The organism is Aquirufa sp. A-Brett2-15D (genome assembly GCF_054558735.1).
This window is the reverse complement of record NZ_JBSKFT010000002.1, coordinates 423,980-539,322: the sequence shown is the minus strand read 5'-3', so window position 1 is coordinate 539,322 and position 115,343 is coordinate 423,980. Positions and strand designations below refer to the sequence as shown.

Genomic DNA, 115,343 nt, shown 5'->3' with positions numbered 1-115,343 from the left:
CGGAAAGCTCAATTTGGTCTGATGGTTTTTCCTCTACATTGTATTCGATATCCACCGTTCCATCTGGACGAGGAATCGGATTAGGACTAATTTTTTCTGGGTTAAAATAACCAACAGTTGAAAGCTCACGAACGGTACGAATGATCGCGGATTTATTGAATTTCTGACCAGGCAAGGTACGAATCTCCCGCATCACCACGTGATCAGATGTTTTCGTATTACCATTTAAAGTCACTTTATTAATCGTTGCTTGCTTACCTTCCGAGATACGAATAGTTAAGTCAATAGAATCGCCTTCGATGGCTGTTTCCACTGGCTCAGCGTGGTAATATAAATAGCCATTATCCATATAAACCGAACTTAAATCCTCGCCAGGATTTGAATTCATCTTCTTATCTAACTCCTCCGTATTATATACATCGCCTTTCTTCACGCCTAAAACATCACGCAATAAGGAATCTGGATAAATGTAATTTCCTTCAAAACGGATACTTCTATAATAATATTTAGCGCCTTGAACAATGTTTAGTACGAGGTTAATCGATTCATTATTAAAGCTACCCACCGAATCAGACTTTAATTGGAAATCGCGGTAACCTAATTTATTCATCGCCTCTAACAATTTCTGCTTATCCTCATCCCATTTCTTAGGAACGAATTTAGACGGTTTGAAAACACGGCCAAAACGTATCTGTTTCGTATTTTTTATCTTTCTTAAAATCAAAGAACGGTATTTTTCATCGACACCATTTAAGACAATTTTATTCACCTTTACCTTCTCCCCCTTTTCCACCACTACTTGTAAAATGGCATTATTACCCCGCATCGAATCTGACTTAATCGTCGATTTCGTCTTCACATTTAATCGACCTTTTTCTTGGTAGTATTTGCGAATCGTAAGCTCGAGATTTTTACGTAAAGTTTCAGTGATGATCTTACCTTTATAAGTCTTCATTTTATCACTTAAGGCTTCTTGCTCTCCTTTTCTAATACCTGTGTATTGAATAGAGAACAAACGAGGTCGTTCCTTTAATTCAATCACTAACCAAATTTTCTCACCCTCAGCCTTCGTAGCATAAATGAGGACCTCGTCTAAGATACCTTGATTCATAATTTTACGAATCGCAGCTCCTACCGCATCACCTGGCACTTTGATTTTATCCCCTACTTGTAATCCCGAGATATTAATCATGGAAGTTCCGTCGTAAAACTGAGAACCTGTAACCTGAATGTCAGCGATGGTATATTCTTTAGGATCTGCATACGAAAAACTCGCTTCAGGAAGCGCAGAGCTTATAGAACGTGCTCCACCTAAAATTTGGGCAGAGGCAGAATAAGCTCCAAGGATAAAAATCAGTAGCCCTAAAAAGAGGCTAGGTTTATTCATTAATCGGATGGCAATTGATTTTTTCATACGGGGGCCTCAGCCCTTAATTTAATTGTTCACTTATCTTTCCAAAACGTCTTTCCCTTATTTGAAAGTCTATAATTGCCTCCTTTAGATGTTCTTTTCTAAAATCAGGCCAAAACAAATCTTCAAAAATATACAACTCCGCATAGGCTAATTGCCACAACATAAAGTTACTAATCCGGTGATCTCCACCTGTCCTAATCATCAAATCTGGATCCGGCATATCTGCCGTAGACAAATGAGATTGTATGGTTTCTGAATCTATCGATTCTACGTTTAATTCTCCATTTTTTACTTTTTCAGCAATCTGTTGGGTCGCTTGCACTAAATCCCATTTACCAGAATACGAAAGTGCTAAATTCAGGGTTAAACCTTTATTATTAGCTGTTTCCGCTATTGCTTTTTCTAATTCTACTCTAGACGATGCTGGCAATTTACTTACATCCCCTATCGCCTTAAGGCGAATATCTTTCTGAATCATTCCCGGCAATTCGTCCTTAATCGCAGAGACTAATAGACTCATTAAGGCTGTCACTTCCGCTTTAGGACGATTCCAATTCTCCGTAGAAAAGGCATAAAGCGTTAAAAACTTCACTCCTACTTCGCCACATCCTTCAATAGTTTCTCGAACTGCCTTTAGCGCTGATCGATGTCCAAAAACACGATCCATGATCCCTTGTTGCTTTGCCCATCTACCATTACCATCCATAATAACGGCGATGTGTACAGGAACATTACGTAGATCAATTAATTCTTTCAATTTAAATCAAGGATTTGCATTTAACAAGATGGCAAATGTAGTCATATTGACCACTCTATCCAATTAAAACTTGTTAATAGGTAGGACAAAAAACAGATTGAATCGTGTAAGTGACCGTGATAGAGGAATTTAAATATTGATCTCCTTTGGTTAAATTAAAGGACGCTTCTCCTTCCGATAGAGGACGATCTAGCGCGTCTGTAAACGTCTTTCTTGCTCCTAAATCCCATTGAACACCCCAGTTAGGTGAAAGCTGGTATTTAAAACCGATACCATAAGGGAGCGCATAGCTCATCTTCGTATCCGTCTTAAAACCTACGCCATCTTGCGTTCCGGATACCTTTGCAAATACAGTAGATGCGCCTACATAAAAATAAGGAGTCCAATTATTCACCCGTTTTACGGAGTTTTGGTAATTCAAAAAATTATATTCTACTAGGGCATCTAATCCAAAAATCGATGTCGCAAAATTCGTCACCGGAAGTGCCGCCGTTACAGGGGAAACACGATTTCCAGTCCCTCCTCGCAAATCAGTCATCACCGCCTGAAGTCTATAGGCAAAGGTAGGATTGTTCTGATAACGTGCTTGTAGATTTAAGGCGGGCCGAGTCATCGCAAACTCCTTATCAGTAGGTAGTATATGCCAATTAGCCCAAGTTCCATGGTATAAGGAACCGCCTAAGCCGGCACCGTACGACCAACGCTGTGCGCTTGCGGACAAGCTAAAGAGCGTTAATAAAAGCAATAAATGGAGGTTCTTTTTCATCAATCTACAAATATAAACAAAGAATCTAATTTGCGATGATTAATCGTTTGGTAATTCTTTGACCTGTTGAAGCAGCTAAACTAACTAGGTAAGTTCCGGACGGCATGCGTGCTATATCAACTGGATAAGTATAGGTTCCATTGGCTAAGTCCCCTTCAAAAATTAGACCGAGTTTTGATCCTTGCATATCAAACAAAGCAAGCTCCACTCGCGTAGGCATGAAAACAGCAAATTGAATACGAACCTGTCCAGAAGCTGGATTAGGAGCCGGATCCATTAATATCATTTTCACTCCTGCCTCCTCAATCAATGGAGAATTAATGAAGATCGGTAAGCGATCAAAAGATTTTTTGAAAATGGCCGTAGTACTCGCGGTTGATAAACCTAAGTGATCAGATAATACCGTTGAATATATTTGACGGTAATCGAATTTAGCCTTAATATCTCCATTCGTGTCTACATCAATCAAATTTGGATTCTCACCGATAAGTCCTCCTCGAACCGTATTCCCTATAACGAACATGGGTGCCGCAGTTCCGTGATCAGTACCCGTAGTTCCGTTTTGATTTACGCGACGACCGAATTCAGAGAAAGTCATTAAGGTTACGTTATTGGCCTTATTTTGGGTTTTGAGATCTTTCTGGAAGGCAGCGACCGCATCCGATATTTGTTTCCATAAATTCGAATGCTGGTTTAATTGATTCGCGTGGGTGTCGAATCCGCCTATGGTACATAAATAGACCGGTGTTTCTAGGCCTCCAGTGATTAATTTTGCCACGATGCCTAATTGCCTAGCTAAATTAGTATTGGGATAGGTTACCGAATTCAATCCTTTCAAGGCTTTGTCCCGAATAATGGTAGAGTATTGCAAGGAGGTACTGGATATTTGCTTTAAAAACGCTAATTCATCTCCAGCGAGTGTAGCGGGAGGAATTTCATCGTCTATTAAGGTGCCGGAAACTAATTGGTAGAAGAGGTTTGGGTCTTCGAAAACGGTACCGAAACGGCCTATATCAGACTGGAACAATAAGGATTCGACCGAGCCTAATTGAATGGCCATCGGCTGAGATGGCATTGATATAGGATAGGATGGGTATTTTTCTGCCAAATAACGAGCAGCCCAGCCTTCCTCCCAGACTACATTCGCATCCGAACCGGTATTCCAAATGTCTGTGGCACGGAAATGGGAACGATTCGGGTTTGCGTAGCCAACGTTTTGGATGATGGAAACATTCCCCTGATCGTATAAGGACTTTAAAGCGGTCATGGAAGGATGCAAATACATCCCATTTTTCAAGGCTAAGGCATCGACTTTTTTGATCGCGATATCAGGACGCTTTGTAAAATAGGTATCATTTTCCGCAGGAATAACCGTATTTAATCCATCGTTTCCACCAGATAATTGGATAATAACGACCGCGTTTCCAGTGGGAACGGAGGCTGCTAGGCCGGCAGGTAATTGCGCATAGGCCTGTCCTGGAATACCTGAAATACCGATTCCTACACCACCCGAAAGCAGTGCCATTCTTCGCAAAAATTCAGCTCTTGATAGGTCTTTTTTCATAATTAACAGAGTTGAAATTCAGGTAATCGCATGACTGCTTTGAAAAAATTCTGCAAACTAACATTAGCGCCAGGCGTATAAGTGGACCAGTTTTTAACAATGGTACCGCCTAATAAGGTTTCTAATAGAAAGGCCTTCTTTTTTACGGTAGGAGGAAAAGCTAAAAATAACAAGCAAACGTCATCCACGAATTCCACCGCATTTTCCGAATTGATAAAGCTTTGAGCATAGGTTAAAGCGAACAGTTTACCCGTTACCGCTACGCCATTATAGCGTTTACCTGTGATCAATGAATCCGAAAATCCGCCCCGATAAGAATAGGTGGTCGAGGAAATCCATTCCCGTTGTCCTGGCCAACCAGCTACATCAGGTGGTTGGAATAATTGCATTTGAAGGACTTTAGAAAGCTCATACATATTAATGTAATCTGGTGTGGGCAGCTCGAGCAGCTTCGATGCACCTATCATTAACTCCATCGGATTTTTAATTTTACTACCGATATAGGCAGGCGTAAAAAATTCATCCGAAGTGAATAAGAACTTCAGTAAAGGCTTGATTTCGTAATTATTGGAACGCAAAACGGCGGCCATTTGAAGGATAAAAGCTTCGTTCGGTTTATAGCACACAAATTCTTTATAAAGCTTACGGCAGATGAATTCGGCGGTGGCTTTTTGAGTGAAAATGTGATCAATTAGGGAATTCACATCAAATTTTGCCGTTTTGCCTAACACGGTAACGCTCGCTTCGGTATACCAGCGCGAGGCGACAAAGGTGGCCGTTAATCCACTTACCTGCCAACCGGAAAGTACTTTTGCTGCCTGTTTTACATCTGTTTCGGTATAATTACCGATTCCCATGGTGAATAATTCCAATAGTTCTCTGGCATAATTCTCATTAGGACCTGAACCGCGTGAATTATTGCCGTCTAAATAAATCAACATGGAAGGATCGATCGAAACTTCTTTCACTAATTGCTTGAAATTCCCAAAGGCATATTTTCGAAACAGAGCGTTTTGGGCGTACATGTTTTGAGGGTATTGTACTTTATCTCGCTCATTTGCAAAATGGTTATGAAAGAATAGCACCATTTTTTCCCTCATTCGAAGTCCCTCCGTGTTCATCCGGTTAAACCACCAATAATTAAATTCGCGGTACCAGATTCCTGTTTCACCCGAAGTATTCTGAGAGGCTGCGGGTACCGTATTCACCCAGGTATTGGGTGCGGCAGGAAGGGGGTAATCCTTTAAAAGTGCTTGATCTAGCAGATCTGTATAAGTAGAATAGCCTTGTGCAGCGGACAAATCATTTTTCGAAAAACCAAAAAGAGTTCTCGATAATAAATGGGCTATATTTTTTGCGTTCCAAACAGGCATATTATTCCGTGAATTTGATTCGTAGTGTTGTATCGGGTTTAGAAAAACGCTGAACGCGCACATTGAGAGAATTAGCGATTTTAGTCACTTTCTGTGGTACTGCTAGTTGATCAAAGAAAACAGGATCCGCTTCCACTAAGTCTACCATCTGCTTCTCTCCCTTCTTGCCCACTAAGACGAGGTAATAATGAATATCGCTTGGATGCTTCGCATCGGTATATTTTTTTCGAATCGTCCCGTTCCAGCTCATTTCGGTGATCTCCTCCGGCTCATTATACACTTTAGCTGCCCAAAGATTAGGCAAGAAAATTTGCGCTGCAAAAGCGATACCTGTCATGGCAATGAGAATGGATCCGAAGTTTTTTCCAAAAAAGTCATCCTTGTTCGCGGAAGAATCACCACCCATTCCACCGAATAGGGGCATTTTTAATTTTTTGCGCGGAGCTCTGCGAGGAGCAGAAGGGACGGTAGACATGTATTAAAACAGAATAGCTTACAAAAAAAGTTAATTATACGGTAATTTAAAAATTTTTGGGATTAATATTATCGAATATAGTAAGGATAAAAATTCAAATTGGTAAATTGCCTTTTCATTTTTACAAACGCCTACAAAGCATAGATTATTATAATGATTTCATTCATCAGTAAATCGGTAACGAAAATTTTTGGCACGAAATCAGAACGCGACATTAAAGCGTTGATGCCCATCGTTGAAAACATAAAAATTGAATACGCTAAACTAGCTAGCTTAACGGATGATGAATTGCGTGGAAAAACAGCGGAATTCAAGTCTCGTATTGCTGCCTCTTTAGCAGATATAGATAATCAAATTACCTCCCTGCATACATCTGCTGAAGAAACAGAAGATGTGGACGCGAAAGATCGTTTCTTCCAAGAAATCGATGCGTTAAATATCGAACGTAATTCAAGTTTAGAAGTCGTATTATTGGAAATCTTACCAGAAGCCTTTGCTGTGGTGAAGGAAACGGCGCGTCGTTTTACAGAGAACAAGCAATTAGTCGTAACAGCGACGGTAGAAGATAAATTTATTGCCTCTAAGAAGAAGAATGTGGTGATTGAGGGGGAAAAAGCGATTTGGAAAAATCAATGGCTTGCCGCTGGAAATGAGATTACCTGGGATATGATTCACTATGATGTGCAGCTTATCGGAGGTATCGTATTGCACCAAGGAAAGATTTCTGAGATGGGAACTGGAGAGGGTAAAACGCTCGTTTCGACGCTTCCATCCTATTTAAATGCCTTAGCCGGTCGCGGAGTTCACTTAGTAACGGTGAATGATTACTTAGCGAAACGTGACTCGGAGTGGAATGCGCCCTTATTCGAATTCCACGGTTTAAAAGTGGATTGTATCGATAAGCACGAGCCGAATACGGAAGAACGTCGGGTGGCCTATTGGGCTGATATTACGTATGGTACGAATAATGAATTTGGCTTTGATTATTTGCGCGATAATATGGCGCGTAGTTTAGAGGATCAAGTCCAAAGACCCCATCATTTTGCAATGGTCGATGAGGTCGATTCCGTGTTAATCGATGACGCGAGAACGCCTTTGATTATCTCTGGGCCTATCCCTAAAGGCAATGAACAAGAATTCGAAGCCTTTCAACCGCGCGTTCATACTTTAGTGGAAGCACAGAAACAAATCGTCCAAAACTTCTTAGTCGAAGCGAAGAAATTAATCGCCGCTGGCAATAAAAAAGACGGTGGTTTAGCTCTTTATAGAGCGTACAAAGGATTACCGAAGTCGAAGCCTTTGATTAAATTCTTGTCTGAAAATGGCATGAAGCAATTGATGAATGAGACGGAAAGTATCTTTTTGGCAGATAATCAAAAACTAATGCCAGAAGCGAATGAGCCGCTTTTGTTTACGATCGAAGAGAAAAATAACCAAGTGGAGTTGACCGAAAAAGGTCTAGCCTTCATGAGTGGTAATACAGAAAATCCGAATTTCTTCGTTTTACCTGACCTTTCTATTGATCTAAATAAGATTGAGGAAAACAAGGAATTGAGCGATTCCGATCGTTTAGGCGCTAAAGAGAAGTTAATTCAAGACTATAACGAGAAAGCATCACGCATCCATACGGTAAGTCAATTATTGAAAGCACATACCTTATTTGAGAAAGATACCGAGTATATCCTCGTGGATGGCAAGGTGAAAATCGTGGATGAGCAAACGGGTCGTGTGATGGAAGGTCGTCGGTATTCAGATGGTTTACACCAGGCGATTGAGGCGAAAGAAGGGGTGAATATAGAAGATGCGTCCCAAACCTATGCCACAGTTACCCTCCAAAACTATTTCCGCATGTACCACAAATTAGGTGGTATGACGGGAACGGCGGAGACGGAAGCGGGTGAGTTTTGGACGATTTATAAGTTAGATGTCGTGTCTATTCCGACGAATCGCGTCATTCAACGTGATGATCACGAAGATAAAGTGTACCGCACGGTGCGCGAGAAGTATAATGCGGTGGCAGAGGAAATTCAGGAATTAGTGGCAGCAGGGCGTCCCGTTCTAGTGGGTACTACTTCCGTGGAAAACTCGGAATTAATAAGCCGATTGCTGACCATACGCAAGATTCAACACAATGTATTAAATGCCAAACAACATGCCCGCGAGGCGGATATCGTCGCAGAGGCAGGTCAATCGGGCAAGGTTACCATCGCCACCAACATGGCGGGTCGTGGAACCGATATTAAACTGAGCCCAGAATCGAAGGCGGCAGGTGGTCTAGCGATCATCGGTACAGAACGCCACGAATCTCGTCGCGTCGATCGCCAATTACGTGGTCGTGCCGGACGTCAAGGGGATGTGGGATCGTCACAATTCTTTGTTTCTTTAGAGGACAACTTAATGCGTCTATTCGGTTCTGACCGTATCGCGAAAGTGATGGACCGCCTAGGAATGGAAGAAGGAGAAGTGATTCAACACTCCATGATTACCTCGTCGATCGAAAGAGCGCAGAAGAAGGTGGAGGAGAATAACTTTGGCATTCGTAAACGTCTATTAGAATATGATGACGTGATGAATTACCAACGTAACGCGATTTACAAGCGTCGCCAAAACGCCCTTTTAGGCGAGCGTCTCTCACTGGATATCATTAACATCTTGTTCGACGTGTGCCGTGACATCTCCACTCAATATACGAGCTATAGCGACTTCGAATTAAAGACCATTGAATTATTAGGGATGGAGCCGCCATTCGAGGCGTCTTCATTTACTAAATTGACTACAGACCAAAGAACGGAACAATTATTCCTCGCGGCTGAGCAACATTATAAGTCGAAAAACGAGTTCATCGCCTCTCAAGTCATTCAAGTGGCTCAAGAAGCGAAACAGCATAACTATTCTGGCATTCAAGTGCCGATTAGTAATGGCCAAATGACCACCGGAATTGTCGTAGATGCAGACAAAACGATCTCATCACACGGAAAAGAAGTGGTAAAAGAGATGGAGAAATTCATCACCCTATCGCTGATCGACCAAGAGTGGAAGGAGCATTTACGCGAGATGGATGATTTGAAACAATCGGTTCAAAACGCCGTATTCGAACAAAAAGATCCTTTATTGATCTATAAATTCGAATCAGTGAACCTTTTCCAACGTTTCGTTTCCCGCGTGAACATGGATACCATCAGCTTTGTGATCAAAGCCGAAATTCCAGCCGTTCAACAAACGAATCAATCCACTGCGAAAGCACCGAAAGAGAAAGCGCCTAAACTGCAAATGAGCAAAGACGACGCCATCTCCTCTTTAATTGGCGGACTTTCCGGTTCACAAGAAGAATACCACGACCCATCTACTCCTTCCGTAGAGCGCGCGGCTCCTCGCCAAGCAATCAAAATCGCAGATCGTAACCAACGTGTCACGGTTCAATATGTGGACGGAAGCATCAAAAAAGATGTCAAGTACAAGACGGTGGAGCAGGATGTGGAGGGTGGAAGAGCGGTGGTTATAGCCTAAATTTAATTTTAAGGCGGATGCCTTAAAATTAAATTTAGCTAGTAGTCAGTGGTCGGTGGACAGTAGATAATAGAGTAGAGAGTATAGATTTAAAGCATAGAGCATAAAGCACAAAGAATAAAGTTGGATAAAAATGGGACTCAGGTCCCATTTTTGCTTTAAGAACAAAACATTTCTCACACGAATCCGCGAAGCGGATACCGACTTTGAACTTTTTGCTTTGGTCTTTGAAAATTACGTTAGTACGATGTCGTCCGCATTTGCCACCTCCACCCCACCTGACGCCCCTTCCAGCTCCGCCTTCGAGCATCTCGCCCGAGCTATCGCAAATGGAGTTTTCGTGGAATCTAATAATTCAATTACTTCGCCTTTGACAAAATCCCCTACGATTTCGGTGATGCCCACGGATAAAAGGCTTTTGCGGGAATTGATGGCTTTTACGGCGCCTTTGTCTAGGACAACTTTGCCGGTGATGAGGCTGCCTGCGGCGAGCCATTTTTGGCGGGCGGTTAAGCTGGCTTTGCCGGCTTCGAAGATGGTGCCTATTTTTTCATGGAGTGCGTCGACGATTCCGCCGGCTTGATCTAGACCAAAAATCACGACCTTGATGCCTAGGCGCATGGCGAGACTGGTGAAGGTGAGTTTAGAGAGCATGCCGCCTAAACCGGTCGATGAGGTGTCGGAGGAGACGACGGATAAAGTGGAGGCATCGATTTTAGAGATATGGCGAATGATTTCGCCGTTTGCGTCTAAAAGGCCTCCGACCGAGGTCGATATGAGTAGTTTTTCTGCGCCAAAGCCGGTCGCGATTAAGGTCGCGAGTTCGTCGTTGTCAGAGAATTTTAGTTCGGTGTTCGAGACTACGTCATTTTCATTTGCGATGGGGATGACGTTGCTTTTCCAAAGTTCGGTATAAGTTTCCTTCAGTTGAAGGAAGGATTCGCGATTCGAAAAATGGTGGCGTTCGCAAAGCGATTGAGCGATGGCGATGCCGTATTTTGAGAAATACTGGTTGTATTTTGCGATAAGGATGGGGTTTCCGATCGCTGCGGCGGCTTTTCTTTCGGAAAGTGTGCCTTTGTAGTTCAGTAAAAATGCCTTGCCTGCGGCGACGGCTCCGGAGGAGACGAGGACGATGTGGTAGTCTTTTGTGAGGCTTGAAACTTGTGCCGCGATCTTCTCCAAAGTCTGCTCGTTTACCTCCCCGTTTTTGTGGGTGATGGAAGAGGATCCGAATTTGATGACAAGGATGGGCTTAGACATGCCGCAATCTACGTTAAATAGTGGGTTTCTGAAAGTCGCAGGTACATTTTAAGGCTTTGGCGAGTCTTTTTTTGTACTCTGAACGGGGAATTTCGATGGCGCCATAACGCAAGACGTTGTCGTTCATGAATTGGGAATCGAGTAAGGAGTAGTTTTGTTCGCGCAGGATTTGGACCAAATAATGAAAGGCCACTTTCGATGAATTAGAAACTAAAGAGAACATCGATTCGCCAAAAAAGGCGCCTCCCAACGCCACACCATACAATCCTCCCACTAAAATTCCGTCTTGCCAGGCTTCCACCGAATGCGCTAAACCCATCTTGTGTAAGGAAGTATAAGCCTGGACGAGCTCTTCCGAAATCCAGGTTTCCTCCTCCGTAGCGCGAGGTAAGGCACAATTGCGCATCACTTGTTCAAAACTGGTATTTACCCGAATTTCAAAACGCATCTGATTGATGATGGGTTTGAGTGATTTAGCCGGCTTGTAGCTGTCGATGGGAATGATCGCCCGGGGATCTGGGCTATACCAAAGTATCTCTCCAGTCTCTTCCGCCATCGGAAATACGCCGGACGCATAGGCGTAGACGAGGGCTTCAGCAGTTAGTGGCAAGGGGTCTTCCATCAAATAATTTTGGGTTTATTGGGATTTAAACGAAGATTTACCGAAATTCGACCCTTAACCGTGACAAATCTAAAGAATGACCTTTACTAATTCAAATTATTACAGCACATCTATTCTCCGACGAAGGAGACGATTCATCTTTCGGGTCTGATACCCAGAAGGTGTGTGTAATTTGTCTCATTCTTACCATTTTCGTCCATTCATGAATAAATATACAGTTCAAGTGGCTAGCGATCAACATTTCGCCCTAGCCGAATCCATCTGCCACGAGATGGCTGAATCAGCCAAGGCTCGCGGAACTGGAATTGCCAAGCGTACTCCCGAATACCTTAAAGAAAAGATGTCCGAAGGAAAAGCCATCATTGCGACCGATGACGTAGATGGCTCTTTTGTAGGTTTTTGTTATGTGGAAACCTGGCAACACGGCAAGTTTGTGGCTAACTCTGGATTAATTGTCAAGCCGAGCTACCGTCAATTTGGCGTAGCAAAGGCGGTAAAAGAACGCGCATTTGAATTATCTCGCGAACGTTTCCCAGAGGCTAAAATCATTGGTATCACGACTTCGTTAGCCGTTATGAAGATTAATTCCGATTTAGGCTATGAACCTACGACCTTTGCGGAATTACCGGTGGACGATAATTTCTGGAAGGGATGTGAGTCGTGTGTGAATTTTGACATCCTGACGCGGACGGAACGCAAGATCTGTTTGTGTACGGGAATGATTTTTGATCCGGAGAATCCTGATAAAAAATCACCCGAAGAGAAAGACGAAAAGTGGTTATTCTTGAAGAATATGGCCGATTTTACGCGTTTAAAGAAGTTTAAAGAGAAATTATTACTGCCTTTCAAGAAGAAGGTAAAATAGATAAATTATGAGCAAGCCTAAAGTAATTCTAGCGTTTAGTGGTGGTTTAGACACCTCCTTTTGCGTGAAATATTTAACGGAAGAGCGCGGCATGGAAGTGCACTCGGCGCTCGTGGATACAGGTGGATTTTCGCCAGCGGAATTGAAAGCGATCGAGGAGAAGGCCTTTTCTTTAGGTGTGACTTCGCACGTGACTTTAGACGTGGTGGAGGAATATTACCAGGATTGCTTGAAGTATTTGGTTTTTGGCAATGTCTTAAAAAACAACACTTATCCCCTATCTGTATCCGCTGAGCGTGTTTTTCAGGCGACAGCAGTCGCTAAGTATGCGGCCAAATTAGGTGCCAAAGCCATCGCACACGGAAGTACAGGTGCCGGAAATGACCAAGTTCGTTTCGATGTGGTCTTCCGCATCTTAGCACCTGAATGCGAAGTCATTACACCGATTCGCGATTTGCAATTATCACGGGAGGATGAAATTGAATTTTTAAAGTCAAAAGGCGTTGTTCAAGAATGGCATAAGTCGACCTATTCGATCAATAAAGGCCTTTGGGGTACTTCAGTGGGTGGAAAAGAGACTTTGACATCTGATGGTTATTTACCTGAAGAGGCTTGGCCTACGCAATTAACGAAGACCGCACCCGAGAAAATCAGCTTACAATTCGAAGCAGGTCAACTAGTCGGTTTGGATGGAAAGAAATTCCCTTCGACGGTGGCGGCTATCCGCGAATTAACCGAAAGAGCGGGTGCATTTGCGATCGGCCGTGACATCCACGTGGGCGATACGATCATCGGGATAAAGGGACGTGTGGGCTTCGAGGCTCCTGCGCCTTTGATCATCATTAAGGCGCACCATTTATTAGAGAAACATGTATTAACGAAACACCAGTTGTATTGGAAACAAAACATCGGTGATATGTACGGAACCTTATTGCACGAAGGCCAATTCTTAGAGCCTGTTATGCGTAATTTCGAAACATTCCTGGCGGATTCGCAAGGAAATGTGACGGGAACGGTTTACGTGACTTTAGCGCCTTATCAGTTCCAAGTGACGGGAATGGAATCGAAATTCGATTTGATGTCGTCGGTTTTTGGGGCATACGGCGAAATGAATAAAGCTTGGTCTGGAGACGATGTGAGAGGATTCTCTAAAATCGTATCTAACCAAACCATGATACACCGGAAGGTAAACGAAAAATAAGATGGCAAAGATCGGAATCGTAGGGGCCGCAGGCTACACGGGTGGTGAATTACTAAGAATCTTGGTGAATCATCCAGACGTGCATTTGACTAGTATTTTATCGAATTCACAGGCAGGAAAATTAATTTCTGACGTGCATACCGATTTATTAGGATCTACGCATCTTCGATTTGTTAAAGATCTAACCCCCGTAGACGTCCTTTTCTTGTGTTCCGGCCACGGTGAATCCAAAAAATTCTTAGCCGCAAACAACATTCCTTGGCACACGAAAATCATTGATTTAAGCACGGACTTCCGTGATGAATCCGAGGGCTTTGTCTACGGTTTAGCGGAGTTCCAAAAAGAAAAAATCCAATCCGCTACCAAAATCGCGAACCCCGGCTGCTTCGCCACTTCTATCGAATTAGCCCTTTTGCCGCTCGCAAAGGCCGGTTTAATCACCGAGGACGTACACGTTTCGGCTATTACTGGCTCCACTGGCGCAGGACAATCGCTTTCACCTACGAGTCATTTCTCCTGGAGAAATAATAATGTGAGTGTGTATAAGGCGTTTACACACCAACATTTGGCAGAAATTAAACAGACATTAGGCACTAAAAAGGCCATCCATTTTATCCCCTACCGCGGAAATTTTACGCGCGGGATCATGGCGAATGTGTACACAGCTTATAGCGGAACGCAGGAAAAAGCCGAAAAATTATACGAAGATTTCTACGAAAATTCGCCCTTCGTTTTCCTCAGCCCTGAAGCGGTGGATGTGAAACAAGTGGTGAATACGAACAAGTGTTTTCTTCATTTACAGGTGCATGAGGGCCAAATCCTCATCAGCTCCGTCATCGATAACTTGATTAAAGGCGCCTCCGGCCAAGCGGTTCAGAATATGAATTTGATGCTGGGGTGGGAGGAAGATTTAGGATTAAAGCTAAAAGCTGGAGGCTTTTAACTTTAATCCTAAATCTTCTGTAAATACCAAAGAGCAAAGAGCAAAGCAAAAAGATAGAATCCGCTGCGCGGATGAATTCATGAAATGCACCTTTGGAATTTAAACTTTTTGCTTTGAAATTTGAAATATGAATCTATTCAACGTATACCCCCTCTACGACATTGAGCTTGTAAAAGCGAAAGGAAGTACGGTATGGGACAAAAATGGGCAGGAATACCTGGATTTATATGGGGGTCACGCGGTGATTTCCATCGGGCATTCGCATCCTACCTATGTGAAGCGAATGGCGGAGCAGCTTCATCACATCGGTTTCTATTCGAATTCCATTATCATTTCTGGACAACAGGAGCTGGCGGAGAAGCTGGGTCGTGTGTCAGGATATGAGAATTATACCTTGTTTTTGACGAATTCTGGGGCGGAATCGAATGAGAACGCGTTGAAATTAGCATCGTTTCATACGGGTCGCAAGAAAGTGGTTTCCTTCACGAAAGCTTTTCACGGTCGTACGGCTGGGGCGGTGGCAGTGACGGATAATCCGAGCATTGTGGCGCCGATTAATGATACGTCGCATGTGAGTTTCTTGCCATTTAATGGTTTGGAGGGTTTAGAGGCGGAAATTACGGAGGAAACAGCGGCGGTGATAGTGGAAGGAATTCAGGGTGTGGGTGGTATTCAGGTAGCGAGTAATGAATTTTTGCAGGCGTTGAGAAAGCGCTGTGATGAGACGGGGGCGCAATTGATTTTGGATTCGGTGCAGTGTGGTTATGGTCGTTCGGGGCAGTTTTTCTCGCATCAGTTTGCGGGGATTCATCCGGATATGATGACGACTGCTAAAGGGATGGGGAATGGATTCCCGGTAGGTGGAGTGCTGATTGCGCCGCATATTCAGGCTAGTTATGGTTTGTTGGGGACGACTTTTGGGGGAAATCATTTAGCGTGTACGGCAGCGAATGTGGTGCTGGATGTGATTCAAGAAGAAAAATTAATTGAGAATGCGGCTAGGATGGGCGATTATATTCAAAAAGAATTGAAAGGCATCCAGGGAATCACGGAAGTGAGAGGTCGCGGGTTAATGATCGGGATTGAAGTGGAACAGCCTGTGGTGGCCGTTAGAGATGCTTTATTATTTAAAGAACATATATTCTGCGGTTATTCTGGAAAGCATACGCTACGTCTTTTACCGAGCTTAGCGATCGATCAGAAAATTGCAGATCAATTTTTACAAAGTTTAAAAACAGTTTTAGCAAATTAACCCTTGCTTTTGAACTAGAAATGTGATTATTTTGCGTTTCTTTTGTTCAAAATACAAGAGTAAAATAGAGAGTAAAAACAATTATTTATCCTTATAATGGCATTAATTACAAAAATCAGAGAGAAGTCAGGAATAGCGGCGGCAGCAATTGCTATCAGTTTAGTTTTATTCTTAGTAGGAAGTGATATTTTCCAAGGCAATTCATCTTTATTCGGGTCTAGCTCGCAAGAAGTGGGAGTAATCGCGGGGGAGAGTATCAAGATTCAAGATTTTCAAAAGAAAGTAGAAGAAGCTACTCAGAATTATACAGCTCAAACGGGCAAGGGTCCAACTGAGCAAGAGGCAAGCATGATTCGCGATCAAGTTTGGAACCAATTAATTTTAGACATCGCCTACAAGAAAGAATTCGATGCTTTAGGAATCAAGGTTTCTGACGAAGAATTAATCGACATGGTGCAAGGAAATAATATCCACCCATCGGTTCGCCAGCAATTCACTAACCCACAAACGGGTCAATTCGACAAGACATTTGTTATTCAATTCTTGAAGAATTTAAAAACATTACCAGTAGAGCAGCAACAAGCTTGGGATCGTTTTGAGAAATCAATCGCTCAAGATCGTCTTCGTTCTAAGTATGAGAACTTGATGCGTATGTCTAGCTATGTGACTCAGGCGGATGCAGCGAAGGAATACCAAGCGCAAACAGCTAAGTTTAATTCGAAATTCTTATACGTTCCTTTCTTCTCTATCGCTGATTCGAGCATTAAGGTACAAGATTCACAATTAGAAGAATATTTAGCGAAGCATAAGGATGAGTTCAAAGGAACGAACACGCGTTCGATTCAATATGTGACTTTCCCGGTGATTCCTGCGAAACAAGATACGGTAGAGTTTTATAATCAAATCAAGCAATTAGCGAAGGATTTAGCGGTAGCGCAAAATGATTCGGCTTTTGCGATGTTGAATTCAGATGTGCGTACTCCTTATTTAGTTTCTTATTCGGAGATTCCTGAGGATGTGAAGTCACAGTTAGCGACTTTCCAAACGGGTGGTATCTATGGTCCATTTAAGAGTGGCTTAACGTATTCGATTTACAAATACGGTGGTGTGAAGAAAGATACGTTGTTTACGATGCGTGCTAGCCATATCTTAATCGCACCTGCGAATAAGACGGATTCGGCGAAGGCGCAAGCGAGAACACGTGCGGAAGGTATTTTGGCGCAAATTAAAGGAGGCGCTAGCTTCGAGACTTTGGCCCAAATGAATGGAATGGACGGCACTGCACAACAAGGTGGTGATTTAGGATACTTTAAAAATAACGGTGGAATGGCTAAGTCATTCGAGAAAGCTTTATTCGGTTATGCTGGTGCTGGTTTAATGCCAGGTGTAGTAGAAACTGAATTCGGTTTCCACGTGGTGAAGGTGACGGATGCGAAAACAAATACGAGCTATAAGTTAGCAGCGATCAATAAAACGATTGCTCCTTCTCAAGCGACGATGGACAAAGTGTTCACGACGGCTGATGCTTTTGCCAATTCAAATGGCAACTTAGCTTCGTTCGAGGTGGCTTTGAAAAAAGATAGAAACTTAATTATGATGCGCGCTGATCGTTTAACGGAGAATGCGTCTGCTGTGAATAACTTAGCGAATGCACGTGAAATCGTACGTTGGGCATTTGATGACAATACTTCAGTGGGCGATGGTTCTAAGAAAGTATTCGAGCAAGATTCTCAATACATCGTGGCTTATGTCACTGGTAAGTCTGAAAAAGAGAATGTGAAAGTAGAAGACTTCCGTATCGAATTAACGGCAATGGTTCGTAATCAATTGAAAGGGGAGTTAGTCTCGAAGAAATTAGCCAATAAGACTGGTTCATTAGAGCAAATCGCACAGGCTTATGGCGCGGGTGCTTTAGTAGAAAACGTTCAAGATGTTACCTTAGCTGGCGGTATGTTGAATACGGCTGGTCCTGATGCAGTGGCTTTAGGTCGTATTGCTGGTTTGAAAAACGGTAAGCGTTCGAAAGTATTCGTAGGTGATAACGGTGTGTTTATCGCGGAGAAAACGGGGGAATTAACTGCTCCAGCTTTAGCGGATTACTCTAGCTTTAAGAATCAAATCCAAATGATGAACACACAACGTTCATCGTTCTATATCAACGAAGCCATTAAAGAAAATGCGAATATTGTAGACAAACGCTACAAGTTCTATTAATCTTTTCTAATTTTAATTTTGAAAAGCATTCTGTAAAGGATGCTTTTCTTGTTTAACAAGATGATCAAACATTTGAAACGTTTTGGCGCATTTTACCTAATCGGAATCGGAGTCCTTCTGATTGCGTTAAGCCCATTTGTGCGCGGACGTTTTGATCTGAGTGAGGATGGTAAATATACCTTGAGCGAATCGAGTGAAGTCATCTTAGAGAGCATCGATGCGCCGGTAAAGGTACAGGTTTATTTAGGCGGGGATGATTTACCGGGAGGTTTTAAGCGTCTGAAAAAAGAGACTTTGGACTTACTCGCCGATATGAAATCCGTGAGCTCGTCCAACATCGAAATACAGGTCATCGATGTTTATGAGGAGTATCCCACCGAGGAAGCCCGTGCCTCCTTAACGAAAACTTTAGATTCCCTAGGTATTCCGCCCACGAATCTTGTTTCTAAGGACAATGGCAAACAGGTACAACAGCTGATTTTTCCTGGTCTTGTTATTTCGAAGGGCGCCCTTAAAACGGGGGTGCTTTTGTTAAAGGGAAATAAATTAGCGAGCCCGGAAGAGATTATCAATCAATCAATCGAGGGCTTGGAATTTGAGATCGTTCAAGCGATTCAAACATTGCTACCGCAGGAACGCAAGAAGATCGGTTTCTTCGTCGAATATTCGGCTACCCCGGCGATTGCTCAGATCGATCTAATCAATAGCTTAAAACGCAAATATGACCTGTTCCCGGTCGACTTAGCGGCCTCCCCTACCTTAGACGGCTTAGACGGGATCTGTGTGCTACAACCGACCCGCGAATTCAGCGAATCGGATGCCTATAAAATAGATCAGTTTATTGTCAAAGGCGGAAAGGCCATCTTCTTAGTAGACGGCGTAAAGGTCGACACGCTAGAGACTCAGGGCTTAGCCATCAGCCCGCGCAAAACCGGATTAGAAAATATCCTATTTCATTATGGTCTACGTATTAATGCGAACCTAGTGAAGGATGCGCAACTCTCCGGCATGATCCCGTTAAATGTGGGGAATATGGGCAATAAGCCCAATATCCAATTAATGCCCTGGCCAGCATTCCCCTTGTTAAATGGGAATCCGCAGCACATAATCACGAAAAACCTGGATGCGATTTATGGTCGCTTTGTTTCGACGATAGATACCATTTCAGGAGTTGCCTTGCATAAAACCGCCTTATTGAAAACGAGTCAATATACGCAGTTAGCCAAAGCCCCATCTTTACTGTCCTTCAGTTCTGCTGGCAAGGATTTTGATCCAGCCGCTTATACTGCAGGCGTTCAAACAGCTGCTTATCTGGTCGAAGGAAAGTTCGAATCTGCTTTTCAGCATTTGACGCAGGATACGAGTTTTGTGGCTTCCGGTAAGTCAGCAACTGCCATCATCTTGATTTCAGATGGCGATGTGGCGGTGAATGGCGTGGATTATCAGGCGAAGCAGGCTATGCCGCTGGGTTTTGACCCCTTCATGAAGAATACCTTTGCGAATAAGGATTTCATCTTGAATGCCTTTACGTATTTATTAGATGATAATTCGCCCCTTTTAGCCCGTTCTAAGTCGATTAAGTTGCGTCCTTTAGATAAGGCCAAAATCCAAGCAGACGGCACCTTCTACCAAGTGATTAACATCGCTGTGCCATTACTTTTTGCAACGCTTCTGAGTTTAGCGGTGGTCTTTTATCGAAAGCGCAAATACAATCAGTAAATACAAATGCCAAAAGCTTTGGTAGAAAGCCTAAATTATTTTAACTTCAAGGTTTGAACGGCATCCTGTCGAAAACCCTTTTACACGTATCATAAAGCTAATATATAATGAAGTTTCTAGTCGCCTCTAATGTCCTTTTAAAGCAATTATCAGCCATCAATGGCGTGGTTGCGAGTAACCCGATCATTCCCATCTTAGAGAACATCTTAGTGGAATTAGAGGGCAATACCTTGATCTTAACGGCATCAGACTTGCAAACCGTAATGACGACGCGTTTAGAGGTGGAAGGTTTCGAGAACGGATCTATCGCTTTACCCGCGCGTTTATTGTTAGAAACCTTACGTAGCTTACCGGAGCAGCCGGTGACGATCTCAGCAGATCAGGCGACTTTCGGTGCAGAAATAGCTACCCAAAACGGTCGTTTCAAGCTTTCAGGCGAAAATCCCATCGACTTCCCACGTATTCCTGAAGTAGCGAAGAATCAAACGATTTCTTTGACATCGATGGTTTTAGGCGAAGCGATTGCGAATACCTTATTAGCAGTTTCGAACGACGATATGCGTCCAGCGATGACCGGTGTTTTAATCCAAATGATGGGCGATCACACGAACTTCGTAGCAACAGATGGTCACCGTCTTGTGCGTTACCGTCGTAACGATATTCGTCCGGAGGCGCAGAGTAGTTTGATATTGCCTAAGAAGGCTTTGGCCCTATTAAAATCCACTCTTCCCGCAGATGATACGAATGTAACGGTAGAATTCAGCGCGTCGAATGCGTTTTTTAGTTTCCAAAGCTTCTCCCTTATCTGCCGCATCATCGACGAGCGCTTCCCAGAATACGAGAACGCGATCCCGAAAGAAAATAACGAGATCTTAACCATCAACCGTTTAGAGTTCTTGAGCTCGGTAAAACGTATCTCGATCTACTCAAACAAGACAACTCACCAAATCCGCTTGAAATTGTCAGCAAACAAGCTGACGCTTTCAGCAGAAGATTTAGATTACTCGAACGAGGCGAACGAAGTCTTAGCTTGCGACTATGCAGGAAAAGAGATGGAGATCGGTTTCAACGCGAAATTAGTTTCAGAATTATTAAGCAACCTTTCAGCGAAATTCGTGGACATTAAATTAAGCGAGCCTAACAAGGCTGGTTTAATCATTCCGTCGGATCAAGATGAGAATGAGGATGTGTTGTTGCTGGTTATGCCGGTAATGTTAAATTCTTACAATTAAAACCTTCCGTTCTAATTGTAAGAATTTAACATTCAAAGAATAAAGCATAAAGAATAAAGCATAGAGTAGGTATCCCCTACGGGGATAACTTCAGAAGTGTTTTTTTTCTACTGAAACCTAAAAAATGAAGCCAAAGGCTCATTTTTTAACCATCTTTATTCTTTGTGCTTTATGCTCTATGCTTTAAAATAAAAATGTTATGAAATACTTACTAATTGCCCTCCTTTCCATCTCCTTAACCACAATCGCGCAAGACGAGCCAGCTGGTGTACGTTTCTTCGAAGGAACGTTCAGACAAGCGATGGCCAAAGCCAAGAAAGAGAACAAAGGCATCATGTTCGACGCGTATACGACCTGGTGTGGACCTTGCAAGGTCTTGAAGACTAGAATATTCCCTAACCCAGAATTAGGCGCTTACATTAACGCGAACTTCGTTTCTATCGGTGTAGACATGGAAGCAGGCGAAGGCCCAGCTTTAGCGAATATGTATCCTTTAGAAGGTTATCCTACTGTCTTCTTTTTAGACGCTTCAGGTAAAGTAAAGAAGAAGGTCTTAGGTCTTCCGCAGGGTGGCGCGAAAGAGCTGCTAGCGATTGCGAAAAGCATCAAGTAATTGAAATAGAAAAAGCCCCGATCTGGGGCTTTTTTATTGCTGTATAATTCAAGATTAAATAATCCCTTCCTTCTCCGCCTGGTTCTTCATATCGTTAATTTCGATCTTCTTCGTAGAGCGTTTGCGCATCTGGATGTTGATGAATTCAACTAAAAGGGAGAAGGCGATAGAGAAGTATAAATACCCTTTCGGTATGGATCCGATGGAATTGCCTAGGATGGTCAATTCAGAGTCGTGGCTGGCTTCAGCAATGAGCATGAAACCGATCATGATGAGGAAGGATAGTCCCAAAACCTGTAAGGACGGGTGATTGTTCACAAAACGGCCTACGGGGCCTGAGAATCCCATCATGATGATGGCTGAAGCGACTACGGCGATGATCATGACCGTTATGTCATTTGTTAGGCCTATGGCGGTTAAGATGGAGTCTACAGAGAAGACAAGGTTAATGAGGGCTATTTGGGTGACGACCGTGGCTACTGAATGAACGGCCTTCTTAGTGGTGGAGATTTCGTGTTCTTCTCCTTCTAGTTTTTGGAAAATTTCATTCGTCGCTTTATAAATCAAAAATAGGCCACCTGCTAACAGGATGATCGCCTGACCAGAGGGTGCTGCTTGGAACCATTTCGACTGGATGTGCAGGAAGGGTTGCTGCAGGGAAATCAGGATGGAGATACCAAACAACAGGACAATCCGGAATACCATCGCCAGCAATAGACCTATGTTGCGCGCCTTGCCTTGCTCCTCTTTAGGCAAGCGAGAGGCCGTAATCGAAATAAAAATGATGTTATCGATTCCTAATACGATCTCCAAAAACGTCAGCGTCAATAAACTGATAATACTATCTACTGTAAGCAATGATTCCATAAAATTATTTTTCAGCTGTAAAGATGGTGTGTTTCAAGCAGATAATCAATGAAAAGTGCCTCTGAATCAAAAAAAATCAAGTTTTTTCAAAGACCGATTTGCATATTTTAAATTAAAATAAGATATTTGCAAACCAATTCAAGAAAATGGTCCTATAGCTCAGCTGGTTCAGAGCACCTGCCTTACAAGCAGGGGGTCCAAGGTTCGAATCCTTGTGGGACCACAGAAACCACCTCAAACGAGGTGGTTTTTTTTATTATACGGGAGGAGTAGCGGAGTGGGTAGCGCGAGTGAGATTTAAGGTGAAATTTCATTTAAAAAACGTTATCAATTTGTCAAGGAGTACGTTCAAATCGATCAATCCAAAAAGTAGGGGTTAATTTGGAATACTCGATGCATTTAGTGTTTTAAAACTTTGCTCATTACCATAGGCAAGTCCTTTCGAGTTTACCGCATAAGATCGAACATAATATGTTGAATTTTCTCGCAAATCACGGATGTCAACTGTGAAAGTCCCCAGATCCAGCTCATAACGCATCTTACTATCTGAAATCGTAGGATTGGGATTTAGACCGTAACAAATACCAACTTCCTTAATTTTTGATCCACCATCATTTGCAACAACTACACTAATTCTAGCTGAATTAGACGTAACTATCAATGGCATCTCTGTAATAACCGTTGGTAACACTATGTCGGCTGTTGTGAAATTATGTGTGTTCGCATAGGAAACACCCTTTTCGTTAACGGCATAAGCACGAACATAGTATTTTGTACTCTCCCTTAATGTAGTAATATATAATGAGTAGGCACCAAGCCCACCCGTTAATGCGGAGAATTTTAAATCTAATATAGTAGGCGTTGGATTTTCCCCGACCACAAATCCTCTTTCTGTTACATTACCTCCCCCATCATTTGTCACAACGCCCCCTAAGTTAACCGTGGTATAACCAATACTTTTAGGAACATCAGTAGTTAACGACGATAGAGCATAGTCGGACGTAGTAAAACTTCTTGGCTCCCCATAGGATGTCCCTTTTAAATTAGTAGCATAGGCCTTGTAGTAATATTTAGTGTTTATTAACAACTTATCCAAAACAACTGTATAAAGTCCTTTACCTGGCCCCATTTCAACTTTCAAATCATTCAAAGATGGGTTCTGCTCCCGATTGCTGTAAACGAAACCTCTTACCGACACCGATGAATATCCTTCGTCGATTATTTCTCCTTGCAAAGTAGCCGACTTTAATGAAATATCGGTCGGAACTCTAGTAAAGACTTCCGGCAAATTTTGTAATTCCTCCTTTTGGCAACTACCTAATAAAAGGCACAAACTCATAAAAAAGTAAACAAATCGCATGCTGATCAACCAATTTTAAAAATGTACAATTTTTTAAATGTAATATGTAAAAAAAAAGAATGTTTTGGCACATAATTTACTGAAAAACTCATCCGTCTTAAATGATAAACCGCAAATTATTACAATCTGTCATTTTCAAGGAATAAAACTTCCTGCAATTAGACGAAGTTTTAGACTTTAAATCAAATAAATTGGCATTTACAAACCTTTTGTAAAATTATCGGTTTCTAATAGTAGGTTGTCTATAGTTTAATACAATATTTTGCTCATAGAATAACAACCATAATATTTTGGTTTGGTATTACATAAAGGGAGTAGGGTTTAACCCTCTCCCTTTTTTGGAAGTTATTGAACAGGATTTTAAAAAATCTATTCTGCTTATCTAGTATGATAAAAATCGCTTTTAGCCCAATCTATTATCATGAGCTTCCAGAGGGACATCGCTTTCCCATGTTAAAGTATGAGCTTATACCTGAGCAACTACTTCATGAGGGTACTATCAGTCGGGATAATTTATTTGTCCCAAATAAGTGTGATAAAACGGATATTTTACGAACGCATGATGTAGATTACTATGAAAAATTAGTTAATCAACAATTAAGTCCTTCAGAACAAAGAAAAATTGGATTTCCGCAGTCTCCAGCATTGATTGAACGAGAATTAGTGATTACCCAAGGGACTATTGATTGTGCCTTATTTGCCTTAGAACATGGATGTGCATTAAATATCGCGGGAGGAACACATCATGCATTTGCCGAAAGAGGGGAAGGTTTTTGTCTCTTAAATGATATAGCAATCGCTGCAAATTATCTTCTTCACAGAAATTTAGCCAAAAAAATAGTAGTGATAGACTTAGATGTTCATCAAGGTAATGGCACAGCAAAACTCATGGAAAAAGAGTCTAGGGTTTTTACTTTTAGTATGCATGGCAAAAATAATTATCCATTTCATAAAGAAATATCAGACTTAGATATACCACTCCCAGATGGCATTACGGGCCAGGCGTATTTAGAAATTCTAGATAAGACATTGGTGACATTATTAGATACAGTACAACCCGACTTTATTTTTTATTTATCAGGAGTAGATATTTTATTAACAGATAAATTTGGAAAGTTTAATGTCAGTATAGATGAATGTAAGCAAAGAGATGAACTTGTTTTAAAAATAGCCTATGATAATAAGATCCCCGTTGCAATAGCTATGGGTGGTGGCTATTCACCGGATATCAATGATATCTTACAAGCCCATTGCAATACATTTAGAGCAGCTGCTAGATTATTTTAGTTAAAAAACATAGCTTTAAGTGTATAAAATAAAAATCCCCACATGACTACAATTAATAATTCTCTGAATGTTTTCAACGAGCCCTTACTGGTTTGTGGGACAAGTCCGATGACGGGGGCCTATCGAGATGGGTGCTGTAACACGGGTATGAACGATAGAGGTACACATACGGTTTGTGCCGTCGTTACCAATGAATTTTTACAGTTTTCAAAAAGCAGGGGTAATGACTTGACCAGAGATTATCCCGCATCTGGCTTTACAGGTTTAGTGGAGGGAGATAAATGGTGCCTTTGTGTATCTAGATGGATAGAGGCCTATCAAGCTAATGTAGCACCTCCCATCCTTTTAAAGGCGACACATCATAAGACCCTAGAGTATATCTCACTGGAGGAGCTGATGAAGTTTGAGTATCAACCTTTGAAAAATGGCTAACTATTATTCCCCATCTTCCCTAATCGCTTAATATCCTCCTCTATCTCCTTTAAACTTTGCTCTTTTTCATGAGCAATCTGATTGATTTTATATTTGTCAAATTCCTCACCAGATTTATTTAATGCAAATTCATGGCTTATTTTTCCGGCGTGAGTTAATAGCTCGCGTCCATTAAGTTGCAAAATGCTATCTAAACGTTGAAGCCAATCGGCCATATACATTCCCCGAATTCAATCTACGCTGAAGACTTCGCTCAGAAATCGTGGTATAAGGATCAGGCGTACTGAATTCCCCCATCATTTCGGTCTTCTCCCTGCCTTGTAAATGGCGATGCAGCACCCAATGTGACTTCGATCGATCTGCACTAGATTCGCAGGTACATAACTTAAAGGGGCCGTTAATGTCGCACATGATTAAACTCAATTATGTCGGAATGTACTATTTTTGAAATAGAGAAGCAATCCCTCGACCTTATATGACACACTAATTCGTCATAATTAGAATTTTTTATCCTCTATAAAAGGGTCGTCCGGACAAAGTTTTTCGGATTGGTATTTCAATGTAGTTTCTTCGCATTGCTTTCTCAATTGTGCAAGTGTTTTTGCATACTTAGGCACAGCTGCAAGATTATATTTCTCGAGTGGATCATTCTTCAAATCATATAATTCTTCGGGCGCTTTAATCAGTCTGTAACGAAAGTATTTCCAGCGTTCAGTTCTAATCCCTTCACTAGAAGGAATATCTGGAATTTTCCAAAGATGTTCCACTAAAATAGCCTTCCTTTCTGATAATATGTTCCCGTTTTTTAGAAATGGCACTAAACTCATTCCTTGATAATTTTTAGGAACTTTTACACCTGCTAAATCAACTATTGTTTTAGTGATATCGATATTTAAAACCATCCCATCAATTGCTGCATGTTTACTTATTCTTGGGTCGTAAATGATTAATGGAATTCGAATTGACATATCATACATCAGCCATTTATCTGCTAATTGCCTGTCACCTAAAAAATAGCCATTATCACCCATCACAATTATTATTGTATTGTCCTCTACCCCTTTTTCCTTCAATTGTTTACGTATAAGCCCGATTTCATCATCAATTTCAGTAATCATGCGATAGTATCCCTTTACCATCTGTTGGTATTTTTCTGGTGTGTCAAATCTCCATTTCCACCTTACCCTATTAAAGCCATTTTGTACTTCTGTTGGTAATTTGTCGAAATATTTATTATCCCCTAAAACAGGAGTCGGAATCGCACTATTTTTGTATAATGAATCAGATTTTTCTTGCCAATAATATTGTTCCTTAGATGGGTCATGTCCATGTGGTGCGCTAAAATAAACCGAAAGACAAAAAGGCTTGTTTGATGGAGCATTCTTTATAAATTCTTGTGCCTGTTGGCCAGAAAAACGAGTTAAATGAACGGTATCATCTCCTAGCTTCTTATAAAAATATCCACGCCTATCTGCACTTGCGCCACGATCATAAAAATCACTTTGATCAAAATATTGATTAGGATTATCTAGAATCACTCCCAATTTTCCAAAAAAACCAACATGATAACCATTATCCTTTAACAGTTTAGGATACATGATTTCTGCATATGGTTGTTTTAATCTAGGTTTTTGAAAAGTGTACCCATGGGTGCGTTCATATAAACCTGTTAATATGGAAGCACGACTTGCTGCACAAATAGGTGTTGTAGAGAATGCATTTTTAAAATAACTGCCTGAATTAGCTAATGCATTCATCTGAGGTGTTTGAATAATAGCATTACCGGCAATGCCAAGCGCATCCCAACGTTGATCATCGGTTAGTATGAAGATAATATTGGGCTTTTTATTTTGGGCAAATAGCAAAACAGGAAATAAAAATATATACGCCATAACGGCATACCGGCTTTTAAATATGTCTAAAGAAAATTTCATACTATCAAGTTTAATCTTTCAATTTAATCATTTTGAAACTATATTTGAGTCATACATATGAAAACTAACCTACACTTGTATTTTCGAGGACTGATAGGATTATTTCTCCTCCTTTTAGCGGCACTGTCATCAGAAGCTCACTTCACGAGCTATAACACGGCAGATTCGAGTTCGTTCAAGCAATTCAAAGGATCAATTTTGGACAGTAAAACAAGAAATGAACTAATCTACGCGAGTATTACCGTCTCTGGAACCACCATCTCTACCGTTAGCAATAGTGAAGGGAAATTCTCCATTAAGATTCCTTCAGACAAGCAGAATTCAAGCCTGATCATCTCATTTTTAGGTTACAAAAATAAAGTTGTTTCCATCACAGAATTACAGCCAGAAAAAAATGTATTGTATTTAGAACCAAGCAATACCGTACTGGAAGAAGTGGTGGTAAAAATGAGGGATGTAAAAAATATATATTTAGGGGTATTAAATAATCGATCAGAAAATTATGGAGATGACCCTCTTCAAATGACGGGGTTTTATCGAGAAACAATTAAAAAACGGCGGAGCTATGTCTCCCTTTCTGAGTCCATCGTTAAAATTCAGAAGCTGCCCTTTTCAGAAAATTCGCAAGACCAAATCAATCTTTTTAAGGGTAGAAAAAATGCGGATTACTCAAAATTAGATACCCTGAATTTTAAATTACAAGGGGGACCTTTTTCCGCCTTATTCATTGATATCATCAAATATCCTAGTAATATATTTTCAGAAAATGCATTCGAATTATATGATTTTAATTTAGAGGATATTACCCAAATAAATGGTAACCAAGTGTTGGTTTTAGCTTTCAAACAAAAATCCACCTACGAAGACCCACTCTACTTTGGGAAAATGTTTATAGATGCGAAAAGTTTGGCTATCATAAGCGCATCTTTCTCACTAAATGTAGAAGATAAAAACAAGGCAGGGCGTCTATTTACACGCAAAAAACCGGCTGGCGTTGATGTTTATCCTACAGAGGTCCGCTATCAAATAAACTACCGAGAACAAGATGGTAAATGGATTTTTGCCTATTCTCGTGCGGATTTGAACTTTAAATTAAATTGGGCTAAAAAAATATTCAACACCGTCTACAGTACTACAGTGGAAATGGCCATCACCGATTGGAAAAAACTAGATAAAAAAGAAATTCAAAACACGCAGAAATTGAACTCTAACGTAATTATGTCCGATAAAGTTTCCAGTCTGTCTGACCCCGATTTTTGGGGAGTATATAATATCATAGAACCGGAAAAATCGATTGAGGCAGCCATCCGCAAAATTCAAAAGAAAGCGTTGAATGAGGGTTTGGTGGATTAGATTGAATCCGTAATTTGTCTCGCAAAATATTTTCAAAACTATTTCATTATTAATTAGTTATAGACTTGTACTCTAAAAAAACAATAATGAAATTAAAATCAATTGCTTTAACATTAATGGCCGTAATCGGCTTGAGCTTTGCATCAAACGCTCAAAAAACAATAGTAGATATTGCTGTAGGATCAGCAGATCATACTACTCTAGTTGCAGCTGTGAAGGCAGCAGGATTAGTTGAGACATTACAGAGCGCAGGTCCTTTTACGGTTTTTGCTCCTGTAAATGCAGCATTTGCTAAATTACCAGCAGGTACTGTTGATTATTTATTAAAGCCAGAGAACAAGGCGACATTGGCTAAAGTTCTTACTTACCACGTTATTGCTGGTACATTCGATGCCGCAACAGTAGTGAAAGCTATTACTGCTGCTAACGGATCTTTATCATTGAAAACAGTTAGTGGAGGTACAGTAACAGCTTCGTTAAAAAACGGAAAAGTGATATTGACTGACGAAAAAGGTGGTACAGCTACGGTTGTTGCTACGGATTTGAAGGCAGGAAATGGTATCGTACACGTGATTGATACAGTTGTGCTTCCTAAATAAGATTAAAGTTAATTTTTTATTAAAGCCACAGATTTTCTGTGGCTTTAATTTTATTATATCAGTTTAAAACTTAATAAATCGTCATGTTTAAAAACTTCAAAGCCTCAGAGATCCTAATTGTCGTTGTTGTGTTGATTACCATTTTTGTTAGTGAATACCTTTATTTAGTTGTTGGCGACAAGGATAAGGCAATTTTTATAGGATTATGGCCACCTACAATCCTTGGTTTATTGAATTTTATAAACTCTAAATTGAAAAAATAATGAACTTTGATATTATTTTACTCACCGCAGTGATATCGACTTTATTTATCGTGTTCATTATAGCGGTATACAGAGAATTCTCCGTTATGGAGAGTGAGACCTATGTTTTCCAAAAAGAATCAGGTCCCCGAGCTGGTCTAGTTAATTTCGTAGGAAATCTGGCAGCAAACAAATCTTTGACTAAAGACGAAAAAAAAGTAATCTACAAAGCTATGCACCGTAACATTGCGGACATGGAATCAGATGGAGTTTATTTTGATAATTCGCTGAAGGAAATTGTTAAAGATCAAATAGATCTTAATAGTAAAGAGGAGCAAAAACCTAAAGCTATCTAATGAATTTTTTAGCTAAATATAGCCTACTGTTCGATCGCCTGGTAAGTCCTAAGCGAATTAGAATCGTGGAACTTCTTATCCTGAGGCTCGCGTTGCTTGCCTTTGTTCTACACTTAGGAATCATATTTTTAGCAAATAACTTCCACTATTTCAAAGACTTCCAGCATAGTTACCTGAAGGCCATCTATACGCCATTTAGTTTTATATTATTTTATGAGGTTTTATTATTAGTCATCATTATTCCTAAATCTATTTCAGAGTTTATAGGAAAGCAATTTGAAGTAATTACCCTAATCACCCTACGAAGCTTTTTTCATGACATTGCAGATTTAGATTTTGGCAAAGCGCTTTCCATCCAAGATGTCCATTTACTAAGTCTCGTATACGACTTAATTGCCTCCCTAGTGATGCTGGCGGCTACGATGTTATACTACAAACTCTACAAAAATTCGCAACGTTCTGATGCCATTAATGACATTCAGCAATTTGTGGCCATCAAGAAAATTATGTCCTTTTTGATGATGATCATTTTGTTCGTGTTAAGCTTTTCAAGTTTATCCATTTGGATACAGGAAGTGGTTGCAGCTATGCAATCAAATCACAAATACCCTAATCCCAATACCATCTTCTACAGTGAATTTTTCACCGTCATGATTTTCATAGATGTGTTTTTACTTATCGTTTCCTTCATGTATCATTTTTCATTTAATTTGATATTCAGAAACGCAAGTTTTATCATCACGACCATCTTGCTCCGGATGTCACTAACAGCCGAAAAACCCGTTAATTATTTTCTAATTTTTGTGGGTTTTGCCTTCTCGATTTTGGCCTACTATTTAATCAATAATCGAAAAAATTCGAGCATGTAAATTACTATCAAGCCCTTTTATATAGCCCCAATACACAAAGAGGCCACTAGTAATAGAGGGAGTGATTTCAACGATAAATCAGCTATTCAGAAACGTTAAATAACGTTGCATTATTTTCACTTTATTTAGTACTTTTGAGACACTACTAATCAAATGTATTTATTCCAAAGTCGATGCGTCCATTTAGTTATATCCTATTTTCTCTAATCTGTTTTTTAGGCCATTTTCCACATATAGTAGCTCAGGTAACTGGTAAGGAGGGTACCCTGGTGGTGGAGGTTAAATCTAAAACAGGTAGAATTTGGATGGATAGAAATTTAGGGGCCACGCAAGAGGCTAATGCAAGTTCGCAGCCTACTTCTTTTGGGCATTTATATCAGTGGGGACGTTCTTCAGATGGGCATCAGTTAAGAGGTTCGAAAACATCGAAAAAATTAATCGCAACTAATTCATCGGATAATTCCAGGTTTATCCTTTCCATCAAAAGCCCGAATGATTGGCTTCAGGTTCAAAATTCAAATTTATGGCAAGGTGTGAAGGGAGTTAATAATCCTTGTCCAATCGGTTTTAGATTACCCACGTCCGCCGAATTTGAAGAGGAAATAGCCACTTGGACAAGTAAAAATGCAAAAGGAGCCATTTTATCACCTCTAAAACTTCCTTTAACCGGCTACCGGACTAATGGCGATGGTCAAGTGACTGATAGTGGTTTTAGTGGGGATTATTGGACTAGCACCGTGGAAGGTGAAAACGCCCGAGGACTTTATTTCGATTCAGAAACTGCAATAACAGATGGCGGTGGAAGAGCCGTAGGCGTTTCTGTCCGCTGCATAAAAAATTAGATTTTAAACCTATTTCAAATAACAATATGAAAAATAATCGTAGAAAATTCATCCAACAAGTTGCCTTGGGTGCCGCCGGCCTGAGCTTAGGAAATATCCACAATGCTTTTAGTGCAAAAAGTTATTCCCGAATCATCGGCGCAAATGATCGCCTGAATGTGGCATTAATGGGTTGCGGACGTCGAGTAAGCGCCTATTATGCGGCATTAAAAGATCAAAAGAACAATGTGGATGTTGCTTACATCTGCGATGTAATGAAAAAGCAGCGCGATAGAGTAGGACGCGATTTACTAGGCAAGGTGACGGGAAAAGCTACGTTAGTCAATGATATTCATGAAGTTTGGAACGATAAAAGCGTAGATGCCATCTTTAATGCTACTCCGGACCATTGGCACGCGCCAGGTACGTGGATGGCGATGCAAGCAGGCAAGCACGTATACATCGAGAAACCATGTAGCCAAAATCCACGCGAAGGCGAATTACTCGTCGCATTCCAGAAAAAATACGGCAAAGTCGTGCAAATGGGAAACCAACAACGCTCTGCTAAAGAATCCCAAGATATCATCGCTGAAATTCACAATGGAGCCATCGGTGAAGTATACAAAGCGCTTGCTTTCTATTCGAATGAGCGTGGCGAGGTACCTATCGAAAAAAAGGCGCCTATCCCGGAAGGATTGGATTGGGATTTATGGCAAGGACCTGCACCACATCGTGAATACACCTCAGAAACATGGGATTATAATTGGCACTGGTATGGATGGCATTGGGGAACGGCTGAAACGGGTAATAATGCAACGCATGAATTAGACGTAGCTCGTTGGGCTTTGCAAGTAAAATACCCAGAAAAGGTAGAAGTAGAAGCGGCAAAACGTCATTTCAAAAATGATGGCTGGACCATGTACGACACCATGGACGCCACTTTCCGTTTCCCAGAAAATAAAGTCATCCAATGGGATGGTAAAAGCCGTTCAGGATACAAAACCTATGGAAGCGATCGCGGAACCATTATTTATGGAAGCGAAGGTTCTGTATTTGTTAACAGAGAAGGTTACACACTTTTTGACCGCAAAGGAAAGAAAATAAAAGATAGCAAATCAAGCGGATCTGAGGCTGGCAATACCCTAGGTGGCGGCGGAGATATGACGGACACGCACGTGGCCAATTTCTTCAACGTCATTCGTGGCAAAGAAACGAAATTAAATTCACCCATCGAAGAAGGCGCCATCAGCCAAATGATGTGTCACTATGCCAATATTTCGTACCGCATCGGGAAATCATTCCAAGTTAACCCGACCGACGGTCATATTTTGGATAAGGATGGCATGAAGCTTTGGGGACGTGAATATGAGAAAGGCTGGGAGCCTAAATTGTAAGGAGATATAAACTTAATTAAAAAAACCACCTCAAACGAGGTGGTTTTTTTAATTAACGGCACGAATAGCAAAGTAGATAGACTATCTAATATCATTTTTATCGAACCTTAAAATCTTATTTAGAAAGCCAATGCATGATATTAAGGGCAAATTGCTTCAAATCATATTCTGGCATTTGCATCCCCACCTTTACCTTATCTTTTGAGAAAAGCATGGCAATAAATATCTCCGTATCTGAAAGAACGACCAGTTTACCTTTGCCTACTTTCCCTGCCAAACCCATGGAAGATCCCTGTTCAACAGGCGTAAAAACTCCAGCATTTCCCATTTGCGCGGCACTAGACGTAGGTAAAAGATTCGTATAGCCCTTCCCTTTAAAGGCACTTCCCGTAATCATCACAATGTGATTAATTTCCTCACTCGCATTGCGTCCCTTTAAGATGGGATGATCACCCGTTAGCCTACCATTTTCTTTCGAATAATGGATTACATTTTTGCCAAATTTCTTATCCTGGTAAAGCGTATCAGCAATAGTTCCGTAACTCGCAGTGATGCCGAATTTATTTAATAAGGATTCCATCGCATTAATCATAGGGGACTTTTCCGCTAAAATTAATAGTGAGCCGCCTTTATTTACGTAATTGTATATAAGCTCTATTTCTTCCGTCGAATATGCCTTCATATCCCCCAGCTCTCTTTTCGTTCCATAATCAAAAGGAAAAGCAGCATCCAGTACAACTACACCATAGGTTGCAAGGTGTTTTTTCGTAATAGGCAACGAATCTATTTGTGGATTATATCCATCTGACTTAACTAAGTCAACGAAAGGATTCATTAAACTTTTTTGTACAAAAAAATTATGGTGCCCGCCATCAATTAATACTTTAGGGCCGCTATTGTTTTTATAGAATGGTTGTAACACTTTAGAATCAAACGACGGATCATTTACCATTTGCGCCTGAAGGCAAAAGCTTGAAACTAGTAAGGAAAGGAGCAATAATTTTTTCATAGTTGTAAAAGTTTAGTTGCTATATATTTATTCAAAAATATAGATATCTTTTTGAAACTAAAAATAAAATTATGCTGAGTTAGTATAATTCAAAAAGAGCCCCCTATTGCTAGGGGACTCTTTAAAAATTAATTGACTACTTCTTTAATATAGACCTGACTGCTCTAGTTTTAGGGAAATTATCCGGGTCATACACATCACTCCAATCTTCCTCACCGGAACTAAAATCTAAAGAAATGGATGGTGGCGGTATTTTGCCAGCATAAAGCGTACCACTCCAATAAATTCGCTTCATATCGAATCTTGCCAGATTTTGCCTTACACTTGATTTATAGATAGACTTTAATTCATTGAGGGAAGGTAGCCTCCAGCCATTTCCCAGTTTTTTACACACTTTCTCGGCCTCAATACTACCCATCTCTTCTGGAAAATCGTATTGCGCAACTAATAAATTACCTATTTTAATAGGCTTACCTATGATGTCATTAGCTGATTGCGCAAAGCAAAAACAGGTAATAAACATGAATGGGAAGAGTAGTAATTTTTTCATTGTGATTTTATTTTTCAAGCACCGTAAAACCCACCTTCTCATTCGTCATATGCTTAGTCGTTTCACCCCAAACCGCCTGCAGGCGGGCTTGTTCACTTAGGCTACTCGTATATGTCAAGTGATTCACATCCTTATTTTTGATGGATTCCAGGGCATCACGAACGGGTAGGATTCGAAATCCTTTGTGCGTACTCACGTAGGTGGGAATAAAATTAGAACTTAGAATACTGACTTCGCCTGTGGTTACATTTTTCAGCAACTTCATTTTTATAATAATTCCGCTATCCGTAAATTGCTTACGTTGAGATGACACAAAGTTCCCCATAGAAAAAATGGTAAAACCAGCTTTTAGATCATTTGATTTAACATAAGTGGGTTGTAAAACATGTGGATGCGAGCCAAAAACAAGTAGTGCTCCATTTTTATGAATGTAATTCTCCACCATCTTTTGGGCATCACTAGCATATCTTTGGTACTCATTACCCCAATGAACAAAGACCATAACTACGTCAGCGCCTGCTTTCTTAGAATTTTCTATATCCTTCTTAATTTGCAGGGTGTCTATCACATTCACGCAAAACCCCTTACCAGCTGGAATAGGAATTCCATTTGTACCATACGTGTAGGCTAAGACACCTAATTTAGTATTATTCTTCTTCAGAATTAAGGGAGTATTCCGCTCAGTAGAAGATCGAGCAGTTCCAGTATGTAAAAAACCACGCTGATCAAGTTCAGCTATTGTCCTTTCAATCCCTAAAAATCCACGATCTAACGAATGGTTATTTGAATTAGTCAGCACATTAAAACCAGCATTTTTAAGCGCGTCAAGATATTGAACAGGCGTATTAAACATAGGAAAACCAGTGAAGTTTAGGGCTGGTCCGGCGGTAACAGTTTCCAAGTTTCCCAGCGTAAAATCAGCATCTGCTAAATACTTTTTAACCGGCGCAAAGGTGGGATTAAAATCATATCCGGAATCTGTTTTAGCCAGTTTAAATTGCTGAGCATGACACATTAAATCACCCACTATAGCTAAGGATACGGTATCATATTTGACGGCCTTCTTTTGACTTATTTTAGGGGAATCACTGGTAGAAACTTCTGAACAACGGTAGGAAGTGAATACAAAAAGGGAGAAACAAAAAGCGGTTAGCTTAAGGATGGTAGGTGTATGTTTCATTATAAATTGTTTTCAGATTTAATTAAACATTGCCTTTGAAATTAGCAATTTATTGAATTCAAATAACGTAAATCACTACAATTACTCCTTCCATTCAATCGGAATGATAATCTCATTTTTTCTACTCCAAAATTGATAAGGAGCATTATAGCCTAAAAATGTAGATTCTCCGGTAATTTTAAGGCCCTTTTTTTGAATTAGTTGCTGTAATAGTTCGCGATTTTCTTTAATTTTTTCATCATCCGCATATCCTCCAAAGCTAATAGCTGCCACATATTGTGGGCTAGATTTGACAATAAGTACACTTGAATCATTGGGTTTGGGTAAATCAGATTCCTGGTATTTTTCAGGCATCACAAAGCTCATCGTAGATCCTTTATCCGATAGTTCCATTCGAACGGGCGCTGTCATAGCAATACTTTTACTTTGTTCATTCCCTCCAAAAATGTACCCAGCTAATTTCCTGAACCCACTGCTGGCTACGGACTTATAATCCGTTCCTCGGCTATAGATTTTAGCGAAGGTAGCAGCAGGATAAAACCTTATTTCGAACTGCTCTTCCGTGAGGACCACTCGGTATTTTTGGTTTTCTGTTGTGAGATCGCTACTCACTAATTTATAGGATTGAATCAGTAGGAATAAAATACCAAGTCCTGCAATGATGTAAAATGCTTTCATGTCGATTTAAGTTTAGCACACTGACTATAAACCAACAATTTAACAGAATAGTTTCATAAACAGGTGGGTTTTACCCGTATTTTATTTACTTTAAACGTTGATTAAGATCTAATTCCTCTACTATGAAAACCTTACTAATTGTTGCACTTTGTGGTATAGCCTACCTTTCTCAGGGAACTCCTAAAAAAGAAAAATGGATTCAATTATTTAATGGCAAAAACCTAAAAAACTGGACAGTCAAAATTCACCACCACGAGGTGGGAGATAATTTTGGGAATACGTTTCGAGCTGAAGACGGGATGATTAAAGTTCGCTATGATCAATATGATCATTTTAATGAACGATACGGGCATTTGTATTTCGACAAACCTTTCTCTAATTATATTCTTCGGTTGCAATATCGCTTTACCGGACTTTGGCGAAATGATGCTCCTATTTATACCGAAAGAAATTCCGGTATCATGTTTCATTCCCAAGACCCACGTACCATGCCTAAAGAGCAGGACTGGCCCATTTCGGTGGAAATGCAATTCCTAGGTGTTTTAGCAGATGGCAAACCAAGACCCACAGGAAATATGTGCTCACCAGGTACAGACGTGGTTTATAAGGGTAAAATCGATCCCCGGCATTGCATCAATTCAACTTCTAAAACCTACGAAAATGAACAATGGATTACGGCCGAATTAATTGTTCGCGGAGACTCTCTCGTAACACATAAAATCAATGGAGAAACGGTATTAGAATATACCCAGCCGCAAATAGGTGGTGGTGTAGCGAATCGATACAACCCTGCCCTGAAAATCGATGGCAAACTATTAAAAAGTGGATTCATAGCCCTTCAAAGTGAAGGACAAGAAATTGATTTCAGAAAGATAGAACTGCTCGAATTGTCTAAGGATTAATGGTATGTTTAAAAACATCCTAGGACTATAAAAATACTACTTAACTGTCAGCGTCGTTCCAACAATTTGAACTACTAATTTAGTAAGCCCTTGTGCAGCTGGCCCCGTAAGTAATGAACCATCTGAACTGAAAGTCGATCCGTGCGCTAGACACACAAATGATGATTTAGTACTCAAATAATCAACCGTCGCACCTGCGTGAGGACAAACGGAAGATACTGCCAAAAAGCTGGATGGCACATCCCCCGTTGCTAATCGAATCAGAATGATGCCATTTTTAGAAATAAACTCATTGATACCACGCAACTCCGAATTCAAATTAACTGTAAATGCATTTGAAATAGGAACTTGTCCTGGAGGGCTAGCAGGCGTGGGTGCCTCACTAGAAGAACATGCAGCTGCTAAGCAGGAAACGCAAGCGGCGGCTATACCCCCGGTTACCGTATGTAAAAATTGAGTTCTTTTCATCTTATCCGTTTTTTTACTAAACAAAACGAATCGAAATTTGTTTAAAATACCAATAAAAAAAAGACCTCTATCGCTAGAGGCCTTGACTCAAATTTTTAAAAATTTATTCTTTACGTGGTTTAACAAAACCATCGAAATACACCACCTTTCCATTTTCAAATCTAAAAGCATCAAACCATAGAAGCTTTTGTATGGTACCATCTGGTAACTCCACATCTGCTTGATCCCAAATATTTACCCATTGGTGACCGTTTTCACCCACAGTTGGGATAATTCCAATTATTTTAAAATTCTTAATATTAATGGCTGAAAAATTCTTTTTCATAAAATCAATGATGGCTGGTTTTCCCTTTAAAATGGATCCGTCTTCATTATTAAAAACAGCGGTATCAGAAATAGCTTCTTCCAACTTTTTAAAGTCCTTTGCAAATATGGCTTGATGAAGTTCTTCAGCTAGTAATACATTTTTTTGATCCCCTATCTTAAAGTTATCCGTATAGGTGGGCTTAAAAATGTGTTCGACAGCGCTTGTGCTTTCTTCTTTTTTTGCTTCGCTACAAGCAAACAACGTTGCTGATGCTAAAACAGCTAATAATAACTTTTTCATGATTTAAAATTTAGATGTATAAATAATTATTTAGTTGCTGGAGTTGCCGCTGTTGCTGCCGCTACTTCGTCAAAAATCTTTTTAGTATCGACCATATCCATTTGCGAAATCATTTTATCTCCTTCCCATTTGTCCCAAATTTGAACAGGTGAAATAAAGGTCTTTTTCGTATGTTTTCCTGTAGCTGTTAATTCCCCAAAGTACGCTGTATAAACCTCTCCATTATTTAGATAAAAAGTGTGTACACGACCCTCTGAGAATGACATATCTTTAAATAAAGTATGCAATTGTTGCCAATAGGCTATTACACCTTCATGGCCCTTAGCAGCAACCGCCGTGTCTCCTGCATTTTTCAATGTAAATTCAGGGGAAAGGGTTTCTTTCACGTAAGAAAAATCTGCTTTAGCAAACAGAGTCAAATTATTTAACATTGATTTCGCCTTATCATCTCTCTCGGTGAAAGTTCCGCTTAAAGGATTTTTATCGGCTGATTTACTAGAATCTGGAGCTTCTTTACATGAAAGTAGAGTGGCTGAAACAAGGATGGTTAACAGAATTTTTTTCATGATAGTATAATTTAGTTTAGTATTTATTTAAGAACAAATATAAATATCTTTTTGAAACTAAAAATAAATATCAATAGGAATTTACTTTACTCTTTCCATTCAATTGGAATAACCACTTCGTTTTTTCTACTCCAAAATTGAAAGTGAGCATTATTGGCTAAAAAAGTGGATTCATTGCGCTTCAAATCGAAGGTCAAGAAATCGATTTTAGGAATATTGAGCTACTAGATTTGTCGAAATAAAAAAAGCCACCTCGAAAACGAAGTGGCTTTTTTTATAAAACTATTTATTTTGCAGGAGCAGAAAGTAAATCCACTGCACCTTTAATATCCTGGTATGAAGCAGAAAATACTAATTTGTGAGCTGAATTAAATTGAAATACAGCAAAATAATTATTGAACATATGTGCGCCATTTTTACCGTCGGCCGTCCATTTTGCAAAAACACGAACGTTTCCATCAGGCTTATAAGTAACAGAGTCCACGGTAGGTAAGAATTCAAGATCACTGTAATTTACTTTTGCTTGTAAACTACGTAGCATTTGAAGACTTTTTAGATTATCCGCTTTATTGATTGTATCTGCATTAACGGATGGAGGTACAAATTTGGCAGAATCAGCCACTAATCCATCATATTGACTAAAATCAGCCTTTGAATATCCGTCAAATAGCGTTTGAACAATTTTACTGTTTTCTTTAAACGTAGCTAAATTAGCGTCCTCCGCACTTGTATCGGCAGGTTTTGAGCAAGAAAACAAGGTCGCCGAAGCGATCAAAAGAAGAAAGATTTTTTTCATAATTTAATGAATTTAGATGTAAAAATTCCGTTTTTTAGCGTGGGATCTGGACTCCACGTTTTTATAAAGCACTATTTAATAATACTCTTCAATTTCATTTTGATTATTTATTTAATGCCCTACTCAATGCGCTGTATCTCGCCTCCCAAATTCGCTTGCTTAGCTTAGCATTAGGGGAAAACATTTCAGACGCGTGAAAGGCTCCTGGATATAGATGAAATTCGGTGGTTACCCCTGCTTTGATAAGTCTTGCAGCAAATTCTATATCTTCATCTCTAAATAAATCCGCCTCACCCACATCCATAAACGTAGGAGGAAGACCTTTTAAATTAACAGCTCTGGCCGGAGCGGCATAAGCATCCGCTTTTTTTCCACCTAAATACCATTTCCAAGCTTCCAAGTTACTCGAACGATCCCAAATGCCCACATTGGTGACTTCCTGACTAGATACGGTGACATTACGATCATCAATCATGGGATACATGGCCATTTGAAAACAAATTTTAGGAAAATTCTTATCCCGCGCCATTAAACTGGTGGCCAAGGTTAATCCACCTCCGGCACTACCTCCAAAGACGGCTATATGTTCTGGATCAATTTTAAGCATTTTGGCATTATTTGCCATCCAAACTAGTCCCGCATAACAATCTTCCACCGCAGCTGGATAGGGGTTTTCAGGTGCTAAACGATATTCTACGGATACAACTACCGCATTGAATTTAAGTGCAAAGAATACCGCGCTTGCTTCACCCGATTTCATATTGCCCATAATCATTCCACCACCATGAATATCATAAATAGCTGGGTTTGTATCCTTCGCATTTTTAGGGGTAACTACTCTGAGTGAAATTTCTGGAGCCTTGTTTAATCCTGGAATTTTATATTCAGAAATGGTTACATCAGTATAAGCCTTATTCGAACCCGCAAACAATTGATCCATCACGGCTCGGCGTTTAACAATATCAGGAATACTATTAAAGCCCCCAGGCAGCGCTTTCAATAAAGCATCTAAACTCAGTTTCGATTCTGGATCGATTCTGCTGTTAATGGATTGTGCAAAGGTGCCTGCTGAAACGAATAGTAACAGGATGATGGAAACTAAATTTTTCATCTGTTTATTTCTTTTAAATTGATTATTTCTTCTCTCTATTTTTCTTTGCAGTCGCCAGGATATAACCCTTAATGTTCGAGATATCTTCATTACTTAATCGTCCTCCGAACTTAGGCATCCCTTTTGGTAAGAAAATACCATCTCCCACTATTTGATGGAAAGCACCCATGATATCAGGATGAGAATAAGTTAGATTCGGAATATTTCCACCTGGATTTCCCGCGGATAGCGTATGACAAGCACTACAATATTTTCCAAATAAGTTGCCTCCTTCATCTATCTGAGCCTCTGCAACTTCAACCGGCAAAGTCAAATATTCCTTTTTAGGTTGTTTTTCAAAAACAGGCATCGCAGTATTTTTCCCGATGGCAAACGTATAAACCGTACCAGGATTAATCTGCTCTGTATTTCTAGAAGACTGGCCCTGTACTCCACCCCAACCTACGGCGATGGTGACATATTGAACTCCATCCACTAAATACGTGATGGGAGGAGCTACAATACCTGTTCCTAAGTTTTTGGTCCAAAGCACTTGACCAGTTCTGGCATCCATCGCGTTAAAATCACCCTCAGCGGTTCCCTGGAAAACTAAATCAGAAGTAGTCAACACACCTGAATTCCAGGTCGTTTTCTCTATTTTACTCCAAACTTCTTTGTTTTGAACTGGATCCCAGGCGATTAATTTACCGAAAGACTTAGCGAATTTAGGATCCTTATTCGTTGGGTTTGCTGGATTACCGCCAATTCCTAAACTCCAGTAATCTTTATCGTATACAAAATTTTGTTGATTTCCGTAGGTAAATGATTGTTCTCTGGCAGGAATATAGACCAAATTAGTTTTAGGATTAAAGGCCATCGGCTGCCAATTATGTCCACCAAAAGGACCCGGGTAAATTTGTTCATTTGATTTAGTATACCTTGCATTAGGTGTCTCCACCGGTCTGCCCGTCTTCAAATCCACTTTAGAGGCCCAGTTCACATATACATAAGGTTCCGCTGATAATAACTCCCCCGTATCTCGATCTAAGACATAGAAAAATCCGTTTTTAGGTGCTTGCATCAACACGTTCCGTTGTTTTCCTTTGATTTCTAATTGGGTCAAAATGATTTGTTGAACCGCTGTAAAATCCCAAGAATCCCCCGGAGTAGTTTGGTAATGCCATTTCAATTTACCCGTCTCCGCGTGAATGGCTAAAATCGATGAAAGATATAGGTTATCTCCCCCTTTTGGACTCCTTATCTCTCGATTCCAAACGGAACCATTACCAGTACCCACATAAATGAGTTTTAGTTTAGGGTCATAAGCAAAGGCATCCCAAGCCGTTCCACCACCACCGTATTTCCACCACTCCCCATTCCAAGTCTTAGCAGCTTCTTTCATTTCAGGATGTTCAAATCCATTCGCTGGATTCCCTGGAACAGTAAAGAATCGCCAAATTTTCTTTCCCGTCATCGCATCATAAGCAGTTACATACCCTCTAACGCCGTATTCTGCTCCGCTATTTCCAATCAGCACTTTGCCATCCATCACCCTGGGTGCTCCTGTGATTGTATAAGAACGATCATGAGAAACGGTTAATACTTCCCATTTCTTCTTTCCTGTAGCAGCATTGATAGAAACTAAACGTCCATCCAATGTGCCCACAAAAATATTGCCTTTGTACATGGCCACTCCCCGATTTACCACATCACAACACGCTTTTTCACCAAAACCTTTCGGCACCTGTGGATCATAAATCCATAATATTTTACCTTTTCGCGTATCAATAGCATAAACAATACTCCATGGCCCGCTAATAAACATGATACCATCCACCACTAAAGGAGTGGCTTCAATTCCGCGAGATGTCCCTAAATTTATGCTCCAGGCTAGACCTAATTGTCCCACATTATCTTTTGTAATTTGACCCAAAGGACTAAAGCGCTCCTCCCCATAATTACGTCCATAGGTAAGCCAGTCACCCGAATTGTCAGCAACACTAGCAATTTGTTGATCTTGAACAGCACCTACCACTTTCGCAATGTGCAAGGGAGTGCCAGGAATAGATTTGGTGATAAAAGCGATGCTTCCTAGAACTAGGACAGCTGCAGTTAATTGTAGAACAATTTTTTTCATAGTAGTATGATTAATAGAATTTTTGGTATCTTTTCTATATCAATAATACTAAATTTATTTTGGCAATAAAAAAAATGTGTATAAAAATTAGATTACTTCTTTTGAGGTAATGAACTCAATAGTAATTTGATAAAACCATCCATCGATTTATCCTCAATCCATCTGACCACTGCCACCAAATCATTTTCCTGATCAACATAAATAGCATTCGTACCATTTCCTAAATGTGCAAAAGCGGTGGCTGGAGCTGATGGATACAGCTTCTTGTCAGTATTAAGGTAGTAATTCATGAATCCATAACCCGTATTCGCGGGGGTAGGTGTTATTGCTTTTTGAATCCAGTCTTCTGATAAGATTTGCTTGCCATTCCAGTTTCCTTTACGTAATGTCAATAGACCTAATCTGCCCATATCATACGCATTAATAAACATGCCTCCTCCAAAATGCCCACCTCCACTCACCGATTGAATCATTTTACCATCCACGACAATCCATGCATTTTTATATCCCGTCCACGCCCACGTATTCGAAGCGCCTATCGGATTCATCACGTTTTCTCTCAATACTTCGGGTAAGGGTTTACGCCAAACCAAGCTCGCAGCCAAAGCAAGTGCATTCACTCGCGTATCATTGTATTTAAAAACAGTACCCGGTTCGAATCTTTTACGCGTCGTCCATTCCGCGGATTTATCCGAGGGACGGTCCGCCCAATCCGGCTTTCCCCAAAGCACCCCTTCCCAATCACTCGTTTGTCTCAATAAATGATCCCATGTGATTTTTCGGTTATGCTCCGTCTCAAATGGATAAATGAAGGACTTTTTAGTAATCGGATTTTCGTTTGCTAGCACCTCTGCGGTCGCAACCTCCACAGGTGGCAAATAAGTATACACTTTATCATCCAACGAGCTAATTAATCCTTTTTCGTAGGCGAGACCCACCACAGAAGAAACCAGACTTTTTGTTACACTATGTGTCATCTCTACTGCCGAAGGATTCCCCCACTCTGCAATGATATAGCCTTTATAAATAATAATCCCCGCCACAGGACCTCGATCAGCCATCGGCCCGATGGGATCAGAAAAGGGTTCTTTCCCAAATTGCATCGCCTGCGAAAGCCACAAATTCCTTGGCTGCGTGGTTTCATGCGCCATGGCAAAATTTACGGCCTCCTTAATTTTATTGGTATCGATTGAAAAAAATGCAGGAGACTTATGTTCCCAATTTTTAGTAGATGGATAATAGATTCCTTTCTGGGCAGTGGCATTCCACGTGGTAATCGCCAATAAAACAAATAGGTATTTTTTCATAGGGGCTACTTCTGCATATTATACAATAGCGTTTGAATCTTATATTCCTCCCCTACTTTAACCAATATAAACGCATCGACACCTTTGTGAGTAAACTTCCCGTTTAGGTAAAATTCATAGGGAACCCAAGCGGTAGCGATTTCATGATCGATGAGAATAGGTCCCCAAGAAAGTACGCGTTCGTCCATATCGCCTGGTTTTCTACTCATCACATTTTGCATAAAATTAGCAATGGGTACCTCTCGAACGATATTCCCCTCCGGTCTGACCTGGCTGATATGCAATAGCGCTTTTTCTGTAAAACAAGACTTTAGAGCCACAGAATCCACGGATTTCATAGCAGAAAAGGTCTTTAAAATAACCGATTTGATTTGATCTTCGTCTTTGTTGATTTGATTTTGGCCAAATAAAAATAGAGGAATAAGTACGAATAAAGCTACAAAGTATATTTTCATGTGCGTTAAATAAATAATTATTTAAAGATATTATAAAATAATTTACATTTGATATGAGATAACCTAATGATCGCCTTAAATCAGTTTAAACCATGAAAGCATTAATTATTTCCTGGATAGTAGTATTAGTGAACTTTTATACATTATCAGTTGATACAACTATTGATTTCGAATTAAATAAAGCCTATTTCGCATTTAGAAATAATATTATTTATTTTAAAGGCAAACCTGTAAATGGTACAGTTGAAACACATTACAGAGACGGAAAAATTAAATCAAAAAATAGATTTATCAATGGAATCGCCAATGGACTAAATGAAAATTATTATTCAAATGGAAAATTAGAAGATAAAACTGCTTACAAAAATGGATACAAAAACGGAATATATGAGAGCTATTTTTCAAATGGCAAAATTTCGATTCGAAAATATTTTAAGAATGGTATTCAAGAAGGCTTGTATGAAAGTTTTTATAATACAGGCCAACTAAGTAAAAAGAAAATTTTCAAAAATGGCAAAGAAATTGAATTTACTGAATATGATGAAAAAGGAACTTTAAAAATAAAAGAGTCGATTAAAGATGGATTTATTTATTATGAATCTTATGTAGATGGCGTTAATTTGCTTAAGAAAGGAAAATACAATAAGGATCGTAGAGAAGAGGGGAAATGGGAAATTTACTATGGAGGGGAATTTTGGGATGATGAGACCGGGGATCAATTAAGCTTTCTTAAAGAAGCAATAGGTAAATTAGCTAGAATTGAAAATTATTCCAGCGGGTATCTAGATGGACCACGTATTACTTATCATCCTAATGGCAAAATTTCGAAAATAGAAACCTATTTACATGATGAATCTGAAAGAATAGATTCAGTGGTGGGAATAAAAGAATTGTTCGATATAAATGGTAAAATAACAGAAAGATCAACATATGATAATACAGGAAGTCGTGTAAAATTTGAAGTATTCAAAAATTAAATAACAAGAAATTTAAACATTTTAAAAATATGAAAAAGCTAGTAAGTATTCTCTTCTTTTGTACCATTTCAATCTCTGTTTTTTCACAGGATGCAAGCGCCATTGAAAAGTATAAAAACCTAGGAAATGAGCCCAAATTCTACGAATTAGTTGACGCTTGCGCTAACACTAATAAGACAGATGGGTGTTGGAAACTAGGATTAAATTGGGATTCATCCGAGTCTGATTATTCCATCGTGGGAAGCTCAAAAATGCACTTCTATTATGTTCCTACGGCTATATCAAAATGCGATAAATTAGCCTTTTACGAATTATCACCCAATCCCAAAACTGGAATTTGGTCATTTAAAGATAAAAATATCTCCATTTCTGTAAAAATGCGGTCAGATGAATCAGCTTTTGGTCAACAACTTAGTGAAGTTCGCTTGACAAATTTGGCTGGAGAAACTTGTTTTGGACCTAAAACATTCTTGAAGAAATTTTAAAAGATAGCATATACCTCATCTAAAACCTTTGCCAAATTGTAATCTTTCTGAGTTACGCTATTCCCCGCATCGTGGGTAGTTAGCTCAACGTGAACGCGATTATAAGTATTCGTCCAAGTAGGGTGGTGATCCGATTCGGAAATAAAGGGAACGGCGTTTTGCATGAATTGCATGGCCTCTTCGAATGTCTTAAATTCGAAGGTTTTGATAAGCGTATTATTTTCTTCTTTCCAGTTGTTCATTTTATTAAATTTCAAATAGGCAAGTTCTTGCCTTTTCGATTGAAAACATAGTCAATTTTTAGAACGCTATTTTTTTAGTTGGATCAATTTTAAGCCAAAGTAAACCGCCACAAATAACAACAACGCCAATGATACGAACGGGAATATCCCAGCTGCCCGTTGCTGTTAAAATATAGCCAAAAGCAATGGACATAATGGTTGATCCTAATTGGCCGGCCATCCCCATGGCCCCTGCCACAGCACCTGAATTTTGACCACCAATATCAGCTGATGTTGCCCAAGAAACCGGCAAGGTAAAGTCCTTAAAAGCTAGACCAAAAGCTAAAATTACGATGGACACCATCGGGTCTGCGATAAAAGTGGAACTTAGCATGCAACAGCCTGACATCACTAATCCAAACATTCCCACCGAACGTCTACCCCATTTCAGACCCTTTTTACGTGCAATGAAATCGGATAAAAAGCCGCCGCTGAAACAACCAATAGTTCCTAAAATAAAGGGCAAAGATGCCAGGAATGCGATGTGTGCATCATCCACCCCTTTGCCATTCTTTAAATATTTAGGCATCCAAGAAAGATAAAAATAGGCTCCATAAAGTAAGCAATGGTACATGCTCATTAATGCCCAAACATTAGGCGTTTTAATGATCTTCAAAAATACCTGAAGATTGTTTTGGGGACTTTTGATTTCACGACCTAATTCAATGTGCGCTAATTCTGATTCTTTAATACCAGGCATGTCTTTAGGTTCGTTTTGGAACCATAAAACCCAAAAAATAGCCCAAATAATTCCTACTACTCCAAAAATATAAAACACATAACGCCATCCCCAAATAGACATGATATAAATCGAAAGGAATGGTGCTAAGGCAGCACCGATGCGGCTAGCTATCCAAATAAAAGACTGGGCTCGACCCGCTTCCTGCTTCGGAAACCACCTCGCAACAACGATAGTTGCGTTAGGATACGCTCCAGCTTCACCTAATCCGAATAAAAATCGGATGATAAATAACATGGTAAATGAATAGGAAAATCCCGTCAGAATGGTGAAAACTGACCAGGAAAGTACAATTCGAAATAAGACGGATTTAGGACCTTTAAAATCCCCCCAAAGACCCACGGGTATCTCAAATATTCCATAGGCAAAGGCGAAGGACCCCATGATCCAGCCAAATTCTTTTTCACTTAATTGAAGGTCCTGAGTTATTTGACTTCCCGTTATCGAAATGGAAGTTCTATCTAAATAGGTAATGATGGAAAATAACGCTAGTACAAAAAGTACCCAAAATCTCTTGTGCATTACAGATACATATTTCTACTATAATAGTATATAAATATTTCTGAAAAACATAAAATATAGACTCCTAATTGACTAGCCAATATTAGTCTTCAGAGTAGTGAGACTTCCGTACATCCAAATCCTATTCATTAATCATCCTTCTTCACGATCGGATATACAAATGCCGCCCGTGTTGGACCAGGAAATGGCACATGACTTCCTTTTAATCCATGCCATAAAACTAAATTAAAGGCCACGTCATTGTTCGTATCTTCTTTGTCAAAATTAAATAACTCTGATCTGCGTTGCCACTCATTTCGCGCCACATTTATGCCTCCTAAATCTATTTTAGGAATGATGGCTTTAAAATCAATCGGTTTAGCAACTGAATCAAAAGAACGCCACATCGGCATAGCTGCAGCGTCGTATTGCGACATCGGATTTAAACCCAAAATCAATTCCATCGTACGCAACATCGAACTAGTTGTATAGGCGGTATGATCTATAAAATTACGTTTTACAAAGCCTCCGGCTACATAAGCCGTGCTGCGATGGGCATCGACATGATCCGCCCCGTTTTGGGCATCATCCTCAATTATAAACACAACCGATTCATTCCAAATAGGACTATTAGCTAAAGTTTCAATTAATTGCCCCACCGCTAAATCATTATCCGCTACGTGTGCATACGGTGTGGGTCTACCTAAACGCAAGCCTTCCGTATGGTCATTCCCTAAACGAATAGAATTAAATTGCGGAACCCGATTTTCCTTTACCATCTCCTGAAATTCCGTTTTCCAAATACGTAAACGCGTCGTATCCATAATCGCTAAACTATAGCTCGGGAAAGTCGGATGAAAATGTTTATCGAGAGACGCAATAGCCGGCTTATTTCCCGTCATAAACTCGCCATAAGTCCGGTAGCTCACCCCATAGCGATTACACATATCCCAAATATATCCGCTCTTATTCATCACCACATTCTTTTCTGGCTCGCCATAAATTCCTCCTCCTTTTCCACCATAACTAGTAGGCCAGCTTTTTTCCATAAAGTCCGTGGAATAGGCTCCCATAGTCCAGTGATGCCCGTCCGCACTTACCTCAGAATCTACATAGAAGTTATCTAGCAGCACAAATTTCTCTGATATAGCGTGCTGATTAGGAGTATATTTTCTACCAAAAAGTAATAAAGTCGTATCTCCATTTCCTCCCTTAATATCCGACAAAACCTGGTCATACGTCCGGTTTTCTTTAATCACATAAAACACATATTTGATGGGGGATTTTTCACCTACCTTCATCGGGATAGGAAAACCTGGAGCGTCTTTATCAGCTAATTCTGCCTTAGCAGGATTATAGGCCGCATTGCGATAAACGGCTTTCGAATACCCCGCCATATCCGCTGCACTAGGCGAAGGAATAATACTCATCGTCCCTTTGAACAAAGAACCGATGTATTGCACTTCTTTAGGCGCATTCATATCGCCCTGGTGCAAATTCACTTCCTCCCCATTTTTTACCGGACGAGGGCCATAAGGATTTGCATAGGACGTATTCCCCTTACCGTTCGTCACCCAAATTTTACCCTCAATAAATTTCACATTCGTAGGAAACCAACCCACCGGTATAAAGCCCATCGGTTTACTCGATCCCGTCACCGAAACATCGTAAACAGCTAAACAATTATTATCCGCATTCGCCACATACAATCTTTTATTCAAGGGGTCGATTGCTAAACCATTCGTGGTAGATCCAGAAGGTGAATTCGGGTATAATGCCACGTCTAAGGTTTCAATCACTTTTTTCGTCAGTAGATTAACTACAGATACCGAATTATCATTCGCATTACATACATATAGGAGTTTGCCGTTTGTGGAAAGCAACATCTCATTCGGGTTATCCCCTACTTTCACCGGCGATTTCCAGGTATTATTTTCTAGATTAAAGACAAGCACCTGGTCACAACCCCAGCAAGAAATATATAATTCTTTAGCGTCCTGACTCAAAATACTCATATACGCCTCCGCGTCTAATCCAAATTGTTTCTCAATCTTTTGCGATTTAGCATCAATAATATACAGCGTCCGGTTATCGCGGGTCACCACATAGATTTTTTGACGTTTCTCATCAAAGGTGATACCTGCAGGTCCCACGCGATTAGGCCAAACTGCGCCTAACACAATTTCATCCTTCTTAACTAACTTATTAGCCTTGATTTCAAAGCGGATGATCTTATTATCGTTGCCCCCAGCTGCATAAATAAATTGGTCGTCTGGGCTAAAGCTAAGTCCATACCAAGCTTTGGGAATAATCACGGTATCAATCAATTTTTCAGTTTTCACATCGACTAACATGATGCTGTGCGCACTTACCCCATTATTCGTTACCGCCACATATTTCTTATTATGGCTCACCGCCATATTTAAGGGCAAATCTCCTAAAGAGAAGGACTTCCCAGCCGGACTTAACTTCCAACCATTAGGCAGAGAAACAACAGGGGACATTTTCTGGGCAGAAACGCAGAAAAGCGTTCCCACAATGAAACTGAGTAGATAAATAAATCGCATAGCTATAGGTTATTTTTAGAGTAGCAAAATACGCATTTTACCCATTCTCTAAATGAAGAAATGATTAAATTTAAGTAGATCGGGGTATTATTTATGCCTAAACCAACAGTCTATGCGGTCGTTTTCATAGGATTTGAAAACTGTATTAACGGGAATTCCGTGGTGTAAATTCGTATTAAAGCGTGTTCTTGCTAGGTAATTAAAGGCGCCCATGTCGCCAGTATAAGCCGTTTTATTGTTGAGATTATAACTTTCATGCAAGGCACATAATTGCTGCAAAAAGTCCATAAAAAGTGGATAGGCACCGCCAAAAACTCCGCAATTCAGTAGCGACTCTGAGGCAAAACGCTTCTCGTATTCAGCGTAATCCTGAATTTGCGCTCTTAGATGCTCCGAATGATCCCGCATCCAGTCATTGTCCAGAGTTTTAGGTTCGTCACCACAAAAAAGGGAGTTCGGATTATCTATAAAAAAGGTATCGTTAAAAGGGTTTTTCACCAATATAACATCCGAAACATCCGTCACAAAAACACCTTGAATGGGTTCCGTGCATTGCGCTACATAATCACGGTAAACGAAATAGCGAAACACATTCGGATTAAAAGTTGGATTATAGTCGATTCGAACGAAAGAAACGTATTCGTTTTCAAAACGCGCACAGGTTTCATCGGAAAAATTATTGTGAAACAGGATACCTCGAAGCTTTGCCGCCGCGATAGATTCTGCCCAATCCTTAACCAAGTCATAGGAATCATCCGGCAAGGTCGTACTTCGATTTACATCATAAACGCCCGTAATATGGCAGGCAAGAACAAGTTGAAGCGGCGCCATTAATTTGCGATTAAAGCGATTTGCTTTTTCAATACGGCGCAGGTGCTATTGGGATTATTTCGGTAATAGATATAGGATCTTTTGAACACCTTCTTTGTCCTAAAAAGCGTCTCAGCTCTTTCATAGAAGGCTGAATCAGCCGAGAATCCACCTTTGAAGTCGATACTTTTGAATACTTTTTGATGGCCAAATAAGGTCCCAAAAAGAACTGCATCATCCAAATGAATCGGCTTACTTAAATCATTTTTATCAGGAACATAATAATCCTCTACCGAATCCACCACGGTCTCCGCAGTAGAACATATCAAATCTGTATTTTCCATTTCTAGCAGACATGAGCTCAAATGAAAGGGTTTATACTCATCATCACTATCCAAAATAGTGATAAATTCTCCTGAACTAATCAACACACCCCGATTAATAGATTCCGCTTGACCGCGATTACGATGCCGGATGTAGACGATTTTCTCTTCGTGCGCTTCCACGTATTCTAACAGGGCTTTGCGGTCATTCCCCTTGCTACCATCATCAATGATAATCAATTCGAAATCCTGAAAATCTTGCTTTAAAACCGAATCAATGGCTCTTTTAGTTAATTGAAAGTCTGTATTATAGACTGCCATTAACACCGAAATTTTTACTTTTTTGGACATGAGTCGCTACTAAATACGCACCAATATAGGCTTTAACGGAGGCAAATTTAGTCAATTAATACTAAATACATTTTATAGAATTATTATCATTCATTTAACTAGCTGCCTAAGTCTTTTTACTTAGGAATGAACTTTGATTAATAGAATATAACTGATAATTTCAATAAAATCCTTAGACTATGAAATTACTACTCTTACTCCTCATCCCCTGCGCCATCTTCGCGCAAGAAATCCACTTCAAATCCATTTTAGTAGATACCCATAATGATTGTTTGACGGCATGCATTGAGAAAAAGGTCTCTCTTGATAAAGATTTGACAGGAATTAATCACTCAGACCTAGCTCGCTTTAAAAAGGGAGGCGTTGATTACCAATTATTTTCAGTTTGGTGTGATGGGGAGAAAGCTCAGCCTTATGCCTGGGCGATGCGGGAAATGGATAGTTTGTATGCGGTGGCAGCCAGGAATCCAGATAAAATAGTAATCGCTAAATCATGGAAAGACATCCAGCGTGCCTTGAAGGAACATAAATTAGTGGCTCAGTTTGGGGTTGAGGGTGGTCACATGATCGAAGGAGATTTACACCATTTAGAAACTTTTTACAATCGGGGAGTTCGGTATATGACACTTACATGGAACAATTCGCCAGGCTGGGCGAGTTCACATGCAGATGAAAAGAATCCTGAATTTAAAGGAAAGAGGGGGCTTACGGATTTTGGCAAAACAGTCGTACAAAAAATGAATCAACTAGGCATGATCGTAGATGTCTCGCATGTAGGTGAGGCGACGTTTTGGGATGCTATCAATACCACAACTAAACCTGTGATCGCGTCTCATAGTAATGCCTATAGTATTTGCCCTGTATCTAGAAACCTAAAAGATGATCAAATTATAGCCATAGGTAAAAATGGTGGTGTGATTCATTTAAACTTTTTCTCCGGATTTGTGGATGTTGATTTTTTCCAAAAAGATGCAGCCTTCCGTAAAAATCATGCCGCTGAGATCGATTCATTGATAGCCTCAGGCATGCAAACTGAATATGCGTTTACGGTGATTTCGGATAAATACCCACAGGAAAGCGATGCAATCAAACCTGACTTAGAACAATTGATGAAACACTTCGATCACATCGTGAAATTAATCGGAGTAGATCACGTGGGCTTAGGATCAGATTTTGATGGAATAAATTCAGCTCCTAAACAACTAAAAACGGTTTTAGACTATCCCCTATTTACACAGGCTTTAATCGCGCGCGGATATTCCGATAAGGAAGTCAGCAAAGTATTAGGAGGGAATTTTTTACGGGTATACAAATCAAATAATCCGAAATGATACTTTTACCGTTAAATAAATTGCTTTTAGAAATCTTATTTTGAAAAGTATTAATACCTAATTTGCTTTCATTAACAAATAAAACCAAAATGAAAAAAAGATGTCCAGTCACTTTAAAGGTGATTGGAAAAGGAGAAAATTAAAAAAGAAAATCATGTTAAAAACATTGCTCATCTCTTCGCTTGTCTGCCTGAACTTTTATTCATGGGCTAAGACGGATACACTTCGAATCGCCGCTGTGGGTGATATTATGATGGGGTCAGGATTCCCTACTCCATTGCTTCCAGCAGATGATGCTAAGGGTAGTTTCAAGGCTGTATTAAGTCCACTTAGGGGCGCTGATTTAACCTTTGGTAATCTTGAAGGAGTATTATTAGACGAAGGGCATAGCAATAAATGTAAAGGTGGTAGTTCATGCTATGCTTTTAGAATGCCAGAACGTTATGTAAACCATTTAACGGATGCAGGATTCGACGTAATGAGTGTCGCTAATAACCACTCAGGTGACTTTGATGACAGAGGTAGAGTTCAAACGGCAAAAACTTTAAAAGAGGCCGGTTTGCTTTTTGCTGGTTTCAAAACACATCCATACACCTATTTTACTAAAAATGGGGTCAAGTATGGTATTTGCGCCTTTGCGCCTAATAATGGAACCGTTTCATTTCATGATTGGGTATTTGCGAGAAAACTAATATCAGAATTAAAAAAACAGGTAGACATCGTCGTGGTTTCATTTCATGGGGGCGGCGAAGGGGCTAAATACCAACATATTACCAGATCTAATGAATTCTTTATAGGCGAAAATAGAGGTAATCCATACGCTTTTGCGCGCATGGCTATAGATGCTGGAGCAGATGTCATATTAGGAAGTGGACCACACGTAACCAGAGCCGTAGATTTATACAAAAATCGATTTATCGCTTACAGTCTTGGTAATTTCTGCACATATGGGCAATTTAATTTGAATGGGCCTAATGGTGTGGCGCCACTTTTAGAACTAAACATCAATAAGAATGGTGAATTCATTTCTGCCAAAATCACCTCCATCAAACAAGAAAAAAACAAACACATGTCTGTGGATCCATCTGGAAGAGCTTTTCAAATACTAAAAGAATTAACTCAGACAGATATTCCGGAGGCTGAATTAGCTTTTACGAGCGATGGGAGAATCGTGAGAAAATAGCAAACCAATAAAAAAAGCCGCTCATAAAAGCGGCTTTTTTAGTAAGAAAACTAAAATTAACATCCTCCACCCCATTCGACTTTCACTCCATCTTTTGTTTCAGAATACTTAACTTCAACTTCGTCAGGTCCTAAACAACCACCCATGTTTTTGCAAAGACGGTTGACTAATCTCTTTGCTTCATTAGCCTTTAAATGGGGGATAAAAAGTTCAAATGATTGGTATTCATATCCAGAGGTTACCTTGTATTGAACCCCATTTTTATAAACCGTATTAGTCGTAGCCATTGCTTCTTCAGGGCTTTTAGTCCCATCTTCATTGTTATTGATGGTATTGCTTCTCAGTTCCTCAAATTGCTTAACCCAGTCTCCGACATCATTCATTTTTGCATTGGAATATTTTAGCAGAACTTGTTTCTGCTCTTCCAAAAGTTGTTCCGGACTAGGCGCTGCAATCTGAACGGTGTCCGCTGCTTTTACTAGCGAATCGGATTTAGTCGTATCAGTTTTGCTCTCATTACCACAAGAAAAACAGAAGGTTCCAATGATTGCGAGTAGAAATGAAGTTTTAACAAGTTTTTTCATAGATTTAGAAATTAAATTGAATCCCAATTTATTCAAAAAAATTATACTATTTGATTATATTAATTGCACTATTTATTTAACGGTATTAAAAAACGATGAACAAACTTCTACTCATAGCCCTATCCATTTTCAGTCTTTCAGCTTGCACGAAAAGCTCGGAAACGGTTTCTAACTACTTCAGCTATCCGGACAGCCTAGAGGCTGGAGGTGTAAAAATGATTCCAATTCAGACGTCTTCGGGAACCTTTAAGGTGTGGACGAAGCGCTTTGGGACTAATCCAAAAATTAAAATTTTATTATTGCACGGTGGTCCTGCGATGACGCACGAGTACATGGAATGTTTTGAGACTTTCTTCCAAAGAGAGGGCTTCGAATTCTACGAATACGATCAACTGGGCTCCTATTACAGTGATCAACCGACGGATTCCACTTTGTGGAAAACGGAACGATTTGTGGAAGAGGTGGAGCAAGTTCGCAAAGCGATAGGCGCAGATTCGACTAACTTTTACATCATCGGAAACTCTTGGGGAGGCATTTTAGGCATGGAATATGCCTTGAAATACCAGAAAAATATGAAAGGACTTTTAATTTCTAATATGGTGGCGAGTGCACCGGAATATGGAAAATATGCGGAAGAGGTTTTAGCGAGACAGATGGATCCTAAAGTGCTAGCAGAAGTGAGAGACATCGAGGCGAAAAAGGATTTCAATAATCCCCGCTACATGGAACTTTTGATTCCCAACTTTTACCATGAACATATTTGTCGCTTAAAAGAATGGCCTGATGCCTTGAATCGTACCTTTAAGCACGGAAACAGCTCCATTTATGTCCGAATGCAGGGACCAAGTGAATTTGGGATTAGCGGACTTTTGGAAAAATGGGATATCAAAAATCGCTTAAAAGAGATCTCCGTTCCTACCCTGATGATCGGTGCAAAATACGACACGATGGATCCGAAAGCGATGGAAGAACAAAGTAAAATGGTTCAAAATGGCTCCTACTTATACTGCCCTAACGGCAGCCACTTAGCGATGTGGGATGACCAAAAAATCTATATGAACGGGGTTATTTCGTTCATTAAAAAGGTGAATGGAGAATAAAATAACTTCCTATGAAACTACTTGTCCTGTTACTCGGCCTTTCGACTTTTATAAACGCACAAAAATCAGCCCTGTTGAAAGACGCGGTGAAATTCCCCTTGGGAGCCTCTGTTAATCCTCGATTAATGACCGAAAATGAGGCGTACAGAAATATTGCAAAAAATGAATTGACCGGAATGACAGCGGAGAATCACATGAAAATGATGCTGATTCATCCAGCAACTGACCGTTTTGATTTCGTGAAAGGAGATGAAATTGTTGCATTTGCAGCGGCGACAGGCAAACGAATGCATGGGCACACCCTGGTTTGGCATAATCAGGTTCCACAATGGATGAAGGATTTTCAAGGGGATCAAAAAGCCTGGGAAGAATTACTGAAAAATCATATTCAAACGGTGGTCAGTCATTATAAAGGCAAAATCGTCGGATGGGATGTGGTAAATGAATCATTTTTAGATGATGGGAGTCTGCGACCCTCTTTATGGGCAGATCATATTCCCGATTATATCGCGAAAAGTTTCCAATGGGCCCACGAGTCAGATCCGGATGCAATCCTCTTTTACAATGATTATGGTCAAGATGGTAAACCAAAGAAGATGAAAGCCATACTTGACCTCGTTGCGGAGCTAAAGCGTCGTGGGATTCCTATCCATGGGTTAGGATTGCAAATGCATATTAATGTGGATTCCAAGCGAAATGAGCTACAAGAAGTCCTAGATAAATCCGTAGCAACGGGCTTAAAAATTCACCTTTCAGAGCTAGACATCGCCGTAAATCCGAAGAATAATCCAGACTTTGTGTATGAGGAAAAAGCAGCCAAAGCACAATCTGAGTTATTTAACTATATCTTCAAATCCTACACTAGGATACCTGCTGCTCAGCAATATGGGATCACTTTTTGGAATATCTCAGACAAGGACTCCTGGTTGCGCGGTTATTTCAAGAGACCTAAAGAATACCCTCTTTTGTTTGATGAGAATTATAGTAAAAAACCAGCCTATACCGAGCTTACAAAGTCTTCAAATAACCTAAACTAAGCGGCACCTGCGCTTTTGAATTCGAATTTTCGTCCTCTAAGTAATAATATTTAATGGCGCTTTTACGAGCTTGTTTAAGAATGGCTTTAACGTTTATTTGACCACTACCTAGCGGCACATCATTTTCAGGAGAAGTTTTCACATCGAGACCAACCGGCACGCCCTTTTTCAAATCCTTCACGTGCATGAGCTTAAATCTAGCAGGATACTTCTTCAGATAGGCCAGCGGATCTTGACCAAATTGATGCACCCAAAGGATGTCTAACTCAAAGGAAACGTATTTCGGGTTCGTGTTTTGGATCAAATAATCATACAATGTCCCCTTCTCATGAGGCGTAAAATCATAGCCATGGTTATGGTAACTGAATTCGAGACCATTTTCTTTTAAAATTTTACCCACTCGATTGAAATCTTTAATGGCTGCATCTGCCTGCTGAACGGTAAATTCTCCTTTGTGTGGAATCATTCCCACCCGCACAAACTCCACACCCAGTGTCTTCGCATCTTCAATTACCTTCTCCGTTTTATTCGTCAAAGCATCGTAATAAACGCCGTAACTCGTACAAACCATTCCACGAGCATCTAATAAAGCTCTCATTTCCGTTGCCGTTTTACCGAACAGATTAGAAAACTCGATATTCCGAATTCCCATCTCTTTAATATAGTCCAAAGTCCCCGCGACATCCTTACTGAAGTCATTGCGAAAAGTAAACGATACCACTCCTGGGGTGTCTTTTAAGACTTTGCTGAAGGGCTTTTGAGCGAAATTTGTCTGAGAAAGCAGTAAAAACGCTAAAAAACTTAACTTTTTCATATTCAAAGGTTTAGAATTTAAGAGACAATTTACCTAATTTGAACAAAAAACAGACGCTATGCAAAATAAAACACGGTGGATTATTCAAGCCACCTCAGGCCTTATTCTAACTGGGAGCGGACTTTCACTAGCTATAGACGCAGGCATTACAAAATTTCAGGGAGGTGACTGGTTCTTTTACGGGACGGGGGCATTAATTATATTCCAAGCCGGGCTTTGTTTAGTGATCGATGCATCCCGATTTAGATAATTGAAACAAATTGGCTAGTTTAAGGTTTGAATTTTTACACTAATTTATTTCTATTCTTATATTGATGTCACCTATAGTATATGATATTGCGATTATTGGTGCCGGTGCGTCAGGCTTACAGCTATTGTATGAAATAGTACAAGCTGACCCGAAAGGAGAAATGAAAGTTTTACTCTTAGATTCGGGTGATCGATCTAAAAAAAGCTGGTGTTTTTGGGAGGATGAAAAAAAGGAAAGCTTTCCTTTTCTAGTCGAAAAGTCTTGGAACTCCATTACCTACAGGACAAGTTCGGGTGAAACATTAAAATCCCCTATCCATCCACTACAATATAATTACATCTCTTCAGATCGTTTTTTTGCTTATTTTTTCGAAGAATTCATTCCAGCAAACCCTAGCATTACTTTAGTTCATAACTGGGCTCAAGAAATACAAGAAGGCGCTGATTTGCATTCTGTTATTTGCAAAGATGGCTCCTCTTTTTATGCTAAACGGGTAGCCGATTCCAGACCGCTAAAATCAGAAGACTCTTCCTTAATTTACCAGCATTTTAGCGGAAAATTTCTTGAGTTTGAACAACCTATTTTAGACGAATCATCCATGACAATAATGGATTTCAGCTTACCAGTTTCCACAAAAGAAATGGCTGTATTCCACTATATTTTACCATTTAGTCAGACCAAAGTCTTAATTGAAACTACCGTGTTCACTCGATTAGCCTATGACAAGGAGGCCTATGAACAGTTTTGGCAAAATTATGTAGCCATTCACTATGGCTCACAGAAATATAAAATTCTTTCTGATGAGGCTGGGACTATTCCTATGGGAGTTAAAATTCAAAAAAGAGATGGACGTGTTTTCTCGATAGGTACAGCAGGTGGAAATATGAAAGCGTCTACGGGTTATGCTTTCACCCGAATGCATGAGGATGCAAAATATCGTGCACAAAATCTTACCCAAAAGACACCGAATAGATTTCGTTTTTATGATAAAATGCTTTTAAAAATCATGCAAAATGAAATGAATAAAATCCCCGCAGTAATGGATAGGCTATTTAGTCAAGTAGAAACGCCAAAAATACTTCGCTTTTTAGACGACAAAAGTTCGTTGACTGATGATATAAAATTACTTTCCCGATTAGATATACCCCTTTTCATTAAACACCTGATCAAATGAAAAATTATATCGGAGCCATCATCACCATCGTCTATTTAATTTGCTATCTGTTGATGGGGCCTTGGGATAAAACAATCGATTTCATTTTTGCAGGAATATTATTGCTATTAACCGGAATCCCACATGGTGCTGGAGATCATTTAATAGCACAAAAAATTGCTGACCGACATCACCTCTCCTTTCATCTAAGGCCGTTTATTATGTATTACTTGGGTAGTATGGCGGCTTATGCCGTGCTGTGGTATCTTTTTCCTTCTATCGCTTTTATCATTTTCATTGGAATTAGCGTCTTTCACTTCGGGGATATGGAGGATTTATCAGCTGTTAATCCAAAGCAAAACATATTGCATCTCGCTCGAACCATCTTCCTAGGATCAGGTATTTTGTCTTTTATTCTCTTCAGTCATTGGAATGAGGTAGTGGAAGTTGTAACAGAAATGAAGGTTCCTATCCCCCTAAATATACCGTCCTACTTAATCTACCTTAGCCTCATTCTTTTATTATTAGGCTTTCAAAAGAGAAATTCTGCCTATTTTTTAAATACTTTCCTTACTTTAGTGGCAGGTTATTTTTTACCCTTAATCCCTGCCTTTATTTGCTATTTTTCATGCTGCCATGCTGTCTACAGCTTCATGGGTTTGAAAAATCACTTAGAGACCTCCTTCTTGAATTTATACAAAAAACTGCTCCCATTTTCTGTAGGAGCCTTTTTTATGGGTTTGGTCTATATGTTCTTGACCAGCAATGCTTTGCAACTATATCCGATTTTTATATTCTTGTCCTTATTAACGCTGCCTCATTTTTTACTGATGCATAAATTAATTAAAAGACCTAGATAAAAAATTTTATAACAATTTTTATTTTTATTTAAATTTTTTTGTAATCTTTGAAACATTATCAAACCCATTAAGTTTAACTATCAAACAATTTTAATCCTTAACATTTATGGAAACATTAAACATTTTACTAGACGGCTCACTTGCTGCCGGAGATTACATCGGATTTACCTTCTTTACAGGGTATATGTCGATGCTTGCTGCTTCTATCTTCTTCATCGTAGAAAGAGGTACAGTTAATGACAAGTGGAAAACATCATTATTGATTTCTGCTTTGATTACATTTATTGCTGCAGTACACTATTTCTACATGCGTGGTGTATGGTTAGAGACACACGAGTCTCCAACACAATTCCGTTACATTGACTGGACTTTAACAGTTCCTTTAATGTGTATCGAGTATTTCTTAATCTTAAAGCCTGCAGGTGCTAAGACAGGAATGTTAACTCGTTTACTATTCGGTTCTATCGTCATGTTAGTAGCAGGATATATCGGAGAAGCAGTAGTTCCAGCACAAAACGTAATGTGGGGTATCATCTCTACTTTAGGATGGGCTGTAATCATCTATGAAATCTACATGGGTGAGGCTTCTAAATTAGCTGCGTCTTCTACGAGCGAAGCAGTTAAGTCTGGTTACAACGTAATGCGTTGGTTCACATTAGTAGGTTGGGCAATCTATCCAATCGGCTACATGATGTTACCTGGTAACTTGTTATCTGGATTCTCTGGAAACATCGACTTAGTTTACAACATTGCGGATGCAGTTAACAAGATTGGTTTTGGCCTAGTTGTTTACTCTATCGCAAAAGGTGCTACAGCAGCAGAAGCGAAATAATTTTTATTTCTCAAAAGAAAGGGGTGGTCATCGATCATCCCTTTTTTTTATGCCCAAAATTTAGCTAGTTTAGTGACAGCTAATCTATTAACATGAATAAATACCTTTGGATTTGTTTGACTATAGTGGGCTTAGAATTGCAGGGCCAACAAATCACTTTCAACACCCAGAAAACTTCCCAAACGATGCATAGTTTCGGTGCATCGGACTGTTGGTCGATGGCCATGATAGGAAAATACTACCCGGAGAGCAAAAAAAAGCAAATTGCAGAATGGCTATTCAGTCTTGAATCAGACCCACAAGGAAACCCAAAAGGGATCGGTCTATCCATGTGGCGATTTAATATCGGAGCTGGAAGTACAGAACAAGAAAATACAAGTAAGATTTCAAACGAATGGAGACGCGCTGAAAGCTTTTTGACCAACGATAGTTACGATTGGGAAAAACAAAAAGGCCAACAATATTTTTTAGAAGCTGCTAAGCAATATCAAGTACCGTACACCTTAGGATTTTTAAATTCCTCGCCAGTCCAAATGACCAAAAATGGATTAGCCATCGGTAATGGTCGTCTAGGCGAATGGAATTTTGACTCTACTAAAATTGATGCTTGGTCGAATTTCCTAACTACTGTTTCCAATCATTTTCAATTCACCTATTTAAGTCCATTCAATGAACCGCAGTGGGATTGGGGGCCTGGAAAATCTGGCAAGGCATCACAGGAAGGTACACCCATCAACAATTCAGATCTAGCTTGGGCCACCAGAAAGCTGGCTGAGAATTTCCAACGGACAAATACGAAAACGCGAATTGTGATTCCAGAAGCAGGACAACTGAATTATTTATATGATCCTAAAAGCAATCGGCCGGGTCAAGATGGACAAATTGACGATTTTTTTAAAGCTGAATCACCCCATTACTTGGGCAAACTTCCGGCCGTGGAGCAGATTATCAGTGGCCATAGCTATTTTACCACCTCTCCTGCAAACAAACTGATATCGACTCGACAAGAACTACATAAAAAAGCAAAGGCTGCGAATATCGGATTTTGGCAATCAGAATTTTGCATTCTAGGTGATAATGCGGGTGAAATAACAGGAAATGGAGTTGACCTAGGCATGAAGACAGCCTTGTATGTGGCCAAAGTCATTCATTCAGATATTTATGACGGTAATGCCTCGTCTTGGAGCTGGTGGCTAGCCGTTAGCGCAAACGATTATAAAGATGGATTGATTTATATCTTTAATGGGTTAAATAAAGGTGAAAATGACAACAACAAATACAATGCAGACCTGTATGATTCTAAAACGCTTTGGGCATTGGGCAATTATGCGAGGTTTGTTAGACCCGGCATGAAGCGAATCGAAGCAGGTATTCAACAACCCGATTGCTTAATTACTGGATTCACAGACAATCAATCGACGGTGTTAGTGCTCATCAATTCGGGAAATGCATTTGAACTTTCACTAAAAAACAATAAAGAGATTAAAACCTATACCACTTCCAGCACGCAAAATTTAGGCTACCGAGTCGTTCGAAATGAACGTATCCAAGTTCCAGGATCGTCGATAATGACCATCGTCTTTGATACAAAATACGGGATAGCATTTTAGAATATTTTACGTTTATTTGTTAGTAATCAATTAAACCTATCATCCATGAAAAAAATACTCTTCTTTCTCACGCTGCTTGCTTTTAGTGCAGCAGCAAAACCAACGGGCAGCTACAAAATCGTCGTCGAAGGATTCGACTGGGGTGCGGGAGTGAACAAAGTCATTTTGTCTCTAAACGACACCACCTCTAAAGTGAATGCGGCAGAATTTACCGTTTATGCCAGCCGAAAATTAAGCACAGGTCCTATCGCAGACCAAGATAATAAGCGCGAAATTGTAACAGCCTACGTTTCGGATGAAAAAGGAGAAAAGGTAAAAACAGGAAAAAACATTACCCTGGTTTTATCGGTAGGACCTCAATTGCCCATCAGTTCCCCTTTTCAATACCTACGAAGTAAAGGGAATGTTTGGGTTGATTATTCCTTAACCATCGTACACCCTAAAACGGGATATGTATGGGATACCTCAACAGGCAAAATTATGCCTCTGATTGATCAATTTGACTTAACTGGTAAATACACCTATAGTGATAAATTAACGATGTCCTACGCGACCTTTACACCTAAAGTAAAGAGGGACAAAGCACCTTTAATCATCTGGCTACACGGCGGTGGTGAAGGTGGGACGGACCCTACGGTTCCTCTTTTAGGAAATAAAGCCGCAAACTACGCCGCTGAAGGTATTCAATCGATTTTCGAGGGAGCCTATGTCCTTTCTCCACAATGCCCAGGCGCCTGGATGCATAATGCACAAGGGGTGGGAACACAAGGAAAAGATAACGACATCTACAACGAAGGGTTAATGGCCTTAATTAAAGACTATGTCAAAGCAAATCCAGAAATCGACCCAAGCCGTATTTATGTGGGCGGCTGCTCTAATGGAGGCTATATGGCATTGAAATTGATCTTCTTAAATCCAGATTATTTCGCGGCTGGCTATATCAGTGCTTTGGCCTATAAATCAGAATACATTCCCGATAGCGACATTCAAAAGATAAAAAATGTGCCTATTTGGTTTGTTCATTCTAAAGATGACAGAACTACCATCCCTGACATTACCGTTGTACCCGTATTTGACCGTTTGCGTAAGGCAGGTGCGAAAAACGTTCACTTCACTTATTACGATCACGTAAATGACATTACTAATTTCTACGGTGGTAAAAGTTTCGAATACAACGGCCACTGGTCGTGGGTTTATCTTCATGAAAACCTACCTAGAACTGACGTAGATGGATCCCTAGTTCGATTGAACGGAAAGCCGGTTACCATCATGGAATGGATGGCGGCGCAGAAAAAAAGCAAATAAACTAATCAACATATGAAATTCACAAAACATTTCCTGCTCCTCTTCAGCCTCCTTTTCATAGGCGAAATTAGTGCACAAGCACCCAAAATCGTTGCCGGCATTAATGTCGATCGCGTTAAACGTTTAGAAAAATTTGTCCAATCCGAAATGGATAAGGGCAACATTCCTGGCGCCGTGACGATGATTATTCACAATGGCCAGGTGGTTCATCAGGGAGCTTTGGGCTATAAAAATACATCGACTAAAACACCCATGACGACGGACGATTTATTCTATATTCAGTCCATGACAAAGCCAATCATCTCTACAGCATTTATGATGCTATACGAAGAAGGGTATTTTAAGTTAAACGATCCGGTTTCGAAATACTTACCAGAATTTAAAAATTTACGCGTCGCGCGAAGTATCAATGATGACGCTAACGCACCCACGGATTCGTTAAAGTCTGAAATCACAATCACCCAATTACTAAGTCACAGTGGAGGTTTAATGCATGGTTTAGAACAAAATCCAGTTCAGATCAGATTTAGAAATGGCTATTTTAAGCCCGGCACAAAGACGATCCAAGATCGCGTGGCTAATATGACCAAGTTTCCCTTATTAGCACAACCTGGCACCGAATGGAACTATAGCGCTGGCCCTGATGTGCTTTGTGTATTAATTGAGAAGTTCTCGGGGATGAGTGTGAATGAGTTTTTAAAGTCACGCTTATTTGAACCATTAGAAATGAAACATACGGGTTATAATGTCCCTAAAGAGGAACAATCTAAGATTGTGGCATTACATACCAAGGGAAAGAATGGAACGATTTCCATTGCTGCGAATCAGCCACCTTTTGAAAATGTGACGGTTTGGAGTGGGGTGAATGGGTTATTTTCTACCGTTACGGATTATGCTACTTTTTGCCAAATGATGCTAGCCTGCGGAACTTACAAAGGGAAGCAATACTTGAGCCGCAAGACAGTAGAATTAATGACTTCGAATCATACCGGAGATTTATTCAAAACACCGGGAACACAATGGGGTCTTGGATTCGCCGTAGTAACTGACGGCCCAGCTACTAAAACACCAGCTTCTAAGGGTTTGTTTTATTGGGGAGGCGCTAATAATACCCATTTCTTCATTGATCCTAAAGAAAAGCTAATCGCCTTATTTATGACCCAGGAGAGTAATTTCACCTGGGAATACCACAATAGTTTACGCCAAATGGTCTACCAGACTGTGGCAGATTAAAATAGGTATTAAAATAGAAAAGCCGGGCCTCGCGACCCGGCTTTTTTTATGGTATTTTATGATTTTTCACGGAGCTGCGAATCCTGATTTCGCCAAATCCCGAAACAGCTTTTCCACCTGACTAATACCCGCTGAATCATTGATATCGAAATAACGGTAGGTCTCCAAATCCGTTTTGTGAATCGCATTCTCCTGGATAGCCCCTTGTGATTTATAGGCAGAAATCACCCAGTCTGCCACAATCTTATAACTCAATTTATCATTTTCCTTAAATCGAAACGCGCGATTCAAAGTGAAGGTAGGCGCTCCCGGTTTGATTTTGGTTTCTGGGAAACCGGCTAACTCTGTGAAATCAAGTGGTTTCGAACTTAAGGTCATAGGACTGCCTGCAATGATAATGGGTTTCTTAGGACCTTTAAATCGCTTTACTGCTCTTAATCCCATTAAAACGGCAGTTTTATGATGTCCATGCTGACCCGCATGTGGAAGCATCGTAATGACAAAATCGTATCCTTGATCTTTTAGTAAATTATCCATTCGACTTTCTACATAAGGAATATTCCAGTTTTTACCCGAAATATAAGGAGTAGGATCCGTCGTATACCAATCATCTGGTTGCTCCATAAAATAGATATTACGCATCCCCATGATTTTAGCTGCGTCTAAGATTTCCTGCTTACGTATTAGAGGCAGGTGGTTTCTAGCCGTAACAGAATCTGTCAGATTTAATTTATAATACATGGCTCCTAACTGAGAATCAGCGAAACCGCCTCCCCCATCTGTCATCACTGCCATATCAACAGTTCCCTTTAATTCCTGTGTGATTTTAAATACGGTCACCGAAAAACCCGTTTCATCATCTGGGTGTGCAGTAACCACTAAAACCTTAGGCCCTTGTGCATTCATTTGAAAAAATACCATACTTAAAATGCTGCAAATGAAGACTTTACTAAATAGATTTTTCATAGTTTGGAGGTTTATATTCTGACAATAATAGAAAAAATTATGCATTCGGCAAATTGTCTTATTTTTGTGCATGAGTAAAACGCATTTTATTAAAGACAGTGATATCGAATGGGAAATCCTCGATGAATCGTGTAAGCGAAAAATCATGGCCTATAATGATGATTTGATGATCGTTAAAGTGCATTTCAAAAAAGGAGGTATTGGAGCGATTCATCAACATATTCATTCCCAAGGTTCGTATGTAGAAAGTGGAGTCTTTGAGGTAGTTATTGACGATGAAAAAAAGATCCTACAACAAGGAGACGTATTTTTTGCACCCCCACACACAGATCATGGAGTAATTGCCGTAGAAGAAGGTGTTTTAGTGGATTCGTTTAATCCGATGCGCTCAGATTTTATCGTATGAGAATCATCGTCATAGGTGGCGGAGCCGCTGGATTTTTTGCTGCTATATCTGCCAAAGAGCATAATCCTGAGGCCGAAGTAACCATCCTAGAAAAAACATCCAAGTTTTTAGGTAAGGTGAAAATCTCTGGAGGCGGTCGTTGCAATGTGACCAACGCTACGTTTAATTCCCGCATTTTATCTGAGAGCTACCCGCGTGGAGAGAAATTTCTACGGAAAGCATTTGAGGTTTTTAATGCCGAAAGCATGGTAGAATGGCTGGAAAGCAGAGGTGTAGCCTTGAAAACCTACCATGACAATTGCATCTTTCCGCTCTCGAATGATTCACAAACTATCATCGATTGTTTTCTATCGGAAGCTAGGCGACTGCACATTAACTTGCATAATAGCCAATCAGTGGATGAAATTAAACCCACGGCGAAAGGCTTTCGAATTCATTGCAAAGAGACCGAATATGATGCTGATCGCGTGATTGTGACGACGGGTGGTCAGCCGAAGATGTCTGGATTGCTTTGGCTCGAAGATATAGGTCACACCATCATTCCTCCTGTACCGTCCTTATTTACATTCAATATGCCTCAGGAGCCTATTCGCGACCTAATGGGTATCGTGGTAGAGAAAGCTAGAGTTAGGGTGGAAGGCCAAAAACTGCTAGGTAAAGGCCCTCTTTTAGTAACGCATTGGGGAATGAGCGGCCCGGCGATTTTGCAATTATCAGCTTGGGGGGCGAGGATTTTGGCAGAAAAAGAATACCACTGTGCCATCCTGGTGAACTGGCTAGATGACACAAAAGAAGAGGACTTAAGGACGCAAATCAGCCTAATAATAAAGGAGCATGGAGGAAAGATGGTGGTGAATTTGAATCCATTTCCGATGCCGAATCGACTTTGGATGTATTTGCTCGAAAAAAACGAAATAAAAACGGGTCTCCGGTGGAATGAATTAGGGGGTAAGGCTTTGAACAAATTAATCAACACCTTAATCAATGATCGCTATGTGGTGCAGGGAAAAACGACCTTTAAAGAGGAATTTGTCACTGCGGGCGGGGTTGATTTACAAGATATCAGCGTCCAAACGATGGAAAGCAAAAAATGCCCCGGCCTTTTCTTCGCAGGCGAAGTGATGGACCTCGATGGTATTACGGGAGGTTTTAACTTCCAATCGGCTTGGACAACGGGTTTTATCGCAGGGAAAAGCGCTAGTTCGCTAGAATCTCCCGAATAATTTTCGCGTGGTGTTCCGTATGCATGATCAGAAATGGAATCACATCCTTCTTTTTCGTATCCCCAAAATAAGGATGAGAAAAATAGTGCCCTGCCGACAGCGACTCAAGTTCGGTTATTTTAACATGACATTTGTCGATATGAAGTTGTAGTGATTCTGCCGTGAAAGTATCTGGAACCACAAATTTAGGCGCCTTGGACTTTCCTCTTGGAATTTTTCCGGTCCAAAAAATCAAATACTTAAAGGGGCGAAAACTCCATTTAAATTGTGCAGGATCTGACCTCTTCACCCCTTCAATGACAGAAGAAATGACTAATAAGCTGTGCTCAATTTGCCAGCCTACAGTGGAAGCAGAAACGTTTTCATTTCTAGCCTCAAGCTGCGGAATATAAGACGCTAATTCGTCTACTAGGTTAGTTAACTTTTGCATAGGGCAAGTTATCAATTTTTTCAGTTTTGTAATAACCAGAGGTGCCTAGGGATGTTAAGATTCCGGCTTTGGCCAAATCCAAAAATCCGTCTTCCTCCTGAATATCCGCCGGCACGTACGCAGCCTGCAAGGAACCTATCACAAAAAATGTGTCGTTTAACTCAATAGGAATGACTTGTTCTAATTTCAATAAATACTGCACTGGGGATTCCGCTACAAATGGCGCACTGCATCCTTCGCGAAATTGCTCAGTCAGTCCCGTCATCTCAAACTCCGAAACCCCATCGGCATATTTAGCACTGGTTTGATGTGCCTGCTTATACATCGATTCTGTCACTAGATTCACCGTGAAAAATCCCGTTTCCTGGATATTCGATAAGGTATGTGGTGCAGCAGCAAGAGGACGATTGACAAAACCAATCAAGGCTGGGTCAGCCCCTAAATGTACGATGTTGCTAAATACAGCTACATTCGATTCCCCCGCTTTGTTTACCGTTCCTATCAGAGATAAGCTTTTGAATCCAGTAAGAGTATTGATGAAATTAGCGCGTGTGAAGCGATCCCAGGTTTGAATTTCAGCAAGTGAAAAATATTTGTTCATAATTTTCAGACGTGATTTATATCACTTTTTATGGCCTAAAGATAGCCTACATTTGGCTAAACAAATAACAACACCATGAAAACTCAAACGATTTTTGTTGAAAACATCAAGTGTGCAGGATGTATGACAAGCATTAAGAATGCTTTATTAAAAATTAAGGGAATTGCAAAAGTAGAGATTGATCAAGGCGAGGAAAAGATCAGCCTGATGGGTAATAAATATGAGTTAAGTGAAGTTCTCGCCTCCTTAAATAGCATGGGCTATCCTCAAAAAGGAGATAATACCATATTCAAACAAGCAAAGTCCTATGTCAGCTGCGCGATAGGCAAAATGAGTTAATCATTCGTTTACTAAAGTAAAAGGCCCCTGATCGTTCAAGGGCCTTTTAAATTATCTTGCGATGAGGCTATACAATTCCGCATCTTGCTGCGGTTTCACTTCGCAGGTAGTATTGAAGTGCATAGTCGCAGTTCCAGCCGCGTCGAACGTAGGCCAAGTAGGGAGTCCTTTGTGACCTGGATTACCCGTCTTAGCAAAATTAATCCAAGACGAACTCATGCGATCCGCTAATACATACGCTTCTTTCCCGCCTCCGGTCATTTCCTCGCAACGTGCGATGTTATTAAAGCAGAAAGGTAATTCCATGCAATGGAACGCTTTGTATTTACCATCCATTACGGGCGATTGCCACGTCATTAAATACATATAAACCGGAGCTGCTTTCAAGGCTGATTTCTCTTTCGCCTGAACCACCGCACCTGGACGGAACATCACGTCCACATCCATCAAATCAGAAGGCTTCGTATCGTTAGGATAAGCTTTCTTCACGGCAGCTTTAAATGCCTCCGCTTTTTCGCCATACGTTTTTTTGATGTACCCATCTACTTGTTCCGCTGTCGCATCAGACATGCCTGTCATAATCGAAGGCATGAATTCGTTCTTCACTGTTCCGATTAACAAAGGAACGTCTTTCGATAATTCGAAAGCCTCCTTAGAGAATAATTGGTAAGGTAATAAGTCACCATCTACGGAAGGACCCCAGCTTAAACCAAAACCAACCACCGGCTTGCCAGCTGCTTTCATTTGGGCTGCAATGGTTGCTAATGCTTTCTTACCTGCATTGGCTAAAACGAGATAAGGAATAGTTTGTAAGCTATCTACTTTCGCTGCAGGGATATTCAATGCTTTCAAAACTTCAGCTGTGATGCTTTGGGTCGTGGCTTTGTCTAGCATGTTCGAACGGAAAGAACCGCTTTGGTTAATCGCTTTGCTGAATAAACCTTTCGCTGAAGGCATCGCCATCAAGGTATTTACTTTCGCGCCTCCGCCGGATTGTCCGAAGACCGTGACGTTTTTCGCATCGCCGCCGAAAGAACCGATGTTTTCCTTTACCCATTCTAAAGCCGCGCGCATATCTAATACGCTATTATTTGCGGAATACTTGTACTTCTCGCCGTAGGCAGATAAATCTAAGTAGCCCGTGATATTTAGACGATGGGAAATGGAAACGACTACGACGTCACCTTTTTGTGCCAAATTCTCTCCATCATACGACGGCAATTCAACCGATGAACCAGACGTGAAGCCGCCTCCATGAATCCAAAACATGACAGGACGTTTCTTTCCATCATTGATTCCGGGAGTCCACACATTAATGCGCATGCAATCCTCATTCGTAAAGCCCCAATTGTGATTAAATACGAATTCTGACTCATCTTGAATCTGCGTTGTTTCATCAATTAAGGGAGAAACTGGGCCATAAGACATAGAAGAACGAACGCCAGCCCAGGGCTTCGGCTTGTGAGGAGCCTCAAAACGAGCTGCCTCCGCGTAAGGAATTCCTTTGTACGTATAAATTCCACTGTGGACATAACCACGCACTTTCCCAGCATCAGTCGCCACAATAGCCACGTCTTTTCCAGTTGTAATTTGTGCTTTCAAGCCTACAGAGGCAAGAATGAGCGCACAAGCAAATGTCAATTTTTTCATCGGTCTAGTTTTTATACTGTTTATCTAAGAACTCATAACGTGCGTCATCTTTGGCATTTACCGCCTTCGATTCCACATCAATCACCATAACTCCTGGCTCCTTGTCTTGTGGAGCTGCAGTAGGCCAGTTTGCCAAAGTCCCTCCATTCGGATTTCCCGTCTTAATGAAGTTCGCGAAATATGTGAACATCGTTTTGGACACCGTATAATCATCCGCGGTAAACGCGTAATCTTTAATCAAGTGCAAGTTGCCCATGCAATATTCAATCTCACATGCGTGCGGAGCGCCTACGGCTGGACGCGGTTTAGGTGCATTTGGATTCGCTTTTACAGTTCCTCCGGCTAAACCAGACGTGACAGATTTATCTACCAAGGGAGCACGGTGACGAGCATACAAATAACGGTAAACCGGTTGATTCGAATTCTTGCGATGTAAATCAAACCATTTCCAGGTGCTATACGAAATGAAACGATCAGCCGCTAAAGCGGTAGCCGAACGTTCGATCACGTCCTCCGAACCTGATGGATATAATTTCAATACAGTTTCGTGATCTGTTGGATAGGTTTCCTTCACCTTCGCCACATAATTTTCCTCCGTGTAGGGTTTTCCTTGCATAAAAGCCGACCCTGGAATTTCAGCAGAGTTCCAGCCTAATAGAAGCGGAACCATCGATTGCTGTTTCGCATTGAATAATTCAGGTAAGGTTTTTGGCAAGAAATAACCATCCACCACCGTAGAGAAACTAATCGAGCGATTCTCTTGAGCTACTTCAAATAATTCGCGAGAGGTCATCCCACGTAAATCTTTCAAGGACTTAGCTCCTGCTTTCTCCGCAAATGCCACACCACTCTTCTCTGCTTGCGCTAAAGGGACAGGGGACATAGTTGGATTAATTCCAGCACCACTTTCGCCGATGGCACCGGCGATTAAGCCTTTAGATAGCGGGGAAGCCATTTGGACAGATACCGAAGCAGAACCCGCTGATTCCCCTGCAATCGTCACCTTGGATGCATCTCCACCAAAAGCGGCGATGTTCTTCTGAACCCATTTTAAGGCTAGGTTTTGGTCTAAATAACCATAATTTCCGGAAGCTTTGTAGGACGCCTCCGCTGATAATTCTGGATGCGAGAAGAAACCGAATAGGCCTAAGCGGTAGTTTACCGTAATAACTACGATTCCTTGCTTAGACATCGCTTCTCCATCATACCGAGGTTCAGACGCATCGCCTGCGAATAATCCGCCGCCATAGAAATAAACTAAGACAGGTAAGTTTTTCGTATTTCGCTTCGCTGGAGACCAGACGTTTAGGTACAAGCAATCTTCACTTAAACCGGCAGAGCGAGATCCCATATCACCAAAAACCATGGCTTGGATAGGACGTGGTCCAAAAGCTTTTGTTTTCTTAACCCCAGACCAAGCTTCTGCTGGAACGGGTGCTTTCCAACGCAAATCCCCCACCGGTGGTTTAGCGAAGGGTACTCCAAAATAAGTTTGAATTCCGGTTTGGGTATTATAATCTCCCTCGATAATTCCTGATTCAATTTTTGCCTGAACGGCCATCTTAAAATCGGTTTGTGCAAACGTGCTGGACGCGATAAGTCCCAACAGGCAAGTGAGTTGCCAGATTCTTTTCATTGTTAAATAGGTTTATTGTCAATAATTGATACAATAATAAGATTTTCTACCGGGAAGTCCTATATCAATCTTCCTTACAAAGCAATCGAGATTTCAGCTCCCCCGTTTTATTATTAATGCATTGAAGTAAATAGAGGCCTGATTTCAACGATTGTGTTTCCAGTTCTATTTCATTTTCCATTTTCGTGACCTGATTTATCCGACCAAGCAAATCACTTATTCGAATTTCATGAGAACCAGGGGCCTCGATTCTTAATTTTTCCCTAAATGGATTAGGATAAACCTGTAAAGCACTAAGCTCTTCTACCCCTAACGGAATGTCCTCGACGAGTTCAGCCACTTTAATGGAATTGATTTGAATGGAACCCGCAGTTAATCCGAGATCAAAAGTCAAGCGAGCATTCGAATCGAAGGGCTCATTCATGGTGAAGACAAAGGTGAACTCCTTTTCTACACTTTCTAAAGTCAACGAATTATAGGAACTATATGCGTTATATGGCGCAGAGGCGCGACCCATGTAGACCGTAATGTTATTGGGCTTATCCGCTGAAATCTTCATTGTGACTAAGTACCGTTTTCGATAGGTAAGTGGAAATCCCGATCGCGCTAATTGGATATGCCAGCCAGTTCCTGTGACGCTATTCCTATTCACTTTAATACCCGCACCTTCCGCAGTCATGACGGCAGTTGCACCCGAATTCAGATTCAAATTCCAGCCCGCGATTCCCGATAAATCGTATAGACTTTTCGTAGGCAGGACCTTTGCGGCGGGCATCGGATTTTTAAGCAGCGCATCTACTAAAGCCGTTTTATAGGTATTGGTCGTCGGATTATAAATGCCAAAACCTGCCGAAAACTCCCAATATGCCCAACTCATTCCTTGCGATTCGAAATAGCGCGCTAGAAAATTCGTCCAGCGAGCACGACTTTCCATATCTGCTTTTTCATACGCCCCAAATTCCCCCACGTGTAAAGGCATATTTTTGTCTTTCGCCCATTTAATCGCATAAGCAAAATCCGAGATGATTTGTTCTCTCTCCCAAGTCAAATCTTCCCATTTCGTGCCCAAGTACTTATCTTTATTGCCAGCCCAATCTGCCCCTTGGTGGGTAAAATTAAACGGATCGTAATAATGAACACTCAAGATTAAATTAGGGTCATTCGGAAGCACTAAATCCTTCACACCGGCCAGACCGCCATACGAAGCGGTTCCCACAAGCACCTTTCTCGTCGGATTTGTCTTTCTGATTTCTGTCAAAGCCTCTGCAAAATACCCATTCCACAAAGCTGGTGTCAGCGCGTCATGCGGCTCATTTAAAACTTCAAATAATAAGTGATTATCGTAGCCCTTAAAGTAAGTGGCTATTTGCGTCCATTGGCTCAGAAATCGAGGCTTAACCGCAGCAGGATTCACAAAGATCTCGTCATGGTGATGCATGTTTATGATCACATACATGTTCTTAGAGATCGCTAAATCGACAACTGATTTAACCCGAGCTAAAAAGGCTGGATTCACCGTATAGGGCGCCGTAAGTTGGGTTCGCTCTGCCACATCCCAGCGGATAGGCATGCGAATGTGCTTGAAACCTTGCTCTGCGATTTTGGAAATATACTCTTCCTTAAACGGATTGCCCCAGGCTGTTTCGCTGGGCGCCTCGAACATATTACCTAGATTAATTCCTCTGCCTAGATCCTGTGCTGGCAAATAGAAACTACATAAAAGCAATAGAAAGAGTTTCTTCATTTATTGTACAAATCCCAAAATAGACGAGGCCACCTTTCCTGGTACCTCTTCCATAGGCACGTGACCTACGTTTTTATAAACCTCAGCTTTACTACCTTGGATATCTTTCAAGAAATTCTCCACATTGTTTACGCCTATTAGGTTATCATGATCACCCCATAAGATTAAAGTGGGTGTCTTGATCGTTTTAATTTGTTTCGGATCCCCTTTAAAAGACCCCTTAAATATCTGCAAGGCAGTTTCTCTATTTCCCTCCCGAATCGCCACATCGTGAAAACGTTCTACCTGCTCATCCGTCACTCGAGATTGGTCAAAATAGACCGTTTCTAAACTCTTACGTACAAGTGCCTTAGGAGTAACATACAACATTAAATTATTGATGACTGGAGTCGAGGCTATCGTAAAACCTAAAGATCCACTCTCCCCTTTCTTCGGATAACCGGCTGCATCGACTAAGACCATCTTCGCTAAGCCAGACGGATTGTGAAGGGCATAGTTCCAAGAAATCGCGCCACCCATGGAGTTACCCACTAAAATGAAACGTTTGATTTTTAAACGAGTCGTAAAGGAATCGATGAACTTCGAATAATACGGGAAATTATATGCACTCTCTGGCGAAGGACCTGTTAAGGCAAAACCAGGTAAATCTAAGCTAATCACGCGCTTGTGTGGTTTCAACGCAATAACAACACTATCCCAGGTATTTAGGGAGGATGACATCCCGTGCAACAAGATTAAAGGTAAGGTATCTGTAGCGACACCCTCATCGCGGTAATGCACTTTCATTCCTAAGATATCCATGAACTTGGAATCCTTATTCGCATACAGAGGAATTAGTTCCTCTACAGGACGATCACTTTCTGCAAAAAATAGAATGACAGCGAAAAGAGCAATAAAAATACCCCCAATAATCTTAGCGATTGTTTTCATATAATTGATTAAATACTAACTTAAAAGTACTGTGTGTTTGGCCTCTAAACGTCACTTCTGGGCCGTAAACGAATAAATTCCCTTTGCCTACTTTCGCTTGGAAAGCAGCTACTCCATCTTGCAGATACGCTTGACCAAAAGCCCAGCCACTGCGTAAGGTCTTCTCTGTAGCAAACCAAGCTAATGGCGTCAGCACACCGTGCGAAATAGACTCAGGTGATAATTTAAATACCGGGCTAGCTGCAAAGATGACATCTGCTTTAGGCGCCATTCCCCAGTTAGCTGGTGAATTTTGATCCACCGTCACTTGCATCACACTGCCTGGAATGTAGAATTTCTCGCCTGGCAAGTTACGTTCTTTTCCTGCCACCATCTCTACTAATGCATTCTTTACTGGTAAATTCAAATGATAAGCTAAGTTAGAACTCGAGCCTATCGTGATTACATCTCCACCTTCCTCTAAAAAGGCGCGTAAAGCTGGAACCGATTTTGCCACCGTGATTTTACCCATCGTTTCGTGGAATTCCGCTGGAATATCTGCCTCCACTGGATCTTTTTCATCCCATTCGTTAGCAGGCTCAGGTCTTAAGCCAGGAATGGCTCCTTTGACAAATATCAACACATCGAATTTCGAACGAAGACCTCCTTTATCAATCTCTTTTGCGTATACTAATTTAAAATCAAAGTGGTGTTGTTCTAAAATCCAACGCAACCAACCTGATGGCATGGAGCCACCATAGGTGTCCCAAAGACCGACACGCTTCTTACCTACCTTAGCAGAAACCGAAGCTGGCAAAGCGCCTAATGCTTGTGTTTTCGCACTAGCCTTAGCTAAAATATCCGCCGCAGCCGCACTGTGTTTCACATAAAAGGCATCCTGGTTTTTTGATACCTCGACACCCGCTTTTAATAAATCATTCAATAAAGTAAATGACGCATTATCAGAAGTCGAGAATGAATAATAGGCTCCGGTGGCAAATACTGGCTTAGCCTTTTGGATTTCGCCGTAAGGAAGCGTTTCGAAGGGACCGTTTACGTCTTCCAAAATTCGATCGAACTGAATCCCCATCGTATAAGCTGGCGTCCAACCCGCCGCATCATAGGGACGAACGGGAGGGCCTCCTGGATATTGGAAGTCATTCGGGTGATCTTGTGGTTCGAACATGTCGATCACGTGCGGACGGAAAGCTTGATTCGTTTTCACTACATAAGAACCAGCCGGATAGGCTTTCCCATTTACATCGAACGCTTTTGTTGCTTTCTCTACTCGGATACCGCTCTTAAGTAAGATATTGATAAAAGCGATGCTAGAAGTAGTTTGATCTGCCGTAAGGATATAGGCGCGTGCATCACGCGTTTTTTGGTTTTTATAGACCAAAGCGAATAAACTATCCGATTTTGCCTTGTAATTTCCACCAGAAACCTCCGCTAGCTTTTCCACTTTATTAGGAGACAAAGTCCAATAATCTTGTGAACCTAAATCAATGGATTTCTTACCCATTTTGTAGATGTTCATTAACACCTCTTCGCGGTAACGGGTCGCATAATTCAAGACCGCATAGTTCAAGGAAAGCGAGTAATCAATCGAGTTCTTGAAGAACCACTTGCGCGGAGTAATCGGGAATGGAGTCGCTGAATTAGGAATCAAGCGGCTAGGTACTAAAGGTATATTCTCCGGTGTCGGATCCCCGATGATTTCAGTTAATAAACCGATGATATTATGGTAATAAGCCGTGGTGCGTAAACCACCGTTCCACCAAGTCGAATAGACCGAACCTGATTTCATCGTATAACCTGGCTTTCCTTCCGCATTCAAACGTGAACTCATGGCTGCCCCTAAAGCATCGATTCCCGTGATTAATAGCGGGTCATAGACGTAATTAAAAGGATCACGGTACGGAGGGCCGGCTACTACCGTTCCTGCTGGGCCCGTTTGGTGGTGATTGTAGAGAATTTGTGGCATCCACTCGGTGTATTGCTGGCGAGCCATATTCGTCGACTCGCTCATATTCATCATGTAGAAATCACGGTTATTGTCATGCCCGATATATTTTTCATACAAACGTGGCAAGTTATCCGTCGAGCGTTTCAAGGTATCCGCTTTGCGCATGTACCAGTTCGAAACGAGTTCTTGTCCATCCGGATTCGCGTGCACGAAAAGGATGATGGTATTTTGCAGAATGCGTTTTGTTTCTTCGTCGTTACGCGTCGTGAATTGATAAATCGATTCGATCCACTGGTGTATTCCCACCGTTTCCGTGGCGTGCAATCCGCCGTCGATCCAGACGATGGCTTTTCCTTCTTTGGCCAAAGACTTAGCCTCCTGCTCAGACAAGCCTTCCGCCCGCGCCAAACGCTGCGAAATTGACTTGTATTTCGCTAAATTCTTAATATTCGCCGGATCTGACACGATCACCATATACTGGTTTCGACCTTCTTCCGTCAGTCCGATCGACTGCAATTTCACGCGATTCGAAGACGCCGCCACCTTTTTTAGGTAGGCCTCCGTCTGCGTGAATGTGGCTAAATGATAATTATCGCCTATATTAAACCCAAAATGCGATTTAGGACTAGGCACCTGCGCGCTTAATGTAAACGACGCAAAAAGTAGAATGAGTAAGATTTTTTTCATAAGTTAAATCAGGTAAGCTTTAAAGATAGAAATATAGAAATTAATTTTTAGCTTCGTGGCTGAAAATTTAATGAACTATGTATAAAAAAATATCCTTTATTGGCCTGATTGCTATGGCCGCAATAAGCACGATGTCTCTTACAAAGGCGCCTGCTGTCACAGAAGAACCTGCTGAGGTAAATTATACCAAATATTGTGCGTCCTGCCACGGGGAAAAAGTGGAAGCTTTCGTGGATCGCAAATGGAAGCACGGTGATAAAAAAGCAGACATTTTAGCCAGCATTACAAATGGCTATCCAGATGCAGGAATGCCTACTTGGAAAGAGGTTTTAACACCTAAAGAAATTGAAAAATTAGCTGATCTGATCGTCGAAAACCTAGCCGGTGTAGAACAATACAAGTTCGCGAACAAGCCTACTTCGAATATCTTCAAATCAGATGGAATGACGATTACTTTGGATACAATCGCGACCGGATTTGACAGCCCTTGGGGTTTTGTTCAGTTACCTTCGAACGATTATTTAATTTCAGATCGTTCGGGTGTATTGTATCAGGTAGACCAAAAACGCAACAAAACAGCCATAACAGGAACACCCTCCGTTTACGCTCAAGGTCAAGGTGGTTTATTAGATGTGGCGCTGCATCCACAATATGAGAAGAATGGTTGGGTCTATATATCTTATTCAAAATTCAAAATGGAAGATGGCGCTAAAGTGAATACAACTGCCATAGTTCGTGGTAAAATCAAGGATAACGCTTGGGTAGAAGCACAAGAGATTTTCGAGGCTAAACCCTACACGAAAACCTCTTATCATTATGGTTCTCGTATTACTTTTGACAAAAAAGGCCATCTTTTCTTCTCTGTAGGAGAACGCGGAATGGAGAAGGTATTCCCACAAAATTTAGATAATGACAATGGTAAAATCCACCGCTTGAATGACGATGGATCAGTTCCTTCCGACAATCCATTTAAGAATTCAGATCACCCTAGCATCTATTCGTATGGACAGCGTAACCCACAAGGTTTGACGACTAATCCATGGACAGGGGATATTTGGGAGACAGAACATGGTCCTCGTGGTGGTGATGAAATTAACATTATTCAGGCAGGTAAAAACTACGGCTGGCCGGTGATTACCTACGGTATTAATTACGATGGTAAACCTATTTCGGCTATTTCCAAAAAAGACGGAATGGAGCAACCCATCTCCTATTTCATCCCTTCTATCGCACCGTCTGGCTTGACTTTTGTGACGGGCGATAAATACCCAGCTTGGAAAGGCAACTTGATGATCGGTTCTTTGCGTTTCAACTATTTGAACCGCGTAGAGGTGAAGAATAACAAGGTCGTTAAGCAAGAAAAGGTATTATTAAACGTGGGCCGTATGCGCAATGTACAACAAGGTCGCGATGGGTATTTGTATATTGGGGTGGAGAGTCCGGGGATGGTTTTTAGATTGAGGCCAAATTAGATTCATATTACGATTAATAAAAAAGACTTACGGAAATTGTGCTATGCAATAATTTCTTGTAAGTCTTTTTCATTAATCTTCAATAATTGAATCTATTTGGATTCAATCTATTCTCTTTTATCTACTCTTAAATAGAGAGAAGTATGAAACGAAGTGCGTAAAAATATCTCGTTTTTTTAAACGTAAATCTAAAATTGTGCTACGCAATAATTTTAGATTTACATTTAAAAAAACTCTCTAATCTAAAAAAGACATTAAAGATTAAAACGAAATGCGTAAAAATATCGCGCAGCGCATTTTTAGCATTCGTTTTGAGCTTTAATCATCATCCAATTCTATTTCTTCTTCGTTCACCCTCTTCCTCTCCCGTGCCTCTTTCATCTTCTTGCTCTCGAACTTGTAACTGAAACCGATGTAATAAATACGTGTTTCTTTCTTGCGTTCAAGGTCGTTGACTAAACCGAAAGGACGGGAATCGTAGATAGTTTTTTGGGTATCAAAAAGGTCATTTATGCGGGCATTGATCGAAAGACGACCAAAATCCTTTTTCAATCCTACATCCACCGTATAATAGGGATTAATAATTCCCAAAGGATTGATTTGTGTGGATTGATAGATACCGGAGATTTGAGCGGACCAATTGTCCTTCCATTTGAATTGTTGATTCAAGCGGGAGTTCCAATTCCAGCGATTCAACGATACTTCGGTATTATTAATCAAACCTTGCAAATCGGTTTGAAATAGGGAGGAGCTCAGCGTGATTTTATAGGCTTTTGTAACAGAAAAGGTAGTTAGATTCTCTAAACCCCAGGAACGGGATTTGGAGATATTCTCATAGCGAGTTAAGGTAGTGTCGCCCCCTAGAAAGGTTCTTACCCGGCCTACTAACCCCGTAATTTCGCGGTAAAATAAGGAATTAGATACCGATATGGATTTGAAATCTTTTACGTGGGAAAGCTCCAAAAGTATAGCTTGCTCAGGCTTCAAAGATGGATTTCCTGAATTCAAATTAAGTGGATCGGCATACGAAATAAATGGATTCAATGATTTGTAACTAGGCCGAGAAATACGCGATGAAAGTGCTAAGGAGATCGATTCAGAGTTTGAGAAGGGATGAGAAAGAGAAAAAGAGGGAAACCAATTGACATAATTTTGCTGTACATCGCCGGAAATTTCAGTCGCCTCCGCCCTCAATCCAGCATCTACATTGTACAAGGAACTTTTATGGGAATAGGAAACATAGGTTGCTTGAATGTGCTCTTCGTAATTTAATCCATTGGAACGTTTATTATCTCGTTCATACAAACCGTCTTTCCGTTTCTCATACAAAAACGAATTTTCAAAAAAGCGGGAATTAAAACGGAAGCCATATTCGAAGGAGGATTTTTTTGAAATCGATTTAGTCCAATCGCCTTGTAATAGAAAAGTGGAGTTTGCGCTAGACGCAGATGATCTCTCGAAACGTTCTGGGATATTGGGATTAGGGGTGTCAAAATCACCGTAATAATAGTGCTGAAAGAAATCATTCGCATCGGAGCCCTGGTTTTGGATCCATAAAAAATCAATCTTCCCATTCGCAGTAGGACTGTAGGACAGATTCAAATCAAAACCCCGATCCTTCCCCTTTTTATCTGCATCTCTAGCATAAAAACGATCCGCGGCATACGCAAATTCACTTTGATTGTAGCGAACTTCCGAATTATGATCCGATGAAAGGCGACCGATGAAGGAAATCCCAATGCTGCGGTCTTTGCTAATCGTGTAAATGGAGTTCAATCGGATGGATTGGTTGTAATCACGATTGATTTCGTTAGTGGTTTGAGTGATTTGAGAAAAGCCAAAAGCACTCGGATTTTCGCGGTAAAGGAACTGGTAATTATTGCGGGTGTTTTGGCGTAAATTCAGATCCACTAAATGGGTCCAGCGCTTAAATCCTTTCGCATAGGTGGCAGAAAAGGCATATTTATCGTTCGTCCCTACGTTTGAGTTAATGCGTAAAGATTCCGTTTTAGCCCCTTTTTTCAAGATGATATTCAGGATTCCGGAACTACCTTCCGAGGGATATTTCGCGCCTGGATTCGAGATAATTTCAATTCGATCGATCTGATCTGCCGGATAAAGGCTCAATGCATTCGCACGCGAGGAACTTAAAATTCCTGCAGGTTTTCCATCAAAATAAATAGTCAAATTTTGATTTCCACGGTACGTCACGTTCCCATCACTGGTCACATAAATGGACGGAATATTACTCAGCACATCAAACAGATTCCCCCCTAAATTAGTCAGGTTAGCTCCTACTTGGAATACCTTCTTCGATAAATCGCTGGTCATTTCGGTACGAATACCTTGAACGCGCACTTCCTGCAACGATTTATTTCGCAACGTGTCTTTTTGCGCAAAAACGTAGAACGGGAATAATAGAAAGAGAAATTTATGCATTTAAGTCAAGGGGTCCGGACTCATTTTCTTTGGAAAAATAAAAGACCCTTAATTGTGCGATTCCTCGCTGATAATCCACTTTCACGACCTGAACTTTATGAATGGGATAGCCGGTACGCTCTGATAAATCGGTTAATAATTCCGCGCGCTCTGCAGGTTTAATTAAACCGAGATTTTCGTAGTTCAAGGTTTGGAAATTCTCGTGTGTTAATTGCAACGTTCTGCCTAATAAAAAAGTCATCGAGACTAAGACCGAATTCGCCACTAAAAGCATCTCCAGATTGATTAAGGAAGCTAAGGAATTAATAATTCCGAGTGTCACCACTAAGAAAAAATAACCCATTTCCCCTATCGGAACGGTGACTGTGCGGTAACGAAACATGGAGAACAAGGCAAACAAACCAAAGGCAAAACCAAACTTCAAATCAGCCTCTGCTAATAAATAACAGAGCACAAAAAGGATCGTGTTAAACAAGAAAAAAGTGAAAACGAAGTCGTTATTTCGGTATTTCGGATAATAGATGAAACGCACCACGATGAAGGTAAAAATCAAATTTAGGGCGTAACGAAGTAGGAAATTTTCTAGCATTTATTCTTATTTTTCTTCAAATATAACTATTTAGGGGTAGCAGAACTAACCCCTATGTCGTCAATTTAAGTCGATGCGTGATAACAATCAGGAATTTAACTGGTTATATTGTTTAAATTTCGAAAATAAACTCAGAGTACAAATGGAAAATAATATAAAACGCCACGAATTCTTAAAGTCACTAGGCCTAAAAGGCGCGTCCCTTTTAGCCGTTTATTGCGGTGCTTCCAGCCTAAGTTCATGCAAAAATGAATCTGTTAATCCTGCCTCTGGAGTGGATTTTACACTTGATTTAAACAATGCGACCTACAGTAAATTAAATACCACCGGAAATTATGTGATCGCTAATGGAATTGTCATCGCTCGTGTTTCGAGTACGGCATTTGCAGCTGTGACACAAGTTTGTTCGCATGAAAATAAGGCCAATGTCATTTACAGCGGTGGCGGTTTTTATTGCACACAACACGGAGCTACTTTCACCACCGCAGGAGTGGGAACTAACGCTAATGGAAGCAAAGGAATTAAAGCCTACAAAACGACTTTAACAGGCACCAGCCTTAGAATCTACTCCTAATGAAAAAAATATTATTCCTACTTTTTGTAAGCGCGCCACTTTTTGCCCAGGATGATTTATTAGCCATGCTCGAAAAAGAGGATGCAAAAAAGACCACTTTCACTCAAGCTACTTTCAAGGGTACGCGACTAATTAACGGCCAAACCGTGGAAACTCTCGCTAAGCAGCACTTGAATTTTTGGATTTCACATCGCTTCGGTTCTGTGAATTCTGGTTTCATAGATAACTTTTTTGGTTTAGATGAGGCTAAAATTCGTTTAGGCCTCGAGTATTCCTTAACGGATAAACTCCTGCTAGGTATGGGTCGTTCGACCATCGAGAAAACCTACGATTTCTATGCAAAATACAAGGTGGTCGCCCAGTCTAACAAGATGCCAGTTACCGCGACTTTGTACGGAGGCATGACTACGAATACAATGCCCACAGGATATACGACTTCCATTGGAAATGTCATGCGCTATGAGAATAACTTACAACGTCAGTCGTATTTTGGCCAACTATTAATAGCTCGGAAATTTTCGGATAAATTATCCATTCAACTGATGCCCACCGTTTTGCACAACAATAAATCGGAATCGATTTATCTAGACAACAACCTGCTTTCCATGGGTTTTGGAGGTCGTTATAAGCTAACTAATCGCTTCAGTGTTTCTGCAGAATACTATAAAAACATCGTCGATATAGAAGATTATGAGGAAGGTGCCGGCGCTCCGTACCCTTACCAAGATTCCTTTTCGGTGGGTGTAGATATTGAAACGGGAGGACATGTTTTTCAGCTGCACCTTACGAATTCAAGAGGCATGACAGATAAACATTTTATAGGCCAAACAACGGGCACCTGGGGTGCCGGTGACATTTTCTACGGTTTCAACGTGGCCAGAACCTTCAGCTTAGAACCCAAAAAACAGAAATGAAAAAAATCCTTCTTTTAACCCTTTTAGTGATTGGATTTCAATCCAGAGCGCAATTATTCATGACCACGAACGGAGAGGTTTCCATCTTTTCGAAAACTCCGATGGAAAATATCGATGCCGTTAACAAATCTGTTAGCAGTATCATCAACACGGCAACGAATGAGGTAGCCGTTCAAATGCGCATCACCAATTTTGTGTTCCCGAATAAATTAATGCAGGAGCACTTTAATGAAAATTATTTAGAAAGCGAAAAATTCCCTTCGGCTACCTTCAAAGGGAAAATCAAGGAAACCGTTGACTTAACCGTAGCCGGCACCTACCCTATCTCAGCTTCAGGAACCGCCACTATTCACGGAGTGACTCGCCCTATTGAATTAAAAGGAAGCATTGTTTCGACTGGCACTAACCTAGCGCTTACCTGTGCGTTTGAGGTGAAATTAGTCGACTACAAAGTGGACATCCCTAAAATTGTTTTTGCGAAAATCGCTGAGGTGATCAAGGTTTCTAGCAAAATCAATTATACCAAAAAATGAAAAATCTCTGGCTTATCGCAGTCCTTTTACTTATTTTCTCTTGCCTAAACGACAAAAACACGCCTTTAGCCATTCAACCAATCATCGTGGATACGACTGGCGTTCCTGAAGTGCCTTCTATTCCAGCCGTTAATTGCAGTCCTGACACCATTTACTTTCAACAATCCGTACTTCCGCTGATCACCTCTAATTGTGCGATGAGTGGCTGTCATGATGCGATCAGTCATGTAGAGGGTGTTATTTTAACAGATTACACAAACATCTCTCGGGAAGTTAAAGTCTCTAGTCCTACTTCGAGTGATTTATATAAATGCTTGAACGAAACGGGTGACGAAAGGATGCCACCTGCACCCTCTGCCGAGTTTAATATAGCCCAAAAATCACTCCTTCTCAAATGGATTCAACAAGGAGCAAAAAATAATACCTGCTCGAATACAGCCATCTGTGACACAGTTAATGTGACCTTTAGCGCATCTGTTTTGCCCGTTCTAAAAACCTATTGCGTGGGTTGCCACAGTGCAGCAAGTCCATCCGCAGGAATTGATTTATCCACTTATGCCGCCGTCAAAGTCTATGCAGCGAATGGCCGACTTATGGGTTCGATTACGCATGCCATTGGTTATAAACCCATGCCATCCAGCACATCTAAATTAGGTGTCTGCGAAATTAATCAGATCAAAGCTTGGGTAACAAAGGGAATATTGAATAATTAATTATTTGTAAATTGACAGCAAAAACCTAAAATGAAAGGCTTAACATTCACCTTTAGTATCATTGCTGCTGTTATTCTAACCCTTATTTTTCCAGATCCGTTTATCGGTATTGGGGATTTTAAGTTCAAAATATTCATTATCCCGCTCTTGCAAATCATCATGTTTGGGATGGGATCCACGATGAAAATGGGGGATTTTGCCGAAGTAATTCGTTCCCCTAAGGCCGTATTTTTAGGCGTCTTTTTTCAATTTACTATTATGCCTACCGTAGGCTGGGGATTAACGAAAATCTTTGATTTCCCGTCTGAAATCGCAGCAGGCATTATTCTAGTAGGTTGCATGCCTTGCGGCTTAGCCTCGAATGTGATGTCTTATCTTGCCAAAGCCAATGTAGCCTTATCCCTCACCCTAACTTCGATAGCCACCATTTTAGCTCCTTTACTTACCCCATTACTAATGAAGAATCTGGCGGGGCAATTAATTGAGATCGATTTATGGGCAATGGTTTGGGAAATTACCAAACTAATCATTTTACCCATCTGCTTAGGTGTGCTTTACAATCGATTAGTGGGGTCTCGTTTTAAATGGTTTGAAAAATCCCTACCCAGTATCTCGATGTGGAGTGTAGGTGCCATCGTGGTCATCATAACGGCAAATGGTAGGGACGCCTTAGTGGCGGTGGGCCCTTTACTGGTGATCGCCTGCCTTTTACATAATGTTATTGGATTTATTTTGGGTTATTGGGGAGGTCGCGTCAGCGGATTACCCGAGCAAGATTGTCGAACCATTGCAATTGAAGTAGGGCTCCAAAACGCGGGACTCGCCTCAGGCCTAGCCATGGCAATGGGCAAGGTGGGGACGCTAGGTTTGCCGGCAGCGATTTTTGGCCCAGTGATGAACATCAATGGGTCCGCATTAGCGAATTATTGGAAGGTAAAATAAATCGTAATTCGTTTATTTTACGTAATTTTAGAGATTATCTGTTCTTCATAATACATGAGAAAATTATTTCTCTTTCTGTTCCTATGCATACAATACTCAGGACTCTCTCAAGTAGTGAGTCCTGCGCCTATTATTTCAGGGAATACAGCAAACTCCCAGTGGAGGACAATCGGAAGCGAAGTAAAAACCTTCAACGGTACTTCATGGATTCAGTCTCCTCCTACCCCTACAACCGATACTAGGCAATATAAACTAAAGGTAAAAGGTACATATGGAGTAGAAAACAGCGTAAATCATTTAGATGCTGCCTACCAAAGTCCATTATCCTCTCAGGTTATTGGAAGCTCAGGCACTCCGGTTTTTATTACTTCAAGTACTAATAAATGGCTATTAAATAACACTACGCCACCCACTCCCAACAATAGTTCTGAATATAAAAGTGATCATATTTATGAATATTATTTAGGCCTTGGAAACAATTCAAGCAAATACTTTTATAGTTATGCCGACCCTAATCCAGGCGATAATAGCGGATCTTTAGAATTCACCATTTCATATAACTCAGGTTTAGCCCAAATTTGTTCAGGGGGATCTGCTACTTTAACCACAGCCGCTACTTCAGGAACTATAGAATGGTTTAGAGATGGAGTAAATATCAACCAATCTTCCCAAAGCATTACTGTTTCTACTCCGGGAATTTATACATCAAAAACCACTATAAGTGGAAGTACAAGCCCAGCAAGTAATCCCATCGAAGTACGGTTCTTACCAGACCCTTCAGTAACCTTAAGCCCTGTTGCAGATATTTCTTCTAATGCCGAAAGTTTTTCGCTAGCCTACACAAACAAAGTAACAGGAACGGATATCTATTCCATTTATGCGGGTGCAAATGCGTTAAATGGTTTTGACGAAGTATTGAATGCTCCTATTACCGGCTCTCCCATGGCTATTTCGATTCCTTATGGCCAAGTGGGAACCTATGATTTTACCTTAGTGGTAAAGAACTCTCAAGCCAATTGCGTATCCGCTCAAATCCCCTTTACTGTTACTATTTACCTAGCACCGCCCACTGGGTTAAATTATACCACACCCAATAATTTTGTTGTTAATCAACCCGTTAATTTAACCCCCACATTTATTGGACGTATTGACAATTTTACCATTAATCCAACTACACTCCCGGGTGGCTTAACGTTCAATCCCCTTACTGGCCAAATAACCGGTACTCCTACACAAACATCAGGCGCTGCCTCTTACACTGTTTCTGGAAGTAATAGTACCGGAACGCCCACCACGGCTACCTTTACGATTGCTATCGTAATACCACCACCCACTATTTCAATAACAACGGGTTCAGAATATATTTTTACTCAATACACGACGATTAGTCCCATTTCCCCTACAGTCACGGGTGCCGGTGTTACCTATGATTTACAGGGTGTATTACCTAGTGGATTGAGTTTTAATTACAGCAATGGAACTATCAGCGGCAACCCCCAAGTACCTATGTCTAGAACTAGGTATGTAATCATAGCGACTAACTCAACCGGGCCAGCGCAATCTGAGATTTTCATCACAGTTCGAATTGCTGCTCCTACGAATTTAACCTATATAGTTCCATCTCGATTTTATACTGGAACAGCCATAACCCCCATTACCCCAACAAATTCAGGTGGGATAATTTCAATCTATACGATAGACAGACCGCTTCCAGCCGGATTAACGCTTAACCCTTCCACGGGTGTTATTTCAGGAACCCCTACAGCGATAACTCCGGCCACTACCTATGTCATAACAGGAACTAATTCAAACACCTCGACGAGTACTACTATCAGTTTTGATGTGGTTGTACCCCCACCTAGCGGGCTTTCCTATCCTGGTCCCTTCCAATTTTATCAATTTGTACCCATTACACCGATGGTCCCTACTGTTACGGGTCAAGTGGACTCTTATACTATTGTCCCGGTTAACCTGCCTGCTGGATTAACCTTTAATACGACAACAGGGGTTATTAGTGGAACGCCCACCGCTTTAAGTGATCCAACTTTATATACGATCACTGCTATTAATACGACAGGTCAGGTGGTTGCAACTACCAGCTTCTCCGTAGTCATTCCTCCTCCTACAAATCTCAGTTATCAAACGCCTTGGGTTTTCACGGAAGGCACAACCATTCCTACCTTATCACCTACAGTAACAGGGGCCGTTTCACGTTACACGGTGACTACACTACCACCTGGTTTATCGATCAATGCAACCACGGGATTAATTAATGGAACACCATTAGCTGCCACCCCTCAAGCTATTTATACGGTAACGGCAGAGAATAGTACGGGTTTCACCACCTTTGACATTGACATTACTGTTCGAATCGCAGCACCATCCGGGTTATCTTATTTTAGTCCAAATATTTTTGAGGAGCGAGTTCCCATTCCAGATTTATTACCAACCGTGAACGGCGTTGTAGCTAACTATACCGTTAACCCTGCGCTGCCCGCTGGATTAGGTATAGATCCTACTTCGGGAAGGATTTCTGGAACACCTACTTTGGCAAATCCGGCAACAAATTATACCATTACAGCCTCTAATTCTACGGGAAGCACTGGGGCCACCACGAACATCACCGTACTAATCGCACGGCCACAAATTTCCTACACAACTCCTAATGTGTATTACGAAACGGTTGCTATTACTCCGCTTGTTCCAAATAAATTCGGGACAGTGGTTAATTCGTATAGCATAAGTCCAGGATTACCCGCAGGATTAAATTTCGATAATAGCACTGGAATTATCTCAGGAGCTTCGAATATCCAAATACCAAGAACGACTTTTACCATTACCGGAACGAATTCAACAAATACAGGATCCACCACGGTCGATATTACTGTGACCATTCCGCCGCCTACTAATTTGACCTATATAAATCCTCCATCCTATTTTACGGGAACAGCGATTAGCACCTTAACTCCTACGGTGACAGGTTTCGTGGCAGGTTATTCCATCGATAAAACGTTACCGGCTGGTTTGTTTTTCAATACGAGCACGGGAGCAATAACAGGAACGCCCACTCAGGCGATTCCAAGAACGATTTTTACCATCACTGCCACGAATGTTGCAGGGTCGAGTTCCTTTGCGCTTCCTATTACAGTTTTAATTCCTGCGCCTTCGGCCTTAAGCTATAACACCCCTAACGTTTACGAAGAAGGGGTGGATATTACGCCGCTCGATCCGAGTGTAACAGGTGCGGTTGCTTCCTACGCGGTCAGCCCTAGCCTACCAGCTGGACTGATTTTAGATACGGCGACGGGGAGGATTTTTGGGATACCTACTTTGGCAAAACCGACCACTACCTATGTGGTTACAGCAACTAACACGACTGGATCGATCTCTACGAATGTGGTCATTACCGTATTAATCGCGCGGCCTAGAAATCTGATTTATGCCACACCGAAAGTCTTATACCAAAACTTCCTAATTCCTGATATCGCTCCGTCCGTGACTGGAACTGTGGCCACGTATTCTATCGACCGTACCCTTCCAGCGGGTCTGAATTTCAGTTCGATTACCGGAGTGATTAGTGGAACCCCTTCAGCATTAAGTTCGATGCAAACCTATGTCATTACCGCTAGAAATAGCACGGGTTCGGCCATAGCCAATATTGATATATCAGTGGTTATTGCTCCACCTTCTAATTTGGCCTATTTCAGTCCTACACGGCTTATTCAAGATAGTACCTTAGCGCCAGTTCGACCGACTTATTCAGGTTTGGCTACCGCATTTACAATCGACAAGCCCTTGCCTTTAGGTCTTACGTTTAATACAGCGACCGGAGAAATCACCGGAAAACCGAGCGTGGTTACAGGTTTAATACGCTATATTGTGACAGCCTCTAACTCGACTGGATCTACCTCTGCGCCTTTGGACTTAGAAGTACTCATCGCTCCGCCTAAAAATCTAAAATATGCGACCCCTATTATTTATGAGGAAGAAATCCCTATTGTTTCTTTAAATCCAACCGTAAAAGGGAAAGTAGATAACTATACCATCGACAAAGTTTTGCCGGATGGATTAACTTTAGATCCTGTCACTGGAATCATTTCGGGTACGCCCACTAAGGCTATTCCTTTAACATTCTATTGGGTTACGGCATCGAATACCACGGGATCTGCTAGGGCTCGGGTTGTGATTACCGTTCTAATTGCAAGACCGCGCATTACCTATCCTGAGCCTATATTAGGTGCGCAGATTAACCCAGTTTATACGGGTGTGGATTTATTTATTTCCGGCCAAACAAATCCGCCATTAATCCCCGTTATAAAAGGAGTCATCGGAAGCATCGTCATTAACAAACCGCTTCCTACAGGTTTATTATTCAATCCATTAACGGGTGTCATTTCTGGGACTCCATCTGTTTTAAGACCGCCTACTACGTATATCGTAACCATCACAAATAGCACCGCTTCAACTACAGATACGATTCGCATCGCTACGGTTATTCCTAGACCGAGTAGTTTGAGCTACGTTACGCCGCAGACCTATATTGAAAAGATTAAAATCACTCCTTTGAACCCAACTGTGCAAGGTATTCCGACACTTTACACAGTAGATCAACCATTGCCAGCTGGCTTAAATTTAAATCCTGTAACGGGATCCATTACTGGAACTCCGACTAAAGCGCAGGACTTTACGGATTATGTCATTACAGCTAGTAATTCGACCGGTTATGATGTATTTACCATTTCTATTAAAGTACTCATTGCCTTTCCAGAAATAAAATATCCGATACCAGGTGTCTTCCGTCAAGGGGTGCCTGTGAGCTTTAAACCTATATTGGTGGGTATTGCCGATGTATTTAAAATTGATTCGCTCTTACCGGTTGGATTAACTTTTGACACTAAAACTGGTTTGATATCTGGAACACCTACCTGGCCAGCAAAACCGCGAACCTATATCGTAACGGCTACGAATTCTACGGGTCCGGGGATCGATAGTACCACGATTACAGTTATAGAAGATGTCAATTATGATACGGACAAAGATGGATATACCGACATCGTCGAAATAGGTGGTGACCGAGATAACCCAGTAGACACCGATAAAGACGGGCTTCCGGATTATAATGACTTGGATTCAGATGGCGATGAAATAAAGGACGAATGGGAAAATAATTTAGATTATGGTGGTTTGCCGGATTGCGATCACGATGGTGTGGATAACCGAATCGACCCCGATGCGTGTGACCCTGTGGCCTTCCAAGGTATTTCTCCGAATGGGGACGGGAAAAATGATTATTTGGTCATTCCTGGCGTGATGCGCACGACTCCGAATACATTAACGGTATATGATCGCATCGGAAATATCGTGTATGAGGCGAAGGATTATGGCAATAATTGGGGTGGTGATTCGAACCTCGGAAACCCTTTATTAGCGGGGGATGGGTTATTACCAGATGGGGTATATTTCTATATTTTAGACTATAATGGCGTTAGACCTCGGGTTTCTACTTATATTTACATCAATAGATTAAAGAAATAGATGAAATTACGGTTTGTGATTTTAGGGTGTTTGTTAATTTTTGCTGGCCAAATAAAGGCCCAAACTGACCCTGTATTCTCCTTATTTCGATTGTATCCACAGGTGATCAATCCTACTTTCGTAGGCGCCAGTGATAAAAATGAAGTCATCTTCGTAAATAGAAATCAATGGACTTCCATGCCGGGCACTCCGGTCACTACCGCCTTAATGGGAAATTTCAATTGGGGGGAAAAGATGGGCGTAGGATTCACTGCCTTTTTAGATCAATTAGGACCCGTAAAAGCGACTTCCATCAATAGCGATTTCGCCTACCACTCCCTAATTAATGATAAATGGGCCCTTTCTGGCGGTATTCGCGTGGGGGTAACTAATTTAGCTTTGGACTTCTCCGGCTTGAGCCTTTTAGACCAAACAGATGAGCAATTCACCCAAAACTACTCAACTGGATTACAAATCAATTCTGGCTGGGGCATTCGCTTAGCAAAAGAAGATAAGTTCTATGTGAGTGTTTCACAACCAAGGATGCTTTGGAATGATTTTGGCCTCCAAAACGGAAAATACAAAGACGCCTCTTTCTATTATGGAATGATCGGTAAAAAGCAAGTGTTAAGCAAAGATATCAGCATTCATACTAATGCGATCGTACGTGCCGCGGCTGATTTACCCTTAAGTTATGATATTAATTTAACGGGTTCGTTCTATGAATTATTCGACTTGGGATTTGGTTATAGAAGTGAAAATGCCATCGGCGTGAATCTAGGCGTTCAATTTAGCCCTACCGTCTACCTGGGTTATCAATACGAGATGCCTACTAATACCATCTCCAAAATCACGAATCAGACGCACGAATTAGTGTTGAAGTTCCAGTTTGAAAGGAATTAACTAGCGCGCCTCTAATTCCGAAAACAAATTCAAGCCAGCACCTGCGGTTAAATACAAGAACTCTGCCAAAACCGCTTGCGTATAAAACCCATCTGCGTCGGAATCCCCGAAAAATTGAAATTCCGCAAACGCTAGTGCAACACAGGCAGTGAAATTTAAAATAACAAAAAGAGTAATAGCCCATTTTGAACCCGCCACTTTGAAGGCCTTCACATAACCTTCGGTCGCGTAGAAAAAGAAAGGAATAACAAGTAAAGATTTGAGATTTTTCATGTTGTTTTTCGTTTTTGAATTGTTTTTCAATACCCAAAATTGCGTTAGTAGTTCGCCAAAAGTTGGCGACTAATAAAAAATCTTGTATCTTTTCGAAATGAATACAACAGATCGCCTTAAAGAGCTCAATAATCTATTTCTGAGAAAGACTTTTTCGATGCGGGCCGCAACGGTGAGTGATTATTTTACGGAACACTTTGACCAGCTAGGCTATAGTGAACGCAGTTTCAGCCGCGATATCAAGGCTTTGAAAGAAAAGCTGGCTGAACGTTATCCTAGCCTAGAAGAAACAGACGGGGATTTAATTCGCTATTCGAAGTCTGAAAACCGTTTCTACTATATCCGGGATGACATCAGCGCCTTTCCTTCCTTTTCAGAGAAGGAATTAGACCAAATCGCCTCCATCATCGATTTCAATAAACACCTGTTTACGGGTGGAAATGGAAATGGGATTGTGAATAAGTTGCGGGCAATCTCTTTAGAAAACAATCTCATCCGGCACGAAGAACTAGCCAACTGGCCAGCCATCGAACTAATTAATGAAGGAGATCGATCAGGATCTGAACACGTCAAATTCCTAGTAGACGCGATCGCCGGAAAACAACTCATCGAAATCTCCCACAAAGGTTTAGCGGCTACCTCGAAAGCAAAAAAAGTTACCTGCCTTCCCTTGCTTATCAAAGAATACAATAATGGCTGGTATACCGGCTGGTATTTATTGTTCCAAGAAATTTCAGCGGGTGAGACGAAGATTTCCTTAGATAAACTTAGGCTGTTTGCATTAGATAGAATCGAGACTTTGCGATTTAGCTCCGAAACAACAAAAACACGTATTCATCCCTCTTTCCAGCCTAGTGAATTTTTCAAACATACTCTTGGTTTATTTCGAGGTGCTCAGGAAGCTGAAAAAATCATCCTTCGAATAAATGTAGATTCATGGATTAAAGAATACTTACCAAAATACCCCATACATCCATCGCAAAAAAAAATAAACGCACAATTATTCGAACTTACACTCGAAATTAATCAAGATGTAGAAAATTTTCTTTTACGCTATGCAACTGAATTACAAGTGATTGAGCCAGTATATTTAAGAAATCGACTCCTTGAAAATCTGCAAAAAGCCCTCCTACATTATCAATAAACTGATAATCTGAAAGGTCAGGGTTTGGAAATGAATATTTACACTTACCTTCGCTTATTACAAAATCTATTAGTGGTTTGGTGTGCATCAAGATGAAAGAACTTTTCTTTCATCTTTTTTTTTAACTTAGGTTTTCTAAACCTAAAAAACATGCAAAGACGCGATTTTATTCAGAGCTCCCTGCTAGCCGGCGGACTCAGCGGAATTCCTTCTTCACAAGTCATTCCAGCTAAACCTTCTTTACAACCTTCCATTAAATTAAGTGTCTCTAGTTATTCCTATTGGCACTTTAAGGGAGATAAATTCCCCATCGAAAAAGTGATTGATGATGCCGCTGCCCTTGGATTAGAGGGAATCGACGTACTTCATCGCCAAATGGAGAGTGAAGACAACGCTTATCTCCAAAAACTCAAAAAGCATGCCTTCGTAAACGGCATTGCCATGACTTGCCTCTCGATTCACCAGGGTTTTGTTACTCCAGATAAGGACGAACTGAAAAAGCACGTGGATCATACAAACCACTGCATCGAACTAGCCTATAAAATGGGTATTCCTTGTCTTCGTTTAAATACTGGGCGATGGAATACGATAAAATCCTTCGATGATTTGATGAAAAACAGAGGAATCGAACCGATTTTACCAGGATATACGGAGGATGATGGCTATAAATGGTGTGTGGATGGCATTCAGCAATGCCTAAAAAAGGCCGAAGAATGCGGAGTTCTATTAGCCTTAGAAAATCACTGGGGATTAGGTTCTACTCCGGAAGGAATGATCCGCCTTCAAGATACGGTGAATTCCCCTTGGTTAGGCTTATTGATGGATACGGGTAATTTCTTAGAGGATCCCTATGATAAATTAAAGATGATTGCACCTCGTGCAAGCTTCGTTCAGGCTAAAACCTATTATGGTGGCGGCGAATGGTATTCTTTAGAATTAGACTACGATCGAATCGTTAAAATATTAAAAGATGTAAACTACCACGGCTACATTTCGATCGAATTCGAAGGGAAAGAAGATGCGAAATTCGGGGTTCGAAAAAGTGTCGAATTATTACGGAAGGCACTAGCTAAGTAGAATCGCTTAGACTTTGGCTTTAAAGAACAAACCTATAAATCAACATGAATCAAATCAACAATTCGCGCCGCGATTTCCTGAAGAATGCCGGCCTTTTAGGAGCAGCTGCCGCTTTTCCCAATATACTATCCAAATTACCAGGTGAAAAAGTTAATCTGGCTTGTATCGGTATCGGTAACCAAGGAGGATCAGACGTCATGTCTTTGTACAATACGGGCCTAGCGAATATCGTGGCGTTTTGTGATGTCGATATGGGTGCGCCTCAGACTTTAAAGGTTTTGCAGAAATTCCCGGATGTGCCGCGTTTCCAAGATTTCCGTCAAATGTTTGACAAAATGGGATCGCAAATCGAAGCCGTTGCAGTAGGTGTGCCTGATCATTCCCACTTCCCTATTACGATGATGGCTTTGGGTTTAGGCAAACACGTGTTTGTGGAAAAACCGATGGCGCGTACCTTTAATGAAATCGAATTAATGATGGCAGCGGCGCGCAAGCATCCTAACTTAGTCACCCAAATGGGTAACCAAGGCCACTCAGAAGCCAATTATTTCCAATTCAAAGCTTGGAAAGAGGCGGGGCTTATTAAAGATGTGACGTCGATGACGGCTCACATGAATTCACCACGTCGCTGGCATAGTTGGGATCCGAAAATCACGAAGTTCCCTGCTGCAGAATCGATTCCTTCTTCACTAGACTGGGATATTTGGCAAGGGGTGGTTCAGCCGCATGAATACCAAAAGGATTTTGTCAATGGTCAATGGCGCTCCTGGTTTGACTATGGTTTAGGCGCTCTAGGAGACTGGGGGGCACATATCATGGATACAGCTCATGAGTTTTTGGACTTAGGATTACCTACTGAAGTCAATATGTTAAAGGCAGATGGACACAATAATTTCTTCTATCCGATGTCATCTACCATTGTATTTAAATTCCCAGAGCGGAAGAATATGCCCGCAATGGACATCACGTGGTATGACGGGGTGGACAATATTCCGCCGGTTCCTGCGAATTATGGAACGAATGCATTAGACCCGAACATTCCACCGGCCAGCAATGGAAAAATTCAACCAGCAAAATTAAATCCGGGTAAAATTATCTATACGAAAGACCATGTTTTCAAAGGTGGTTCACACGGAAGCACCCTTTCCGTTATAGGCGATACAGCAAAGGACCTTAAATTACCTGACGTACCTAGGAGTCCTTCTAACCATTACGCGAATTTCTTAAAGGCATGTATGGGTCAAGAGAAGACGCGTTCTCCGTTCGAGATTGCTGGTCCATTAAGCCAAGTATTCTCTCTGGGCGTGATGGCACAAAAGTTAAATACAAAATTATTGTTCGATCGCAAGACCAAACAAATCACGAATAACTCACTGGCTAATTCTTTATTAGTAGGAGCGCCACCTAGAAAAGGTTGGGAGCAATACTATAAAATCTAGTTTTGGCAATATTAGCTCCGCTGTAGCTGCCTTTATCTGTTCTATGGAAACCCCGGGGGCGCGCTCTTTTAATACAAAGCCGCCTTCTGGTTTTTTTAAAATGGGACTATTTTAAATTGTCATATTACCTGGATTTTTTTCTATATTGTCACCGATTAAAATCATATTTTGGCAATACTAGCACCACTATTCGGAATATTTACCTCCTTTATTCTCTTGTACTACCTCAGTTCATTGAATAGATCTAACACGTTTTTAGCCTTATTTTTCTTATGTTGCAATTCAGTATTGATGGTGTATTTTGGCCTACACTATAGTAAAATAGAATTTTGGGAAGGTATTTGTTTCGTGCATTTCTTACCTCTTTCCTTTTTGCTGGGGCCCGCCTTGTTTTTTTATGTCAAAAACACCGTTTCTGAGGACAAAAAACTCTATCGAAGCGATTTGCTTCATCTATTTCCAGCCGTATTTACCTTTTTCGCAACATTGCCCTTTACTACTTTACCGCTAGCGACGAAAACGGCCATGGCGCACAAGATTGTGAATATTACGGAGGACTATAATTTAAACTTCCAATGGGTGACATTTGAGCAGATTTTATACGGCCGCTCCATCCATTTAGTATTGTACTGCATTGCCTCCATCCTTTATTTCTTGTGGAATAAAAGGCATTTGATGCAGAAATACGAAGCATTACCCTCTAATCATCGATTAATTCAGAAATGGATTTTTTCATTAATTTTCCTTCAACTGGTCATTGCTACGAATAGCCTAGGGCACATGTTGACGATTTACGCACATAATTATGCGATTTTAGGTATTCCTTCGACTGTCATTTTCAGTGAGGCGCGTTTCTTCGCGATTTGTGGAGGAGGTTTTTTTGTCCAAAACTTTATCTTATTTCTCTTTCCCAAAATTCTCTACGGTAACGTTTCCTACGAAATAGATAAGGCTCCCGCAACGATTTTGCAGGAGATCAAATCGAACCTAGCTAAGAAAAGTACCGCTTACCGAAATTTAGATCAGGAAATACAAAATTACCTTGACCGAAACCCCTTTGTGCAAAAAGACTTTTCTTTATCTCAAATGTCTTTTGACCTAAAAATTCCAGAACGATTCCTATCGAACTATTTTAACAAAGAATTAGATAAAACTTTTGGAGAATGGAAAAATGACCTGCGGATTGAATTTGCGTGTCAGTTAATTAATGAGGGGAATGCTAAACGCATTACGATAGAAGCCATTTCGACAGACGCTGGATTTGTCTCCCGTTCGAAATTCATCGATGCCTTTAAGGTTCGAAAAGGAGTAACTCCTTCCGTCTATATCAAAGAAAAGGCAGAGGCCTAAGCCTCCGCCTTTTAGTTTTTTATTGAGCCGCTGGAAGAAGGCCTAATTGCTGCATTAATACCATGTTGTCCATGAAATCTTGCTCTTCGGCAATCTTTCCATCTTTCATTTTGGCAATAGTACATCCGATCACATCCACTGTCTTACCTGTCGCAGGAATGCCAAAGAAAGATCCTGTGTGCTTTCCTTTAAACTGCCAGTGCTTCACTAATTTATCACCATCAGCAAACATCTCTTTTACAATAAATTGACGATCAGAGAAACCTGTGACGAAGTTCTCATAATACGCTTTGCAATTCGCCTTGCCTTTCACTTCAGGAACCGTATGCAATACGGCATCATCCGTGTAGGCCGAATCTAAAATGTTCGTGCGACCCTCATTAACTGCCACTTCCCAAATACGGGAATAATAAGCTACGTTTTCTGCGCCAACTTTAGCGTTTTTATCCGCTTCTGACGTGCAAGATACTAATCCAGCAGCCACGCATAGTGTTAAAATAATTTTCTTCATTGTTATATTTTTATTGGTTTACCAAACTTAAAAAAGCCTCCTTTTTTAACCCGTTTTTTTAAGAACAAATCTGTACCGTTTTGCGCAAATGGGAACAAATCCAAATTGTATAAATACTATTTACCCATTAATTCATTCGTACTTACCCTCCTAATCAAAAATAATCAATACCATGAAAAAACTCGTTCTAGTAGTTGCACTTATTGCATCCGTATTTAGTGCATCAGCACAACAAACAGTAGGCAAAATCTTTTCAGGCCCCAATGAAGGCAAAGGATTCCAATTAGGATCTGAAAAAAGTAGCCAAGTCGTTTTAGACGCAACGAAAGCGTATAACTCAAATGATTCCCAAAAAGAGCTTTCTTATTACTCGGAAGAAATGCAAAAGAAAACAGGCGATTTCAACAAAAAATGGCATGCTTATGCTAAAAAATTGAATGATGTACCTTTGTCAATAATGCCTATGAAAGTAGCTGGATCAACAGATGAAATTGTCTTCATGCGATCGAAAGAAGAACGTGAAACAATTGATGGCTCAAAACAAACGATGAATTTGTTTGAAATATTTACAATAGACAAAGAGGGCAAAATCAAAAACTTCGCTCAATACTCATCTATTCCTGCTACGAATGAATTTGGAAAAACATCAGGAGGGAAAATCATCTCAAAAGATGAAAACAATGGTAGAGCATTCCAATTTTCTAACCGGGGTGAAGTGGCCGCAATTGAGAACTTGAACAAGGCATATAATGCGATGGATGCCGCGGCATGTATAGAATTGTTTGCTGACAAAGTTAAAATCACTGATTTTGACGGCAATAAAGTCGTAATAGATAAAAATGACCTTCGTAAAATGGTCGAGGGTTACACTTCGTTAGACTGGAAAATTTGGGGAATTCTTCCATTCAAAATCGAAAACACAGATCCAGTTTCTGGTATTCTCGTAACTTCTTCAGAGAAGCGTGTATCTAAAGATGGAACCGTTTGGGAAAAATCATTAGTTGAATTCTTCCAATTCGATTTAAATGGAAAAATCTCAGGTATCGATCAATATTCCCGTTCGAAAAAATAATCATTGCAAGCATTTATTAGAGGCCGGAGGACATTGTTCTTCGGCCTTTTATTTTATCTTTGATAGTATCATATGATACTATCATGAGGCCGCCCTATACCATTTTGCCTTCCATTTTGAATTTAGTAGCTTCCATCTCCTTGAAGATAGGGGAAGCATCCGCTCATTATTTGGACAAAAAATCCCCTCAACTTCGAAAGGCGAATCGAATTAAAACGATTCAAGCCACCCTAGGCATCGAAGGAAATTCACTAAGTGAATCGCAGGTTCAAGCCATAGAAGAGGGAAAGGTGCTGCTAGGTTTTGAAAGAGATCAAAAAGAAGTCCAAAATGCACTGGCCTTATATGAGCGCTGGAATGAATTTAACGGCTCAAAAAGCTACTCATTTTTAAGTGCACATCAAGTACTGATGCAAGGTTTAGTGACAAATCCCGGGGAATACCGAAATAGATCCGTCGGAATCACGAAAGGAATAACGTTAACCCATATTGCTCCGCCTGCAGATCGCGTTCCTTATTTAATGGACGACTTATTCGACTATGTGGATAAAGATCCTGATCCTCTTCTTATAAAAAGTTGTGTCTTTCATTACGAATTAGAGTTCATACACCCGTTTCTGGATGGGAATGGTCGGATGGGACGTTTTTGGCAATCGGTACTTTTATCAAAATCACATCCGATTTTCGAATTCTTACCTTTTGAAACGATTATCGCAGCCTCACAATCAGACTATTATCAAGCACTCGCCACAAGCGACGCTTGCGGACAGTCCACGCCATTCATCGAATATATGCTAGGGGTTTTGGATAAATCCCTTGCTAATTTATTGAACACCACTAACGTGGTTTTATCTGAAACAGAACGAATTGAATACTTCATTTTCATCGGAATGAAGGAATTCTCCAGAAAAGACTACCAGCGTGTTTTCAAAAACTTGTCTACTGCGACGGCCAGTAGAGACCTGAAAAAGGGCGTATTGTTGGAATTATTTTCGACCTATGGGGAACGAAATGGAACAAGGTATCGGATATTAGTGTAAACGTCCCTTCCGAAACTCAGAAGGCGACATCCCCGTCCACTTTTTAAATATTCGATTGAAATAGGACAAACTTTCGAAACCACATTCGAAACAGGTCTCTGTCACATTCTTATCTTGAATAAGCAGCTTTTTCGCAAATTGAACGCGGTATTGATTTACAAAATCGGTGTAGGTTAGTTTTGTTGCTTTCTTGAAATAGCGACAAAAAGCGGGTAAGGTGAGGTTTACCTCATCGGCGATTTGCTGGGTATCGATGGGCTTTTGGAAATTCGTTTCTACAAATTGGTGGATACGGTGCATCCGTTCTTGCTGTTTGAGGATGGTTTGGCTAGAGATGGGACGAACATTAAGAGCTTCAAATTCGTCTGATTCTGCCAAAAACTGAAAGAGGCTCATCAACTCCATAAATTGATGAAAACGATCCATCTGCTGCAAGTTCTTTAAGCGCCATCCAGCCATTCGTTTCGTTTCACCGGTAAACGCGATGCCAGTTTTCGCCCTCTCCATTAAAGCCACCACTTTTTGCAATTCTGGAATCCGAGTTAAGCCCGCCTCAAAATAGGTTTCCGGAAACTGAATTACAACCGTCTCCACCGTGTACTTCACTCCATAATCAAAATTTAGATGCGGAATGTAAGACCCGATTAAAGCTAAATCACATCCTTCATAGGTGGAAATGTGATCACCAATATGCCTAATTCCTTTGTTCGCCTCCACATATACTAATTCAATTTCCGGATGGAAATGCCAATAGAATACTTCGTTCAATTTAGGCGTCAAAAGGAACCTAAATGAGCTATCACTATCCGGCAGAATTTGCTCTAGATTCAATTTCATTTGCCTAAAATAGCTAAATACTGAAGTATTATATCAATACAGTACAAATAATTATCAATAGAGCAGAAAAAAAGGTGCGTTAGACGCTCTACCTTTGGCATATAAATAAGAACCTATGAAAACAGACATCCCTAACAACGGCCACTACGACATTCCCGGAAATCCATCTACGGCTAAAAGCAGTACGGTTAAATTAAACGACCGTTCTAATGGACAGCCACTTCGTATATTAAGTGAAGAGGATTGGGCCTTTTGGAAGCATACTGGTTATGTCATTATTAAGCAAGCGGTGTCGCGCGAACAAGCCTTAAAGACAGCCGCTTTCTTGTATGAATTTGAGGAAAAGGATCCGAATGATTCCTCCACCTGGTACACTGCTCCGCGTGCGGAAATGAAGATGAAAGAGCTAGCGAACACGGGGATGGTGGAATGCTATAATAGCCAATTGCAGTGGGACAACCGTTCGACTCAACGAGTGGTGGATGCGTTCGCAGATATTTGGGGTACAGAGAAATTATGGGTCACGATCGATCGTGCGAATTTAAATTTTCCCATTCGTCCGGGTCATGAGTATAAGGCTTTTATTCATTGGGATTATGATCCGGAGACGAAACCGGTAAATGTGCAAGGGGTTTTAGCCCTAGCCGATCAACTAGACGAAAACATGGGTGGTTTTCAGTGCATCCCTGAGTTATTTAGAAATTACGATACCTGGAAGCTAACTCAGCCAGAAGATCGGAATCGTTTTCTTCCAGACACGTCGGATTTTATACCTACCAAAGTAACCTTAGAGGCCGGAGATCTGTTGATTTTCAATAGTCTACAGCCCCATGGAATCCGGGCGAATAATAGCAATCAAGTGCGTTGTGCACAATATATTTCGATGATGCCGGCAGAAGAAGATAATGCGGAACTGCGCGAATGGCGTGTAAACTCGTGGCGAGATCGCATCGCTCCTGAGGGCTATGCCTTCCCAGGTGATCCGCGTAAATGGGAACAAACGAAATATGAAACAGCTAAGCTAAATGAACTAGGCAAAAAAATTCTGGGATTAGATCGCTGGTAAAACGAGTCTATTTTCTGTACTTTAGAGCATGAAAAAACTGCTCCTACTTTTCGTCCTTTTCAGCCTGAGCACTTCCGCTCAAACAGCTGATAAATTCAAATCCATGAAAGCCCATACCGGGTATTTCAACTTTTATTACGATGAGTCGAATGACAAAATCTATTTAGAGGTTAAAAAACTAAATGAAGAATTCATGTATGTTTACTCCTTGGCTCAAGGAGTAGGCAACAACGATTTAGGTTTAGATCGTGGTCAATTAGGGAATGAACAAGTAGTCTATTTCGAAAAACAAGGGAATAAAATCTTCTTAGTTCAACCTAATACCCAATACCGGGCGAATACGAGTAATCCTTTGGAGAAATTATCCGTTCAGCAGGCCTTTGCTAAATCGGTCTTATTCGGATTTAAAATCGAAAGTTCTGCTGATGGTGTTTACACCATCGACATCACCGATTTTCTCATGCAAGATGCACATGGGGTGTTGAAGCGCTTAACTCAGGCAAAACAGGGGTCGTATAGTTTAGATAAGTCCAAAAGTTCTTTGGCTTTAGAGCGCACAAAATCCTTCCCTAAAAATACGGAATTCGAGGCGCGCTTGACTTTTGCAGGCAATGGCACGGGAGCAGAAATTCGTTCTGTAGCACCTAATGCGGACTATGTAACAGTGGTGGAACACCATTCGTTCATTGAACTTCCAGACAATAAGTACACTCCGCGTTTATTTGATCCCCGTTCAGGAGCAAACGCAATCTCCTTTCAAGACTATTCTTCCCCAGTGAATGAAGTCGTGTTAAAGCAATGGATTACACGCCATCGTTTGGAGAAAAAAGATCCGAAAGCAGCAGTGAGCGAGGCAGTTAAACCCATCATTTATTATTTAGATAATGGAACCCCAGAACCAGTCCGTTCCGCGTTGATGGAGGGCGGTCGCTGGTGGAATCAAGCATTCGAAGCGATTGGTTATAAGGATGCTTTCCAGGTCAAATTATTGCCAGAAGGTGCAGATCCGATGGATGTAAGATACCATGTGATACAATGGGTACACCGCTCCACTCGCGGATGGAGTTATGGATCAAGCATAACGGATCCACGTACAGGTGAAATCATGAAGGGGCACGTAAGTTTAGGGAGTCTGAGAATCCGCCAAGATTTCTTGATTGCGCAGGCTCTAATGAATGCTCCTTTTGCTGTTGATGGTTCTGCGAACGGACCGATGATGGAAATGTCATTAGCTCGCATCAGACAACTAGCGGCACATGAAATAGGCCATACGATAGGCTTTGCTCATAATTATGCGGCAAGTGCGCGCGAGAATACTAGCGTAATGGATTACCCTCATCCGCAGATTGAATTCAAAGGTGATCAAATGGATTTCAGTCACGCTTATGACACGAAAATAGGCGACTGGGATAAGGTTTCGGTAGATTATGCCTATGGTGATCATAAATCGAAAGAAGAATTAAATCAGGTTATTGATAATGCGTATGCCAAAGGGCTTCGCTTCATCACCGACTCCGATGCCCGTAATCCGGGTGGGGCGCATATCTATGCACACCTTTGGGACAATGGAAAAACCATCGTGGACGAACTAGACCACATTTTAGCGGTACGCCAAAAAGCCATCGCCAACTTCTCCATCAAAAACATTCGTCCAAACGAGACCTATTCTCATTTAGAAGATGTCTTCGTACCACTTTATTTCTTGCACCGTTATCAAACCGAAGCGACGACCAAGATTATCGGAGGCTACGAATATAATTACGCGGTCAGAGGTGGCAAGGAACTCGTTCTAGAAAATGCCTCGGTGGCCTTGCAAGTGCAAGCCTTAAAAGCCATAACGCAGACTTTAGATGCACGTACCCTAGCCATCCCGAAAGATAAACTTGTACTCTTCCCCCCTCGCGCTTTCAATTCAGATCGTACCAGAGAATCTTTTAAGGGCAAAACAGGGATCACATTCGATCCTTTTGGCGCTGTAGAATCAGCTGCCGATTTTACCTTAGACTTCTTATTACATCCAGACCGCTTATCTCGTTTAGCGGGCAATAAAGCGGTTAATTCGAAGCAATTAGGCGTTTCAGAGACATTAAGCGCCTTATTAAATGCGACCCTTTATACGGCACACACTGATCTCTATTTGCAAGCCACTCAAGAGACCATCAACTTTAAAGTGGTTTCTTCGCTACTAAATGTGTTGAATGCGCCTTCAATTTCGCCTTTAGCTGCGGCAGATGTCGCTTCTTCTGTGAAAGGAATTAGATATATGTACAGCAAAAAGTCCGGAGCATTTGCTAGCTACCTTGTACAAACCATTGATCAATTCAAAGCGAATCCAGCGGATTGGAAACCGATGCTGACACCGGTAATTCCGGATGGAGCGCCGATAGGGATGGATTGTTATGAATAGCTTGTACTCGTTTGAACTTATTTGAGCCTATTTGGCCAAAGCATGTATCAAGCGGTTAGACTAGCTTTGAATCATAGAAACAAAAGCTATGAATTCAAAACAATTTCTCTGCAAGAGCCCCTGGTATATTCTTCTTTTAGGAAAAGAGGGGCACGAAGTCATCATTCACGATGGAACGGTCGAGGTGTATTCGCTCCGAATATTCCGCTGGAAAAAATTAGTAAACTCCTTTCCGATTAACGACGTGGTTCAAGTGCGCACGATTGAAAATCTGGTGCTATCAGATACGTTTATTGCCTTGACGAAAAATCGTTTTTGTTCCTTGCGGCATTTGCGTCCGCGCGAGGCGTTTGGGATGAAGAGTTTTTTAGCGATGATGCTGTAGTTTATGCCACTAAATAAATGGACAAAATCAACAACGCGACACCGAGCAATTTAGGAAGCGTGAGTTTTTCGCGGTAGAGGAGTTGGCCAAAAAACAGGGTCATCACCAACTGAGATTTGTTGATAAAGATGATTTGGGTGACCGTGGCGGTCTGGTAAGCAATGTGCAAAAAGGTCGAACCCGCCATAATGCAGAGGGCTAGTATGCGGATGGGGCGGTGGGAAAGGGGTTGCCAAGGGTGCTTTTGGAAGACTAAAAATAGCCCTACGCAGAGGGTGACGCATAATTCTAATAAAAATGTGAAGGGAATTACGCCGAGCCAAGTGACAGGGTATTTAAATAAGGCATAAGAGACTCCCCAGAAAAAGGAGGCCAAAACACTGCCGCCTAGTGCCTTCAAAAACGCGTTTAGCGAGTCAAAATGCCAGTCACTTTGAAAGATAAAATAGATGCCTGCTACGATGCACATTAGCGCAAAGCTGTAATTCATTCCCCAAGATTCGCCTAAAAACAAGACAGCGGTCAAGAGTCCAAACACATTAATCGAGGAAATAGGCGCCACCAGCGAGACCGCCTCCGTTTTCAGGGAGCGGACGAAAAAATACAGCCCGAACGAGCTAAACAAACATAATAAAAAACTCAATCCCAATTGTTCTGCTGAAAAATCAGGTCGAATACCTAACCAGGGCTCGAAAGTCCCCCATTTCAAATCAAGCAAATAACAAATCCCAAAAAACGAGGTCGTATACAGCCCCCGCAGGAATATCACCTGCAAAAAGGGGGCATCCTGGATGGCTTTCTTCCAAAAGGCATTTGAAAACCCATAGAAACCAGCGCTCAATAAAAGATAGAGAAAGCCTAACATGCTGATTCCACAAACGCTACTTGCCGGTCTACCCAATCTTTATCACAACTATAAATATAGCGTAGATTTAAATTCCCTACCGCTTGGCGTGCATTGACCTTGTCTCCTTTTTGGATGAAATAACGAGCCTTCAATAAATACAATTTGTTTAGATTATGCTTTTCTGGAAATGAGACGTTAATCAACAAATCGTTTAAATCATGAATTTCAATCAAGTTGAATTCGGTCATATTCCCGTGGTAAATTTCGATTAGTCGATAGAAAAAGACTAAAAAAGAGAGTTGAACTGCAAAATTAGATAAGCTTTCAAAAAAAGCAGGGCCAGTTTTTTTATTACCTTCCAATATAAAATCCCAAGCCGCAATTCGGCCTTTCAGATTAGGGTGCATTTCTTCTTGAAGTGCATGCTTGCTGAGCAGAAAAAATCTTTTTGCTCCTGCTATGTCCTTGTTTTCGTATGCACGTTGACATAACAAAATATTTTTAAAAACGACCATATCCTCTACTAAATCCTCTGAAGCGGCAAGCAACCAACGGCCATAATAGCCCTCCAAGCATTCTTCTTCCACAAATAATTGCAAGAGAATCCGCTGAGCTAGTTCGTTTGTTTTCAAAAGTTCTTCAACGTAAGCGATGATACGCTCATTATTTTGACAACTTTGGACATAAATCGACTGAAATGATATATATAATTTCCAAGTCGCCTCATGATCATTTGTTTCGAATTTCAACCCAAAAATCTTCGTCAACAGATCGAAATTCGCAACCTCCAAACACAGATCCACGATCGATTTAAATTGGTAGACTTCTTCCCAGGTCTTCAATTCAAATTGCCGAACAATGCCCAAAATCACTTCATCGTCTTTCCGCTTTTCTAACCGATTAAGAATCAACATTTCGTTGAAAAAATCTTTTTCAAATTGATTAACCGCCTGCTGAAAGGCTGCAAAATCTGGATAACCAATCCCTTTGCAAAGGCTATCTAGTGTGAACCGGGATGCATGAGTAGGACCCTTAATAATGCCAAAAAGCCGGCGCAAAGTATTGTATGAGATCGAAATACGCGCTCGGGTGAGTAATTCATCGCTGAGTTTTTTGCAAGAATACGCATCCACAATCTGCAAATCATATACCTCCTGAACAATTTTAATTAACCACTTTTTTTCGTGGATACTAATGGGAATAGATGCGGGCATATATTAGAACAGTTAACGCGAAATATACGATTAAATTAAGTTAGGCCAAATCTGTGGTTTCATGGAGAGCATTCTTTCGACTATTTGGACTCGTTTGAACAATAGGTAGGAGGCCCGCCATCCGTTTAGCAGCTATTTAATTCACCGTGTTCTCGATGGCCAGCACTTTTTTTGCCTTCTCATAATATTGACTTTCTACTAGAATATAATCGGTATCAAATGTGCTGATACTGAAAAGCAAGATTTGATTATCTGCCAAAGTCTTCGACAAAGCCGCTAAAATTCCCGTTAAAGCAAAGTCCAAAGGTCCTTCCACTTTAAATCCCTTCCAATTCTCTGCCTTCTTAATTCCAGCTGGTGCATAACGTTGATCGACCACAATCGACAATTCATCGCTTGTTTTTGAGATGGAATAAAAGGAACCTTTAAAAGCCCAATCGGGCACTTTCGCGTCTGGAGCTAGTCGGCAAACCGCATAGGAGTCTGGCAAGAGGGAAAGAGTGAGGTTACGCTTTTGGGCGAATGCACTAAAATTGAGTACGGCGAGAAATAAGACTAGTTTTTTTATATTCCCCAAGAAGGGTATTTTCAAGGGCAATTCCGCAGTAATAGAAAATTAATCTGTCCCCTTTTGCAGAAAGGGGAACAGGCCTAACTTGTGTAATTCAATATATAATCCGAATTTTAAATAAAAATTCATGCATAGAATCGCCCTTTTATTGTGCTTCATCTCCACAGTAGCGTTTGCCCAAAAACCTCTTGTTAATTACCACGCCGTAGCCTACGAAATAAAGTCAGCGATTAATAAAACCACCTATGTTCTGGGGGTTTCTGTTCCTAACAATTACAATCCGAAGAAAAAATACCCTGTCTTGTATATGCTAGATGGGTATTATGCTTCAGAAATTGCCCACGGTGCACACAAGAGCCTAAAGTTTATGGATGAAATTGAGGACATTATTTTAGTCACTATTCAAGGCACAGCAATTGAGAATAAAGAGTGGTTTACGCAGCGTTGGTCAGAATTAACCTTCACTAAATATCCCACCTATGATAGTACAACCTCGGTAAGTGAGAGCATACCAGCACCGGGCTTAAAATCAGGAGAGGGGGAGCGTTTTCTACAAGTCATAAAAAATGAAATCATCCCGTTCATCGAAAAAACCTATCCCACGAACGGGCATAGAGGGCTTTCTGGGCATTCTTTAGGGGGCCTTTTTACGGCAAATGTTCTGTTTCATTCACCTGAACTTTTTGACCATTATGCCATTAATAGTCCGTCATTTATTGATTGGAATAATAATGACATTTTCCTAGCGGAAAAGAAATTTGCAGCTACTCACAAGAGCTTACCTGTCAAAGTTTTTTTATCCTACGGAAATTTAGAGGATAAGGAGGGTATTCAAAATATGCCGGTTTTCGAAAAAACACTCAAGGGACATTACCCGGATATAGAGACAAATCTCGTCATATTTGACGAGGAGACACATGTTTCTATTATACCTGCCATGATCAGCCGAAGTATAAGATACTTATACGAAAGAAAGATTAAATAGTCTTTTTGTTATATTTGACAAAAAGAATAAATATGACGAAAGTGTGCGTAATTGGTGCCGGACCTTCCGGAATTACGGCTTTGAAAAACTTGTTAGATCAAGGTTTAGATGCCATTTGCTATGAATTAAATACCCAAGTAGGAGGAAATTGGGTGTTCAATGAAAAAACAGGTCATTCCAGTGTTTTTGAAACGACACACATTATCAGTTCTAAAACCCTTTCGCAATACGAGGACTTTACGTTCGATGATTTCGAAAAGGGAATGCCTGACTATCCTTCACACGATCAATTAAGGCGCTATTTTCAAGGTTACGCTGCGCATTTTAATCTCCACGAAAACATCGAATTCAATACATTAGTGAAGTCTTGCGAACTAGACGAAGCTAAAAACTGGGTGATAAAAACGGAGAGAGATGGCGTTGAAAAGACGGAAGTATTTAGTCATTTAGTCGTTTGCAATGGTCATCATTGGTTACCTAGGCTGCCGGAATACCCAGGTGAATTCACCGGCAAGTTGATGCATTCGCATGACTTTAAAAAAGCAGAACCTTTTCGTGATCAGCGCATATTAGTCATTGGTGGTGGGAATTCCGCTTGTGATGTGGCAGTGGAGACAAGTCGGGTGAGTCAGAAGACGAGTATTAGTTGGAGAAGAGGTTACAGAATTGTACCTAAGTTTTTGTTTGGTAAACCTAGTGATATAGTAGCGTCTAGAATGACCTTTTTACCTACGAAATTGAAATTTTTCTTGTCGGAATTATCCGTCAAGATATTTTCTGGATCTAATAAAATATACGGTCTTCAAGAACCAAAACATGCGATTACGGCAACCCATCCTACCATAAATGAAGAGTTATTGTATAAGGTAAGGCATGGCAAAGTGTTCCCAAAACCGGATATTGATCACTTTGAGGGCAAAAATGTTCACTTTAAAGATGGTTCAGTGGAAGAATTTGACACGATCATCGCTTGTACAGGCTATATTTTAGAACACCCTTTCTTCCGCAAAGACTTCTTGAATTACAGCGAGGGAGATGTGCCCTTGTATTTAAAAATGCTACATGAGAAATACGATAATCTGTTTTTCGTGGGCATGTTCCAGCCTTTGGGATGTATTTGGCCGGGTGCGGAATTACAAAGTAAAATTGCTGCGAGAGCGATTAAAGGACTTTGGCAAAGACCAGAAAACATCGCTGAATTATGCCAAAGAGAAGTCACGCATCCTCATTTGCAACAAATAAAAACACCTCGGCATACGATAACCGTAGACTTCCATTTATTTGTCAAGCAATTAAAGAAACACCTGCCTAAAAACTACGTGAGCAAATCAGCTGTCTAATGAAAGAAACGATTGTTTTCGTTCACGGCATGTGCCACGGCGCCTGGTGCTGGGAGGAGAATTTTATCCCCTATTTTGAAAAGCTGGGCTATCATTGCATCGCAATTGATCTACCCGGCCACGAAACACCTGGTAGTACTAGGCGCATCTCCTATACTTTAGGCGATTATGTACAAGCGCTTCAACGCACGGTGGAAAATCTGGCGACGCCACCCATCATTATCGGACATTCGATGGGTGGGATGATTCTGCAGCGCTTTCTACAAAAAGGCTCTTGCAAAAAAGCAATTTTGATGTCGTCCGTTCCTCCATCAGGAGTCATGCGCGCGAGCTTGCGAGCGCTCTTTCGTTACCCAGGTTTGATTGCCTATTTACTACAATTGAATTTACTGGGCGGATTCAAAAAATATCCGCAATTAATGTTCAATGAATCGTCTCGCTATGCTCCGAAGATGTGTTCGGAATCTTTTTTAGCGTATCTGACCTTATTATTCCCTATATTTCATCCCATATCCACCCCCTTATTAGTGGTAGGTGGTTCAGATGACGGATTAATTTCGGTACAAGAATTTCAGCAAACGGCGAAACACTATGAGGCAGCACTTGAAATCATCGAAGGCGGTTCGCATGACTTAATGCTGGACGCAGATTTTATGAAAACAGCCGAGGTGATTCACCAATGGATAATCAAAAAATGAAAAAAAGCCCAAAAATCGTTCTACTGATTTTGTTGACATTCTTTGTCATCTCCTTCATATCGAATATAATCGGGCCCATCATACCGGATTTAATTAGCAGCTTTCACTTAAATCTCACCCTAGTTTCCTTACTACCCTTTGCCTTCTTTATCGCCTATGGCATCATGTCGATCCCGGCTGGCATATTATTGGAGGTTTACAAAGAGAAAAAAGTGATGATGTTCGCATTCGGACTCGCCAGTTTAGGGTCCTTATTGATCGTTCTTTCGCCGCATTATTTGACTGCCATCCTTTCTTTGTTTTTTATAGGGAGCGGCATGGCTATGTTGCAGGTGGTTATTAACCCGCTACTTCGTACCTCTGGAGGAGAAGAGAATTACGCTAATTATTCGGTTTTAGCTCAGTTGATTTTTGGATTTGCCTCCTTCTTGAGTCCCTTGGTTTATCAAGTTTTTATTGCCAAAAAATCCTTTTTCACAGGCTTAATTCCTCCAGAATACCCCTGGCTTACACTCTATCTTTTATTTATTCTCCTTAGTTTATTCATGGTGGCCATTAGTTTTTTCTCCACTTTCCCCAAGGTGGAATTAGATGAAAATGAAAAACCGGGACCACTGGCGGTTAATTGGATTTTATTCAAGAACAAATACGTGATTTTATACTTTATAGCTATGTTCTGCTACGTAGGTACTGAGCAGGGAATTGCGACTTGGTTATCTCAATTTTTGGCGACTTACCATGGGGTAGATCCACAAAAGGCTGGAGCAGATTCCATTGCCTATTTTTGGGGTTTAATGACGGCGGGGGGAATTGTCGGATTAGGACTTTTGAAGTTTCTAGATAGTCGCCTTGTCCTGTCAGTCTTTACGATGCTGGCAATGATTTGCTTAGGATTAGGGCTATGGGGGGATGTAGGTACGGCATTAGTGGCCTTTCCATTGGTCGGATTTTTTGCTTCAGTTATCTACCCTATCATCTTTTCTTTAGCCTTAAATTCCGTCAAAGAACACCATGGATCCTTCTCCGGAATCCTCGTAACCGGAATAGTCGGTGGAGCCATATTCCCGTTCATCATCGGTGGATTAGGTGATCTTTTTGGACTTAAACTAGGTATGAGCGTCTTATTTATCAGCCTAGCATTTATCTTAAGTATAGGTTTTTGGGCCAAACCCTTAGTAAACAACAAACGGGTAAAACTATTCCAAGCCTAGAGTATTAAATCACCCCATCCACTGCGGTACGTTCTCTTGACAAATTGATTCGCCGGCTCATAATTAGTCACGCGCATCGATGCCCCATCCCACTGTAAAGCCTTATAGCGACCGCTATAAGTATAGCCTGTCATCTTTCCATAAACAGGATCTATTCTCTCCACTTTCTCGCGGATATTAAAGCTCCGAAGCAATAGGTTTCCTAATAAAACAGTTTCAGTCAATGGCCCACCATATCCTTCAAATGGAGAACTCACTTCCATATTTCCATATCCAGCGATACTCGCATCGATCCACTGCCACCAATGACCATCCATTCCACCTTTAACGCGCGGGTATTTTTGTGGAATATGACTCGCCGCCTCTTGCAATTCTTTAGAAAAAAGTCGTGGATGACTTCCTCCCCAACCGCAGGCAATCACGCCTTTGCTACCCACAAATAAAGTAGATCCTTCGAAATCGTTTTCCCCAGGATAATCCCCTAAGGCATCGTTCATATTTACTTCCGGAGCTAGGGCTTGTAGACGCTCTGGCGTGATACCTCCATCCATCCAATACAAATCCAAATCCTTGCCATTCGACTGCTGAAAACGGTACTTAAGCGAACTTGAAATAGGACCACTTTCAGGGAAAGCGGATTCCTTGAACACGCCACTATAGGTTGTGGACGCACTTCCGGATACCTCCGTGGGATAGCCTAAATTTAATAATTTAAAAGGAGGACCCATGATATGACAACCCATATCCCCTAAGGCACCTGTCCCAAAATCCCACCAACCTCGCCAGTTAAAGGGTACTAAATTCTCTATGTAGTTCGTATTCTGAGCCGTTCCTAACCACAAATCCCAATTTAGTTCTTTCGGAATTTTAGCCGGAGTTGTAGGCCAAGAAATGCCTTGCGGCCAAACAGGACGATCCGTCCAACAATACACTTTATTAATTTCTCCTATCAAATCCGCCTCAATCCATTCGCGCATCGTTTGCATCCCCTCACAAGAAGCTCCTTGGTCTCCCATCTGCGTAACCACTTTGTATTTACTGGCAGCTTGAGTGATAATTCTCGCCTCATGGATGTCGTGAGTTAAGGGTTTTTGAAGGTACAAATGCTTCTTCATTTGCATCGCCCGTAAACCGACTACGGCATGGTTGTGATCCGGAATGGCTACGGTAACAGCATCGAAGTTTTTGTTTTCCTTGTCGAATAATTCGCGCCAATCTTGGTAAAATTTCGCCTTCGGAAATTGCTTACGTTTTATCGCTCCTTGTCGGTCATCCACATCACATAAAAAACCGATGGTAGAGTTATTATTAGGAGTTTTGGCCAAATGCTGAATATCATTATCCCCCTCGCCTCCGCAACCGATGGCCGCGATAATAAGTTTATCACTCGGCGCGACAAAACCTTTTCCGCCCAACACGTGACGAGGCACGATGAAAAAACCCGCCGAAGCTAAGGTACTCTTCTTGATAAATTCGGAACGTTTCATTTTTTTAGGGGTCTAATGGAAACTTCTTTAAAATAAACAACATCCTCGTCCCCATGATTTTGCAAACCAAAATAACCGGAATTTGGTCGAATACCTGGATAAGGTTCAAAGTCAAATTTGCGCGGAGGAACAGGCTCCCCCTCTCGATAGTCGGTCACTAATTGATCATTTAAATGCACAATCGTTCTAGGTCCATCTAAGGTTATTAACATCGTATTCCATTCTGGACCAGGCTTCCCTGGCTTACTTTTCGGCTTTGTAAAAGCATATAACGTTCCACTGATGTGGTATTCGTCTTCGTTAGAGGTCTCCGGGTGATTATCGATTTGCACTTCATAGCCGTAAAAAACCGGCATCCATTCCTCTTTAGGCTCCGCCGGAACGCGAATAAATATACCCGAATTACTATTGAAGTTTTGCATTTTATAGACGACGCGGATTTGGCAATTACCTAATTTCCCACCTGCCCAATACAAAAGTCCCATTCCCCCTTTGCTTGCTAATAATCCATTTTCAACGAATCTGCTACCTCCACCTGCGTGCTTCCAACCCGTTAAATCTTTTCCGTTAAATAGTGGTTTCCAGGCCTGAGAGAAAACGTCAGAGCTTAAGAATAATAAGGCCAAAAGGCAGACGGATTTCATTTTATTCATTTTTGTAGGCTTAATCCGTTTTTAACATGGGAAACAATCTTCGAATATCGGCTTCCGTAGGTTGCGTGCCATATTCACAAATCTCAAAGGCTTCCGCATAAAGCGCCTTCGAAGTACGAGCGGAACCATACCATTTCTCCAAACTTTTTTGAACATCCGCATTTGGTTTTGAAACCCGCTTCTGCAATAGATAGGCCTTGTATTTCGAGGGGTCTTTGGGAACATCCTCCTCATAATTTCCTATCCAAGGAAGCCACTCATAAAATTGCGATTGATGCGCATCTAGGCCAGCTATTTTCTTTTCGATGACAGGTGTAATATCTATGGCAATATCCGCCTGGAATGGATTTGGCTTTTTAAAACTATCCTGAAAATATAAGAATACGGGATTTTTGCGCAAAGGCTCGATATCTGGAGCGACATTAGGAACACCCACCATAAAGGCCGCATCCTGTACTAAAATACCTGTATAGCGATGATCAGGATGGTAATCATTTGACCTAGGGGCAATAACCACATCGGCCTTCCACTCCCGAATTTTACGAATAATTTGTAATCGAATTTCCAAAGTAGGCAACAATTCACCGTCGTGATTATCCAACACATCATAGGATACGCCCAAACGCTTAGCCACCTCCTTGGTTTCCGCAATACGTCGTTTGGCTAACATTCCACCGCCCTGCGACTGATGACCTGCATCCCCATTCGTAACGGACAAAAATTTCACTTGATGTCCCATCTCCACAAAAAGAGCCGCTGTTCCACCCCCTTTTATATCGCAATCATCCGGGTGAGCACCAATAAATATGATACGCAAAGGCTTTGTTTGAGCCTGAATGCCATAGCTCACGATTAAGCATATAGCTACTAGTAAGTTTTTCATTTTCAATAGGTTTAGATCTCAATGTTAGGCATTAAAGTCTGAATTTCAAAAATGAAATAAAATCACATTTTTTTGATTTCCAACTTTTTTCCCGACCTTGCCATCCTAAACCCCAACACCATGGCTAAAGGCATGAATTCTAAGAAGGCGGACAAAAAAGAAGCCTTAAAAACTCCGAAGGAGAAAAAAGAAGAAAAAAGAGAAAAAAAGAAAGCAGGCTATCAATAGATGGTCTGCTTTTTTGTTATTAGGTCAACCGTTAAATAAATTTTATATAAAAATTTGTCTAGCCCTGTATAACTTCAGTTTGGTAAAATTTTATACAACATGAAAAAAAT

105 protein-coding genes and 1 tRNA gene (1 of these 106 cut by a window edge) are annotated in these 115,343 nt (G+C 40.9%); 56 read left to right on the top strand and 50 right to left on the bottom strand.

Features of this window, described 5'->3' with window-relative positions; genetic code table 11:
• The 6 genes from bamA to ACST14_RS07595 all read right to left on the bottom strand — a co-directional run.
• Window positions 1–1,414, bottom strand: the 5' portion of a protein-coding gene (bamA, locus tag ACST14_RS07620; RefSeq protein ID WP_459462226.1) for an outer membrane protein assembly factor BamA. 1,250 nt of this gene lie to the left of the window's left edge; only the first 1,414 of its 2,664 coding nucleotides appear in the window; the start codon lies at window positions 1,412–1,414; the stop codon falls past the left edge of the window.
• A gap of 16 nt (window positions 1,415–1,430) precedes the next feature.
• A complete protein-coding gene (locus ACST14_RS07615) occupies window positions 1,431–2,171 on the bottom strand; it encodes an isoprenyl transferase (protein WP_459462224.1) in 741 nt (246 codons plus the stop codon).
• A 73-nt stretch (window positions 2,172–2,244) separates the two neighbouring features.
• Window positions 2,245–2,937, bottom strand: coding sequence for a DUF6089 family protein (locus ACST14_RS07610; RefSeq protein ID WP_459462222.1), 693 nt, complete (start codon window positions 2,935–2,937; stop codon window positions 2,245–2,247).
• Between the two features lie 25 nt (window positions 2,938–2,962).
• A complete protein-coding gene (locus ACST14_RS07605) occupies window positions 2,963–4,501 on the bottom strand; it encodes a DUF1501 domain-containing protein (RefSeq protein ID WP_459462220.1) in 1,539 nt (512 codons plus the stop codon).
• 2 nt (window positions 4,502–4,503) lie between these two features.
• A complete protein-coding gene (locus tag ACST14_RS07600) occupies window positions 4,504–5,874 on the bottom strand; it encodes a DUF1800 domain-containing protein (RefSeq protein WP_459462218.1) in 1,371 nt (456 codons plus the stop codon).
• Between the two features lies 1 nt (window position 5,875).
• The gene (locus ACST14_RS07595) at window positions 5,876–6,349 is read right to left on the bottom strand and encodes a hypothetical protein (RefSeq protein ID WP_459462216.1); all 474 of its coding nucleotides are present in this window, start codon (window positions 6,347–6,349) and stop codon (window positions 5,876–5,878) included.
• Between the two features lie 153 nt (window positions 6,350–6,502).
• On the opposite strand from ACST14_RS07595, the gene secA reads away from it, so the two are divergent.
• Entirely contained in the window at window positions 6,503–9,856 is a 3,354-nt protein-coding gene (gene secA / locus ACST14_RS07590; protein ID WP_459462214.1) for a preprotein translocase subunit SecA, read from the top strand.
• A 234-nt stretch (window positions 9,857–10,090) separates the two neighbouring features.
• Here the strand turns inward: secA and proB are convergent, their stop codons facing one another.
• Window positions 10,091–11,119 carry a glutamate 5-kinase gene (gene proB, locus ACST14_RS07585; protein ID WP_459462212.1) on the bottom strand — a complete coding sequence of 343 codons (1,029 nt, stop codon included), beginning with the start codon at window positions 11,117–11,119 and terminating at the stop codon, window positions 10,091–10,093.
• A 13-nt stretch (window positions 11,120–11,132) separates the two neighbouring features.
• Entirely contained in the window at window positions 11,133–11,741 is a 609-nt protein-coding gene (gene aat, locus ACST14_RS07580) for a leucyl/phenylalanyl-tRNA--protein transferase (RefSeq protein WP_459462210.1), read from the bottom strand.
• Between the two features lie 202 nt (window positions 11,742–11,943).
• Here aat and ACST14_RS07575 point away from each other — a divergent pair, with 202 nt between their 5' ends.
• From ACST14_RS07575 to ACST14_RS07540, 8 genes are all read left to right on the top strand, one after another.
• On the top strand, window positions 11,944–12,606 hold the full coding sequence (locus ACST14_RS07575; RefSeq protein ID WP_459462208.1) for a GNAT family N-acetyltransferase: 663 nt from the start codon (window positions 11,944–11,946) through the stop codon (window positions 12,604–12,606).
• Between the two features lie 7 nt (window positions 12,607–12,613).
• Complete coding sequence (argG, locus tag ACST14_RS07570; RefSeq protein WP_459462206.1) at window positions 12,614–13,807, top strand: argininosuccinate synthase; 1,194 nt, start codon at window positions 12,614–12,616, stop codon at window positions 13,805–13,807.
• 1 nt (window position 13,808) lies between these two features.
• A complete protein-coding gene (gene argC, locus ACST14_RS07565; RefSeq protein WP_459462204.1) occupies window positions 13,809–14,750 on the top strand; it encodes an N-acetyl-gamma-glutamyl-phosphate reductase in 942 nt (313 codons plus the stop codon).
• A gap of 127 nt (window positions 14,751–14,877) precedes the next feature.
• Complete coding sequence (locus ACST14_RS07560; RefSeq protein ID WP_459462202.1) at window positions 14,878–16,002, top strand: aspartate aminotransferase family protein; 1,125 nt, start codon at window positions 14,878–14,880, stop codon at window positions 16,000–16,002.
• Window positions 16,003–16,098: 96 nt separating this feature from the next.
• Window positions 16,099–18,216 (top strand): peptidylprolyl isomerase, encoded by a 2,118-nt coding sequence (locus ACST14_RS07555; protein WP_459462200.1) that lies wholly within the window; start codon window positions 16,099–16,101, stop codon window positions 18,214–18,216.
• 60 nt (window positions 18,217–18,276) lie between these two features.
• Complete coding sequence (gldG, locus tag ACST14_RS07550; protein WP_459462198.1) at window positions 18,277–19,935, top strand: gliding motility-associated ABC transporter substrate-binding protein GldG; 1,659 nt, start codon at window positions 18,277–18,279, stop codon at window positions 19,933–19,935.
• 107 nt (window positions 19,936–20,042) lie between these two features.
• A complete protein-coding gene (gene dnaN / locus ACST14_RS07545; RefSeq protein ID WP_459462196.1) occupies window positions 20,043–21,167 on the top strand; it encodes a DNA polymerase III subunit beta in 1,125 nt (374 codons plus the stop codon).
• Window positions 21,168–21,366: 199 nt separating this feature from the next.
• The gene (locus tag ACST14_RS07540; protein WP_459462194.1) at window positions 21,367–21,780 is read left to right on the top strand and encodes a thioredoxin family protein; all 414 of its coding nucleotides are present in this window, start codon (window positions 21,367–21,369) and stop codon (window positions 21,778–21,780) included.
• Window positions 21,781–21,834: 54 nt separating this feature from the next.
• Here ACST14_RS07540 and ACST14_RS07535 read toward each other — a convergent pair whose 3' ends face one another.
• Window positions 21,835–22,647 carry a TerC family protein gene (locus ACST14_RS07535; protein WP_459462192.1) on the bottom strand — a complete coding sequence of 271 codons (813 nt, stop codon included), beginning with the start codon at window positions 22,645–22,647 and terminating at the stop codon, window positions 21,835–21,837.
• Window positions 22,648–22,795: 148 nt separating this feature from the next.
• On the opposite strand from ACST14_RS07535, the gene ACST14_RS07530 reads away from it, so the two are divergent.
• Window positions 22,796–22,870, top strand: a tRNA-Val gene (locus ACST14_RS07530).
• A gap of 153 nt (window positions 22,871–23,023) precedes the next feature.
• On the opposite strand, the gene ACST14_RS07525 is transcribed toward ACST14_RS07530, so the two are convergent.
• Window positions 23,024–23,986, bottom strand: a complete 963-nt coding sequence (locus ACST14_RS07525) for a hypothetical protein (RefSeq protein WP_459462190.1) — start codon at window positions 23,984–23,986, stop codon at window positions 23,024–23,026.
• A gap of 408 nt (window positions 23,987–24,394) precedes the next feature.
• On the opposite strand from ACST14_RS07525, the gene ACST14_RS07520 reads away from it, so the two are divergent.
• Complete coding sequence (locus tag ACST14_RS07520) at window positions 24,395–25,294, top strand: histone deacetylase family protein (protein ID WP_459462188.1); 900 nt, start codon at window positions 24,395–24,397, stop codon at window positions 25,292–25,294.
• Window positions 25,295–25,336: 42 nt separating this feature from the next.
• Complete coding sequence (locus tag ACST14_RS07515; protein ID WP_459462186.1) at window positions 25,337–25,726, top strand: DUF2237 family protein; 390 nt, start codon at window positions 25,337–25,339, stop codon at window positions 25,724–25,726.
• On the opposite strand, the gene rhuM is transcribed toward ACST14_RS07515, so the two are convergent.
• Both rhuM and ACST14_RS07505 read right to left on the bottom strand, forming a co-directional pair.
• Window positions 25,723–25,941, bottom strand: coding sequence for a RhuM family protein (gene rhuM / locus ACST14_RS07510; RefSeq protein WP_459462184.1), 219 nt, complete (start codon window positions 25,939–25,941; stop codon window positions 25,723–25,725). The genes ACST14_RS07515 and rhuM overlap by 4 nt on opposite strands.
• A gap of 282 nt (window positions 25,942–26,223) precedes the next feature.
• Window positions 26,224–27,660, bottom strand: coding sequence for a sulfatase family protein (locus ACST14_RS07505; RefSeq protein ID WP_459462182.1), 1,437 nt, complete (start codon window positions 27,658–27,660; stop codon window positions 26,224–26,226).
• A gap of 57 nt (window positions 27,661–27,717) precedes the next feature.
• On the opposite strand from ACST14_RS07505, the gene ACST14_RS07500 reads away from it, so the two are divergent.
• The 6 genes from ACST14_RS07500 (at window position 27,718) to ACST14_RS07475 (ending at window position 33,294) form a co-directional block, all read left to right on the top strand.
• Entirely contained in the window at window positions 27,718–29,013 is a 1,296-nt protein-coding gene (locus ACST14_RS07500) for a carboxypeptidase-like regulatory domain-containing protein (RefSeq protein ID WP_459462180.1), read from the top strand.
• Between the two features lie 86 nt (window positions 29,014–29,099).
• The gene (locus ACST14_RS07495) at window positions 29,100–29,612 is read left to right on the top strand and encodes a fasciclin domain-containing protein (protein ID WP_459462178.1); all 513 of its coding nucleotides are present in this window, start codon (window positions 29,100–29,102) and stop codon (window positions 29,610–29,612) included.
• A gap of 262 nt (window positions 29,613–29,874) precedes the next feature.
• A complete protein-coding gene (locus ACST14_RS07490) occupies window positions 29,875–30,210 on the top strand; it encodes a hypothetical protein (RefSeq protein ID WP_459462176.1) in 336 nt (111 codons plus the stop codon).
• Window positions 30,210–31,079 (top strand): hypothetical protein, encoded by an 870-nt coding sequence (locus tag ACST14_RS07485; RefSeq protein ID WP_459462174.1) that lies wholly within the window; start codon window positions 30,210–30,212, stop codon window positions 31,077–31,079. The genes ACST14_RS07490 and ACST14_RS07485 overlap by 1 nt, the downstream gene beginning before the upstream one ends.
• Window positions 31,080–31,252: 173 nt before the next feature.
• On the top strand, window positions 31,253–31,921 hold the full coding sequence (locus ACST14_RS07480; protein WP_459462172.1) for an FISUMP domain-containing protein: 669 nt from the start codon (window positions 31,253–31,255) through the stop codon (window positions 31,919–31,921).
• Between the two features lie 26 nt (window positions 31,922–31,947).
• Window positions 31,948–33,294, top strand: coding sequence for a Gfo/Idh/MocA family protein (locus tag ACST14_RS07475; protein WP_459462170.1), 1,347 nt, complete (start codon window positions 31,948–31,950; stop codon window positions 33,292–33,294).
• Between the two features lie 115 nt (window positions 33,295–33,409).
• Here the strand turns inward: ACST14_RS07475 and ACST14_RS07470 are convergent, their stop codons facing one another.
• The 4 genes from ACST14_RS07470 to ACST14_RS07455 form a co-directional block, all read right to left on the bottom strand.
• Window positions 33,410–34,303, bottom strand: coding sequence for a hypothetical protein (locus tag ACST14_RS07470; protein ID WP_459462168.1), 894 nt, complete (start codon window positions 34,301–34,303; stop codon window positions 33,410–33,412).
• A 136-nt stretch (window positions 34,304–34,439) separates the two neighbouring features.
• Window positions 34,440–34,853 carry an Lcl C-terminal domain-containing protein gene (locus ACST14_RS07465; protein ID WP_459462166.1) on the bottom strand — a complete coding sequence of 138 codons (414 nt, stop codon included), beginning with the start codon at window positions 34,851–34,853 and terminating at the stop codon, window positions 34,440–34,442.
• A 7-nt stretch (window positions 34,854–34,860) separates the two neighbouring features.
• Window positions 34,861–36,033 carry a CapA family protein gene (locus tag ACST14_RS07460; RefSeq protein ID WP_459462164.1) on the bottom strand — a complete coding sequence of 391 codons (1,173 nt, stop codon included), beginning with the start codon at window positions 36,031–36,033 and terminating at the stop codon, window positions 34,861–34,863.
• An 81-nt stretch (window positions 36,034–36,114) separates the two neighbouring features.
• Window positions 36,115–36,711 carry an SOUL family heme-binding protein gene (locus ACST14_RS07455; protein ID WP_459462162.1) on the bottom strand — a complete coding sequence of 199 codons (597 nt, stop codon included), beginning with the start codon at window positions 36,709–36,711 and terminating at the stop codon, window positions 36,115–36,117.
• A 122-nt stretch (window positions 36,712–36,833) separates the two neighbouring features.
• Here ACST14_RS07455 and ACST14_RS07450 point away from each other — a divergent pair, with 122 nt between their 5' ends.
• Window positions 36,834–37,613, top strand: coding sequence for a 3-keto-disaccharide hydrolase (locus ACST14_RS07450; RefSeq protein ID WP_459462160.1), 780 nt, complete (start codon window positions 36,834–36,836; stop codon window positions 37,611–37,613).
• A gap of 36 nt (window positions 37,614–37,649) precedes the next feature.
• On the opposite strand, the gene ACST14_RS07445 is transcribed toward ACST14_RS07450, so the two are convergent.
• From ACST14_RS07445 to ACST14_RS07410, 8 genes are all read right to left on the bottom strand, one after another.
• Window positions 37,650–38,081 carry a QcrA and Rieske domain-containing protein gene (locus ACST14_RS07445; protein ID WP_459462158.1) on the bottom strand — a complete coding sequence of 144 codons (432 nt, stop codon included), beginning with the start codon at window positions 38,079–38,081 and terminating at the stop codon, window positions 37,650–37,652.
• Window positions 38,082–38,184: 103 nt separating this feature from the next.
• On the bottom strand, window positions 38,185–38,688 hold the full coding sequence (locus tag ACST14_RS07440) for a nuclear transport factor 2 family protein (RefSeq protein ID WP_459462156.1): 504 nt from the start codon (window positions 38,686–38,688) through the stop codon (window positions 38,185–38,187).
• 26 nt (window positions 38,689–38,714) lie between these two features.
• Window positions 38,715–39,254 (bottom strand): nuclear transport factor 2-like protein, encoded by a 540-nt coding sequence (locus ACST14_RS07435; protein WP_459462154.1) that lies wholly within the window; start codon window positions 39,252–39,254, stop codon window positions 38,715–38,717.
• Window positions 39,255–39,540: 286 nt separating this feature from the next.
• On the bottom strand, window positions 39,541–40,050 hold the full coding sequence (locus ACST14_RS07430; protein ID WP_459462152.1) for a nuclear transport factor 2-like protein: 510 nt from the start codon (window positions 40,048–40,050) through the stop codon (window positions 39,541–39,543).
• 103 nt (window positions 40,051–40,153) lie between these two features.
• Window positions 40,154–41,161, bottom strand: coding sequence for an alpha/beta hydrolase (locus tag ACST14_RS07425; protein WP_459462150.1), 1,008 nt, complete (start codon window positions 41,159–41,161; stop codon window positions 40,154–40,156).
• A gap of 22 nt (window positions 41,162–41,183) precedes the next feature.
• Entirely contained in the window at window positions 41,184–43,277 is a 2,094-nt protein-coding gene (locus ACST14_RS07420) for a PQQ-dependent dehydrogenase, methanol/ethanol family (protein ID WP_459462148.1), read from the bottom strand.
• 92 nt (window positions 43,278–43,369) lie between these two features.
• Window positions 43,370–44,584, bottom strand: coding sequence for a serine hydrolase domain-containing protein (locus ACST14_RS07415; RefSeq protein WP_459462147.1), 1,215 nt, complete (start codon window positions 44,582–44,584; stop codon window positions 43,370–43,372).
• 5 nt (window positions 44,585–44,589) lie between these two features.
• On the bottom strand, window positions 44,590–45,039 hold the full coding sequence (locus ACST14_RS07410; protein ID WP_459462146.1) for a hypothetical protein: 450 nt from the start codon (window positions 45,037–45,039) through the stop codon (window positions 44,590–44,592).
• 92 nt (window positions 45,040–45,131) lie between these two features.
• Here ACST14_RS07410 and ACST14_RS07405 point away from each other — a divergent pair, with 92 nt between their 5' ends.
• Both ACST14_RS07405 and ACST14_RS07400 read left to right on the top strand, forming a co-directional pair.
• A complete protein-coding gene (locus ACST14_RS07405; RefSeq protein ID WP_459462144.1) occupies window positions 45,132–46,016 on the top strand; it encodes a toxin-antitoxin system YwqK family antitoxin in 885 nt (294 codons plus the stop codon).
• A 29-nt stretch (window positions 46,017–46,045) separates the two neighbouring features.
• Complete coding sequence (locus tag ACST14_RS07400) at window positions 46,046–46,501, top strand: hypothetical protein (RefSeq protein ID WP_459462142.1); 456 nt, start codon at window positions 46,046–46,048, stop codon at window positions 46,499–46,501.
• Here ACST14_RS07400 and ACST14_RS07395 read toward each other — a convergent pair.
• The 5 genes from ACST14_RS07395 to ACST14_RS07375 form a co-directional block, all read right to left on the bottom strand.
• Window positions 46,498–46,743, bottom strand: a complete 246-nt coding sequence (locus ACST14_RS07395; RefSeq protein ID WP_459462140.1) for a 4a-hydroxytetrahydrobiopterin dehydratase — start codon at window positions 46,741–46,743, stop codon at window positions 46,498–46,500. The two genes, ACST14_RS07400 and ACST14_RS07395, sit on opposite strands and share 4 nt — an antisense overlap.
• A gap of 58 nt (window positions 46,744–46,801) precedes the next feature.
• A complete protein-coding gene (locus ACST14_RS07390) occupies window positions 46,802–48,043 on the bottom strand; it encodes an MFS transporter (protein ID WP_459462138.1) in 1,242 nt (413 codons plus the stop codon).
• A 128-nt stretch (window positions 48,044–48,171) separates the two neighbouring features.
• Window positions 48,172–50,589: a bifunctional YncE family protein/alkaline phosphatase family protein gene (locus tag ACST14_RS07385; RefSeq protein WP_459462136.1), complete on the bottom strand. Its 2,418-nt coding sequence runs from the start codon at window positions 50,587–50,589 to the stop codon at window positions 48,172–48,174.
• A gap of 87 nt (window positions 50,590–50,676) precedes the next feature.
• On the bottom strand, window positions 50,677–51,420 hold the full coding sequence (locus ACST14_RS07380; RefSeq protein WP_459462134.1) for a hypothetical protein: 744 nt from the start codon (window positions 51,418–51,420) through the stop codon (window positions 50,677–50,679).
• Window positions 51,420–52,043, bottom strand: coding sequence for a glycosyltransferase family 2 protein (locus ACST14_RS07375; RefSeq protein WP_459462132.1), 624 nt, complete (start codon window positions 52,041–52,043; stop codon window positions 51,420–51,422). The genes ACST14_RS07380 and ACST14_RS07375 overlap by 1 nt, the downstream gene beginning before the upstream one ends.
• Before the next feature lie 209 nt (window positions 52,044–52,252).
• On the opposite strand from ACST14_RS07375, the gene ACST14_RS07370 reads away from it, so the two are divergent.
• Together ACST14_RS07370 and ACST14_RS07365 are read left to right on the top strand one after the other, a co-directional pair.
• Window positions 52,253–53,404, top strand: a complete 1,152-nt coding sequence (locus ACST14_RS07370; RefSeq protein WP_459462130.1) for a dipeptidase — start codon at window positions 52,253–52,255, stop codon at window positions 53,402–53,404.
• Between the two features lie 154 nt (window positions 53,405–53,558).
• On the top strand, window positions 53,559–54,587 hold the full coding sequence (locus tag ACST14_RS07365) for a CapA family protein (RefSeq protein ID WP_459462128.1): 1,029 nt from the start codon (window positions 53,559–53,561) through the stop codon (window positions 54,585–54,587).
• Between the two features lie 56 nt (window positions 54,588–54,643).
• Here the strand turns inward: ACST14_RS07365 and ACST14_RS07360 are convergent, their stop codons facing one another.
• Window positions 54,644–55,171, bottom strand: coding sequence for a hypothetical protein (locus tag ACST14_RS07360; protein WP_459462126.1), 528 nt, complete (start codon window positions 55,169–55,171; stop codon window positions 54,644–54,646).
• Window positions 55,172–55,266: 95 nt separating this feature from the next.
• On the opposite strand from ACST14_RS07360, the gene ACST14_RS07355 reads away from it, so the two are divergent.
• Together ACST14_RS07355 and ACST14_RS07350 are read left to right on the top strand one after the other, a co-directional pair.
• Complete coding sequence (locus ACST14_RS07355) at window positions 55,267–56,271, top strand: proline iminopeptidase-family hydrolase (RefSeq protein ID WP_459462124.1); 1,005 nt, start codon at window positions 55,267–55,269, stop codon at window positions 56,269–56,271.
• Between the two features lie 11 nt (window positions 56,272–56,282).
• A complete protein-coding gene (locus ACST14_RS07350) occupies window positions 56,283–57,308 on the top strand; it encodes an endo-1,4-beta-xylanase (RefSeq protein ID WP_459462122.1) in 1,026 nt (341 codons plus the stop codon).
• Here ACST14_RS07350 and ACST14_RS07345 read toward each other — a convergent pair.
• Entirely contained in the window at window positions 57,280–58,122 is an 843-nt protein-coding gene (locus ACST14_RS07345; protein ID WP_459462120.1) for a sugar phosphate isomerase/epimerase family protein, read from the bottom strand. The two genes, ACST14_RS07350 and ACST14_RS07345, sit on opposite strands and share 29 nt — an antisense overlap.
• Before the next feature lie 58 nt (window positions 58,123–58,180).
• On the opposite strand from ACST14_RS07345, the gene ACST14_RS07340 reads away from it, so the two are divergent.
• The 7 genes from ACST14_RS07340 to ACST14_RS07310 all read left to right on the top strand — a co-directional run bounded on the left by ACST14_RS07340 (window position 58,181) and on the right by ACST14_RS07310 (window position 65,365).
• Window positions 58,181–58,372 carry a hypothetical protein gene (locus ACST14_RS07340; protein ID WP_459462118.1) on the top strand — a complete coding sequence of 64 codons (192 nt, stop codon included), beginning with the start codon at window positions 58,181–58,183 and terminating at the stop codon, window positions 58,370–58,372.
• Between the two features lie 64 nt (window positions 58,373–58,436).
• Window positions 58,437–59,546: a lycopene cyclase family protein gene (locus ACST14_RS07335; RefSeq protein ID WP_459462116.1), complete on the top strand. Its 1,110-nt coding sequence runs from the start codon at window positions 58,437–58,439 to the stop codon at window positions 59,544–59,546.
• Window positions 59,543–60,385 carry a Brp/Blh family beta-carotene 15,15'-dioxygenase gene (locus tag ACST14_RS07330; RefSeq protein ID WP_459462114.1) on the top strand — a complete coding sequence of 281 codons (843 nt, stop codon included), beginning with the start codon at window positions 59,543–59,545 and terminating at the stop codon, window positions 60,383–60,385. Before ACST14_RS07335 ends, ACST14_RS07330 begins: the two co-directional genes overlap by 4 nt.
• A 106-nt stretch (window positions 60,386–60,491) precedes the next feature.
• The gene (locus tag ACST14_RS07325) at window positions 60,492–61,217 is read left to right on the top strand and encodes a bacteriorhodopsin-like (RefSeq protein WP_459462112.1); all 726 of its coding nucleotides are present in this window, start codon (window positions 60,492–60,494) and stop codon (window positions 61,215–61,217) included.
• A 92-nt stretch (window positions 61,218–61,309) separates the two neighbouring features.
• Window positions 61,310–62,827, top strand: coding sequence for a glycoside hydrolase (locus ACST14_RS07320; protein WP_459462110.1), 1,518 nt, complete (start codon window positions 61,310–61,312; stop codon window positions 62,825–62,827).
• A gap of 45 nt (window positions 62,828–62,872) precedes the next feature.
• The gene (locus ACST14_RS07315) at window positions 62,873–64,132 is read left to right on the top strand and encodes a prolyl oligopeptidase family serine peptidase (protein WP_459462108.1); all 1,260 of its coding nucleotides are present in this window, start codon (window positions 62,873–62,875) and stop codon (window positions 64,130–64,132) included.
• Window positions 64,133–64,144: 12 nt separating this feature from the next.
• Window positions 64,145–65,365, top strand: coding sequence for a serine hydrolase domain-containing protein (locus ACST14_RS07310; protein WP_459462106.1), 1,221 nt, complete (start codon window positions 64,145–64,147; stop codon window positions 65,363–65,365).
• Between the two features lie 66 nt (window positions 65,366–65,431).
• Here the strand turns inward: ACST14_RS07310 and ACST14_RS07305 are convergent, their stop codons facing one another.
• Window positions 65,432–66,331, bottom strand: a complete 900-nt coding sequence (locus ACST14_RS07305; protein ID WP_459462104.1) for a PIG-L family deacetylase — start codon at window positions 66,329–66,331, stop codon at window positions 65,432–65,434.
• A 70-nt stretch (window positions 66,332–66,401) separates the two neighbouring features.
• Between ACST14_RS07305 and ACST14_RS07300 the strand changes: the two genes are divergently transcribed.
• Both ACST14_RS07300 and ACST14_RS07295 read left to right on the top strand, forming a co-directional pair.
• Window positions 66,402–66,737: a cupin domain-containing protein gene (locus tag ACST14_RS07300; RefSeq protein ID WP_459462102.1), complete on the top strand. Its 336-nt coding sequence runs from the start codon at window positions 66,402–66,404 to the stop codon at window positions 66,735–66,737.
• Entirely contained in the window at window positions 66,734–67,960 is a 1,227-nt protein-coding gene (locus ACST14_RS07295; protein WP_459462101.1) for a BaiN/RdsA family NAD(P)/FAD-dependent oxidoreductase, read from the top strand. Before ACST14_RS07300 ends, ACST14_RS07295 begins: the two co-directional genes overlap by 4 nt.
• Here ACST14_RS07295 and ACST14_RS07290 read toward each other — a convergent pair.
• Window positions 67,935–68,390 carry a DUF1569 domain-containing protein gene (locus tag ACST14_RS07290; protein WP_459462099.1) on the bottom strand — a complete coding sequence of 152 codons (456 nt, stop codon included), beginning with the start codon at window positions 68,388–68,390 and terminating at the stop codon, window positions 67,935–67,937. The genes ACST14_RS07295 and ACST14_RS07290 overlap by 26 nt on opposite strands.
• On the bottom strand, window positions 68,374–68,991 hold the full coding sequence (locus tag ACST14_RS07285; protein WP_459462097.1) for a flavin reductase family protein: 618 nt from the start codon (window positions 68,989–68,991) through the stop codon (window positions 68,374–68,376). Before ACST14_RS07285 ends, ACST14_RS07290 begins: the two co-directional genes overlap by 17 nt.
• Before the next feature lie 75 nt (window positions 68,992–69,066).
• Between ACST14_RS07285 and ACST14_RS07280 the strand changes: the two genes are divergently transcribed.
• Window positions 69,067–69,330, top strand: a complete 264-nt coding sequence (locus ACST14_RS07280; RefSeq protein WP_459462095.1) for a heavy-metal-associated domain-containing protein — start codon at window positions 69,067–69,069, stop codon at window positions 69,328–69,330.
• A gap of 51 nt (window positions 69,331–69,381) precedes the next feature.
• On the opposite strand, the gene ACST14_RS07275 is transcribed toward ACST14_RS07280, so the two are convergent.
• The 5 genes from ACST14_RS07275 to ACST14_RS07255 form a co-directional block, all read right to left on the bottom strand.
• Window positions 69,382–70,980, bottom strand: coding sequence for a carboxylesterase/lipase family protein (locus ACST14_RS07275; protein ID WP_459462093.1), 1,599 nt, complete (start codon window positions 70,978–70,980; stop codon window positions 69,382–69,384).
• Between the two features lie 4 nt (window positions 70,981–70,984).
• The gene (locus tag ACST14_RS07270; RefSeq protein WP_459462091.1) at window positions 70,985–72,616 is read right to left on the bottom strand and encodes a carboxylesterase/lipase family protein; all 1,632 of its coding nucleotides are present in this window, start codon (window positions 72,614–72,616) and stop codon (window positions 70,985–70,987) included.
• Window positions 72,617–72,680: 64 nt separating this feature from the next.
• Window positions 72,681–74,360: a cellulase family glycosylhydrolase gene (locus ACST14_RS07265; protein ID WP_459462089.1), complete on the bottom strand. Its 1,680-nt coding sequence runs from the start codon at window positions 74,358–74,360 to the stop codon at window positions 72,681–72,683.
• Window positions 74,361–75,290, bottom strand: coding sequence for an alpha/beta fold hydrolase (locus tag ACST14_RS07260; RefSeq protein WP_459462087.1), 930 nt, complete (start codon window positions 75,288–75,290; stop codon window positions 74,361–74,363).
• Entirely contained in the window at window positions 75,274–77,922 is a 2,649-nt protein-coding gene (locus ACST14_RS07255; protein ID WP_459462085.1) for a M14 family metallopeptidase, read from the bottom strand. Before ACST14_RS07255 ends, ACST14_RS07260 begins: the two co-directional genes overlap by 17 nt.
• A 113-nt stretch (window positions 77,923–78,035) precedes the next feature.
• Here ACST14_RS07255 and ACST14_RS07250 point away from each other — a divergent pair, with 113 nt between their 5' ends.
• Window positions 78,036–79,394 (top strand): PQQ-dependent sugar dehydrogenase, encoded by a 1,359-nt coding sequence (locus ACST14_RS07250; RefSeq protein ID WP_459462083.1) that lies wholly within the window; start codon window positions 78,036–78,038, stop codon window positions 79,392–79,394.
• A gap of 318 nt (window positions 79,395–79,712) precedes the next feature.
• On the opposite strand, the gene ACST14_RS07245 is transcribed toward ACST14_RS07250, so the two are convergent.
• Together ACST14_RS07245 and ACST14_RS07240 are read right to left on the bottom strand one after the other, a co-directional pair.
• On the bottom strand, window positions 79,713–81,833 hold the full coding sequence (locus ACST14_RS07245) for a TonB-dependent receptor domain-containing protein (protein ID WP_459462081.1): 2,121 nt from the start codon (window positions 81,831–81,833) through the stop codon (window positions 79,713–79,715).
• Window positions 81,826–82,422, bottom strand: coding sequence for a DUF4956 domain-containing protein (locus ACST14_RS07240; RefSeq protein ID WP_459462079.1), 597 nt, complete (start codon window positions 82,420–82,422; stop codon window positions 81,826–81,828). The genes ACST14_RS07245 and ACST14_RS07240 overlap by 8 nt, the downstream gene beginning before the upstream one ends.
• Before the next feature lie 142 nt (window positions 82,423–82,564).
• On the opposite strand from ACST14_RS07240, the gene ACST14_RS07235 reads away from it, so the two are divergent.
• The 7 genes from ACST14_RS07235 to ACST14_RS07205 are packed head-to-tail and all read left to right on the top strand — an operon-like array spanning window position 82,565 to window position 92,515.
• Window positions 82,565–82,996, top strand: coding sequence for a Rieske 2Fe-2S domain-containing protein (locus ACST14_RS07235; protein ID WP_459462077.1), 432 nt, complete (start codon window positions 82,565–82,567; stop codon window positions 82,994–82,996).
• Window positions 82,996–83,910: a DUF5777 family beta-barrel protein gene (locus ACST14_RS07230; protein WP_459462075.1), complete on the top strand. Its 915-nt coding sequence runs from the start codon at window positions 82,996–82,998 to the stop codon at window positions 83,908–83,910. Before ACST14_RS07235 ends, ACST14_RS07230 begins: the two co-directional genes overlap by 1 nt.
• Complete coding sequence (locus ACST14_RS07225) at window positions 83,907–84,443, top strand: YceI family protein (protein ID WP_459462073.1); 537 nt, start codon at window positions 83,907–83,909, stop codon at window positions 84,441–84,443. Before ACST14_RS07230 ends, ACST14_RS07225 begins: the two co-directional genes overlap by 4 nt.
• Window positions 84,440–85,156, top strand: coding sequence for a c-type cytochrome domain-containing protein (locus ACST14_RS07220; RefSeq protein ID WP_459462071.1), 717 nt, complete (start codon window positions 84,440–84,442; stop codon window positions 85,154–85,156). The genes ACST14_RS07225 and ACST14_RS07220 overlap by 4 nt, the downstream gene beginning before the upstream one ends.
• Before the next feature lie 30 nt (window positions 85,157–85,186).
• A complete protein-coding gene (locus tag ACST14_RS07215; RefSeq protein ID WP_459462069.1) occupies window positions 85,187–86,098 on the top strand; it encodes a bile acid:sodium symporter family protein in 912 nt (303 codons plus the stop codon).
• A gap of 54 nt (window positions 86,099–86,152) precedes the next feature.
• The gene (locus ACST14_RS07210) at window positions 86,153–91,633 is read left to right on the top strand and encodes a putative Ig domain-containing protein (protein ID WP_459462066.1); all 5,481 of its coding nucleotides are present in this window, start codon (window positions 86,153–86,155) and stop codon (window positions 91,631–91,633) included.
• Complete coding sequence (locus ACST14_RS07205) at window positions 91,634–92,515, top strand: PorP/SprF family type IX secretion system membrane protein (protein ID WP_459462064.1); 882 nt, start codon at window positions 91,634–91,636, stop codon at window positions 92,513–92,515.
• Here ACST14_RS07205 and ACST14_RS07200 read toward each other — a convergent pair whose 3' ends face one another.
• Window positions 92,516–92,788 carry a hypothetical protein gene (locus ACST14_RS07200; RefSeq protein WP_459462062.1) on the bottom strand — a complete coding sequence of 91 codons (273 nt, stop codon included), beginning with the start codon at window positions 92,786–92,788 and terminating at the stop codon, window positions 92,516–92,518. It lies immediately after the preceding gene.
• 97 nt (window positions 92,789–92,885) lie between these two features.
• Between ACST14_RS07200 and ACST14_RS07195 the strand changes: the two genes are divergently transcribed.
• The 4 genes from ACST14_RS07195 to ACST14_RS07180 all read left to right on the top strand — a co-directional run bounded on the left by ACST14_RS07195 (window position 92,886) and on the right by ACST14_RS07180 (window position 97,798).
• Window positions 92,886–93,932 (top strand): helix-turn-helix transcriptional regulator, encoded by a 1,047-nt coding sequence (locus ACST14_RS07195; protein ID WP_459462060.1) that lies wholly within the window; start codon window positions 92,886–92,888, stop codon window positions 93,930–93,932.
• A 150-nt stretch (window positions 93,933–94,082) separates the two neighbouring features.
• Window positions 94,083–95,009: a sugar phosphate isomerase/epimerase family protein gene (locus ACST14_RS07190; RefSeq protein WP_459462058.1), complete on the top strand. Its 927-nt coding sequence runs from the start codon at window positions 94,083–94,085 to the stop codon at window positions 95,007–95,009.
• A 44-nt stretch (window positions 95,010–95,053) separates the two neighbouring features.
• Window positions 95,054–96,448, top strand: a complete 1,395-nt coding sequence (locus tag ACST14_RS07185; RefSeq protein WP_459462056.1) for a Gfo/Idh/MocA family oxidoreductase — start codon at window positions 95,054–95,056, stop codon at window positions 96,446–96,448.
• Between the two features lie 168 nt (window positions 96,449–96,616).
• Entirely contained in the window at window positions 96,617–97,798 is a 1,182-nt protein-coding gene (locus tag ACST14_RS07180) for a helix-turn-helix domain-containing protein (protein ID WP_459462054.1), read from the top strand.
• Window positions 97,799–97,817: 19 nt separating this feature from the next.
• On the opposite strand, the gene ACST14_RS07175 is transcribed toward ACST14_RS07180, so the two are convergent.
• Window positions 97,818–98,309 carry an ester cyclase gene (locus ACST14_RS07175; protein WP_459462053.1) on the bottom strand — a complete coding sequence of 164 codons (492 nt, stop codon included), beginning with the start codon at window positions 98,307–98,309 and terminating at the stop codon, window positions 97,818–97,820.
• Window positions 98,310–98,481: 172 nt separating this feature from the next.
• Between ACST14_RS07175 and ACST14_RS07170 the strand changes: the two genes are divergently transcribed.
• Window positions 98,482–99,381, top strand: coding sequence for a nuclear transport factor 2-like protein (locus ACST14_RS07170; protein WP_459462051.1), 900 nt, complete (start codon window positions 98,482–98,484; stop codon window positions 99,379–99,381).
• Between the two features lie 83 nt (window positions 99,382–99,464).
• Entirely contained in the window at window positions 99,465–100,421 is a 957-nt protein-coding gene (locus ACST14_RS07165; RefSeq protein WP_459462049.1) for a Fic family protein, read from the top strand.
• On the opposite strand, the gene ACST14_RS07160 is transcribed toward ACST14_RS07165, so the two are convergent.
• Complete coding sequence (locus tag ACST14_RS07160; RefSeq protein ID WP_459462047.1) at window positions 100,413–101,258, bottom strand: AraC family transcriptional regulator; 846 nt, start codon at window positions 101,256–101,258, stop codon at window positions 100,413–100,415. The two genes, ACST14_RS07165 and ACST14_RS07160, sit on opposite strands and share 9 nt — an antisense overlap.
• A gap of 115 nt (window positions 101,259–101,373) precedes the next feature.
• Here ACST14_RS07160 and ACST14_RS07155 point away from each other — a divergent pair, with 115 nt between their 5' ends.
• The 3 genes from ACST14_RS07155 (at window position 101,374) to ACST14_RS07145 (ending at window position 105,116) form a co-directional block, all read left to right on the top strand.
• Window positions 101,374–102,324, top strand: a complete 951-nt coding sequence (locus ACST14_RS07155) for a phytanoyl-CoA dioxygenase family protein (protein ID WP_459462045.1) — start codon at window positions 101,374–101,376, stop codon at window positions 102,322–102,324.
• A gap of 28 nt (window positions 102,325–102,352) precedes the next feature.
• Window positions 102,353–104,731 carry a zinc-dependent metalloprotease gene (locus tag ACST14_RS07150; protein ID WP_459462043.1) on the top strand — a complete coding sequence of 793 codons (2,379 nt, stop codon included), beginning with the start codon at window positions 102,353–102,355 and terminating at the stop codon, window positions 104,729–104,731.
• Between the two features lie 88 nt (window positions 104,732–104,819).
• A complete protein-coding gene (locus ACST14_RS07145) occupies window positions 104,820–105,116 on the top strand; it encodes a hypothetical protein (RefSeq protein ID WP_459462041.1) in 297 nt (98 codons plus the stop codon).
• Window position 105,117: 1 nt separating this feature from the next.
• Here the strand turns inward: ACST14_RS07145 and ACST14_RS07140 are convergent, their stop codons facing one another.
• The 3 genes from ACST14_RS07140 to ACST14_RS07130 form a co-directional block, all read right to left on the bottom strand.
• Window positions 105,118–105,981, bottom strand: a complete 864-nt coding sequence (locus ACST14_RS07140; protein ID WP_459462039.1) for an EamA family transporter — start codon at window positions 105,979–105,981, stop codon at window positions 105,118–105,120.
• Window positions 105,975–107,177, bottom strand: coding sequence for a hypothetical protein (locus tag ACST14_RS07135; RefSeq protein WP_459462037.1), 1,203 nt, complete (start codon window positions 107,175–107,177; stop codon window positions 105,975–105,977). Before ACST14_RS07135 ends, ACST14_RS07140 begins: the two co-directional genes overlap by 7 nt.
• Window positions 107,178–107,313: 136 nt before the next feature.
• Entirely contained in the window at window positions 107,314–107,754 is a 441-nt protein-coding gene (locus tag ACST14_RS07130) for an ACT domain-containing protein (RefSeq protein WP_459462035.1), read from the bottom strand.
• Window positions 107,755–107,875: 121 nt separating this feature from the next.
• Here ACST14_RS07130 and ACST14_RS07125 point away from each other — a divergent pair, with 121 nt between their 5' ends.
• Genes ACST14_RS07125 through ACST14_RS07110 form a run of 4 tightly spaced genes read left to right on the top strand, consistent with a single transcriptional unit; the run spans window position 107,876 to window position 111,982 of the window.
• Entirely contained in the window at window positions 107,876–108,733 is an 858-nt protein-coding gene (locus ACST14_RS07125; protein WP_459462033.1) for an alpha/beta hydrolase, read from the top strand.
• A gap of 32 nt (window positions 108,734–108,765) precedes the next feature.
• Complete coding sequence (locus ACST14_RS07120; RefSeq protein WP_459462031.1) at window positions 108,766–110,073, top strand: flavin-containing monooxygenase; 1,308 nt, start codon at window positions 108,766–108,768, stop codon at window positions 110,071–110,073.
• On the top strand, window positions 110,073–110,771 hold the full coding sequence (locus ACST14_RS07115; protein ID WP_459462029.1) for an alpha/beta hydrolase: 699 nt from the start codon (window positions 110,073–110,075) through the stop codon (window positions 110,769–110,771). The genes ACST14_RS07120 and ACST14_RS07115 overlap by 1 nt, the downstream gene beginning before the upstream one ends.
• Window positions 110,768–111,982 (top strand): MFS transporter, encoded by a 1,215-nt coding sequence (locus ACST14_RS07110; protein ID WP_459462027.1) that lies wholly within the window; start codon window positions 110,768–110,770, stop codon window positions 111,980–111,982. The genes ACST14_RS07115 and ACST14_RS07110 overlap by 4 nt, the downstream gene beginning before the upstream one ends.
• Here the strand turns inward: ACST14_RS07110 and ACST14_RS07105 are convergent.
• The 3 genes from ACST14_RS07105 to ACST14_RS07095 are packed head-to-tail and all read right to left on the bottom strand — an operon-like array spanning window position 111,979 to window position 115,005.
• Entirely contained in the window at window positions 111,979–113,469 is a 1,491-nt protein-coding gene (locus ACST14_RS07105; protein ID WP_459462025.1) for a Gfo/Idh/MocA family protein, read from the bottom strand. The genes ACST14_RS07110 and ACST14_RS07105 overlap by 4 nt on opposite strands.
• Window positions 113,466–114,113: a 3-keto-disaccharide hydrolase gene (locus tag ACST14_RS07100; RefSeq protein WP_459462023.1), complete on the bottom strand. Its 648-nt coding sequence runs from the start codon at window positions 114,111–114,113 to the stop codon at window positions 113,466–113,468. The genes ACST14_RS07105 and ACST14_RS07100 overlap by 4 nt, the downstream gene beginning before the upstream one ends.
• Before the next feature lie 19 nt (window positions 114,114–114,132).
• On the bottom strand, window positions 114,133–115,005 hold the full coding sequence (locus tag ACST14_RS07095) for a PIG-L deacetylase family protein (protein ID WP_459462021.1): 873 nt from the start codon (window positions 115,003–115,005) through the stop codon (window positions 114,133–114,135).
• Window positions 115,006–115,343: the final 338 nt, after the last annotated feature.

Excerpts from the sequence above, each read along its gene's own strand:
- ACST14_RS07240 (WP_459462079.1), bottom strand. The coding sequence starts at position 82,422 with ATGCTAGAAAATTTCCTACTTCGTTACGCCCTAAATTTGATTTTTACC.
- ACST14_RS07560 (WP_459462202.1), top strand. The coding sequence starts at position 14,878 with ATGAATCTATTCAACGTATACCCCCTCTACGACATTGAGCTTGTAAAA.
- ACST14_RS07245 (WP_459462081.1), bottom strand. The coding sequence starts at position 81,833 with ATGCATAAATTTCTCTTTCTATTATTCCCGTTCTACGTTTTTGCGCAA.
- ACST14_RS07150 (WP_459462043.1), top strand. The coding sequence starts at position 102,353 with ATGAAAAAACTGCTCCTACTTTTCGTCCTTTTCAGCCTGAGCACTTCC.
- ACST14_RS07205 (WP_459462064.1), top strand. The coding sequence starts at position 91,634 with ATGAAATTACGGTTTGTGATTTTAGGGTGTTTGTTAATTTTTGCTGGC.
- ACST14_RS07430 (WP_459462152.1), bottom strand. The coding sequence starts at position 40,050 with ATGAAAAAAATCTTTCTTCTTTTGATCGCTTCGGCGACCTTGTTTTCT.
- ACST14_RS07340 (WP_459462118.1), top strand. The coding sequence starts at position 58,181 with ATGCAAAATAAAACACGGTGGATTATTCAAGCCACCTCAGGCCTTATT.
- ACST14_RS07475 (WP_459462170.1), top strand. The coding sequence starts at position 31,948 with ATGAAAAATAATCGTAGAAAATTCATCCAACAAGTTGCCTTGGGTGCC.
- ACST14_RS07410 (WP_459462146.1), bottom strand. The coding sequence starts at position 45,039 with ATGAAAATATACTTTGTAGCTTTATTCGTACTTATTCCTCTATTTTTA.
- ACST14_RS07325 (WP_459462112.1), top strand. The coding sequence starts at position 60,492 with ATGGAAACATTAAACATTTTACTAGACGGCTCACTTGCTGCCGGAGAT.
- ACST14_RS07400 (WP_459462142.1), top strand. The coding sequence starts at position 46,046 with ATGAAAAAGCTAGTAAGTATTCTCTTCTTTTGTACCATTTCAATCTCT.
- ACST14_RS07165 (WP_459462049.1), top strand. The coding sequence starts at position 99,465 with ATGAGGCCGCCCTATACCATTTTGCCTTCCATTTTGAATTTAGTAGCT.
- ACST14_RS07425 (WP_459462150.1), bottom strand. The coding sequence starts at position 41,161 with ATGAAAAATTTAGTTTCCATCATCCTGTTACTATTCGTTTCAGCAGGC.
- ACST14_RS07235 (WP_459462077.1), top strand. The coding sequence starts at position 82,565 with ATGGAAAATAATATAAAACGCCACGAATTCTTAAAGTCACTAGGCCTA.
- ACST14_RS07555 (WP_459462200.1), top strand. The coding sequence starts at position 16,099 with ATGGCATTAATTACAAAAATCAGAGAGAAGTCAGGAATAGCGGCGGCA.
- ACST14_RS07200 (WP_459462062.1), bottom strand. The coding sequence starts at position 92,788 with ATGAAAAATCTCAAATCTTTACTTGTTATTCCTTTCTTTTTCTACGCG.
- ACST14_RS07280 (WP_459462095.1), top strand. The coding sequence starts at position 69,067 with ATGAAAACTCAAACGATTTTTGTTGAAAACATCAAGTGTGCAGGATGT.
- ACST14_RS07525 (WP_459462190.1), bottom strand. The coding sequence starts at position 23,986 with ATGAGTTTGTGCCTTTTATTAGGTAGTTGCCAAAAGGAGGAATTACAA.
- rhuM (WP_459462184.1), bottom strand. The coding sequence starts at position 25,941 with ATGGCCGATTGGCTTCAACGTTTAGATAGCATTTTGCAACTTAATGGA.
- ACST14_RS07390 (WP_459462138.1), bottom strand. The coding sequence starts at position 48,043 with ATGCACAAGAGATTTTGGGTACTTTTTGTACTAGCGTTATTTTCCATC.
- ACST14_RS07315 (WP_459462108.1), top strand. The coding sequence starts at position 62,873 with ATGAAAAAAATACTCTTCTTTCTCACGCTGCTTGCTTTTAGTGCAGCA.
- ACST14_RS07135 (WP_459462037.1), bottom strand. The coding sequence starts at position 107,177 with ATGCCCGCATCTATTCCCATTAGTATCCACGAAAAAAAGTGGTTAATT.
- ACST14_RS07605 (WP_459462220.1), bottom strand. The coding sequence starts at position 4,501 with ATGAAAAAAGACCTATCAAGAGCTGAATTTTTGCGAAGAATGGCACTG.
- ACST14_RS07175 (WP_459462053.1), bottom strand. The coding sequence starts at position 98,309 with ATGAAGAAAATTATTTTAACACTATGCGTGGCTGCTGGATTAGTATCT.
- ACST14_RS07305 (WP_459462104.1), bottom strand. The coding sequence starts at position 66,331 with ATGAAAAATCTATTTAGTAAAGTCTTCATTTGCAGCATTTTAAGTATG.
- aat (WP_459462210.1), bottom strand. The coding sequence starts at position 11,741 with ATGGAAGACCCCTTGCCACTAACTGCTGAAGCCCTCGTCTACGCCTAT.
- ACST14_RS07480 (WP_459462172.1), top strand. The coding sequence starts at position 31,253 with ATGCGTCCATTTAGTTATATCCTATTTTCTCTAATCTGTTTTTTAGGC.
- ACST14_RS07445 (WP_459462158.1), bottom strand. The coding sequence starts at position 38,081 with ATGAAAAGAACTCAATTTTTACATACGGTAACCGGGGGTATAGCCGCC.
- ACST14_RS07190 (WP_459462058.1), top strand. The coding sequence starts at position 94,083 with ATGCAAAGACGCGATTTTATTCAGAGCTCCCTGCTAGCCGGCGGACTC.
- ACST14_RS07515 (WP_459462186.1), top strand. The coding sequence starts at position 25,337 with ATGACTACAATTAATAATTCTCTGAATGTTTTCAACGAGCCCTTACTG.
- ACST14_RS07220 (WP_459462071.1), top strand. The coding sequence starts at position 84,440 with ATGAAAAATCTCTGGCTTATCGCAGTCCTTTTACTTATTTTCTCTTGC.
- ACST14_RS07600 (WP_459462218.1), bottom strand. The coding sequence starts at position 5,874 with ATGCCTGTTTGGAACGCAAAAAATATAGCCCATTTATTATCGAGAACT.
- ACST14_RS07350 (WP_459462122.1), top strand. The coding sequence starts at position 56,283 with ATGAAACTACTTGTCCTGTTACTCGGCCTTTCGACTTTTATAAACGCA.
- ACST14_RS07250 (WP_459462083.1), top strand. The coding sequence starts at position 78,036 with ATGGCCGCAATAAGCACGATGTCTCTTACAAAGGCGCCTGCTGTCACA.
- ACST14_RS07460 (WP_459462164.1), bottom strand. The coding sequence starts at position 36,033 with ATGAAACATACACCTACCATCCTTAAGCTAACCGCTTTTTGTTTCTCC.
- ACST14_RS07405 (WP_459462144.1), top strand. The coding sequence starts at position 45,132 with ATGAAAGCATTAATTATTTCCTGGATAGTAGTATTAGTGAACTTTTAT.
- ACST14_RS07505 (WP_459462182.1), bottom strand. The coding sequence starts at position 27,660 with ATGAAATTTTCTTTAGACATATTTAAAAGCCGGTATGCCGTTATGGCG.
- ACST14_RS07290 (WP_459462099.1), bottom strand. The coding sequence starts at position 68,390 with ATGCAAAAGTTAACTAACCTAGTAGACGAATTAGCGTCTTATATTCCG.
- ACST14_RS07415 (WP_459462147.1), bottom strand. The coding sequence starts at position 44,584 with ATGAAAAAATACCTATTTGTTTTATTGGCGATTACCACGTGGAATGCC.
- ACST14_RS07450 (WP_459462160.1), top strand. The coding sequence starts at position 36,834 with ATGAAAACCTTACTAATTGTTGCACTTTGTGGTATAGCCTACCTTTCT.
- ACST14_RS07215 (WP_459462069.1), top strand. The coding sequence starts at position 85,187 with ATGAAAGGCTTAACATTCACCTTTAGTATCATTGCTGCTGTTATTCTA.
- ACST14_RS07470 (WP_459462168.1), bottom strand. The coding sequence starts at position 34,303 with ATGAAAAAATTATTGCTCCTTTCCTTACTAGTTTCAAGCTTTTGCCTT.
- ACST14_RS07260 (WP_459462087.1), bottom strand. The coding sequence starts at position 75,290 with ATGAAAACAATCGCTAAGATTATTGGGGGTATTTTTATTGCTCTTTTC.
- ACST14_RS07295 (WP_459462101.1), top strand. The coding sequence starts at position 66,734 with ATGAGAATCATCGTCATAGGTGGCGGAGCCGCTGGATTTTTTGCTGCT.
- ACST14_RS07210 (WP_459462066.1), top strand. The coding sequence starts at position 86,153 with ATGAGAAAATTATTTCTCTTTCTGTTCCTATGCATACAATACTCAGGA.
- ACST14_RS07455 (WP_459462162.1), bottom strand. The coding sequence starts at position 36,711 with ATGAAAGCATTTTACATCATTGCAGGACTTGGTATTTTATTCCTACTG.
- ACST14_RS07395 (WP_459462140.1), bottom strand. The coding sequence starts at position 46,743 with ATGAACAACTGGAAAGAAGAAAATAATACGCTTATCAAAACCTTCGAA.
- ACST14_RS07120 (WP_459462031.1), top strand. The coding sequence starts at position 108,766 with ATGACGAAAGTGTGCGTAATTGGTGCCGGACCTTCCGGAATTACGGCT.
- ACST14_RS07255 (WP_459462085.1), bottom strand. The coding sequence starts at position 77,922 with ATGAAAAAAATCTTACTCATTCTACTTTTTGCGTCGTTTACATTAAGC.
- ACST14_RS07385 (WP_459462136.1), bottom strand. The coding sequence starts at position 50,589 with ATGCGATTTATTTATCTACTCAGTTTCATTGTGGGAACGCTTTTCTGC.
- ACST14_RS07275 (WP_459462093.1), bottom strand. The coding sequence starts at position 70,980 with ATGAAAAAATTGACATTTGCTTGTGCGCTCATTCTTGCCTCTGTAGGC.
- ACST14_RS07320 (WP_459462110.1), top strand. The coding sequence starts at position 61,310 with ATGAATAAATACCTTTGGATTTGTTTGACTATAGTGGGCTTAGAATTG.
- ACST14_RS07380 (WP_459462134.1), bottom strand. The coding sequence starts at position 51,420 with ATGGCGCCGCTTCAACTTGTTCTTGCCTGCCATATTACGGGCGTTTAT.
- ACST14_RS07485 (WP_459462174.1), top strand. The coding sequence starts at position 30,210 with ATGAATTTTTTAGCTAAATATAGCCTACTGTTCGATCGCCTGGTAAGT.
- ACST14_RS07520 (WP_459462188.1), top strand. The coding sequence starts at position 24,395 with ATGATAAAAATCGCTTTTAGCCCAATCTATTATCATGAGCTTCCAGAG.
- ACST14_RS07140 (WP_459462039.1), bottom strand. The coding sequence starts at position 105,981 with ATGTTAGGCTTTCTCTATCTTTTATTGAGCGCTGGTTTCTATGGGTTT.
- argC (WP_459462204.1), top strand. The coding sequence starts at position 13,809 with ATGGCAAAGATCGGAATCGTAGGGGCCGCAGGCTACACGGGTGGTGAA.
- ACST14_RS07185 (WP_459462056.1), top strand. The coding sequence starts at position 95,054 with ATGAATCAAATCAACAATTCGCGCCGCGATTTCCTGAAGAATGCCGGC.
- ACST14_RS07575 (WP_459462208.1), top strand. The coding sequence starts at position 11,944 with ATGAATAAATATACAGTTCAAGTGGCTAGCGATCAACATTTCGCCCTA.
- ACST14_RS07595 (WP_459462216.1), bottom strand. The coding sequence starts at position 6,349 with ATGTCTACCGTCCCTTCTGCTCCTCGCAGAGCTCCGCGCAAAAAATTA.
- ACST14_RS07420 (WP_459462148.1), bottom strand. The coding sequence starts at position 43,277 with ATGAAAAAAATTGTTCTACAATTAACTGCAGCTGTCCTAGTTCTAGGA.
- ACST14_RS07365 (WP_459462128.1), top strand. The coding sequence starts at position 53,559 with ATGTTAAAAACATTGCTCATCTCTTCGCTTGTCTGCCTGAACTTTTAT.
- ACST14_RS07540 (WP_459462194.1), top strand. The coding sequence starts at position 21,367 with ATGAAATACTTACTAATTGCCCTCCTTTCCATCTCCTTAACCACAATC.
- ACST14_RS07610 (WP_459462222.1), bottom strand. The coding sequence starts at position 2,937 with ATGAAAAAGAACCTCCATTTATTGCTTTTATTAACGCTCTTTAGCTTG.
- ACST14_RS07310 (WP_459462106.1), top strand. The coding sequence starts at position 64,145 with ATGAAATTCACAAAACATTTCCTGCTCCTCTTCAGCCTCCTTTTCATA.
- secA (WP_459462214.1), top strand. The coding sequence starts at position 6,503 with ATGATTTCATTCATCAGTAAATCGGTAACGAAAATTTTTGGCACGAAA.
- ACST14_RS07360 (WP_459462126.1), bottom strand. The coding sequence starts at position 55,171 with ATGAAAAAACTTGTTAAAACTTCATTTCTACTCGCAATCATTGGAACC.
- dnaN (WP_459462196.1), top strand. The coding sequence starts at position 20,043 with ATGAAGTTTCTAGTCGCCTCTAATGTCCTTTTAAAGCAATTATCAGCC.
- ACST14_RS07370 (WP_459462130.1), top strand. The coding sequence starts at position 52,253 with ATGAAATTACTACTCTTACTCCTCATCCCCTGCGCCATCTTCGCGCAA.
- ACST14_RS07500 (WP_459462180.1), top strand. The coding sequence starts at position 27,718 with ATGAAAACTAACCTACACTTGTATTTTCGAGGACTGATAGGATTATTT.
- ACST14_RS07270 (WP_459462091.1), bottom strand. The coding sequence starts at position 72,616 with ATGAAAAGAATCTGGCAACTCACTTGCCTGTTGGGACTTATCGCGTCC.
- ACST14_RS07265 (WP_459462089.1), bottom strand. The coding sequence starts at position 74,360 with ATGAAGAAACTCTTTCTATTGCTTTTATGTAGTTTCTATTTGCCAGCA.
- ACST14_RS07285 (WP_459462097.1), bottom strand. The coding sequence starts at position 68,991 with ATGAACAAATATTTTTCACTTGCTGAAATTCAAACCTGGGATCGCTTC.
- ACST14_RS07115 (WP_459462029.1), top strand. The coding sequence starts at position 110,073 with ATGAAAGAAACGATTGTTTTCGTTCACGGCATGTGCCACGGCGCCTGG.
- ACST14_RS07125 (WP_459462033.1), top strand. The coding sequence starts at position 107,876 with ATGCATAGAATCGCCCTTTTATTGTGCTTCATCTCCACAGTAGCGTTT.
- ACST14_RS07355 (WP_459462124.1), top strand. The coding sequence starts at position 55,267 with ATGAACAAACTTCTACTCATAGCCCTATCCATTTTCAGTCTTTCAGCT.
- ACST14_RS07155 (WP_459462045.1), top strand. The coding sequence starts at position 101,374 with ATGAAAACAGACATCCCTAACAACGGCCACTACGACATTCCCGGAAAT.
- gldG (WP_459462198.1), top strand. The coding sequence starts at position 18,277 with ATGATCAAACATTTGAAACGTTTTGGCGCATTTTACCTAATCGGAATC.
- ACST14_RS07145 (WP_459462041.1), top strand. The coding sequence starts at position 104,820 with ATGAATTCAAAACAATTTCTCTGCAAGAGCCCCTGGTATATTCTTCTT.
- ACST14_RS07105 (WP_459462025.1), bottom strand. The coding sequence starts at position 113,469 with ATGAAACGTTCCGAATTTATCAAGAAGAGTACCTTAGCTTCGGCGGGT.
- ACST14_RS07440 (WP_459462156.1), bottom strand. The coding sequence starts at position 38,688 with ATGAAAAAGTTATTATTAGCTGTTTTAGCATCAGCAACGTTGTTTGCT.
- argG (WP_459462206.1), top strand. The coding sequence starts at position 12,614 with ATGAGCAAGCCTAAAGTAATTCTAGCGTTTAGTGGTGGTTTAGACACC.
- ACST14_RS07230 (WP_459462075.1), top strand. The coding sequence starts at position 82,996 with ATGAAAAAAATATTATTCCTACTTTTTGTAAGCGCGCCACTTTTTGCC.
- ACST14_RS07095 (WP_459462021.1), bottom strand. The coding sequence starts at position 115,005 with ATGAAAAACTTACTAGTAGCTATATGCTTAATCGTGAGCTATGGCATT.
- ACST14_RS07300 (WP_459462102.1), top strand. The coding sequence starts at position 66,402 with ATGAGTAAAACGCATTTTATTAAAGACAGTGATATCGAATGGGAAATC.
- ACST14_RS07225 (WP_459462073.1), top strand. The coding sequence starts at position 83,907 with ATGAAAAAAATCCTTCTTTTAACCCTTTTAGTGATTGGATTTCAATCC.
- ACST14_RS07465 (WP_459462166.1), bottom strand. The coding sequence starts at position 34,853 with ATGAAAAAATTACTACTCTTCCCATTCATGTTTATTACCTGTTTTTGC.
- ACST14_RS07345 (WP_459462120.1), bottom strand. The coding sequence starts at position 58,122 with ATGAAAAAGTTAAGTTTTTTAGCGTTTTTACTGCTTTCTCAGACAAAT.
- ACST14_RS07490 (WP_459462176.1), top strand. The coding sequence starts at position 29,875 with ATGAACTTTGATATTATTTTACTCACCGCAGTGATATCGACTTTATTT.
- ACST14_RS07100 (WP_459462023.1), bottom strand. The coding sequence starts at position 114,113 with ATGAAATCCGTCTGCCTTTTGGCCTTATTATTCTTAAGCTCTGACGTT.
- ACST14_RS07160 (WP_459462047.1), bottom strand. The coding sequence starts at position 101,258 with ATGAAATTGAATCTAGAGCAAATTCTGCCGGATAGTGATAGCTCATTT.
- ACST14_RS07435 (WP_459462154.1), bottom strand. The coding sequence starts at position 39,254 with ATGAAAAAAATTCTGTTAACCATCCTTGTTTCAGCCACTCTACTTTCA.
- ACST14_RS07375 (WP_459462132.1), bottom strand. The coding sequence starts at position 52,043 with ATGGCAGTCTATAATACAGACTTTCAATTAACTAAAAGAGCCATTGAT.
- ACST14_RS07195 (WP_459462060.1), top strand. The coding sequence starts at position 92,886 with ATGAATACAACAGATCGCCTTAAAGAGCTCAATAATCTATTTCTGAGA.
- ACST14_RS07495 (WP_459462178.1), top strand. The coding sequence starts at position 29,100 with ATGAAATTAAAATCAATTGCTTTAACATTAATGGCCGTAATCGGCTTG.
- ACST14_RS07330 (WP_459462114.1), top strand. The coding sequence starts at position 59,543 with ATGAAAAATTATATCGGAGCCATCATCACCATCGTCTATTTAATTTGC.
- ACST14_RS07110 (WP_459462027.1), top strand. The coding sequence starts at position 110,768 with ATGAAAAAAAGCCCAAAAATCGTTCTACTGATTTTGTTGACATTCTTT.
- proB (WP_459462212.1), bottom strand. The coding sequence starts at position 11,119 with ATGTCTAAGCCCATCCTTGTCATCAAATTCGGATCCTCTTCCATCACC.
- ACST14_RS07170 (WP_459462051.1), top strand. The coding sequence starts at position 98,482 with ATGAAAAAACTCGTTCTAGTAGTTGCACTTATTGCATCCGTATTTAGT.
- ACST14_RS07335 (WP_459462116.1), top strand. The coding sequence starts at position 58,437 with ATGTCACCTATAGTATATGATATTGCGATTATTGGTGCCGGTGCGTCA.
- ACST14_RS07535 (WP_459462192.1), bottom strand. The coding sequence starts at position 22,647 with ATGGAATCATTGCTTACAGTAGATAGTATTATCAGTTTATTGACGCTG.